Here is a 115343-nt window from a genome sequence, read left to right on the forward strand (position 1 = left end):
CTCCCACCTGGTCGAGACCCTGGTCGCCGACGGCCACCAGGTCCGGGCCATGGTCCAGTACAACTCCTTCTCGTCCTTCGGCTGGCTGGAGACCCTGCCCGCGGAGGTGCTGGACTCGGTCGAGATCGTCCTCGGCGACGTCCGGGACCCGGGCTCGGTCAACGGCCTGGTCAAGGGCACCGAGGCGGTCTACCACCTGGCCGCCCTGATCGCGATCCCGTACTCCTACCGGGCTCCGCACTCGTACATCGAGACCAACGTCACCGGCACCCTCAACGTGCTGGAGGCGGTGCGCCACCTGGACATCCCCCGCCTGGTGCACACCTCCACCAGCGAGACCTACGGCACCGCCCAGACCGTGCCGATCACCGAGGACCACCCGATCAACACCCAGTCCCCCTACGCCGCCTCCAAGGCCGGCGGGGACCGGCTCGCCGACAGCTACCACGCCAGCTTCGAGACCCCGGTCGTCACGCTGCGCCCGTTCAACACCTTCGGCCCGCGCCAGTCGATGCGCGCCGTCATCCCGACCGTGATCGCCCAGCTGGCCGCCGGCGAGACCGAGATCACCCTGGGCGACCTGCGCCCGACCCGTGACTTCACCTTCGTGAAGGACACCGCCAACGCCTTCCGCACGGTCGGCACCGCCCCGGCCGAGGCCGTCGTCGGCAAGACCTTCAACGCCGGCACCGGCGGCGAGATCTCGGTCGGCGACCTGGTCACCCTGGTCGGGAAGCTGATGGGCGTGGACGTCACGGTCAAGGAGGACGAGCAGCGCATCCGCCCGACCAACTCCGAGGTCATGCGCCTGGTCGCCGACGCCACCCGGCTGCGCACCGCCACCGGCTGGGCGCCGCAGTTCTCCCTGGAGGAGGGCCTGGAGCAGACCATCGAGTTCTTCCGCGACCCGGCCAACCTCGCGCGCTACAAGACCGACATCTACAACGTCTGATCCTGCGCGCGCTCCGCCACCTCACCGGGGCCGCCGGCCGCACGAACCGCCGGCTCCGCCCGACCACTGGTAACCGAAGGCTCCAGTCGCACCATCTTTCCGTGGGGGAAACACCATGCACGCAGTGATCCTGGCCGGCGGCAAGGGCGTACGTCTTCGCCCGTACACCACCGCGCTTCCCAAGCCGCTCGTCCCGATCGGCGACCAGCACGCGATCCTGGAGATCGTGATGCGCCAGCTCGCCGCGGCGGGCTTCAAGTCGGTCACCCTGGCCATCGGCCACCTCGGCCACATCATCCGCGCCTACGTCGGCAACGGCTCCCAGTGGGGGCTGCGGGTCGGCTACGCCGTGGAGGACACCCCGCTCGGCACCATGGGCCCGCTGCTGACCATGCAGGACCGGCTGCCCGAGAACTTCCTGGTGATGAACGGCGACATCCTCACCGACCTGGACTTCGCCGGTGTGCTCAAGCACCACGAGTCCTCCGGGGCGCCGCTGACCATCGCCACCTACGCCCGCCAGGTCAAGATCGACTTCGGTGTGCTGACCACCGAGTCCGGCTCGATCACCGGCTTCCAGGAGAAGCCGAGCATCGACTACCGGGTCTCGATGGGCGTCTACGGCGTCTCGCGCTCGGCGCTCGCCAAGTACAGCCCCGGCCTGCCGCTGGGCTTCGACGAGCTGGTCCTCGACCTGCTGGCCGCCCGGACCCCGCCGTCCGCCTACGAGTTCGGCGGCTACTGGCTCGACATCGGCCGGCCGGACGACTACGACCGGGCCAACGCCGAGTTCGCCGAGATCCGCTCGCAGCTGCTCCCGGCCGAGTCGGCCGAGAGCCTGCACGCCGTCCCGACCGGCCAGGAGGCGCCGGTCCCGGCTGCCCGCACCGAGGCCGACGCCGCCGGGCAGCCGGCTGCGGCCGCCCTCGCCGGCCCCGAGAACGGCGGACGGGCCGCGTGAGGATCCTGCTGCTCGGCGCGGACGGTTTCCTCGGCCGCCACGCCGCCGACGTCCTGCGGTCGCTGCCCGGCGCCACCGTGCTGACCGCCGGGCGCCGGCCCGACCACGACCTGCGGCTCGACCTGGCCGCGGCCGAGGCCGGCCCGCTCGGCGAGGAGCTGGCCGCGCTGGCACCGGACGCCGTGGTCAACTTCGCCGGCGCAGTGGCCGGCAGCGCCGTCAAGCTGGCCGAGGTCAACGCCCGGGGGCCGGCCGTCCTCTGCGAGGCGCTCGAACAGGGCGCCCCCGGGGCCCGCCTGGTGCACATCGGCTCGGCCGGCGAGTACGGCGTCTGCACCCCCGGCAGCTCGCTCGCCGAGGACGCCGACGCCCGCCCGGTGGGCGTCTACGGTGCCACCAAGCTGGCCGGCTCCCTCGCGGTGGCCGGCTCGCCGCTGGACGCCGTGGTGCTCCGGGTGTTCAACCCGGTCGGCCCGGGTGCCCCGGCCGGTTCGCTGCCCGGCCGCCTCGCGGCCGAGCTGCGCCGGGCGCTGCCGGACGGCGCCGAGGGCGTGGTGAAGGTCGGGGACCTCTCGGCCCACCGCGACTTCGTCGACGCCCGCGACATCGCCCGCGCGGTCGGCCTGGCCGTCACCGCCGAGCGCCCGCTGCCCCGGGTGCTCAACCTGGCCTCCGGCCGGGCGCAGCCCGTCCGGGCGATCGCCGACGGCCTGGTCGCGGCGTCGGGCTTCACGGGCCGGATCGACGAGAGCGGTGCCGGCTCCGAGCGCTCGGCCGCCGTCTCCTGGCAGCAGGCCGACGTGTCGGCCGCCGCCCGGGAGCTCGGCTGGCACCCGGAGACCGCACTCGCCGACACGCTGCGCGACCTCTGGCTCAGCACCGAAGCACCGGTCCCCGCATGACCGGCGCGAGCCACCCCGACGGCCGCCTGCTGGTGCCGCTGTACGTCCACCCCGCGGTGGACCCGGCGGCCTGGCAGGCGGTCGCCGCCGCCGACCCGCACCGGATCGCCGCCGTCGTGCTCAACCTCGCCGACGGCCCCGGCGCCACCCCGGACCACGTCTTCGCCGACGCCGCCGAGGAGCTGCGCAAGGCCGGACTCCCGCTGCTCGGCTACGCCGACACGGACTACGGCCGGCGCCCGCACGCCGCCGTGGTGAACGACGTCCTGACCTACCGCCAGCGCCACGGCATCACCGGCGTCTACCTCGACCAGGTCGCCACCCACCCGAGCGCGCTGCCGCACTACCGGCGGCTGGCCACCGCGGCCCGCGCCGCCGGCTGCTCCACCGTGGTGTTCGGGCACGGCGACCACCCCGACCCCGGCTACGCCGAGGTCGGGCTCGCCGACCTGCTGGTGACCTTCGAGGGCGACTGGACGGCGTACCGGGAGATGACCCTGCCGCTCTGGACCGGCCGGCACGCCGCCGCCCGGTTCTGCCACCTGGTGTACGACGTGCCCGCCGAGGAGGCACGGGAGGCCGCCGCCCTGATCGCCGCCCGCCGCGCCGGCGTCAGCTGCGCCGTCCCGGGCGCCGGGGACAACCCCTGGAGCACCGTGCCGCACGGCCTGACCGTCGCCGAACCGACCTGACCCCACCCGGAGTTCGAGTACCGTGACCCGCCGTACCCGGCCCCTGCTGGCCGCGCTCGCCCTGACCACCGCCCTGCTCGCCACCTCCTGCAGCAGCTCGGGCTCTGAGGACGAGGACGACCCCTCGGCCGACGCCACCGGCGCCCAGCCGCCCGCGGCCACCGCCGCACCCGTTCCGGGCAGCCCGACCGAGCCCCCGTCGACGCCGCCCACGACGTCCGCCCCCGGCACGCCCGGGAACCCGACCACCACGGCCGGACCCACGACGCCGGGCACCCCGGCGACCCCCGGTACCCCGGGCCCGCCCGCCACGCCGGGCACCCCCGGAACCCGTCAGCCGGGCGGCGCCCGCTGGCAGCCCACCCCCGGCCTGGCCTGGCAGTGGCAGCTCGGCGGCGGCGTCGACCAGTCGGTGGACGTGCCGGTGTACGACGTCGACGGCTTCGAGACCGACGCCTCGGTCGTCGCCGCGCTGCACGCCAAGGGCCGCAAGGTGATCTGCTACATCAACGCCGGCTCCTGGGAGGACTTCCGCCCCGACTCCGCCGCCTTCGCCCAGGCCCTCCAGGGCTCCGGCAACGGCTGGAAGGGCGAGAAGTGGTTCGACATCCGCAAGATCGACCAGCTGAAGCCGCTGATGGCCGCCCGCTTCGACATGTGCCGGCAGAAGGGCTTCGACGCCGTCGAGCCCGACACCATCGAGGCCTACAACCAGAACAGCGGCTTCCCGCTGACCTCCGAGGACCAGCTCCGCTACAACCGCATGCTGGCGGGCCTCGCCCACGAGCGCGGCATGGCGATCGGTCTGAAGAACGACCTGGAGCAGATCCCCGCGCTGCTGCCGGACTTCGACTTCGCCGTGAACGAGGAGTGCGCGCAGTTCAACGAGTGCGGCCGGCTCTCGCCGTTCGTCCAGGCGGGCAAGGCGGTCTTCCACGTCGAGTACAAACTCGGCACGGAGAAGTTCTGCAGCCAGTCCAAGGCCCTGGGCCTCAGCTCGATGCAGAAGAAGCTCGAACTGGACGCCTGGCGGAAGCCCTGCTGAACCGGCAGGGCGGGTGCTCCGCCAGGCACCCCGTCGTGAGGGTTACTTGACCGCCAGCCAGATGACGGCACCGAGCACGGCGAGCGCGACCACGGTCACGACCGCGATCAGGCCGGTCCGGCTGTTGCTGCTGCCGTAGGTGGAGACGGAGCCCGGTGCCTGCGGTGCCGGGCTCTCGTCGACGAACGCCCGGAACATCTGGGTGCTGCCGGCGGAGTCGTAGTCGTTGTCAGCCATGGCAGGGACTCTAACGAATCCGCGCACTCCGCCGACACCCCGGACCCTCCCTGCGGGGCCCTTCGACGGCAGCCTCCACCAGGCCTTCACCCACCGGCCGGGCAACACCGGGCGACGGAGGCGCGGAGTCCTCCCCGATCACGCCATGCCCACCGGCCCGACCGGCGGCCGTCGCGGCCCGGGCACCGGGCGGGCGACCGGACGCACCCGGGCCCCGGCGGGACGACTCCCGCCGGGGCCCGGGGCGTTCCGGACCGGGACTGCCGCGGCCCGGAACCGGCTACGGGCGGCCGAAGTGGGTCGGGCGGAATCCGGGGGCGATGGTGGAGACCCGGACCGTCTTCCCCGGCCGCGGCGCCTCGACGAACGTGTTCCCGCCCAGGTAGATCCCGACGTGGTGGATGCCGGAGGCGCGGCCGCTGTCCGACCAGAAGAGCAGGTCACCGCGGCGCAGCTGCCCCGCACCGACCGGCGTGGTGGCCGCGTACTGATCGTCCGCCACCCGCGGGAGGCTGATCCCCGCACGCCGGTACGCCTGCTGGACCAGGCCCGAACAGTCGTAGCCGGCGGGTCCGTTGCCGCCCCAGACGTACGGCTTGCCGAGCTGGGCGAGTGCGTAGTCGATCGCCGTCTCGACGCTGTCGGAGGCCGCCGCGGCGTCCGCGGGCGCGGACGGCGCCGCGGCCGTACCACCCTGGCCGGACTGGCCGCCCGACCCGCCGGACCCGCCGGACTTGCCGGTGCGGTCGAGGTAGACGTCGTAGTGGCTGGTGTAGCGCCACTCGCCCTTGGCGTTCCTGAACCAGTACTTCGAGCCGTCCCAGCCCTGCCGCATCCCACCGGGGGCGGTCGAGCCGTCGGAGACGGCCGCAGGGTGGCCGGTGCTGCTCGCCGCAGTGCCGGAGCCGCCCGCAGCGGCGGGCTGCTCGGAGCCGGCGGACTTGCCGGTGCCGCCGGACTTGCCGGTGCGGTCGGCGTAGACGCTGTAGTGGCTGGTGTAGCGCCACTCGCCCTTGGCGTTCTTGAACCAGTACTTCGAGCCGTCCCAGCCCGGCTTGCCGGGGGCGGCGTGTGCCGTTCCCGCCCCGGCCGTCACACCGACCACGCCGGCGCCGGCCAGCACGGTGGTGGCCAGGCAGGTGGTACGCACCGCACGGTGTATTCGCCCGCCACCGGCCGCCGCCGCGGGGCGCGCGGCGCGCGGCCGGGCGGCGCAGTTCGGGCAGCCGCAGCCCGCGACGGCGGGGATGCTGCCGAGGCTCTCCTCGAAGCCGATCAGCGCGGCGTCGGCGTCGAGGGCGGCGATGTCCCGCTCGACCTCCTCCGCGAACGCGTCCGGGAGGTCGAGCGCACGGTCCGTCCCGGACGCGTACGCGATCCCGCCGTCGACGTCGGCTTCCGTGCCGGTGGCTATCCTCATGCCGGTCGTCCTTCCTTCCGCCCGGCCCGGGCGGCCGGGGGCGGTACCGAAGCGGCCACTCCGGCCGGGGCGACGAAGGCGACCAGCAGCTGCTCCATCAGCGCGCTGCGGGCGGCCTCGTCCAGTTCGTGCGCGGTGGCGCGCTCCAGCCGCCGGACGGCGAGCGCGGCGGCCTCCACCGCGTCGTCCACCAGCACGTTGCGCAGGCCCGCGTCCAGATCGGCCAGCCGGCGGCGGCGCATCGACTCGGCCACCTCCGGCGCGTAGTCCAGCGCCAGCGGCTGCGCCGAGTAGACCTCCAGACCGGCCGGGGCGACCTCGGCGGCCAGCGCCCGGGTCAGCTCGTCGGCGAACCACTGGCCGTCGCGCAGGGCGGGGCCGGGCGCCGCGTTGCTGTCGCACGGCAGGGTGGAGGCCGTCCGGGTCAGCACCGCCTGCACCTGCTCGCGCAGGTAGCTCTCGTGGTCCTCGATCGCCAGCAGCGCCCGGGCGGTGTCCTTGACCCGCCAGACGATCAGCAGCCGCACCACGATCGGCGTACCGGTCCGGTCGACCACCTTGACCGGCTCGCTGCGCCAGTGCCGCAGCCGGACGTCCACCCGGCGGCGGCGCAGCAGCGGATTGACCCAGACCAGGCCGTTCCGGCGGACGGTGCCGCGGTAGCGGCCCCAGCGGGTTAGCACCCGGGTCTCGCCGCCCGCGTTGGCCAGCAGACCGGCCAGTGCGCCGACGACCAGCAGGCCGGCGGCGGAGACCGAGGCGATCGACCTCGCGTCCACCCCCGCCCTGCCGCCGGACCGGAGGGCGGCGCCGCGCAGGTCGGGCAGCGCGTGCCAGTACGGGACGACGCCGTCGTGCAGCAGCACCAGCAGGACGGCGGCCGCCCCGAGCAGCACCGCCACCAGGGCGATCCAGCCGGGCAGCGTGGCGGCGGCGTGCTCGCGCAACGCGTGGTCGGCGCGCGGGGGACGGCGGGAGGTGGCGGCGGTGACGACACCGCCCGGGGTGGCCTCCGGCAGCTCCACCGTCTCCGGGCTCGCCGCCTCCAGCGGATCACGCAGGTCGACGGGGCCGACCGCCCGGGCGGTGACCACGGCCGGCGGGGTGGTGACCGGCCCGCCGGCGAGCGGCTCGGCCACCCGGCGCGCCGCACCGTTCAGAGCGGCGGCGGCCACCTTGGCCATGGGGCTGGAGCCGGAGGCGGAACGTTCCGGCAGGGCCGGGGGCAAGGCCTTGGAGAGGCTGTCGGGTCGCTGCGAAGTGTCGCGGGTGACGTCCATGCACGGATCCTCGGGTTCAGTGTGTCGCGCAACGGGCGGCCCGGATCTGACGGGCAGTGCCAGAGTCAGGCTAAGTTCATACGTCATCAAATGCGACATTTGGGATAGAGCGTGTCGACATTCACTGACGAATCATCCGAAGTCCGACCTGACGCGCAGGCACATGAGTGGATGGTCGGAGTTGTTCAGCGCCGCCGCCGGCCGGGGCCCCGGGCGAGGACCCGGCGGGCGATCAGCCCGGCCCCGGCGAGCAGCAGCAGGACACCGGCGAGGCCGCCGCGCCAGCCGTCCGACCGGGAGTGGTCGGACGCCGTCCGCGCCCTCTCCTCCCCCGGTCCGGTGGGCCGATCGGCGGGCGGCGCGGCCAGTGCGCGGGAGGAGTCGGCGGCCGTCCGGCCGGGCGCCGCTGCCGTGGTCCCGGAGGTGGCGGCCGTGGCCGAACGGGTGGTGACGGCGGCCGGGAAGGTGGCCGGAACGGTGAGAGCGGTGGCCGCAGCCGCGGTCACCGAGCCGGACGGGGTCGCCGACGGGGAGCCGGGCGGCGAGACCGGGTGGACGGACGGGGAGGAGGAGGGGGACGGCGAGACCGGAGGAGTGGAAACGGCGGCAGAAGGCGACCGGGACGGCAGCGACGACGGGGTGCTCCCGTCGGCGGGTGCCGCGGCGGCGGACGCCACCGGGGCGGCGCCGGTGACCGGCGGGACCGTGATCGGCAGCAGCCCCGGCGGTACGGGCACGGCCACCAGTACCGGCTCCACGGCCGGGGTACCCGGCGCCGCGGGCGGCGTGGACGGCGTGGACGGCGCGAATGGCGCGGGCGGCGTGGACATCGCCGCCCCGGCCGGGGACGCAGCGGGCGAGGGCGTCCCGCCAACCGGCGTGCCGCCCGGCGCCGGGGCGGGCGACTTGGGGGCGGGCGACGTCGAGGCGGACGGCGTCTGGGCGGGCGACGTCGCGGGAGCAGCGACCGCGGGCGTCACCGTCGGCGTCGTCGCGGGTGGCGTGGCGACCGAGGGAGCGGCCGGTGTCGACGGAGCCGCACTGGCCGAAGGAACCGCCGACGCCGAAGGAACCACCGGGGTCGCCGGAACCGCCGACGCCGAGGGAACCACCGGAGCCGCCGGGGCCGCCGGGGCCGCCGGGGCCGCCGGGGCCGCCGCCCGGACCGCGACGGGCACCGCCTCGGCCGCCGTCCCGTTGCCCGCCGGGTCGGTCGCCGTGACGACCAGCCACTGCTCACCGTCCACCAGATCCCGGTTGGCCGTGCAGACCCAGCTGCCGTCGATGGCGGCGGTGGCCCCGCAGGCCACGATCCGCTCGGCCGAGGCCGCACTGCCCGAGCGGGCGGTGACGATCACCGTGGCCCCCGGTTCCGCGCGCCCGGCCAGCTTCGGCCGGGCCACCCGGACGGTCTCCCCGGCGGCCGGCACGGTCAGCGCCGGCCGGTCCGGCGGAACGGTGTCGACCACCAGCCCGACGGCCCGGCCGGCCGTCCGGTTGCCCGCCGCGTCCACCGCGGTCGGGGTGAGCCGGTGGCGCCCGTCCGGCAGGTTCTCCACCGGCAGGCAGGACCACGAACCCTCGGAGCGCACCGCCGTGCTGCAGAGCTCGACGGCGGGGCCGCTGCGGGCACCGGCCGGCTCGTCGACCACCGACACCGTGCTGCCGGGCTCGCCGGTCCCGGTCAGCTGGAGGCCGGGGTCGTTGGTGAACTCGGGAACGGTGAGCACGGGGGCGACGGGCGGCGCGGTCTTCACCGTGATCCGGACCGGTTCGCCCCGCAGCACCAGGCCACCGCTGGTGGTCTCGACCGGGGTCAGGCTGTGCGGCCCCGCCCCGAGCGGGCCGCCCGGCCGACAGGACCAGTCGCCGCTCCGCTCGACCCGGGACCGGCAGAGCACCGCGTCGCCCTCCCGGACCTCGACCGTCGCACCCGCGACCGCGCCCTCGCCGCGCACCTGAGGGCGGGCGTCGGCGACCACGGCGCCGTCGACCGGCGCGGCGATCTCCGGGCGGGCCGCGCCCACCGTCAACCGGATCCGCTGGTCGGAGACCTGACCGGAGTCGGCGAATCCGCCGGCCGGCACCAGCTGGGCGGCGTCCCTCCCGATCCGCAGCCGGGCCCAGGTCTCCCCGGACGAGGCGTTGGAGGGGACGGTCCACTCCAGGGCCGCGCTGTCCGCGCCGGGCTGGATCTCGGTCTGCACCCGCTCGGTGGCGTCGAAGCGTCCGTTGCGGTCGAAGTCGATCCAGCCGGCCAGGGTGGCCGGCGCGCCGCCGACCGAGACCGGGACGGTGAGCCGGTAGTAGCGTCCGATCGCCGCCTCGGCGGGGTAGCTGATGGCCGGATCGGCGCCCTGGTAGTCACCGTGTCCGGGCTGGAGCTGCGGGGGCGCGGGGCTGGACCAGACGCTGTGCCGGCCGGCTCCGTGGTCGAGCTGGACCAGCGGTTCACCGCCGGCTCCTGCCGGCATCCCGGCGGGGACCGCCGTCGGTGCCGTCCCGCCGCCGGTCGCGGGCCGCCGGCCGTTCGGGCCCGAGGAGCCCGCGTCCGCACCGAGGAAGAGGTCGGAGAGCAGGTGGGAGGCGTTGCCGTAGTCCTGCGGGGCGGTGCTGACGCCCTCGTCCAGGGTCACGGTGTACGCCTGCTCCAGTGGCTCCGGCACGGTGCTGCTGCCGGCCCGGGCGGTGGACCTCGACTCGACCCGGAAGACGGCGGTGCGGAAGGTGCCGGCGAGCTCCAGGCTGCCCTCTGCGGCGGAGCCGGCCGAGGCGTCGTCGGTGCCGGCCGCGCCGGCCGGGGCGAGGGTGTTGCCGTCGACCGTCCAGCCGGGCCAGTCGGTGCGGTTGACCAGCGCGGGGGCGCTCGGCGAACCGCCGGTCAGGGTCAGCCGGGTCGCGGTGCTGGTGCTGCCGCCCTTCCCGGTGGCCAGTCCGGCGAGTCCGGAGAGGTGGAGCCGGGGGTTCCGGACGGGCCGGGAGAAGGTGAGCTGAAGCGTTCCCACGGTGCGCCAGGAGCCGTCCGCCTGCGGACGCTCGGGGGTGATCCGGAAAGTCTGCGCGGGATCCCCGGGCCGCACTCCGTCGGTGTAGAGCGCGGCTGCCCGGCCCCCTCCGGCCCGGTCGGCCAGCTCCCCCGGCGCGGCGACGACGGCCGTGCCCGGCGCGGCGGCGAAGTCGAGCTGCACGGTGAAGCCGGAGGGAAGGACCGCACGGTGTTCTCCGGACCAGCCGTCGGGGGACTGCTGGGCCGAGGACGGCGGTGGATTCCAGCCGATCAGCAGCCCGGCGGCCAGTGCCGCCGAGGCGCCGGCGGCCGCCGGGCGCAGCCGCCGCCCCCGGGCTGCCGTGGCACCGTGCCGGTCCGGGGCCGGTGCGGACGGGGCGGCCTCGCGGGAGAACTGTCGGCTCATCCGGCTCTCCTTCGGTATCGGCTGCCAGGGCGGCCGATGGCCGGGCAGTATGGGCACAAGATCCGACAAAACGGAATCACGATCCTGGGCCGGTCATACCGCGACACCTGCGCGGAAGGCCGTCTCCCACCCGATTGGCGGGCATCCGACCGGCAGGCCGGGAGGTACCCGAAAGTTACGCAATTCACCCTTGGGCAGTGCAATGCCGGGAATGGTGCGGAATCCCCGCGAATGCCACCGGATGCCGCCGCCCGGCACCTGAACCCTCATCGGGCGGGGCAGTTCGGCCAGGGCAGTGCAGGACAGGGCAGGGCAGGGCAGTCCAGGCCGGTGCAGTGCAGGCGGACCGGCCGGGGCGGATCGGTTCGAACGGCCCGCGCACCCGGCGGCGGCATCGACGCCGGCGACCGGCACCCTCGGCGCCGGGAACGCCCTGCGCTCCCGGCAGCCCCCGGCACTCCCTGCGCGGGACGGCCGACCGCCGGGGTGACCTCCGCCACCCGGGAACGGGAGAAGCCCCCGGCCGCTGGCCGGGGGCTTCTCGCTGGTGCGCTCAGCAGGATTCGAACCTGCAACCTCTTGATCCGTAGTCAAGTGCTCTATCCGTTGAGCTATGAGCGCTCGCCCTGGTGAAGGTGCCACCGGGGCGGTGCGGGGACAACATTACATGACCTGCGACGCGGGACGAAATCGATTGATCCGGGCCCCGGCCGCCCGCCGGCCCACCCCGCCCGGATCCGGCCCCGACGCCGCCCGGCCCGGGCCCGGGCCCGCCCCGGACCACGCCCGGCCCGCCCCGGAGCGCCCCCGGGACGCAGACCCGTCGGCGGGGCGGAACCCGCCCGGACATGCGAGAAGCCCCGCCGACAAGATCGTCGACGGGGCTCCCGGCTGGCGGAGGCTGAGGGATTTGAACCCTCGATGGGCTTTAAGACCCAAACCGCATTAGCAGTGCGGCGCCATAGACCGGACTAGGCGAAGCCTCCCCACAAAGACCGGACCCGCAGGGCGGACCCGTTCCGTGTGCCTGTGATGATGCCACAACCCGTGGGCTCGGCACCAACCACCGACAACGTTACTAGGCGGGTCGTCCCCGCCGCAAAGAAGAATGAGATACTGCCGTCTCCGGAGGAGCTGCCCTGAGCCGAGGAGACCTGTCGACGTGAGCAGCAGGCCGATCCGAGGCGCTGCTCGCCTCGCCGCCATACTCGACGCCCTGCCCGACGCGTTGCTGCTGGTGAACAGCAACGGCACCGTCGTCGATGCCAACAACGCCGCCGTCCAGGCCCTTCAGGCGCCCGGCACCTCGCTGGTCGGCATGGGCGTGCTGGACCTCCTGCCCGAGTTCGATCCGAGCCGGATCCCCGGCTCGATGCGCCCGGCGGCCCGCGAGGACGACGCGCTGGACCGCCCGGTCCGGATGACCGCCCGCCGTACCGACGGCACGACCTTCCCGGTCGAGGTCTCCGGCAACGACTTCGCCGACGACGGGGCGTCCTCCGGTGACGGGCGCGGCTACGCGCTCTCGCCGCTCGTCCCCTACGACCCCTACCGCGAGGGCTCCCGGTCCTCCGCGAGCGACCTGCTCCTGCTGCTGGTCCGCGACCTCTCCAGCCGGCTCGGCGTCGAGGCGGAGCTGCGCCGCCAGCACAAGCAGACCGAGATGATCCTGCGGGCCGCCGCCGAGGGCGTCCTCGGCGTCGACCTGGAGGGCCGCTGCGTGCTGGTCAACCCGGCCGCCGCGCACATCCTCGAGTACCGGGCCAGCGAGCTCGGCGGGCGCGAGCTGCACCCGCTGATCCAGCACTCCCGGGCCGACGGCACCCCGCTGGCGCTGGAGGAGTCCGCGCTGCTGGACACCCTGACCTCCGGTCGCAAGCACCGGGTGCGCGGCACCGTGCTCTGGCGCAAGGACGGCCGGCCGGTCACCGTCGACCTCACCACCGCCCCGGTCCGGGACGGCGACCAGCTGGTCGGCGCCGTGATGACGTTCACCGACCGCAGCCGCGAGCTGGCCCTGGTCGCCCGCAACGAGCACCTCACCGCCGTCCTGGAGAGCGAGCTGGGCGGCGCGCTGACCGCGCTGCACCGGCGGATCGACGCGCTCGCCGCCGACCCGGCCGGCCAGCTCTGGCCCGAGGCCAACTGGACGCTGCGGCGGCTGGCCGACGAGTGCCGCCGGTTCGGCAAGCTGATCGACGGGGTGCTGGCCCACCAGCGCTCCGAGGCCGGCGAGGGGTCGTCCGGGGGCCCCGGCGGGGGCGCGGGCGAGGCGCGGACCGGCAGGAAGTCCGCCGAGCGCGTCCCGGTCGCGCTGGACGAGGTGGTCCGGCGGGCCGTCGAGCACGCGGGCGAGCTGGTCGGCGCGGGGCGGGTGCGGTTCTCGGTGCACGCCGCCGCCGTCGAGGTGATCGCCGACGAGCAGCGGCTCGCCCAGGCGCTGGCCCACCTGGTGGCCGACGTCAGCGGTGTCACGCTCTCGCTGGACGCCGCCCCCGGCCTGCCCTCGCCCGGCCTGACCCCGGGTCCGCCCCCCGCCGGCGGCCCCGCGCAGGCGCCGGCCGAGACCGAGGTGCCGATGGTGGTGCTCGCCGCCGCCCAGCGCGGCGACGTCGCCCGGGTGGAGATCCGCGGCCCCGGCCGCGGCGGCAGCCCGGTCCACCTGCCGATCGCCCGCGCGGTGGTCGAGCGGCACGGCGGAGTGCTCCAGCCGCACGAGCTGCCCGGCAAGGCCGGCACCACGTACGTCGTCGAGCTGCCGCTGGACCCGGCCGCGGCGAAGGCCGCCGCCGAGCGCGCCGGCGCCGAGGGCCGGTCGGACCGGCCCAAGGAGAGCGACTCCGCCGTCCTGCCCGAGCTGCCCGGCATCCCGCAGCTGCCCACCGCGCAGCGGCCCGAGGACGGCGCCGAGGGTCCGTCGGAGGGTGCCGACCCGGCCGCCGATTTCGCGGACCGGCCCGGGGACGGCGAGCCCGCCGGGAAGCCGGCCGGCGAGCGGCGCGGGCGCCGCGGACGGCCGGCCCCCGAACAGCAGTCGCCGCAGGCCCTGCCGGCCGGCGACGGCGCCGACCCGGCGGACGGCCCGGGCGGTGCGGATGCGGCGGGCGGTGCCGGCGGCGCCCCGATCGCACTCGGCCCCGCGCCGGTCGCCCTCGGGCCCGCGCCGACCGCCCCCGGCGCCGCCGAGCAGTGGCCGCACGCGCCGGCGCGGGTCGAGCGGGCCGTCCCCGAGCAGTGGAACGGCACTGGCAACGACGCCGCCTACGGGCGCCAGGGCCTCGCGGGCCCGACCCCGCAGGCGGCCGACCCGTGGGGCAAGGACGACGGCCGGTCCGGCACCGCGTACGCCGTCCCCGTCGACGGCCTCCCGGAGGACCGGGCCGCCGCCGTGGCGCCCCCGGACGGTCCGCGCGGCCCGCTCGCCCTCGGCCCCGCCCCCGCGGACGCCCCCGCCGGTACCCCGGCGCACGGGACTCCCACCGACGGCACCTCCGCCGACGGCACCCCCGCAGGCGGCACGCCGACCGGCGCCGGGGCCGGCCCGGAGGCGGCCGGCGCACCGGAGGCGAAGCCCTCGCGGCGGCGCCGCGCGCTGCCCGCCGACGACTCGTCCGGCGGGTTCGCGCTGCCCGGCGTTCCCGACGCCGGCACCCCGCACTACCCCGGTCTGGAGCACGCCCTGCCCGCCGGACCCGCCCCCGCCCCGCCCGAGCCGGCCGCCGCGCCGACCGGTCGCCGCCGACGGCTGGCCGTCCCGCCCGGCCCCGGCGCCGAGCCGCAGGCACCGGCCGAGGGCGCCGGCACCGCCCTGGCGCCCGCGCGCCCCGCGCTGCCCGCCCCCGGGGCGGCTCCGGACGGCCGCGAGGCCGGTCCGCAGCCGGTCGCCACCGGGCTGGCCGAGCTGGTGCCGCCCCGCCCGCTGCACTCGCCCGCCGTTCCGGGCGACCAGCAGGACGGCGCCGGCCGCGACCAGCACGGCGGGCCCGACCAGGCGGGCTTCCCGGTCGCGCTGCCGCCCGCACCGCTGCCGCCCGTGCCGGTCCCGCTCCAGGGCACCGGCGCGCCCCTCCCGGGGCCCGCGGCCGACGCGCCGCAGCAGTCCGCCGGGCAGGAGGCCCGGACGGCGCCGCGGCCGATGGCCGAGCTGCCCGCCGCCGGCCGCAGCGGGACCGCGGAGCACCCCGCGGCGGCGCCCGCCGCCGAGGACGGCGGACGCCGCCTGCTGGTCTGGCCGGAGCCCGACCCGGCCACCCGGCAGGCGCTGCAGGAACGCGGCTACCACCCGGTGATCGTCCGCTCCCGCGAGGAGGTCGACGCCCAGGCGGCCGGCTTCCCCGCCGCGCTCTTCGTCGACCCGCTGACCGGACCGATCACCCGGACCGCGCTGCAGTCGCTGCGCACGGCCGCGCTCAACAGCCGCGTCCCGGTGCTGGTCACCGCCGGCCTCGGCCAGGCCACCCGGGACGCCGCGTACGGAGCGGACCCGGCCGTCCTGCTGCGCGCGCTCGCCCCGCGCGACGGAGAGAACCACGCCCCGCGCGTGCTGCTGGTCGAGGGCGACCCGGACATCGCCGCCGCCATGATCAGCAGCCTGGAGCGGCGCGGCATGCACGTCGAGCACGCGACGGACGAGAACGACGCCGTCGCCCGCGCCAGCAGCGTGCAGCCCAACCTCGTGGTGATGGACCTGTTCCAGATCCGCCGCCGCCGGGTCGGCCTGCTGGACTGGCTGCGCGCCAACGACCGGCTGCACCGCACCCCGCTGGTCGTCTACACCTCGGTGGACCTCGACCCGCGCGAGCTGCCCCGGCTGCGCACCGGCGAGACGGTGCTGTTCCTCGCCGAGCGCTCGACCACGGCTGACGTCCAGTCGCGGATCGTGGACCTGCTCGGGCGGATCGGCGCGATGGGCGAGGCGGGCGTCGCCGCCGCGGGCTGACGGACGCGGCGGCGACGCAGCACGCCGCGGCACGGACGCGGCAGGGACGCGGCACGGACGCGGACAGGCCGGGGGCCGGCCGCCCCTTGCCGGGGTGGCCGGCCCCCGGGCCGTCCTGCGGGCTGCGGGCTACTCCTTGCCGAGCAGCGTGACGGTCAGCTCGTGCGCCGCGTACCTGGCGCGGATCACCTTCTTGTCGAACTTGCCGACCGAGGTCTTCGGTACCGACTCGACGATCGACCAGCGCTCCGGGAGCTGCCAGGAGGCGACCCGCCCGGCCAGGAAGGCGCGCAGCTCCGGCAGCCCGGCCGTGGCGCCCGGCCGCAGCACCACGGTGGCCAGCGGACGCTCGCCCCACTTCTCGTCCGGCACCGCCACCACGGCCGCCTCGGCCACCTCCGGGTGGGCCATCAGGTGGTTCTCCAGGTCCACCGAGGAGATCCACTCGCCGCCGGACTTGATCACGTCCTTCGCCCGGTCGGTGAGGGTGAGGTAGCCGTCCGGGGTGATCGTGCCGACGTCCCCGGTGCGGAGCCAGCCGTCCTCGGAGAACTTGTCGTCCGGCCGCTCCGGGTCGTTGCCGGCGCCGCCGTAGTACGCCCCGGCGATCCACGGCCCGCGCACCTCCAGCTCGCCCGCCGCGACCCCGTCGTGCGGCATCCGCTCGCCGGCCGGGCCGATCAGGCGGGCCTCGACGGACGCCGGGAAGATGCCCTGGGTGACCCGGTACGGCCACTCCTCCTCCGGGGTGAGGCCGCCGGGCGGCTGGGCGAAGGAGCCGAGCGGCGAGGTCTCGGTCATGCCCCAGGCGTGCACGACCCGGATGCCGTGGCGCTCCTCGAAGCCCTTCATCAGCGACGGCGGGCAGGCCGAGCCGCCGATGACCACCATCCGCAGGCTGGAGGTGTCGTACTCGCCCGCGTCCAGCTCGTCCAGCAGGCCGCTCCAGATGGTCGGGACGGCGGCGCTGACGGTGGGCCGGAGGGCGGAGATCATCTCCGCCAGCGGCTTCGGCTGGAGGAAGCGGTCCGGCATGAGCAGGTTGGCGCCGGACATGAAGGCGGCGTGCGGCAGGCCCCACGCGTTGACGTGGAACATCGGGACCACCGGCAGTGCGGTGTCGCGCGGGGTGAGGGCGAAGTTGTCGCCGGTGTTGACCTGCAGGCAGTGGAGGTAGACCGAGCGGTGACTGTAGAGCACGCCCTTCGGGTCGCCGGTGGTGCCGGAGGTGTAGCAGAGCGCGGCGGCCTGGCGCTCGTCGATGTCGGTCGCCCAGGGGAACTCGGTCGGCCGGTCGGCGATGAGCTCCTCGTAGTCGTGCACGGTGCCCGGGAAGCCGTCCAGGACGGACCGGTCGCCGGGGCCGGTGACCACGATGTGCTTCAGCGTCGGGTTGAGCCGGGGCAGCACCGCGGCCAGCAGCGGGAGCACCGTGCCGTTGACGATGATCACGCGGTCGGCGGCGTGGTTCACGATGAACGCCAGCTGGTGCCCCGGCAACCGCAGGTTGAGCGTGTGCAGCACCGCGCCCATCGACGGCACCGCGAGGTACGCCTCCAGGTGCTCGGCGTTGTTCCACATCAAGGTGGCCACCCGGTCGTCCCCGGTGACGCCGAGCTCGTCCCGCAGCGCGTACGCCAGCTGGGCGGCGCGCGCCCCGACCTCCGCGTACGTCCGGACCACCGGCCCCGTCCCGTCCCAGGTCGTGACGGTCGAGCGCCCGTGGATGGTCGAGCCGTGGGTGAGGATCCTGGCGACGGTGAGCGGTACGTCCTGCATCGTGCTGAACACGGGTCCTCCTTGACCGGGCGGCACTGCGGCTGCGACGGCCCCGCCGCTACTGGTGGGTAACGGGGGCAGTCGAGCCCGATTCTGCCCCTCCCACCTCGCCGCTGTCAGCATCCCGGCCCCGTCGGGCCGATCAGTGGTTCCCGGCCGCGGCGCCCTCGGCCGGGCGGCGGCACGCGATACTGGGCCGCATGAGTGACAGTGGTGACGACCGCCTGGTCGACCCGGGGCCGACCGGGTTCAAGGCGCCCTGCCCGTGCTGCTCCGGCGGCGTGCGGACCCGGGCCCGGCTGGGCGTGCGGTCGGACCGGTCGGGGACCGGTCACATCCCGGAGACCTGTCGGGACTGCGCCGGGAGCGGCTGGCTCTCCCTCGGCCTCCGGGGCTGATGCGCCGCCGGCAGCGGCCCCGGCCGCCGGACGCGTCCGGCGGGGCCCGGGCGGGAGCGGCATGACGGCCGGTCAGGCCGTCCGGCCAGGGCTGGTCGGGGCCGGTCAGGGCCGGTCAGGGCTGGTCGGGGCTGGTCGGGGCTGGTCGGGGCTGGTCGGGCCCTCCTCGGGGCCGGGTGCGGCCGGCCGGTCGGGGCCTCCTCAGGGCCGCGTGCGGCGGCCCGGTCAGGCCGCCCGGCAGGGCTTGTAGAGCCGGACGCAGGCCTCCGGCTCGGGCGTGTACGCCGGGTCGAGCACCCAGCCCTGCTCCGCGGCGATCCGCAGCACCTCCTGGGCGCCGGCGCCGCGGTAGGTGGCGAGGTTGACCCGGGTCCGGGCCGGCACGACTGCCTCGACGACGGGCGAGGGGACCCCGAGCTCGTCGGCCTTCTTCGGGGACGCGCCCCGGCCGGGCTTCAGGATGCGCCGGATGTGGCGCTCCCAGGCCGCGGAGCTGCCGGTCAGCTCCGCCCAGAACGCCCGCGGGCCGACCGCCCAGCGCGCACCCCAGCGGTCCCAGTAGTCCGGCCGGGCGTGGCGCCCCCCGAAGAACAGCAGGCCGAGCACCCCGCAGAGCGGCACGTAGGCGATCTGCAGCACCAGCATGAAGGGCAGCAGCACCGCAGGCCGGCTCGGCTGCGGCCCCCACGGCGTGCCGGGGGCCGCCGGCGGGTCCAGCGGGCCGGGCGCGGCCACCGGGGCCGGCGCCGGGAAGACCCGGCGGAGCCGGACCCTGCCCTCGTCGCTCGCCCCGCCCTGCCAGCCGTACCGCTCGGCGATCCGCACCACACCGGCCGCCCCGAGTCCCCGGTAGAGGCGCAGCGCGAGCTTGACGTGCATCACGCGCGAGAAGTCCGCCTCGACCGAGCCGTCGCCGAACGCGTGCCGCTGCTCGGCGTCGCGGATCCGGCGCTCCACGATCGGGGTGACGTAGCGCTCCCAGTCCTCCGGCCGGCCGGTGAGCTCGGCCTTGAGCCGGCGCGGCGGGATGAAGGTGCGGTTGACCTTCAGCCAGGCGTCCGAGGAGGGCGCGGACGGGCCGCTGCTCCCGCTCCAGAGCAGGATCACGAACAGCGCCACCAGGGCAGCGATCCAGAGCGGCGCGTAGATCCACTGCAGGGTGAACTGCAGCAGCACGGCGACCGGGTTGCGCCGCGGCGCCGGACCGGGGTGGCCACCGAGCGGGCCACCCGCTCCGGCCGGGGCCGGGCGCTGCGGCGCGGGCCGGTGCGCGGGCGAAGGCTGGGCGACGGGCGCCGCCCCTGAGGGGACCGGCTGCGCGGGGATGGGCTGCGCGTACGGGTTGGCCGGGTACGGGTTGGCCGGGTACGGGGCCGGGGCCGGGTACGGGGCCGGGGCCGGGTACGGGGCCGGGGCCGGGTACGGGGCCGGGGCCGGGGCCGGGTACGGCTCGCCGTACGGGTTCGGCGCCCCCTGCGCGTACGGGCCGCCGCCCGGGCCGTACTGGACGCCCTGGCCGTACTGGGCGTGCGGACCGCCCTGCGCGTACGGGTTCGGTTGCGACGCGCCGCCGTGCCCGCCCGCTCTTCCGCCGTACTCCTGGTCCGTCATCCCCGTCCCCCGTTCTCGACCGAGCCGACCGCGATCGGGTCGACGGGCCACCCTAACCGCCTGCGCGGACCCGCCCCGGCCCGTCGGTCCGTCAACTCGCCAGCGGGGCGTCGACCTCGTTCCGGTCGATGACGAGCGTGGCGCCGCCGTACGTCTCCTCGACGTTGCCGTGGTGCTGGTGGACGCGCTGGTGGTTCGTCCAGAGATCCGGGCTGAGCGGGCCCTCGCCGGCCGTGTCGGCGTGGTCGTTCCAGCGCGCGTACCAGAGCGTGTCCGGCAGCGGGGAGCTCCCGGCGCGTGCCGCGGCGGCGAGATCGGCGATGCCGGAGTCGAGGCTGGAGTAGAAGCCGGACCGGAAGCCCGCGCCGTGCAGGCCCTGGGTCCAGCCGAGTGCGAAGTCGACGACGGCCTGGCCGCAGACCGGATCGTGCGGCGGGTAGGCCTCGATGTCGAGGAAGACCGGGCTGCCGCCGCCCAGACCGACGGCGCGCAGGCCGCGGACCGCCTCGGCGGCCTCCTGGCGCCCTTGCTGGACGGCGCGGGCCGGGTCGATCCGCAGCGGCTTGCTCCCGAGCTCGCGGCACGGCGCCTGCAGCCCGACGTGCACCGGGAGGAACCGCCAGCCCATCGCGCGCGCCTGGCGGACCCAGCCCGCGGTCAGCTGCGGCTGGGCGCAGGCGCGCTGGCTCCCGCTGGTGTAGATGCCGAGCGCCCCGTACGGGGAGGCGCCGCGCCAGGCCCGCAGGGTCTCCAGCGGCGGGGCGGTGCACGCGTCGAAGGCGGCGCCGCGGTAGTTGTCGCGGGCGGCGGGGGGACCGGCCCGGTCCGGCAGGACGGTGGTCCGGATGCGGGGGACGGCGACCGCGACGGTCTCCGCGGCGCCCGCGCCCGCCCCGTCGACGGCGAGCAGCAGGACGAGGGAGGCGGCGGCCATGGCCGCCGAGCGGAGATAGCGCACCCGGCCTTGATACTGACGGATCGTCGGACGATGGCGCCAACCGCGCCGGGCCCGCCGGAGAAGCTCACCCTTTCGGGGGCACCCGTCCGTATCCGTCCCGATATTTGTAACGAGCTTGCCGCAGGCTGACTCCTTACGGCAAACTCGCCAGCATGCCCACGCCCCACCTCACCGAAACCACCGCCCCGGCGCCGGCCTCCGCCGCCGAGGCTCTTGCCATGCCGCCCGCCCCCAAGGGCGAGCCCGCCGGCGAGCGCGGTGGCTGGCGACGAGGCGGGGCGCCCGGCTCGGAGCTGCCACCGGAAGCACCGTCCGCCGGGCCGACCGGCCGGCGGACCCCGAAGTTCCTGCGGCGCCCGGAGCGAATCCCGGCGCCGCTTCTCTGTCTGGCCGCGATGCTGCTGGTCCAGCTCGGGATCGCGCTGTCCAAGCCGCTGTTCGGCCCGCTGGGCGTCAGCGGCACGACCTTCCTCCGGCTGGGCTTCGCCGCAGTGGTGCTGCTCGCCGCCACCCGGCCGACGCTGCGGGGGCGCCGCGCCCGCGACGTGGCCGCCGCCGCCCTGCTCGGAGTGGCCTCCGCGGGGATGACGTTCCTGTTCGCCGGTGCGATCGACCGGCTGCCCATGGGCACCGCCGCGACCATCGAGTTCCTCGGCCCGCTCGCCGTGGCCCTGGTCTTCGCCCGGCGGGCCAGCCACCTGCTCTGGGCCCTGCTGGCGGCCGGCGGCGTGGCGCTGCTGACGCTGCTCGGCGAGGACGGCGGCGGGTCGTCGCTCGACCCGGTCGGCCTGGCGTACGCCTTCGGGGCGGCCGCCTGCTACGCCGCGTACATCCTGTTCACCGACAAGGTCGGCGCCGCGTTCCAGGGCTTCCAGGGGCTGGCGGTGTCGATGACGGTGGGTGCGCTCGCGCTGGCGCCGTTCGGGCTCGGCCAGGCCTGGGACGGGCTCACCGCGCCGGGCGCCTCGCCGCTGGTGCTGCTGCTGTCGGTCGCGGGCGTCTCGCTCCTGGTGCCGGTGATCCCGTACGCGCTGGAGATGACGGCGCTGCGGCGGATGCCGCAGCGGGTGTTCAGCGTGCTGGTCAGCCTGGAGCCGGCGGTCAGCGCGCTGGTCGGCCTGGTGGTGCTGGGCCAGCTGCTGGGCGCGGCCCAGCTGGCCGGGATCGGCTGCGTGGTGGCCGCCAGCGTGGGCGCCACGCTGACCGGGCGGCGCTGACCCGGCCGGGTCGCGCCGGGGCGGGTCGCGCCGGGGCGGGGTTCGCGGAAGCGCTCCCGCCCCGGCGCCCTACGGCCAGAGCAGCGTGCGCGACCACTCCGGAGCGCGCACCGGGCCCGTCCGGGTGTAGCGGAGCCGGACGTGGCGGCGGTCCGCGTCGCCCTGCCAGAACTCCACCTCGTTCGCCCAGAGCGTGTACACCGCATGCCCGGCCGCCACGGCGTCCGGGGTGGCCTCCAGTCGGCGACGGGCGACCGCGACCGCCTCGTCGTACTCGGCCAGCGAGCCCAACGGCTCGCTCTGCCGGCCGACCAGCGCGCCGACCCGGGCGGCCGGGGAGCGGGTGGCGAACTCCGCGCCGGCCACCTGGTCCGCGGCCCGCTCGACCGTCCCCCGGACCCGCACCTGGCGGCCGAGCTGGGGCCAGTAGAGGGTGAGTGCGGCGGCCGGGTGGTCGGCGAGCTGCCGGCCCTTCGGGCTGTCGGCGGCGGCCGAGAAGACCCATCCCGTACCGGCGGCGTCCACGTCGCGCAGCACCAGGACGCGGGCGTCCGGCATGCCGTCGGCGTCCACCGTGGAGAGCGTGGCGACCTGCGGGTCCAGCACACCGGCCGCGAGGGCGGTGGCCAGCCAGTCGACGAAGAGCGGGCCGGGCTCGCCGGGCGCCGCCTCGGCGTCGAAGGAGGGCAGTGGACGGGCCATCGGCGGGCGGCCGAGCAACAGCTCGGGCACGGACCTGGCTTCGGGCCTGGCCTCGGACTTGGTCTCGCTCGCCCCGGACCCGGCGTCGGGTCCCGGGGCAGGCCTGGCCTCGCCCGGACCGTTCACGCCCGCCTCCTCCGCTGCCATCGCGCCCTTCCTTCCGGTTGCCGCGGCCGCAGCCCCGCGACGGCCCGACCGTCGGGCCCGGGCGCGGGTCTTGCGCTGTCGGAGCGCAACCGTACCGCCGCGGGGTGACGGCGCCGCGGCCACCCTGGCCGGTCGGCCCCGGGCGGCGCACCCGCCCGGTGGCGCCGTGCGTTCGGGCCCGAACGCACGGACCCCGGACGCACTCGTGGGCGGTGCCGTCGACGGCACCGCCCACGAGGCCGGTTTCGCGGTGACCCTTTCCGCTGCCCCGGGTCGTTCCCTGCATCGGATCGTCCCCTGCTGCGGCTCCGCGAGCGCCTTCCGGCCCCTCGGAACCGCCACGAGCCCGCCGCGGATGCTCAGCTCACCCGCGGCGTCCCACCTCGGGCGCCCCCGCCGTCGGTGGGACCCGTTCCGGTCAGTTGAAGACCGGGGCGAAGACGACGTTGACGTTCTTGTTGGCCTGGCCGGCCAGGACGGCCCCCGAGTTGTCCTTCACCGCGAGGGTGTTGGCCTGGTTCGAGGCGCCGGAGCCGGTGGCCGTCTGCTGGGTGGAGACGTAGTTGCCGTCGACCGAGCCGAAGACGTTGCCCGTCCCGACGTTCGACACCACGCTGCTGTTGGAGCCGTCGTCGGCCGCCGCGCCGTTGTCGGCGGCGGCGGAGCCGGCCCCCGCGAGCAGCAGACCGGCCGCGAGCGGGGCGGCGCACAGGAGACCGGCCAGCCGGCGGGTGCGGATCCGAGCCATGGATATCCTCCGAAAACTGTCAATCGTCATCGCGTGATCCGTCATCGCGTGATCGTTCGATCATTCGATCGTTCAAGGTGATGCGTTCCTGCATGCGGTGCGGGAGTTCGCCGGCCAGACGAACACCTGCGGCTGCGACGCCGGGAGACAGACTTCCGCAACAAATCGACAAAGCGCCACCACCCCGCGGCTCTTTCGCCCTTTCGCGTGATATCCGGGGTGCCGGCGAATAACACTCTCCGCAGCGGAGATCGCGCGCACTCACCGGCGATGACCAGGGATTTCGCCCGAACGTTCCGATCCCGGGAGGCTTCGGACGGCGGCGCGCGGAAGGCGCACGCACCACCTGGCGCACCACCTGGCGCAGCGCGTCCGGGAATGCGCCCCCGCGATGGGAGGGTCACCACCCACTGTCGATATATCCAGCCATTCTATGACCGTTCCACAATCCTATTGAGTCACCGGGGAAAGACCTCAGACCGCCTTGCCCGGATTGAGGATGCCCAGCGGGTCGAAGACCGCCTTCAGCTGCCGCTGGAGCTCCACGGCCACCGGCCCCAGCTCGCGCGCCAGCCACTCCCGCTTCAGCAGGCCCACCCCGTGCTCCCCGGTGATCGTGCCGCCGAGCTCCAGCCCCAGGGCCATGATCTCGTCGAAGGAGAGCTGGGCCCGGGCCGCCTCCTCGGGGTCGTCCGCGTCGAAGATGACGATCGGGTGGGTGTTGCCGTCGCCGGCGTGGCTCACCACGCCGATGGTCAGCGCGTGCCGTTCGGCGATCTCCGCCACGCCGGCCAGCATCTCGGCCAGCCGGGAGCGCGGCACCGCCACGTCGTCGATCATCGTGGTGCCCAGCCGGTCCAGCGCCGGCAGCGCCAGCCGCCGCGCCTCCAGGAGCAGCTCCGACTCCGCCTGGTCCTCGGCCGGCACCACCTCCGTCGCCCCGGCCGCCCGGCAGATCTCCCCCACCACGGCCAACTCGCCGGCCGGATCAGGCCCGTCGAAGGCCACCAGCAGCAGCGCCTGGGTCGACTCCGGCAGGCCCATCTGCCCGAGCTCGTTGACGGCCCGGACGGTCACCGCGTCCATCAGCTCCATCAGCGACGGCGTGAGGCCCCGCGCCATCACCTCGCAGACCGCCGCCCCGGCCGCGTCCGCGCTCGGGAACTCCGCGGCCAGCGCCAGCTGGGGCGCGGGTGCGGGCCGCAGGGCCACCACCGCCCGGACCACCACGCCCAGCGTGCCCTCCGAACCGACCAGCAGCCGGGTCAGGTCGTAGCCGGCCACGCCCTTCGCCGTCCGACGGCCGGTGGAGAGCAGCCGCCCGTCCGCCAGCACCACGTCCAGCCCGAGCACGTACTCGGCGGTGACGCCGTACTTGACGCAGCAGAGCCCGCCCGCGCCGGTGCCGATGTTGCCCCCGATCGTGCAGGACTCCCAGCTGGACGGGTCCGGCGGGTAGGAGAGACCCAGGCCTGCCGCGGCCCGCGAGAGTTCGGCGTTCACCACCCCGGGCTCGACGACCGCGATCCGGTTCACGGGGTCGAGCTCCAGGATGCGGTTCATCTTCACCATGGACAGCACGATGCAGCCGTCCACGGCGTTGGCCGCCCCGGAGAGCCCGGTCCGGGCGCCCTGCGGCACCACCGGGACGCGCAGGTCGGTCGCCGTCCGCAGGATGTGCTGAACCTGCTCGACCGTCTCCGGGAACGCCACCACCGCCGGGGTGCCGGCCGTGCAGAAGCCGGCCATGTCGTGGCTGTAGGCGGCCATCACGTCCGGGTCCACCACCAGCGCACCGGGCGGGAGGCCCTGTGCCAGCCGGTCCGTCAGATCACTCATCGCCGCCTCCGCTCGTCCGGCGCCGCGGAGCCCGGTGGTCGCCCGGGCCGGCGCCGCCCAGTCCGCACGCCGTCGGGCCGCGGGGCCGCCACTCGTGCGCGGCCCGGTCGTACGCGGCCCATCGCCTTCGGTGGCACTCTGCCCGGCGGGTGCCCGACCGGCAAGTACGCCGTTCCGGACGGGGCGCCCGGGGCGTGCGACCGGGGCCGGTGTGCCGCCGGCGGCCGGTGCGCCGCCCGGGACCCACTCGGCCGCGGTTCAGACCCGGCGCAGCGTCGGGGAGGCGAGCGCCGCCAAGCCCGCCGCGCCGGTGGCGAGCGCGCAGAGCAGGGCCGGCAGGCGGACGCCCGCCGTGTCCGCGAGGACCCCGAGCAGACCGGTGGAGAGCACCAGCGCTCCACTCTGCACCAGCGTCAGCAGGGCCTGCACCCGGGAGAGGTGGGTGGTCGGCGCGGCCCCCAGCACCAGCGGCCCCAGGTGGCAGGCGAACAGGCCTGCACCCGCCCCGAGCACCACCCCTCCCGCGACCGCCGGCACCGCACCCGGCACGGCGCCGCCGAACACCGGCGCGCCCGCGACCGGCCCGCCGGGCGCCCAGGCCAGCACCGCGATCCCCGCCGACGCCGCACAGAGCCCGGCCGCCGCCCCGACCCCGGCCCGCCGCAGGCCGCCCCGCCAGGCGACCACGGCCGCCACCACGAGCACCCCGGCCCCCTCACCGCCGCCCACCAGGCCGGCCGCGCCGGCGCCCCAGTCGTGCGCCCGGGCCAGCAACGGCACGAGCAGCGACACCACCGGCAGCAGCGCCCCGGCGGCGGCCCCGGTCAACAGCAGGGAGGCCCGCAGCAGCGGGTCTCCCGCCGCCAGCCGGACACCGGCCGCCGCCTCCCGGAGCAGCCCCGACGCGCCGGCCGACCGGGCCGGCGGCGCCTCCGCCGGGCGGAGCCGCAGCAGCACCAGCAGGACGACGCCGAAGCTCACCGCGTCCGCCAGCGCCGCCCCGGACAGTCCGCCCAGGGCGACCAGCACCCCGCCGAGCGGCGCCCCGAACAGCGCCGCCACCTGGCCGCCCGCCTGGCGGAGTGCGAGCGCGCGGGGCAGCCGGTCGGCGCCCACCAGCCGGCGCGGCATCGAGCCGCTCGCGGGGAGGTAGAACGCGTCGACGGTGCCGATCACCGCCGCGGCGGCCACCAACAGCCCGAGCGGGACGTCCCGGCCGGACGCGGCCCCCGCGAGCACGAGGGTGGCGACCAGCATCACGGCGTCCCCGACGAGCATCACCCGGCGCGCCCCGAACCGGTCCGCCACGGCGCCGCCCAGCAGGACGAGGGCCGTCCGGGGCAGCGTGATCGCGGTCAGCACCAAGCCGGCCGCGCCCCCACCGTGTGCGGACGCGGCCCAGCCCAGGGCGAAGTAGAGTGCCGCGTCCCCGAGCAGGCCGACCTGGACCCCGCCCAGCCAGAGCAGGTACCGGCCCGGCAGCGCGGCCGGCCGTGCCCCGGGGTGGGATGCCCTGAGGCGGGGTGCCCCGGGGCGGGCCGGCCCGCCGGCGGTGGGTGCCGGGCCGGTGGGTGCCGGGCCGGTGGACGGGGTGCCGGTGGACGGGGTGCCGGTGGACGGGGTGCCGGTGGACGGGGTGCCGGTGGACGGGGTGCCTGGACCGGGGTCGGTGCTCGTCGCCATGCCCGCCGACGGTAGGACCCTCGACCTGGTCGAGGGCAAGCCGCCGACCGACCGCCGCCCGGGCCGCCCCGCCGCCGACCGCCTCACGCCGGCGGCCGCGCGGCCCCGGCCGCACCGCCCCCGGCGGCCAGGGCCCTACCCGGCGCGGACCACCGGCTCCTGAAGCTCGGTCACCCAGTCCGCCGTGGACTCCGGGCACTCCAGGTACAGCTCCCGCGCGTACCCCGTCGAGCGGTAGCCGTTCTCGTCGATGAACCGGGCGAGCGTCTGGAAGGCGCCCAGGGCGTCGTCCATCGAGCCGCGGTGGACGACGGTCGCCGCCTCCTCGATCTCCGGCAGGTCGACCACGGCGAAGCCGTGCTCCGCCGTGGGCTCCACCGACGCACCGATCGGGACCGCCACCCGGATCAGCACCGAACCGTCCCCCTCAGGCGTGTCCTCGTACCGGGCCACCGACGGGCCGGTCCCGGCCACCCCGGCCTCCTCCACCCGCCGGCAGAGCTCCGCGAACAGCGGGCCGATCACCGGCGTGATGTCCTCCGGCTCGTAGCTCGCCGCCACGGCCGTCAGCTCCGCCACCCGGACCGGCGGCACCCGCTTCACCACGACATCCTGCTCGGGCATGCTTCCCTCGCTCTCGATCGTCCGGAGCCTCGCCTCGACCCGGGCCAGCCGCTGGGCGTCCGCCGCCATCGCTGCGGCGAGCTCGGCCCGCCGCAGCCGCAGCATCCCGCGCAGATCACCCGCGTCCACCCGCTCGTCCAGGACGTCGATCACCTGCTGCAGCGTGAAGCCGAGGTCCTTGAGCGCGATGACGCGGTTGAGCCGGGCGAGTTGGGCGGCCTCGTAGGAGCGGTAGCCGCTGACCGGGTCGACCCGGGCCGGGCGCAGCAGGCCGATCGCGTCGTAGTGGCGCAGCATGCGGACCGACACCCGGCCGTGCTTGGCGAAGTCTCCGATGTTGAACATGATGCCTCCAGTGCAGCCCCTGACACGGTGTCATGGTCAAGCACCGGATCCGCGCCCGGTCCGCGCCCCCTCCGGGGCCGGCTCAGTCGATCACGTCGAACCCCCGCCGCTGCCCCAACTCCCGCAGGCTGCGCTGCCCGGGGATGCCGTTCGCGTCCGCGCCCGAGTAGCCGAGGCTGCGCTGGAAGGCGGCGTACGCCTGCACCGTCCTGGTGCCGAGCGACCCGTCCACCCAGCGCGGTTCCAGGAAGCCCTCGTCGGCGAGCGCCTGCTCGACGATCCGGACCTCGCCGCCGTAGGTCTGGTGCCCCTGTTCGGCGCCGGGGTCGGTCCGGGCCGCCGCGACGACGTGGGCCAGTGAGACGCGGCGCGGCGAGGGCAGCCGCCCGAGCAGCCGGCGCAGCGACCCCTCCCCCGGGACGCCGTCCGCGGCGGACCCGGTGTAGCCCAGACTGTGCTGGTAGTCCTGGTAGTTGAGGGTGTCGGCGTCGCGCCACTCCTCGTCCGGACCGGCCGTGTAGTGCGAGCCGTGCCCCGCCGCCACCAGTGCCTCGCCCACCTCCCGCACCTGCGGGCCGTGCGCGCCGTAGCCGTACTCCAGCCCGTTGATGGTCACCCGGTACCGGGCCGGCGCGTCGTCGGACCGAGGCGGCGGCAGCGGCGTGCCCGTCCCGCCGCCGCTCACGAATGCGGCGATGCCGGGCAGCACCACGTCGTGGAACTGCCGCACCCGGGCGTCACCCGGGCAGGCGGTGCCGCCGTCCGACCAGTCCGGGAACAGCCGGTGGTACCCGAAGCCGGGGTCGTCCGTGCTGCGGCAGACCCGCACCGGGATGCCGTGCTGCCGGTGCAGCCAGGCGCCGAGCGCGACCAGCGCCGCCACCTGCGCGTCCGTCCACGGATCGGTGTGCTGGTCGTTGCTGGCCGACTCGACGCTGACCGCCCCGGTGCCGTCCGCCCGCCGGTTGGCCCGGTAGTTGGCGTCGGCCCGCGTCTGCGTCCCGATGAACTGGCCGACCGCCCCGTCGTAACCGACCCCGAAGTGCGACTCCAGGTTCGTGGAGTCCCGCCAGTACTCGTACATCCGCCGCGGCGTCCACGGCGCCGCGATGCTGTGGAAGATCACCTGCGTCGGCACGATCGCCGGCTGCGCGTCCGACTCGGGCTGGAGCTCCATCTTCTCCGCGCCGGGGTACCAGGCCATCTGTCTCTCCTCGCCGGGCCCAGGGCAGTCCGCCCCTTACCCCCGACACACGAGACACCGCCTCCACCCCGAGGACACCCCTGCCCCAAACCCCCCGTTCCGGTGAATTCCGCCCTCCGCTCCCCTACTGAGGTTGAACTCGCAATGTCGCCGGGTGGCTTAGGTGGGTCTGGTTGTCGGGCCGGTCTCGGCGAGGCGGCCCTTTATGACCAGACCGCTGGCCGCCGCTGATCACCTGGTGCGCTCAGTGCGGTCGTCGTACTGTTCGCGGGCGGCGACGACTTCTTCGATGTGCAGCACGGACCACTCCGTGAGCGCCTTCAGCGGTTCCCGTAGCGTCTGGCCGAGCGCGGTCAGCTCGTACTCCACGTGCGGCGGCACCTCTGGGTAGACGGTCCGGCTGACCAGCCCGTCGCGTTCGAGGGTGCGCAGCGTCTGGGTGAGCATCTTCTCGCTCACGCCCCCCAGCGCCTGCCGGAGATGACCGAACCGGGAGGTCCCGTTCCGGCCGAGTTCGCCCAGCACGAGGACCGCCCACTTGCTGCCGATCTGGTCGAGCAGGTCCCGCGACGGGCAGCCGCGCTCGTACGGATCGAATGACGGCATGGGCCCGGTCACATTCTTGACAGCAGCCATACGGCTCACCTCAATGCTTTCGCTGCGGTAAGTACCGTACCAAGAAGTGGCTACTCCCCAACAGAGAGTGTCCAGGTCATTCTCTGTTCCATCCCGCGGCGGACGGACCGCGGCAGGCGTGCGAGGCACGCGCGGAAGGAAGGAATGACCATCATGCCGATCGTCGTCACCGGAGCCACCGGCCAGCTGGGCAGGCTCACCGTCGAGGCACTGCTGCGGCGCGGGGTCCCGGCCACGGACATCATCGCGACCGGCCGGGACATCGCCGGGATCAAGGATTTGGCCGACCGAGGCATCACGGTGCGCCGCGCCGACTTCGCGGACCCCGACGGCTTGGCCGAGGCATTCGCGGGGGCGGAGAGGCTGCTGCTGATCTCGGCCTCGGTCCCCGTGGGCGAGCGGGTCGCCAACCACCGCCGCGTGATCGACGCCGCGGCATCCGCAGGCGTGTCGCTGGTGGCGTACACGAGCACGACGCACGCGGACACGGCCACCACCGTCATCGGTGCCACGCACGGCGAGACCGAGGCGTATCTGCGGGACCGCGGAATCCCCAGCGTGCTGCTGCGCAACGGCTGGTACCTGGAGAACTACACCAGCCAACTGCCGCAGATCCTGCAGAACGGCGCGGTCGTCGGCGCCGCAGGCGAGGGGCGGATCAGCGCCGCGTCCCGCGCCGACTACGCCGAGGCCGCAGCGGTCGTCCTCACCACTGAAGGCCACACCGGCGCCGTGTACGAGCTCGGCGGCGACGAATCGTTCACCCTGACCGAGCTCGCCGCCGCGATCTCCGCTGCGGCCGGAGAGCAGGTTACCTACGCCGACCTCCCGGTGGCCGAATTCGCCCAGGTACTGGCCTCCGCGGGCCTACCCGCCGAGCTGGCAGAGGTCCTCGCTGACGCTGACCGCGGTATGAACCGCGGCGAGATGTACACCGACTCGGGCGACTTGCGCCGCCTGATCGGCCGCCCGCCCGTGACCCTGGCCGAGGCACTCGCGGCCGCGCTGCATCACTGAGGTTGAACTCGTGATGTGGCCCGCAACCGGCCCACACACACCGGTCAGACCCGGTACAGAGGCGGGACAGGCCGGGACGGAACCGAAAAGGGCGGGTATCGGCAGCTTGCCGATACCCGCCCTGATCCGGGCTTTCCCCACCAGCGGAGAGCGTGGGATTCGAACCCACGGTGACGGGTCACGCCACGACAGTTTTCAAGACTGTTCCCTTAGGCCGCTCGGGCAGCTCTCCAGGCGGAGGTCAGCCTAACGGTTCCGGCCGGGTTCGGTGCACACGGTTTCCCGCGGCGGGGTCAGTTGTCGCCGACGCGCTCGCTGAGGGTCACCTTGGTGTTGAAGGTCTGGCCGTTGCGGGTGTACTCCACGTCGACGGTCTCGTTGGGCTTGTGGGTCCAGATGCGGCTCACCAGGGCGGGGCCGTTGTCGATCGGGACGCCGCCGAGCTTGGTGATGACGTCGCCCGGCTTGAGGCCGGCCTTGTCGGCGGCGCCGCCGGGGGTGACGGCGGGCGTGCCCTGGATGTCGCGGGTCTGGATCTGCGCGCCCTCGCCCTTGTAGTCGTCGTTGCGCAGCACGTCGAGCTTGGCGTAGACGGGCTTGCCGGTCTTGATCAGGGTCTCGCCGACCCACTTCGCCTGGTTGATCGGGATGGCGAAGCCGAGACCGATGCTGCCGGCCCGGCCGGTGCTGGAGGTGTTGGACTGGATCGCCGAGTTGATGCCGACCACCGCACCGGTGGAGTCGAGCAGCGGACCGCCGGAGTTGCCGGGGTTGATCGACGCGTCGGTCTGAAGGGCGTTCATGTACGAGGACTGGGCGCCGGTCTCGTCGCCCGAGGCGACCGGGCGGTCCTTGGCGCTGATGATGCCGGTGGTGACGGTGGACTCCAGGCCGTACGGGGCACCGATGGCGATGGTGGAGTCGCCGACGTTGACCTTGTCGGAGTCGGCCAGCGGAAGCGGCGTCAGCTTGCCCTTGGGCGGCGTGTCCAGCTTCACCACGGCGACGTCGTAGCCCTCGGCGCGGCCGAGCACGGAGGCGCCGTAGGAGCTGCCGTCGGCGAACTTGACCGTCAGCTTGCCGCCGTTGGAGGCCGGCGCGACGACGTGGTTGTTGGTGAGGATGTGGCCCTCGGTGTCGAAGACGAAACCGGTGCCGGTGCCGGACTCGCCGTTGCCCTGGGCCTTGATGGTGACGACGCTGGGCAGCGCCTTCTGCGCGATGCCGGCCACCGAACCGGGGGCGGGCTCGTTCTTCTGCGGGCTGCTGGCCTGGACGGTGGTGCTCCGGTGGTCGTTCGCGGAGGCGACGCTCCCGCCGTCGCGGTCGGCGACGGTCACGCCCACCGCTCCGCCGGCCACACCGGCGACGAGGGCGACCGCGGCGATCAGGGCGACCAGGCCGCCGCGCTTCTTGCGCGGGGCGCCGTGCCCGGGGGTGCCGGGGTAGTCGGAGGGGTAGCCGAGCGGGCCGCCCGGGTGGCCGGGGCCACCGGGGGCGCCGGTGCCGCCGGGGGTGACGTCGTGCGCGCCCCAGCCGCCGAGCGGCTGGCCGGCGCCGAACGGGTGGTGCTGGCCGGTCGCGCCGGGTGCCCCCGGGGCGGCGTACGGGTCGTGGGCCGCGGCGGCGGGCGCCGCGTACGGGTAACCGGCGGGCGCGGCCTGGGCGGCCGGAGCGGCGGGCGCGGCGGGCGGCAGGACCGGCGGCGGGGCGTCGATGTACCCGGTGTCGGCCGCGGCCGGAGCGGCGGCCGGGGCGGCCGGCGCCACCGGCGGAGCGGCCGGCTCGGGAGCGCTGACCTTGCTGAACGCCAGCGTCGGCGTGGACCCGCCGGCCGCCGGGGCGGCGGGCGCGGCCTCGGCCAGCGTGTAGTCGGCCTCGGGCGCCGCTGCGGGGGCGGGTGCGGACTGCGCCGAACCGTCAGGAGCGGGACCGCCCACCCCCTGGCCGGAGGGCTGCTCCCCCTGCGGCCCGGTGGACCCAACCTCGCGCTCGGTGCTCACGGACGACCTCCATAGCTGACAGGACCAACAACCATAGTTTTTCGCACACCCGATTCGATTGTCGTAAGGACCCTTCTGAAGAACTCATAAGAATCCTTAGCCCGGTCCGACAGCACGTGCCGAGGCCCCCGCGGCGGCCCCCGCACAGCCCCCTGCCGCGCCGCCCGCGCCGGCGGTCCGCCGTCCCGCGATGCGGACCGCCGGGACCACGGCCTTGGCGTTCCCCACCTGGCCGGTTAGCCTGTCGCTCCAAACTGACACGCGGGAGCTTGGACCCACCAGGCTGAGAGTGCGCCGGTCGACCGTACGCCACGGGCTCCGTGGACGGGCCGTCGAGGGGGCGCAGACCGCCGGAACCTGTCCGGGTAATGCCGGCGTAGGGAGTATCGGCCATGCCGTCTGCTTCGCCATCCTCTTCTTCGGGCGCGCCCGCGTCCAAGGATTTCCCCGAGTCGTCCACGACCGTTCACTCCGACGCCGCGGCCCCCGCCGGCGGTTCCACCGCGGTGCTGGACCGTCCGGGGCGGGGCGAGCGGGTCGAGGCGCCGCTCGTGCTGGACACCGAGCCGCCGCGCACCCTGCGTTTCAGGGACCACTTCGCGCTCTGGATGAATCTCGGCGTCAGCCTGATCGGCTTCACCACCGCCGCCACCGTGCTCGGCGCGCCCGGCAGCGAGCTGTCGCTGGCCGCCGCGGTGACCGCGATCGTGGCCGGCACGGTGGTCGGCACCGCGATGCTCGGCGTCGCCGCGCTGATCGGGGCCCGCACCGGCGCGCCCGCGATGGCCAACCTGCGCGGGCTCTTCGGGACGAAGCTCTCCTACGTGCCCACGGTGCTGAACATCGTCCAGTGCATCGGCTGGGGCGTGTACGAGCTGTTGGTCATCGCGATGGGTGCGCAGACCGTGGCGCACACCGAGGGCTACCGCTGGGCGTTCGTCGTGCTGGCGGGCGCGGTGACCACCGCGCTGACCATCTGGCCGCTGGGCGCGATCGCGGTGCTGCGCCGCTTCGTCGCCGCGGCGGTGGCGGTCGCGATGGTGTACTTCACCGTCCAGCTGGGCCGCCACGGCGTCCCGGACCCGGGCGCGGGCAACTGGCACGGGTTCCTCAGGGCCACCGACGCGATGATCGCCGTCTCGATCTCCTTCGTGCCGCTGGCCGCCGACTACACCCGCCACTCGCGCACCCCGCGGGCGGCGTTCTGGGGCAGCTTCTCCGGCTACACGATCGCCCAGGTCTGGTGCTACGTGCTCGGCCTGTTCGCGCTGCTGCAGGCGGACGGCGACGCCACGAGGATCTTCGACTCGTTCCTGGGCGTCTGGGCCGGCTGGCTCTTCCTGCTGGTACTGGTGCTGCGCGAGACCGACCAGTCCTTCGCCAACGTCTACTCGACCGCGATGTCGGTCCACAACCTGCTGCCGAAGGTCGACCGCCGGGTGCTGACCGGCGCGACCGGTCTGCTGATCACCGTCCTGGCGCTGCAGATCACCGAGTTCACCGACTCGTACTACGCCTTCCTCGGCCTGATCGGCTCGGTCTTCGTACCGATGTTCGCGGTGCTGGCGGTGGACTACTTCCTCGGCGCCGGCCGCCGCGGCTGGAACCTCGCCGCCGACGCGCCGTCCCGCTGGCTGATGCTGCTGCCGTGGGCGCTCGGCTTCGCGGTCTACCAGCTGATCGCGCCGACCGCGATCGCCGGCTGGTGGACGGACTTCTGGACCTCCGTCCAGGAGGCCCTGCACTTCACCCCGCAGGAGTGGACCTCGGCCTCGCTGTTCGGCTTCCTGGTGCCCGCTCTGGCCACCTGGGCGCTCACCCCGCTGACCCGCGGCCGGCGCTGACCGCCCGCCCGCACCGGAGACGGCCCCACGGATTGGGGCCGTCTTCGCTTCCGCTTCACCTCCGCCGCTTATCGTTGACGCCGTGACCAGCCCTGATCTCTCGCCTGCGGCGGCGCGCACCGCGCCGCCCGTCCAGGTGATCGCCCACCGCGGTTCCTCGCACGCCCTGCCCGAGCACACCCTTGCGGCCTACCGCCGGGCACTGGAGGAGGGCGCGGACGCGGTCGAGTGCGACGTCCGGGTGACCGCCGACGGTCAGCTGGTCTGCGTCCACGACCGCCGGATCGGCCGGGTCTCGGACGGCCGCGGCACGGTCTCCGCCATGACGCTGGCGCAGTTGGAGGCGCACGACTTCGGCGCCTGGAAGACCGGCGTGCCGAGCCGGGACCCGGAGCTGCGCGAGGTGCTGCGGCTGGAGAGCCTGCTGGAGCTGGTCGCGGACTGCGGCCGGCCGGTGGACCTGGCGATCGAGACCAAGCACCCGGTCCGGTTCCGGGGCCTGGTCGAGAGCGAGCTGCTGCGGATGCTCGACCGGTTCGGGATCGGCGGCGCCCACGGTGCCGCTACGCCGGGAGCCGGCACGCGGGACGCCGGCACGCGGGACGCCGACGGCCCGCGGGCCCGCATCATGAGCTTCTCCTCGCTCGCCCTGGCCCGGGTGGCAGCCGCCGCGCCGCAGTACCCGCGGGTGTTCCTGTTCGAGCGGATGCTGCCGCTGCAGGGCCGGCTGCGGCCGGGCGCGGCGCTGCCGGGCGGCGCGCGGATCGCCGGTCCCGGCATCGACCTGGTGCGGGCCAGGCCCCGGCTGGTCACCCGGCTGCGCGAGCTCGGCCACGAGGTGCACGTCTGGACCGTCGACGAGCCGGCCGACGTGGAGCTCTGCCTGGAGCTGGGCGTGTCGGCGATCATCACCAACCGCCCGGCGGAGGTCCTGGCCCAGCTCGGCCGGTGACGCCGCGGGCCGGCGGGCGCGCGGCTGCTCCTGGGCGCCCCGATCGCCCCGCGCGCCCCATTCGCCACGCGCGCCCCGGGCCGCCGTCCGATCGACATCACGCGGCACGTCGGTTGATCGCCTTGGTAGGGACTCAAACCTTCCACTGTCGCTTTCTGCTGTGGTTTTTGCGTTTCACGACAGAGGGTGAGCAGCGAATCACCTGTCGCGCACCGTGTGTCGTGCGGCTCGAAATGTGCGGCCGGGATCGCCGTGTGGTCGTTTCCGACGCATTACCAAGGGGCATCCATCCCTCGGCATACGCTGAAGGAGGTCCGGGGGTGGCGTTGATGGTGGCGCGTGAAGTGCCGACTTCATCGACCATGGCAGTGCCGCACGGCCCAGCGAGTGTCGGGGTCGCACGGCGCCGACTGCGTCGAGATCTGGGTGACCGGCAGATACCGGAACCGGTCATCGATGATGCCGTTCTGATCCTTTCCGAACTGCTGAGCAATGCCTGTCGTTACGCCCGGCCGCTCGGGCCGCTGCCCGTGCTCGGCCGCAGCGCCCGGGCCGAGGTCGTGGGCCAGGTGCTGGTCGGCGTCCCCTCCGGGGCGTCCTCGGCCGGCGGCACCGCCCGGCCGGGCAGGTCCGACGACCGCCCGCAGGAACGGTCCCGAGACGGCGAGGACGTGGGTGCCGACGACGGCGGGATCCTGGTCCGCTGGCAGATGCACGCGGACGGCGTCCTCACCCTGGAGGTGACCGACGGCGGGGCGCAGACCCGGCCGTCCCCGGCCAGCCCGTCGCTGACCTCGCGCGGCGGCCGCGGGCTGAGCATCGTGGACCAGCTGGCGAGCGACTGGGGCGTGCGCGACGCGCCCGGCGAGGTGACGGTGTGGGCGGCGCTGCCCGCCCGGGCCCGCCACGCCCGGCGCACCGGCGGTGACGCCCGCAGCGCCTGACGCCCGCAGCGCCTGACGGCCGACCGGTTCGCCGGCACGGGCCGACCCTGGCCGCGGGCCCGCACCCGCAGGCCCGGCACGCAGGCCACGGGCGAGCGGAACCGCAGGCCGAACGGGCCCGCGGAGCGGGCGACCGCACCAGGACCCGGCGTGTGCCCCCGCGCCGGTGGAACGTCAGTAGGCTGCCCGGAGCACAACACCACCGTCCCCGGGAGAGCCGCACCATGGGCAAGAAGGCCGCCAAGAAGGCGCCGCAGCGCAGCCAGTCCACCACCGCCGTCACGGGTGAGATCCCCGTGGTCGGGGCCCGCGAGAACTGCCCCTGCGGTTCGGGCCGCCGTTACAAGGCGTGCCACGGCCGCGAGGCCTCGCACGCCGTCCAGGAGCTGGTGCACCGCCCGTTCGAGGGCCTGCCGGGCGAGGCCGACTGGGTGGCGCTGCGCGAGCTGGTGCCGGCCGCCACCGTCCCGCTGACGCTGGCGGCCGGGGTCGCCGGGACCGCCACCGGCGAGGTGCCGTCGGTGACGCTGGCCACCGTGCTGCCGCTGGCCTGGCCGGCCCTGCGCCGCCAGGACGGTTCGATCCTGCTCGGCCTGCAGACCCAGTCCTCCTCCGGCGACCTCAGCCGTGACCTGGCCGACGCGCTGGAGCTGGCGCTGGCCGCCGAGCCGGGCTCGCCGGTGCCCGCCCGCCGCACCGTCCCGGGCGGCCGCCGCCTGCAGGACCTGCTGGACCTGCAGGCCGAGTTCACGCCCACCGTGCACACCGGCTTCGAGTTCTGGCTGGAGGACGCCGAGACCGCCACCGGCGAGGTGGCCGCCTCCCTGGAGCGCGCCAACGCCTCGGCCATCCCGACCGAGAAGCTGAACGGCGTCGATTCCGCGTACTGGTGCGGCACCCCGGACAAGAACCACCTGCGCTGGGTGATGACGGTGCCGGAGGAGCAGCTGCTGGACGCGCTGGCCCGGCTCACCGCCGCCGACAAGTCCTCACTCGGCCCGGACACCCGTCTGGTCGGCTCGTTCCGCGCGCACGGCCTGACCGTGCCGGTCTGGGACCTGCCGCTCGCCATGACGGCCGCCGACTGCGAGAAGCCGGCCGCCGAGTTCGCCGAGCGGCTCGCCGAGACCCTCGCCGACGAGCGGCCGCTGACGGCCGAGGAGCGCCGCGCCCGCGCGAACCTGGTGAACCGTCAGGTCACTTTGAACTAAAGGCGACCGGGATCCGGGTGATACGCGTCACATTGCCCGCCGGAACGGCAATTTCCGGACTGCCAGGGCGCCTTGGAAATTGGCGTAGCCGCGGATCCTTGTTACTGTCTAAAGAGTCCGGTCGCTGGTGCATCCCCCGTCGCCAGCGGCCGGATCTTTTGTTTTCCGCCGGAGGCACCCCCGGCTGCACCGTGCCCGATCGGTTTCCGGGCAGCGCGGCGGCAGCCCGTACGCCCCGCACGGGCCGGGCCCGCCGGCGGCCGTCAGTGTGCCGAGCGGCCGCTGTCCAACCGGACCGCCGCCTCGACCAGTTCGCCGAGCAGCGGCCCGACCTGAGGCAGCCAGACCCCGCCGTCGGCCGCCGGGCGGGGCGCGAGCACCCAGCGCACCCGGCCCCCCGTCCCGCCGCCGGGCGGCAGGGCCAGGAAGCCGCCCGGCCCGTGGTAACGCAACGACCCCGGAACCCAGGGCAGTTGGGCGAGCATCTCGCCCAACACCTCCAGGGAGTACGGGGCGACCAGCAGCGCGTAACGGCCGGGCAGCGCCAGCACCGGGCCGAGCGGCAGCCGCAGCGCGGCGAGGTAGGCGAGCGCCCGGGCACCGGCCGCCGCGGGCAGGCTGACCGCCGAGACGGTCCGGCCGGTCGCGGCCAGCACGGGCGCGTCCGGCTGCCGCTCCCACCACCAGCGCACCATCCGGGCGTCGGTGGTGGCCGCGAGCAGCGGCGGATCGTGCGGATGGGCGCCGGGGACGGGGCAGTCCTCGTCCCCGCAGGAACACCGCCCGCCACGGAGCAGCGTGCCGGGCACCACGGGCCAGCGGTGGTCGACGGCGGCCGCCAGGGCCGCGGCCATTCGGGCCGAACGGGCCGCCGGACGGTTGCTCGGGTTCTCGCGCATGGCACTCGTTCCTTTCCGTGACCGCTCGGTTCGCTCCCGGCCCGCGGCCCGCGTCGGGGAGCGCCGCACCGGCCCGGATCGGGGCGGCGGGCATGGCGAACGGCGTGGGCAGGGGTGGAGCACGGTGTGGAGCACGACCTGAGAAGAGCCGCGGACTAGAACAGCCCGTGGAACGAGAATCCCGCATGTGACCGGACGGACGCCGCCCGGGCGCGGTTGGTTCCACCGTACGAGTGAGTGACTTCCGACCGGCCCGGCCCTCCGAGCGGCGAAAGCATACGATCCGGACGGCCATCCGGGCCGTCCTGACGGTTCTGCCCGTTCTCCGGCCGGTCCATGCCCTCCGCCCGGCACCGGCGGGCCGCCGGAACACCCCGGTCGGGCCGCAGCAGCACCCGGCGCGCGCTCGACGGGAACGCGCCCCCGCGCGGTTCCCGGGCGCCCTCCGGTATCCGTCGGCGCCTGGCGCCGAAGCCGGGAGGGAACCGGCTCCGGGGGCGGCGGGACCGGACACCGGCACCGGAACGAATCTGGACATGCCCCGAATGGCCTGTGTAGAAGTGGTGGCATTGCTGACGATCAATGACGAGAAGTAGCGAATCGAGGCGGAACGCGTCATTTGGCCGTCCTCGCTCCAATCGGCCGTATCCGGGGGGTTCCGCATGACACGTACCGCGTCAGGAGTGGCGGCATGACCGAGTCCCACGCACCGTCGACCTCCGCCGAGCCGGGCGAGCCCGGCAGCGCCAGCGGCCTCTCGGTGCTCGACCATCCGGGCTTCCCGGTCCCGGCCGCCGGTCCGGCCGAGGAGCAGGCCGATCCGGCCGGAGCCGGCGACGGCCGGCCCGCGGCCGCCGGCGAGCCGACCCCCGCCGACGGCGAGCCGACCCTCGCCGACGGCCGGAGCACACCCCCGGCCGGGCTGCAGGACCGTTTGGCCGGACGGCTGTCCGATTTCACCAGCCTGCACGAGCACACCGAACGGCTCGTCCGCGCCCGCGGCCTGGACGCCACGGTCGACGCCCTGCTGGCCTCCGGCACCGCGCTGCTGGGCGCCAGCCGCGCCCTGCTGGTCACCGCCGCACCCGGCGGCGGCCCCGGCCGGCCGGTCGGCCACGGCCTGGACCGCGCCAGCCTCGGGTCCCTGGAGACGGTGCCGGCCGAGCAGAACCCGGTCGCCCGGCTGCTGCGCGAGCGCGACCGACCGGACCGGCTGGAGTGCCGCGACCTCGCCCACGACCCCGCGATCGGCGCCCGGCTGCGCGAGCTCGCCGCCTCCCTCGGCCTCGGCGGCTGCTACGGCCTGCCGCTCGCCACCGAGGAGGACGGCCCACTGGCCGCCGCGCTCTGGTTCTACGACGAGCCCGCCGCACCCACCGAGCGCCAGCGCGAGCTGGCCCACCGCTACTGCGAGGTCGCCGCCCCGCTGCTGGCCAAGCAGCTGGACGCGGAGCGGGTCCGCCGCACCACCGAGGCACTGCGCCGCGGCCTGCTGCCCGACCGGCTCCCCCGGCCGACCGGTCTGCGGCTCGCCGCCCGGCTGGTCCCGGCCGGCCTGGACCACTCCGCCGGCAGCGACTGGTACGACGCCATCCCGCTGCCGGACGGCACCGTCGGCCTCACCGTGGGCAGCGTCTCCGGCGACGGCCCCGGTGCCGGGCCCGGCTCGGCACCCGGCGCGGCGGCGGCGATGGGCCGGGTCCGGGCGGCGCTGCGGGCGTACGCGGTGCTGGAGGGCGAGGACCCGGTCTCCGTCCTCGGCGACCTCGAACTGCTCCTCAAGACCACCGAGCCGAGCCGCAGCGCCACCGCCGTGTACGCCTGGGTGGAGCCGGAGGACCGCCGGATCACGCTGGCCGGGGCCGGCCACTGCCCGCCGGTGCTGGTCACCCGGCACGGCGCCGAGTTCGTGGAGACCTCGCTCTCCGCCCCGCTCGGCATGCTCTCCTGCTGGGAGGCGCCCGGGGTCGAGCTCACCGCCGACCGCGGCGACACCCTGCTGCTCTACACCGAGGGACTGGCCCGCCGCTGCGGGCCCACCCTGCACGCCGGGCAGGCCAACCTGCGCCGGGCGGCCGCCGACGCCCCGCGCGACGTGCGGATCGACCCGGACCGGCTCTGCGCCCACCTGCTGGCCGTCTGCCCGGACCCGGCCGCCGGAGCCGCCACCGACGACCTGATGCTGCTGGCCGCCCGCTTCGAGTAGCCCGCCGGGCGGGCGGCGCGCGCCCCCGCGCGGCCCCGGGCGGCCCCGGAGGGGCCCCGCGCGGGCCGTCCGCCCCCGGACCCGCCGCTCCCCCGCCGGGGCGCGCCGGCGGACGTCCGTACCATGGACGCACGGCCGCCCGCGCGTGTCGCGATCCGACGCGCCCCAGGGCTCCGGCCCCCGGGACACCCCCACGGGGCAGCCGCACGCGCAAGGAGGCGACGTACGTGACCGAGGACCGCACGCCGGCAGTGGCCGAGAACCCCGAGGCCGGGGGCGAGGAGCAGCCGCAGGAGTTCAAGGGCCGCAAGAACGGCCTGTACTCCGGGGTCTCCGACGAACTGGCCGCCTCGATGAAGTCCGGCTGGGCCGACACCGAGCTGCACGGCCTGGAGCCGGTCGCCCAGGCCCCGTACGCGGCCGAGCGCCGTGCCCGGCTCTCCGCCGCCTTCCCCGGCGAGCGCCTGGTGGTCCCGGCCGGCAACCTGAAGGTCCGCGCCAACGACTCCGACTACAGCTTCCGCGCCGCCAGCGAGTACGTGCACCTCACCGGCGACCAGACCGAGGACGCGGTGCTGGTCGCCGAGCCCACGGGCGACTCCGGCCACGTCTTCGGCCTCTACCTGCTGCCCCGCTCCGACCGCGAGAACGGCGAGTTCTGGCTGGACGGCTACGGCGAGCTCTGGGTCGGCCGCCGGCACAGCCTCGCCGAGCAGGAGCAGCTGCTCGGCCTGCCGGCCCGCGACGTGCGCAGGGCCGCCGAGGAGCTGGCCGACCGGGCGAAGTCCGGCACCGTCCCGACCCGGATCGTGCGCGGCTACGACGCCGGCCTGGAGGCCGCGCTCGCCGACGTGCTGGACGCCGGCAAGGACGCCGAGTTCAAGGAGTTCCTGAGCGGCCTGCGGCTGGTCAAGGACGAGTGGGAGATCGGCGAGCTGCGCGCCGCCTGCGCCGCCACCGTCAAGGGATTCACCGACGTGGTCCGCGAGCTGGGCCAGGCCGTCGCCACCTCCGAGCGCTGGATCGAGGGCACCTTCTGGCGCCGCGCGCGCGTCGAGGGCAACGACGTCGGCTACGGCTCCATCTGCGCGGCCGGCGCGCACGCCACCACGCTGCACTGGGTCCGCAACGACGGCGCCGTCCGCCCGGGCGAGCTGCTGCTGCTGGACGCCGGCGTGGAGACGCACACCCTGTACACCGCCGACGTCACCCGCACCCTGCCGATCGACGGGCGCTTCTCCGAGCTCCAGCGGAAGATCTACCAGGCCGTCTACGACGCGCAGGAGGCCGGCATCGCCGCGGTGAAGCCCGGCGCCCGGTTCCGCGACTTCCACGACGCCTCGCAGCGCGTGCTCGCCGAGCGCCTGCTCGCCTGGGGCCTGCTGGACCCGTCGCTGTACGACGTCGAGAAGGTGCTGGAGCTCGGCCTGCAGCGCCGCTGGACCCTGCACGGCACCGGTCACATGCTCGGCCTGGACGTCCACGACTGCGCCCACTCCCGCCGGGAGGAGCACGTCGACGCGCTGCTGGTGCCGGGCATGGTGCTCACCGTCGAGCCGGGCCTGTACTTCCAGGAGGACGACCTGACCGTGCCGGCGGAGTACCGCGGCATCGGCGTCCGGATCGAGGACGACATCCTGGTCACCGCGGACGGCAACGAGAACCTCTCGGCCGGCCTGCCGCGCCGCGCCGAGGACGTCGAGGCGTGGATGGCCTCGCTCGCCTGAGCCCGTCACGCCTCGCCCGTCCCCGACCGGGACGCACCTGAGCCCGGCTCCCCATGCGGGGGCCGGGCTCCGGTGCGTCCGCTACTTGGCCACCACGCGGACCGGGATGCTGCGCTCGCCGATCGGGGTGAGCTCGCCGCTGCCGGTGTAGGGCAGCAGGGCCTGGACGGTCACGGGCATCACGCCGGGCCCGGCTCCCCTGTCCATCGTGAGGCGGAACCTGACCGTCCTGCTCTGCCCTGGGGCCAGCGGGAAGAGGGACTTCGGGTCGGCGACGGCGTAGCCCATGTCGCTGCCGGGGGAGACGGCCACCTGCGTCCAGGTGTCGCCGTCCTGGCGCTCCAGCTTGCCGGAGTTGAAGGCCACCGGAGCGTCGGAGGCCGGCGTGCCCGCGTACTGCTCGGTGATCACGAACGGCTGGACCTTGGCGTAGTCGGTCTGGCTGGTGTTCCGGTACGTCACCGAGAAGGTCACGGGCGTGCCGTTGTTGGGGACCTGCTGGCCGGTGCCGAGGCCCTCCACGCTGACGCTGATGTCGTTCTCGTGGGCGCGCGCCGACGGCGCCTGGCGCCCGCTCAGGTCGATGCTGTCGAGCATCGAGACCAGGCCCGCCTGGTACTCGGGCTTGAGGCCGATCGCCGCGACGAAGACCTCGTCCTTGTCCAGGCCCCAGAGCTGGGCCGTGAAGCTCTCGGTGGCGTTGCAGGAGACCTGCCACTGCGTCTTGTAGACGGGCCGGCCGGCCACGATGTCCCTGGTGCGGACGGCGGTGCTGGTGATCTTCTCCGAGGCCGTGGGCACGTGCGGGTTGCCCCAGACCGGGCAGTACGGCTGGTACTCCCAGCCGGAGTCCGACTCCAGGGTGCTCATGACCGGCCAGTTCGCATTCTTGGCCACCTCCGCCGTGTCGTACGAGTACACGGTCACGCCGTACGGCTCGCAGTCGTTGTAGCTCGCCGACGCCGGAGCCCCCGGGCTCAGCACGCAGACTTCCGTCGACGCCTCCGAGCGCGGCGGGAGGACCCGCCAGCCCGCCGGGGCCTTGAACTTCACGCCGCGGAAGGTGACCTGGGTCGCCGTCCCGGAGGTGGCGGGCGCGGTGGTCGACGAGGAGGCCGCCGGGCTGCCGCCGGGCCGGCCGGCCGGGACGTCCGGCTCGTCGTCGGCCGTGGCGGACGGGGACGGGGAGCCGCTCGCGGTCGCCGTGGGGGACGGGCTGGCGGTCGCCGTGGGGGACGGGCTCGCGGGCGAGGTGGTCACGGTGGCGGCCGGGTCCGGCGTCCGGTGCTCGGCGACGTCGTCGGCGCGGAAGTTGAGCACGCCGACGGCCAGCGCCGCGGCCAGGGCGAACGCCGGCACGGCCGCCAGGTAGACCGGACGCAGCCTGCGCATTCTTCGACTGGGAGGGTCGGCCGGGCGCAGGTCGTGCGCGGTGATCTGCGCGGCGCGGGCGTTCATCGCCTCGCGCAGCAGCTGCTCCATCGGACTCTCGCCCGGATCGGCACCACCGCCGGGCAGGCGGGGATTCTTGTCGGTCATCGAACCTTCTCCAGGTGCTTCTCCAAGGCGTCCAGAGCCCGGCTGGCGGTGGACTTCACGGCACCCCGGGAGAGCCCCAGGGTCTCGGCGATCTGCGCCTCCGACATGTCGGACCAGTAGCGCAGCACCAGCACTTCCCGCTGGCGCGGGGTCAGCTCCTGCATCGCCACGAGCACCCGCCGGTGCTCGTCGTTGAGGACGGCGTGGTCCTCGGCGGACGGCGCGTCCGCCTCGTGCGGCGGGACGTACTCGCGCGCGGTCCTGCGGCGGCGCAGCATGGACCGGGCACCGTTGACCACCGAGGTCCGCAGGTAGCCGAGGGCGTTGTCCAGGTCGTCGAGGTGCTCTCCGTGGCGCTGGTAGAGCTGGGTGAAGGCCTCCTGCACAACGTCCTCGGCGAGGTCCTGATGGTCGACCAGGAGTACCGCCATCCGCACCAGGCCGAGCCGGTGCGCGTGGTAAAGGTCGGTCAGCGTGGGCCGGTCCTCGGCCTGCTTCCGGCCCCCGCGCAGCAGCCGGAAGCCGGAGCGGCGCCTAGCCGCCTCCGGCTCCGCGCCCGGGACGTCGGCCGCCCGGCCGGCCTCCTGGACGCCGAACAGCAGCCCGACCACTCCGGCGAGGATGCCCCGCCCTCTCGCCGGTCCCGTTATCGGCCCGATGGCCATGGACATGTACGTTCTGCTTTCCCCCAGGACGCGATCGGCGTTCCGCCGCCCCGTCAGGACCCGTGATCAGGTTCGTGATCAGCGGAATCATGCCAGCGCCAGGTTCTCCGACCGGTTCCGCCCCCGTAGTGATGGACGTGTGGACGGCGCGGGGGTTGCAGGCGGGTTCCGAGGAGTTTCACGTTGGCCGCAACGGCTACACTCACCGGCATTCCGCCACCCGTCAGCAGGGGGTTCCCATGGCCCAGCAGAGCCGCTCCGGACCGGTGACCGTCGCCATCGGCCGGCGTCCCGAACCGGTGCACGACGTCGCGGTCTACGCCTTCACCGGCATGGCACCGTTCGAACTCGGCGTGGTGGTGGAGGTCTTCGGTCTGGCCAGGCCGGAGCTGGCCGGGCTGCTGGCGGCGCCCTGGTACGGCTTGAAGGTCTGCGCCGACCGGCCCGGCACCGAGCTCGACGCGGTCGGCGGCTTCTCCCTGACGGCCCGGCACGGGCTGGACGAGCTCGCCGCCGCCGACACCGTGGTGGTCCCCGGGGTGCCGAACCCCTTCGGCGGCGTGGGGGCACCTCCCGGCCGCCACGCCGGGGGCGTCTCCCCCGAGCTGGTCGCCGCGCTGCGGACGGCGCACGAGCGCGGCGCCCGGATCGTGTCGATCTGCTCGGGCGCGTTCGCCCTGGCCGCCGCCGGGCTGCTGGACGGACACGAGGCCACCACCCACTGGCGTTACGCGGAGCTGCTCCAGCAGCGGTACCCGTCGGTGCGGGTCAACCCGGACGTGCTCTACGTGGACAACGGCTCGGTGCTGACCAGCGCCGGAAGCGCCGCCGGGATCGACCTCTGCCTGCACCTGGTCCGCCGCGACCACGGCGCCAAGGTGGCCAACAGCATCGCCCGCCGCTTCGTCGTACCGCCGCACCGGGACGGCGGGCAGGCCCAGTTCATCGAGGCCGCGATCCGGCCGGTCGAGGAGGAGGACGACGGCGTCGCGCGCTCGATGCAGTGGGCGCTGGGCCACCTGTCCTCGCCGCTCACCGTCTCCGTGCTCGCCCGCGCCGCGCAGATGTCCGACCGCTCCTACCTGCGCCACTTCACCGCGCGCAACGGCACCAGCCCGATGCGCTGGGTCGTCACCCAGCGCATCGCGGCCAGCCTCCCCCTGCTGGAGTCGCCCGACGGCTCGGTGGAGGAGATCGCCGCGGCGGTCGGCTTCGAGAGCGCCGCGACCTTCCGCCACCACTTCGGGCGGGTGATGCGGACCTCCCCGACCGCCTACCGCCGCTCGTTCGGCCGCGTCGTCGCCTGAGCCCGCGGCTCGGTCCGTCCGGCAGCCTGCCCGTTCGGCAGCCCTGCCCGTCGGGCCTGCCGAGCCGTCCCGTGCCGCGTCAGCCCTGCCGCGTCAGCCCTGCTCGCCGGTGCGGAACGCCGCGTTGGCGAGGATGGCGTCGTGCAGCCACTGGGCGAGCCCGGGGGCGAGCCGCTCGTAGACCTCGGTGAACCGGGGGTCGGCGACGTACATCCCCGCGATGCACCGGTGAATCTCGAAGGTGCAGTCGTAGAAGTTGTCGACGATGTGCTGCCGGTGCACCTCGGCGAGGTCCATGGCCGGGCCGCCGTCGGCGGGCTCACCGGCGGTGAAGGCGGCGACCAGGCGGTCGTTCAGGGCGTCCGCCTCGGCCTTGATCCGCTGCCAGTCCGCCTTGCCGTAGTCGGCGGTGCGGCGCTGGGACTGCGCCCAGGCCTCGGTGTCGCCCCAGCGCTGCTCGGCCTCGGCCTCCCACTCCTCGCGGTAGGCGTCGCCGAAGACCTCGAACTTCTCCTCCGGGGTCAGCTGGATTCCCATCTTCTGTGCCTCCATGGCGTGTTCGACGGCCGCGGCCAGTGCCTGGAGGTGGGCGATGCGGTCGCTCAGCAGTCGGTGCTGGCGCCGCAGGTGCTCGCTCGGGCTGACCGAGCGGTCGTCCAGGATGGCCGCGATCTCTTCCAGGGGGAACCCGAGCTCGCGGTAGAACAGGATCTGTTGCAGCCGGTCGAGGTCGGCGTCCCGGTACCGGCGGTAGCCGGCCCGGGTACGGCCCTCGGGGGACAGCAGTCCGATCTCGTCGTAGTGGTGCAGGGTCCGGACGGTCACCTTGGCGATCCCCGCCACCTGCCCGACCGAGTAGCCGCCGCTCATGCGCGCCCTCCGACGATCCGCTCCCTCATGTGGGGCTCCCTTCGTGCTGACCACGAGCCTCCGCCCTCCCGCTGCGTGAGGGTCAAGCCGGTTTCACCGGCCCCGTCCGCCCCGGCGGTCGACGGCCCCGTGCGAGTCTCCGAGCGGGGGTGCCCGGGCGGGTCGCCGGTTGGACGAAGCCGCCAATTGCCGGGCCGGACGGGGGCCGCGACCATGTCGCCATGACCACGATCTCTCCGCCCCTGGGACGACGGCTGGCCGCGGAGGCGGTCGGCACGGCGGCGCTGGCCGCCGTGGTGGTCGGCTCGGGCGCCCGGGCCGCCGCACTCACCGAGGACGGCGGGGTGCGGTTCCTCGCCACCGTCGGTGCCTCCGCACTCGCCCTGACGGTCCTGATCCAGCTGCTCGGTCCGGTCTCCGGCGGGCACTTCAACCCGCTGGTGACGGCGGGTGCGTGGTGGGCCGGCCGGCGTGGCGGCGACGGGCCGGGCCTGCGCGAGTTCGGCGCCTACGCCGCCGCGCAGACCGCCGGCGCGGTGCTCGGGACGGGCCTGGCCAACGCGATGTTCGAGCGGCCGTTCGCCGAGCCGTCCGGGCAGGCCCGGGACGGCGGTGCGCTCTGGCTCGGCGAGGTGGTGGCCACCGGCACCCTGCTCCTGGTGGTGTCCGGTCTCGACCGCAGCAGGCGCGGAGCACTGGTGCCGGCCGCGGTCGGCCTCTGGGTCGGTGCGGCCTGCTGGGCCACCTCCTCGGGCGGGTTCGCCAATCCGGCGGTCACCGTCGGGCGGGCGCTGACCGACAGCTACACCGGGATCTCCGCCGGCTCCGTCCCCGGGTTCGTACTCGCCCAGGTGGTCGGTGCGGCGGCCGGTGTGGCGCTGGCCGGGCTCCTGTTCCGGCCCGGCCGGACCGCGGCCGTCCCGGCGGACGCGCGCGAGCTCGTCCCCGGCCCGCGGTAGCCGCGCGCCGCCAGCGACGGCCCGCAGGTCGGCCCGGCCGGTCAGCCCGCCGCCCCCACCAGCGTGCGCTCCCGACGCCGGGCCGTCCGCCGGCCCCGCGGATCGCCGCCCCCGGCCCGCGGCCGCCGCGTCCGCCGGGTGGGCCAGAGCAGGACGTACGCCGCCGAGAGCACGACGAAGGCGAGCCGGACGAAGCCGCGGCCCGAGTCCGACGGGATCAGCAGCGTGCCCCCGTACAGGGCGGCCAGCGCGATCCAGCTCCACCAGGGCACCAGCCGCTGCTGGCCGACCGCGTCCCAGAGCAGCGTGCCGAGCAGGATCGAGGCGGTGTAGTACGTGTAGACGCTGGGATCGAGCAGGATCCGGGCGTCGGCGCCGAGCAGCACGACGGCCGGCCAGCGGCCGCGCCAGACCGCCAGCGAGCCCAGCCCGAGGCCGAGGGCGAACTGGGTCGGCCGGTCCCACCACGGGGTGGCCGGGTCGGTGACCCCGAACCAGCGCAGCGACGAGGCCGGCTGGTTGGGGATGGTGAACTTGGCGGCGGCCACCGTGTCCAGGTTGCCGAGGTAGAACGGGAGCCAGGCGACCGCGACCAGCCCGGCGAACCAGAGCGCCGTCCGCAGCCAGGCCGACCGGGGCAGCGCGAGGATCAGGGGGGCGAAGGCCAGCGCCCAGGGTTTCGAGTCCACCGCGAGCGCCAGGTGGACCGCGACCGGGATGGCCCGGCCGCGGCTGAGCTCGTACGCGGCCAGGGTGGTGAAGAAGAGCGCCAGCACGTCGTCGAGGTGTGCGAAGCGGACCGAGACCTCGACCCACATCGGGATGAACGCCAGTCCGGCGACCAGCAGCCGCTGCTGCAGCCGGCGGTGGTTGGTCCCGGTGCCCAGGTAGTACCAGGCGGCGGTGCGGCCGATCAGCACCAGCATCACCAGCCCGAGTCCGGACATCACCGCCTCGGCGAGCACCTGCCCGGTGTGCGGCGGGAACGGGTCGAAGAGCCGCGCCACGGCCAGGCTGACCGGGCCGATCTGCAGCTCGGGGTGGTGCGCGTAGAGCGAGAGGCCGCCGTCGGACCGCCCGCTGAACAGCAGCTCCTCGCCCTGGCGCAGGTAGTGCCAGGAGAAGCCCCCACTGGGCTCCACCAGCAGGAACCAGAGCACCGTCCAGGCCACCAGGAGCACGTGGTGTCTGCGGACCGGGAGCCCCGCGATCCGACCGGTGGCCGCCTCGTAGTCGGTGGTGGCCCGTGCCGACCGTGCTCCCCGCACCCTGTACCTCTCCGCGCCGTTCCGCCCCCTCCGGGCGGTCATCCTAGGCCAGGTCGGGGAACTCCCGTCCTCCGCCCGTGGCGGAACGACCGTGCCCCCGGTGCGTCCGGCGAACGGACGCACCAGGGGCACGCGGTCAGGACGGGGCTCGGCCCCGGCCGGGGCCGCCGCGGTTGCGGCGGCTCAGACTCAGCCCTGCTGGGCCGACTTGCGGCGGCGGAGCACCAGGAGGGTGCCGGCACCGGCAGCGAGGACGGCGCCACCGGCGATCGCGATGGCGGTGGTGTCGTCACCGCCACCGGTGGTCGCCAGCGCCTTGTCCGCGGCGGTCTTGGCCCCGGAGACGGCGGCCGGGGTGAGCTTCGGCGGCGTCACGTTCGGGACGGCGACCGGGAAGTCGATCGGCTCCTGCGGGCCGGCCGAGGTGGTGGCGACCGGGGCGGTGGCGGCCGGGGACGTCGCCGGGGCCGAGGTGGCCGGGCCGGTCGGCTTGGCGGTCTCGGTCGGCGCGGTGGTCGGCGAGGTGGTCGCCGACGGCGAGGCCGTGGTGGACGGGGTCGCCGTGGCCGACGGGGTGGCCGTCGAGGTGGCGGTGGCCGTCGCGGTGGCGGTCGGCGACGTGGACGCGCTCGGCGTGGCGGTCGCGGTCGGCGACTGGCTCGCCGTCGGGCTCCCGGTCGGCTTGGTCGCGGTGGGGCTCGGCTTGGCGGTGGTGGGCTTCGCCGTGGTGGGCTTGGCGGTGGGGCTCGGCTTGCCGCCGCCGGCCTTGATGGTGAAGCCGGCGCCCTTGATGCCGTCGCAGCTGAAGTGGCCGTTGCCGACCGCCTCGCCGGTCTTGTCGTCGAGCTGCTCGGAGAAGACCACCGGCACCACGCCGGCCTTGCCGAGCGGCGCGTCGTTGGTGAAGGAGACGCGGACGGTGATGTTCAGGCTCTTGCCGCGGTTGACCGCGAGCAGGGCGCCGCCGTCGACGTTGCCCTCGCCGTCCACGCCGCCGAGCATGATGAGCACCGCGTCGTCGTCGCTGTCGCCGCCACCGGGGGCGACGCCGGCCGGCAGCCACGAGCCGCCGGGCAGCTGGTACTCGACCTTGAGGTGGTCGGCCTCCAGGCTGCCCTCACGGTTCTTGAACTTGAGGAAGGGGTAGAACACGAAGTCGTGCTTGGTCGCGTTGTCGACCTTGAAGGTGAACTGCTTGGACTCGCCACCCGCGATGAAGGTGCTCGGCACCCCGGCGACGGACAGGTCGAGCGCGTTGTGCGCGGCCTTGTCAGCCTGCGGCGCGGCGGCAGCCGACGGCGAACCGGTGGTGCCGGCGGCCACGGCGCTCTGGGCGCCGGCCAGCACCATCGAGGAGGCGAGCGCGGCGGCGCCGGCGAGGGCGAAACTGCGGCGTATGGACTTGGACAAGGAGACCTCACGAGAGAGTCCGGGCGCGGCCCGGGAAGCGGCGGGCACGGCTGTCCGAACAGCAAACCCCCCGCGAAGCTGAAAGTCCGACGGAGACTACCGAAGGAATCGGCCACTCCGGAAGGCGGGTACCCCCCTGGCTTCCCGCACGCACCCCCCGCGCCTGTCCGTTTAACCCAACTCTGTTACCGTACAAGGCTTTTGATCACCACCAACAGGCGACCCCGGCGTGACCGGTACACGTCCGCGGGACGGTACGCGAACCCCACCGGTGGCGCAATTCCGACCCCGGGCGCCGTGGCCCGCGGTCCGGTGCCCCCCGGCACGGCGGGCGCGGTTGCAGCCCGCCGGGCCGGTCGCGGTCGCGTGACCGGGCACCGGCTCCGGCCCCGGCCGGCAGGCCCAGTCGCACCGGCCCAGTCGCACCGGCCCAGTCACACCGGCCCAGGCCGGCCGGCCCACCGGCTCAGGCGCAGGCCCGCTGGGCGAGGGCGACGACGGGCGGCACGGCAGGAGGGGCGGCAGCAGGGGCGGCGCCCGGCCGGACGGCCTCCAGGTGGGCGACCACCCGGCGGCGCAGCAGCTCGTACTGGGTCTGGAGCCGGCCGGGGCGCTGCGGGCGGGCGACCGGTCGGCCCGGGCCGACCTGCTCCTGCGGACCGAACTGCTCCCGGGTCAGGTCGACCTCGAAGCCGGTCGCGAACCGGTTCCACCAGTGCAGGTCCGTCCGGACCCCGCCGACGTGCACCTCGCCCATCATCAGCTCGCCGCCGAGCAGGTCGTGCAGCACCATCGCCGTCACCCCGCACTGGCCGCGGGCGGGATTGTCGGGACGCCAGTGGGCCAGGTCCTCGGGCGCACAGGTGTCGACACCCCAGGAGGAGCGGATCGCACGTTCGATGTCGTTGAGGGTCCACGCCGTCATACCGGGAAGCCTGCCACGCGCCACCGACAGCGGCACGGGTTTTCAGTCCGCGACCCCGCGTTCCGCGGTGACCTTCTCGATCGCGACCCGGACCAGCAGTTCGCCCGGGACGCCGTTGCGGGCGCCGTACTGCTCGGCGAGCTCCTCGCCCATGTAGCGGGCGGCGATCCGGGTCGCCCAGGCACGCACCTCGGGCAGGTCGTCGCTGAGCCGCGCGGTGCCCTGCACCAGGGCGAAGGAGAACGGCGGCCGGTCGTCGTCCACGCAGAGCATCACCCGACCGTCACGGGCCAGCGTGCGGCCCTTCACGGTGGCGGCGCCGGTGTTGAAGACGATCTCGTCGCCGTCCAGCAGGAACCAGACCGGCGCGACGTGCGGTCGGCCGTCGGCCCGGGTGGTGGCGATCTTGGCGGTGCGGGTGCCGGCGGAGAGGAAGGCCCGCCACTCGGCCTCGGTCATGTGTGCCATGGGGTCATCCTGGCCGCTGCGGCGTTCCGGCGGCAGGATCCGGGGCGGCGCGGCGCGCCGGCGCGCGGTGCTCCCGCGCGCCGACGGCCGGCCCCGGGCGGCGGGGCGGTCGGGGGCCCGTCCCGGCGCACGTCGCCGCCCGTGCGCCAGGGCCTGTCCGCCGGAACGCCTCGGGCGGGGCCGGGCGCGGGAGCGGCCGGGCGGAGCCGGGTGCCCCGGACCGCCCGGCCACCACCCGGCGGACCGCTACTTCGAGAGCGCCTCGACGCCGGCCTGCGCGAACTGCTCGTCCAGGTCGCCGCTGGGCGCGCCCGCGACGCCGATCCCGGCGACCGGGGCGCCCTTCGACTGCACCGGCGCGCCGCCGCCCAGGAAGAGCGTGCCCGGAATGTCCTTGAGGTTCGGCGCCTGCGCCAGACGCTTGGCCAGCTCGGAGGTCGGTGCGTTCCAGGAGACGGCGGTGAACGCCTTGCGCTGCGCCGACTCCGGCGACTGCGGGCCCGCGCCGTCGCCCTTGAGCAGGACCCGGGTCACCCCGTCGCGGTCCACCACGGCGACCGAGACGTGCTGGCCGGCCTTGGTGGCCGCGTCCAGGGTGGCCTGGGCGGCCCTGGTGGCGGCCTCGATGGTCAGGCCGGTGGTCTGGGCGAGGTTCTTGTTCTGGGTGTCGGCCTTGACCGCGGAGGCGGCGGCCGGGGTCTCCGCGGTGTCGGCGCTGGCCGAGACGGCGCCGACGGTGGCGGCGGCCAGCGCGGCGGCGGCGACGGTACCGGTCAGCACACGGGCGCGCACGGAGGTCTTCTTCATGGTCCTGCTCCTCGTCGGATCGGGCGGGGGCCACGGCCGGAACCAGGAGGCCGGGCCGGGCTCGGCGGCTTCGGTGTCGATCCTCCGGCCGGTGCCCCCTCGGCCGCATCGACGGTCCGGCCTCCGCCGGCGCGCATGATGGATGACGGTCCCGTCAACCGATCGGCTGATGCGCGGCCCGGCCGACCGGGTCACGATCGAGGGACCGGCGCGGGTCGACGCGGGTCGCCGCCATGGGCGGGCCGAGGTCGGCGCCGCCGCCGGGACGGCCGTCGGAGCACCGTACGCGGACGCGCCCGAGCCGCCGGACGCCGCCGCGGTACGGCCGCCCCGCCGCGCGGCACCGAAGCGGCACCGGAAGCAGCGCACCGGAAGCAGAGTGAGGAACGACCCCGTGGAGCAGCCGCCCCGCACCGCCGCCGCGACCGGCGACGTGCCCGCCGCCGACCCGGACGCGGGCCGGCTGGCCGTGCTGCTCGACTCCGCCTTCCTGTTGCTGCTCGCCACCTCGCTGAGCCGTTTCCTCAGTCACCACCCCGGCAACCCGCGCATTCCCTGGGTGCTCGGGCTGAGCCTCGCCCTGGCGCTCGCCCAGCCGGCCGGCTCCTGGCTGGCCCACCGCCGCCCGCCCGCGCCCGGACGGCGCCGGCGGCTCTGGCCGCTGGCGCTGGTGGTCGGACTCTGGGTGGTGCTCGTCCTGCTGGCGCCCAGCTTCGCCTGGTGCGCCGTCCCGCTGGTCTACACGGGCCTGCGCACCCTGCCGGCCCGCGCGGCCATCCCCCTCGTGGCGGCGCTGACCCTGCTGGTGGTGGTCGGCGAGATCCGGCTGCCCGGCCCGGTGGACGCCAACCTGGTGCTGCTGCCGCCCGCGGTGGCCGCACTGGCCACGGCGGTCTTCCTGTACATGGAGCGGCAGTCCGAGCGACAGCGCGCACTGATCACCGACCTGCGCCGCACCCGGCGCGAACTCGCCGCCACCGAGCGGCGGGAGGGCACTCTGGCGGAGCGCCAGCGCCTGGCCATGGAGATCCACGACACCCTCGCGCAGGGGCTCTCCAGCCAGCAGATGCTGCTCCAGGCCGCGGACCGGACCTGGGACGCCGACCCGGCGACGGCCCGCACGCACGTCCGCACCGCCGCCGACGTGGCCGCCCGGAACCTCGCCGAGGCACGCCGGTTCGTCCACGACCTCGCCCCGGCAGAGCTCGCCGACGGCCGGACGCTGGACCAGGCGCTGCGCTCGCTCGCCGAACGGGAGTCCGCCGAGAGCGGCCTGCCGGTCCGCTTCCACCTGGACGGCGCCCCGGTGCCGCTGCCCGCGGCCGCGCAGTCCGCGCTGCTGCGGATCGCCCAGGGGGCGCTGGCCAACGTCCGGGAGCACGCGGACGCCTCGGCGGCCGCGCTGACCCTCTCCTTCCTCGGTGACCAGGCCGTCCTGGACGTCGCCGACGACGGCCGGGGGTTCCGACCCACCGCAGGCGCGGAGGCCGGAGCCGGCTCCCGACCCGGCGCGACCGGCCGCGGGCACGGCCTGCCCGCGATGCGGGCCCGGCTGCGCCAACTCGGCGGCACCCTCACGGTGGAGAGCACCCCCGGCGAGGGCACCGTGGTCTCCGCCGCCATCCCGCTGGAGCCCCGACGAGAACCCCTGGAGCCCCGATGAGCACCGCGCCCGCGCCCCCGCCCGCGACCCCGCCCGTCCGCCTGCTGGTCTGCGACGACCACGCCGTCGTCCGGGCGGGCCTGCTCGCGCTGCTGGCCAGCGCCGGCGACATCGAGGTGGTCGGCGAGGCCAGCAGCGGCGAGGAGGCCGTGGCGCTGGCCGCCCGGCTCGCACCCCAGGTCGTCCTGATGGACCTGCAGCTCGGGGAGGGCATCGACGGTGTGGAGGCGACCCGGCGGATCACCGCGGCCCCCGACGCCCCGCACGTCCTGGTCCTCACCACCTACGACACCGATGCCGACATCACCCGCGCGATCGGCGCCGGTGCGACCGGCTACCTGCTGAAGGCCGAGCGGCCGGAGGAGCTGTTCGCGGCGGTGCACGCGGCGGCGCGCGGCCGTACCGTGCTCTCGCCGCCGGTCGCCTCCCGGGTGATGGCCCAGATGCGGGCCCCGCTGCCGCAGCTCACCGACCGGGAGCAGGAGATCCTGGCGCAGCTGGCGCAGGGGCTGGGCAACCGCGAGATCGCACGGGCGCTGTTCATCAGCGAGGCGACGGTGAAGACCCATCTGGGGCGGATCTACGACAAGCTGGGCGTCGACACCCGCGCCGGCGCGGTGGCCGTGGCCAAGGAGCGCCGGCTGCTGCGCTGAGCGCGCGGGCGCCGCCTCCCGCCGTCCCCCTGCGCCGTGCTCGCCGCACCGCCCGGCTCACCCCAGGGCGCTCCAGAACGCGCAGCGAATCCGCGGCAGCGCCGCGGTGCCGCTGCCGGCTCCCGGGAGCGGAGCGCCGCCGGCGGCCTCGCCCGACCAGCCCGGCCGGGCCGCCGCCCCCGGCGAGACCGCCGTCAGCCGGGCCTGGCCCAGCGGGCCGAACTCCAGCCCGAGCCGGTAGCCGTCCGGGGTCACCGCGGCCAGACCGGGCAGCGGGCGGCCGGCGTTCACCGAGGTGAGCCGCCAGCCCCGGCGCTGCCAGGCCGCCGCCACCATGCCCGGCAGCTCCGGCCGGCGCGCGGGCGAGATGACCGTGACGATCTCCAGGCTGCGGGCGACGTACCAGTGCACGGCCCCGTCGTCCGGGCCGGAGCCGGGTGCGAGCAGCCGCGTGCCCGTTCGGGTGGGCCCCTCCCGCCAGGCCAGCTCGGGCCTGACCGCGTCCAGGGTGTCCCGGAGCAGGCGGTCGCAGCGGGCGGCGGCCTCGGCCCGCGCGGCCTGCCCGCCGTGGACCGGCTCGGCGGCCGGCACGGGGGTCGTCCGCAGCGGCCGCCGCGGACGACCGGCGTGGATCTCGACGTTCGCTTCGGCGCCACCTGGCTGCACCGGGACCTCCGTTGTTCTCCCGGCGTTCACCCCCGGGCGGCATGCGGTTCCTTCTGCTCCCTGGACGGCACCGCCCCCGGCGCCAGTTCCACCCCGAGCCGGGAGGCGAACCGTCCACCGGCGGACCCGAGCGTAAACTGCACCGAGTAGTGCAATCAATGGCGAAGGAGCACTCCGGATGACCCCAGGGACCTCAGGGGCCTCAACGGCCCCGACCACCCCCGCCACCCCGGCGCCGGCCGCGGGCTCCCGCCGGATGCCGGAGAAGCGGCAGGCGATCACCCGCGCCGCGAGCACGGTCTTCGGCCGCGAGGGCTACACCCGTGCCAGCGTGGACGCGATCGCCGCCGAGGCAGGGGTGTCCAAGCGCACCATCTACAACCACTTCGGCGACAAGGAGAAGCTCTTCCTCTCCGTCGCGCTGGAGACCGCCGACGAGCTGACCGAGGTCGTCGCCGGCCTGGCCGACCGGCACCTGCACAAGATCGTCGATCTGGAGGCCGACCTCACCGCCTTCGCCGTCGACCGCGCCCGGGCCGTCCTGACGGCCGGTGACCACTACGCCCTCGGGCGGACGATCCGCGCCGAGGCCGCGAACATCCCGCCGGACGTCCTGCGGGCCTGGCTGGACGCCGGACCGCTCGCCTCCCAGCGCGACCTCGCCGCCCACTTCGGCCGACTCGCCGACCAGGGGCTGCTGCACATCGAGGACGCCACCCTGGCCGCGACCCAGTTCACCCTGCTGACCTTCAGCGGCGCCGCCGACGCCACCTTCTTCGGGGCCGTCCCGATCGCCGAGGAGGACCTGAGGAACGGCATCACCGCCGGCATCAAGGCGTTCCTGCGCCTCTACGGCTGAGTCCCGCCCGCGGCCCACGCGCCGCAGGGCCCACGTCGAGGGCCGGTCCCGCACCGGGGCCGGCCCTCGCCGCACGCCCGAGCCCCGGCCGCGCCGCCCCCGGCCGCGCCGCCCCCGACCGCGCCGCCTCCGACTGCGCCGCCTCCGACTGCGCCGAGACCCGCGGACCCCAGCCCCTCGCCACCCGGGGCCCTCGCCATGATCAACGTGCACTGCACGGTGTAGTTGCTTGGGAAGCCTACACCGTGTAGTTTACTTTCTGTCGGCGGGACCCCGCCGAACACCCCGCCCCACCGCTCCCGGAGGACCCCCATGCCCGCCGTCACCGTCGACACCGCCCGCATCCCCTACCGCATCGTGGGCGACGGCCCCGAGACCCTGCTCCTCGTCCACGGCACCGGCCCCGGCTCCGGCATGTGGGACCACCTGCTGGACGGCTTCACCGACCGCTACACCGTGCTGCTCCCCGAGCTGTCCGGCAGCGAGACCGCCGAGGACGACGGCGGCGAGCTGACCGTCGACACCCTCGCCGCCCAGGTCAACGCCGTCATCGAGGACGCCGGCCGCGGCCCCGTCCACCTGGTCGGCTTCTCGCTGGGTGCGGTCGTCGCCACCGCCGCCGCGGCCCGCCGCCCCGAGCAGGTCCGCCGGCTGGTCGCCGCCGCGGGCTGGATCAACGCGGACGACGAGTACCTGCGCAACATGATGACCGTCTGGCTGGCCATCGCCGACGACCCGGCCGCCTTCGGCCGCTACGCCACCCTCACCGCGTTCAGCCGCGGCTTCCTCAACCGGATCGGCCGCGAGGCGGTCGAGGCCAACGCCGCCTTCATGCAGCCCACCCCCGGCACCCTGCGGCACATCGCGCTCGACCTCAGCCTGGACATCACCGACCTGCTCCCCCGGGTCCAGGCCCCGACCCTGGTGATCGGCTGCAGCCAGGACGCCACCATCCCGGTGGAGAACACCCGCCGCCTGCACGCGGCCATCGCCGGCAGCGAGTACGCCGAGTTCGACACCGGCCACGTCGTGGTGTTCGAACAGGCCGAGGCCTTCACCAGCACCGTTCGCGACTTCCTCGCCGCGGCGTGAAGCGGGCCGCGCGGTACCCGGCCGGCGCCGCCCCCCGGCCCCGGCGCCGGCCGGACAGCCCGTCGCACAGCTCCGACGCAGCTGCGACAAGAGCTGTACATGACCGGGTTAGTGTGCGGGCGTGAGCCTTCATGTCGTCATTGGATTCGGGCCCGCCGGAGCGGCCACCGCTCGGCTGCTGGCCGAACAGGGTCATTCGGTACGGGTCGTCACCAGGTCGGGCCGCAGCCCCGAGCCCGGAATCGAACACGTCGCGCTGGACGCGACCGACACCGAGCGGCTGGTCGCGGCCGCGCAGGGCGCGAACGCCATCCACGGCTGCGCCGCACCCCCCTACCACCGCTGGGCGGACGAGTGGCCGCCGCTGGCCGCCTCCCTCTGCACCGCGGCCGAACGGACCGGGGCCGTCCTGGTCATGCTCGGCAACCTCTACGGCTACGGTCCGGTGACCGGCCCGATCACCGAGCGACTGCCGCTCGCGGCCACCGGCACCAAGGGCCGGACACGCACCGCCGTCTGGGAGCAGGCCCGCAGCCTGCACGAACAGGGCCGGATCAAGGCGGTCGAGGTGCGGTCCTCCGACTTCTTCGGACCCGGCGTGACCGACGGCGGCCACCTGGCCGCGCGGGTCGTGCCCCGGCTGCTGAACGGCAAGCCGGTCTCCACGCTCGGGGATCCGGACGCCCCGCACAGCTGGACCTACCTCCCCGACGTCGCCGCCGCCCTGGTCGAGATCGCGGGCGAGGAGCGGGCCTGGGGCCGGGCCTGGCACGTGCCGACCGAACCCCCCCTCTCCACCCGCGAGATGGTGGACCGTCTGGCCGCCGCGGCGGGCACCGGACCGGTGGCCGTCCGCCGGGTGCCTCCGGCCGTCCTCGGCCTCGGCGGACTCGTCTCCCCCCTGCTGCGCGAACTCAAGGAGGTCCGCTACCAGTTCGACGCGCCCTTCGTCGTCGACTCCACCGCCTACCAGGCCGAGTTCGCGGTCCGGGCAACCCCCGTGGCCGACCAGGTCGAAGCGACCGTGGCGTGGTGGCGAGAGCGTCTGGCCGGCGCCCGATGAGCAGCGCGACAGCGAACGAGGGGGCGGGCGCCCTGGCGGCACGACGGGACGACGTGGCGATCGTCGGGATGGCCTGCCGGTTCCCCGGTGCACGGAACCTCAACCAGTACTGGCGGTTGCTCACCGCCCCGCACCCGCAGTTCACCACCGTGCCGGACAGCCGGTGGCGCGCCGGCGCCTTCCTCAGCGACGACTTCCGCGACGCGTCCTCGGCCTACACCGACCGGATGGCGCTGCTGCCGGACGTGGGCCACTTCGACGCGGCGCACTACGGCATCCCGCCGCGCCGCGCCCGGTCGATGGACCCGCAGCACCGGCTGCTGATCGACCTCGCCCGCGAGGCGCTCCAGGACGCGGGGTGGGAGGCCGAGGGCTTCGACCGCGAGGAGACCTCGGTGATCACCTCGCTCACCGAGAGCGGCTACCGCGACATCAGCGCGATGCAGATCCGGATGCGCCAGCTGGCCGGCGGCGAGTTCGGGGCGCGGGCGACCGGCCCCGGGCTCCGCGAGGCGGTCCGCGCGGTCGACGGCCTGCACGGCTCGTCGGTGGCCGGACTGCTGCTCAACATGGGCCCGAACACCATCAGTTCGGTCTTCGACCTGCACGGCGAGAGCTACGCGCTGGACTCCGCCTGCTCCGGCGGGCTGATGGCCGTGGCCAACGCGGTGTACGCCCTGCGCGCGGGCCGCAGCCGGATCGCCCTCGCCGGCGGCGCCCAGCTGATGCTCACCCCCGACCTCCTGATCGGGCTCTGCCGGATCGGCGCCGTCTCGCGCAGCGGGCAGTGCCTGCCGTTCGGCGCCGAGGCCGACGGCTTCGTGCTCGGCGAGGGCGCCGGGGTCCTGGTGCTGCGGCCGCTGGCCGATGCACTGGCGGCCGGCGACCGCGTCTACGCGGTGATCCGCGGCGTCGGCACGGCCAACGACGGCACCGTGCAGGGCGGTCTGCACCCGCAGGCCGCCGGCCAGCTCCGCGCGCTGCGCCGGGCCTACCGCGACGCGGGGCTCGCCCCGGCCTCGGTGGGCTACCTGGAGGCGCACGGCACCGGCACCGCGGTCGGCGACCCGGTCGAGATCGGCGTCCTGCGCGAGCTGCGCGGCGACGCCGGCGCGCCCGCCTACCTCGGCGCCGTGAAGGCCGTGCTCGGCCACTCGCTCAACGCGGCCGGGATCGCCGGGCTGATCAAGACCGTGCTGGCGGTGCAGCGCGGAGTGGTCCCGCCGCAGCCGGAGTTCGGCCTGGCCGACCGCTCCGCGCTGGACGCCGCGGGCCTGAGCGTCGCGACGGCCCCGAGCAGCTGGCCCGCGACCGACGAGCCGCGCCGGGCGGGCGTGAGCGCCTTCGGCTTCGGCGGCACCGGGGTGCACCTGGTGGTGGAGGAGTGCGTCCCCGCCCCGGCCCCCGCGGTGCCGGACGGCGAGCCGCAGCTGCTGGTGCTCAGCGGCCGCGACCGGGCCGGGCTGGCCCGCTACGCGCGCGAGCTGGCGGACACCCTGACCGCCGACCGGCCGCCGCTGGCCGCGGTGGCGGACACGCTGGCCCGCCGTACGCCGTTCGCGGAGCGGCTGGCCCTGGTGGCGCAGGACACCGAGGACGCCGTCGCCAAGCTGGTCGCGGCGGCCGAGGCCGTGGCGGCGGGCCGGAGCGGGGAGTTCGGGCCAGGGCAGCTGGCCGGCACGGTCGCGGACGGCGAGCCGGCCGAGGCTGTCGTCCCGGCGCCGGGCTCGCTCCCGGCCGAGGCCCGGACGGCGGCGCTGGCCGGGCTCGCCGAGCAGGCCGTCACCGGCCGCGGGCTGCGTCCGCTGACGGTGCGCACGCCCCCGAGCACCCTGCCGCCGAGCCCGCTCGCCCCGCGGCACCACTGGGTGGTGGCGGAGGCCGAGCGCGACGTGGCGGAGCCGCCCGCGCCGGCGGCCGGGTCCGCGGCTGCGGCGGCCGGTGCCCCGGTGCGGGCCGCCGACGCCACCACCACGGCCACGGCCACGGCCACGGCCATCGTGCTGGAGGAGGTGTCGCGGACCGGCGTCTTCCCGCTCTCCGACCTGGACGGCCGGATGACGCTGGTGACCGATCTCGGCTTCGATTCCCTGATGCTCCAGGAGCTGGAGGTCAACATCGGCAAGCGCGTCCCGGGCTTCCGCAGCGAGGAGCTCTACGAGCCCGGCGTCACCGTCGAGGGCCTGTCCGCGCTGGTCGGCCCGCACCTGGACGGTGCGCAGCCGGCCCGGCCGCACCCCGACCTGCCGTACCCCGACCTGCCGTACCCCGACCTGCCGTACCCCGACCTGCCGGGGACCGCGGGCGAGCCGCTGCCCGAGCCGCTGCCGTCACCGCTGGCCGAGCCGCGGCCGCGCCTGATGCGCGTGCCCCAGCCGCGGCAGCCGGAGCCGCCGGCGCAGCAGGCCTGGGCGCTGGGAACGGCGAGCGTCGACGACTTCCCCGAGGTGCGGCAGTTCGAGGAGCGCCTGGGCGCGATCACCGCGAGCGGCGCGGCGTGGCCGTACTTCCGCGTCCACCAGGGCAACATCCGCGACACCACGGTGATCGGCGGCCGGCCGTACCTGTCCTTCGGCAGCTACAACTACCTGGGCCTGTCCGGCCACCCGGCGGTCAACCGGGCCGTGCACGAGGCGGTGGAGCGATACGGCACCTCGGTCTCGGCCAGCCGGGTGCTCTCCGGCGAACGGGACCTGACCGTGACGCTGGAGCGGGCGCTGGCGGGGTTCCTCGGCGTCCCGGACTGCCTGACGCTGGTGAGCGGCCACGCCACCAACGTCACCGCGATCGGGCACCTCGTCGGGCCGGGCGACCTCGTCGTCCACGACGCGCTCGCCCACGACAGCATCCTGCAGGGCTGCACGCTCTCCGGGGCCGCGCGGCGCCCGTTCGCGCACAACGACACGGGGCAGCTGGAGCACATGCTCCGGCTCAACCGCTCGCGGTTCCGGCGGGTCCTGATCGCCGTCGAGGGCGCCTACAGCATGGACGGGGACCTCGTGGACCTGCCCGCCGTGATCGAGCTGAAGAAACGGTACGGCGCCCTGCTGCTGGTCGACGAGGCGCACAGCATCGGGACGGTGGGTGCGGGCGGCCGCGGCGTGGGCGAGTTCTTCGGCGTCGACCGGGCCGACGTGGACCTCTGGATGGGCACGCTCTCCAAGGCCTTCGCCAGCTGCGGCGGCTACCTGGGCGGCTCGGCCCGGATGGTCCGCTGGCTGCGGCACACGCTGCCGGGCTTCGTCTACAGCGTGGGTCTCACCCCGGCCAACGCGGCCGCGGCACTGGCCGCCACCGAGCTGATCACCGCGGAGCCCCACCGGGTCGGTGCCCTGCGACGCAACGCCGAGCTGTTCCTCGGCCTGGCCGGCGCGGCCGGCCTGGCGACCGGCTCCAGCGCGCACACCCCGATCGTGCCGTGCATCCTGGGCGACTCGGCCCACACCCTGCGCGTCGCGGACCGGCTCTTCGCCCGGGGCCTCATCGCCGATCCGATCTTCCACCCCGCCGTGGAGGAGGGGCTCTCCAGGCTGCGGTTCTTCGTCACCTGCGAGCACCGCGAGGAGGACATCCGGCGTGCCGTGGCGATCCTCGCCGAGGAGGTGGCGGCCGTCCACGTCTGACCGGCCGGGCTCCGGCGGATTCCGTTCCGGCCGGGGCGGGTTCCGGGCGGGGTGACGCCCGGGCAGGGTGACGGCCGGGCGGGGTGACGTCCGACCGGAGCGGGTCAGATCAGCGTGCGCTCCATCCGGCTGAGCACCGTGCTCGATCCGCCCCCGTCGGCCGGCGCGGCGCTGCTCGGCTCCCCGGCACCGCCCACCCGCTGGGAGAGCAGGTAGGCGATGATCTCCGCCTCCTGCTCCTGGACGTCGTCGTAGGTCGCGCGCAGGAGCATGTCCCGCACGAGGTCGGGGTCGAGGTTGGGGAAGAGGAGGCGGGCGGTCGCCTCGTCCAGCCAACCGGCCCCGCGGTGGCAACAGATGATGTGACCCAGCTCGTGCAAGATGATGTGCTCCTGATGCGTGCTGGTCGTGTTGGCGTCGTAGAAGATGAGGTCTTCGTCGCGTGCGGCGACCCACATGCCGCACGGGTGCGAGGCCGGCATGTGCATCGGGACCAGCGTGATCGGGCGTTCGCGGATCTCCCCGAGGTAGTGGCAGAGTTCGGCCACGTCGGCCACCTCGGGGAGGCCGAGCTCGGCGATCCTCTTGGCGCCCGCCTTCCGGAGCCGCTTGAGCTGACTGCGGCGGTCCTGACCCGCCCCCGGGGCCTTCCTGCCGGCCCTCACTCCGGGTTGGCGGGGTCGGTGACCGGCGGCAGGCCCTGCAGCTGCCGGTACTGGTCCATGATGGCCGTGATGGCCTGGAGGTTCTCCTTCTTCATCCCGGCGGCCCGCATCGCCACCGCGCGGACCCCCGCCTGTCGCAGCGCCTCGATGGCGGCGACCTGGCTGAGCACCGACTCGGCGACCTGCTCGTCGAAGAAGTACGCGACCGAGACCCCGAAGAACTTCGCCAGCGCGGCCAGGAGGTCCGGTGAGGGGTTGGAGCGCTTGCCCGTCCGAAGCTGCGACAGATAGACGCCGCCGACCTTGAGTTCGGGGTTGACCCGCTTCAGCTCCTCGGCCACCTCGGCGTTGGTCCAGTGCCGACCCTTGGGTCGGACCGTTCTGAAGAGGTCGTCCAGACGCACCGCCAACACGGGCCGGTCGTCGGTCTCGGACATTGCGATTCTCCCCCCGTCACCTCCCAGTTTTGCTCTCAGCTATCCGTCAGTTTCGCAGATTAGCCGCTAGTTGACAATCGGCCGAGACTCCGCCAACGTGTACCTCGCAGATAGCTGCCAGCTAACTTTGCTCACGGGGGTAGCCGAGTTGGCTGCGGCCTGCCACCTGGTCCGACCCTCGGGGGACGGGCCGGACCGGGCACGGCCCGGCGGGGGAGACGTCCCCGCCGGGCCGGACAGTACGAGCGGCCGATCCACCGGGGGAACGGGGGACGGGGAGGCCGGTCGGGGGGTGAGGCGGTCGACCCGCAGGGGGTGCGGGGAGCCGTCGAACGGGGGGCAACGAAGAAGAAACCCGCCCGGTCTGACGGGGGTTCAGGCCGGGCGGGAGCTCTCATTCAGCGGTGCGGAGTCTACTGTAGGCGGACGCGACCTTGGTGAGCCAGGCCACTTCCGCGGTGAAACTGACGGTGTCCCGGTCCTCGAAGTCGCCCGCGTCCTTGTTGTCGGCGGGGATGGTGCCGGTGCTCTTCGCCCGCAGCGCCTGACGGATCTGGGCCGCCTCGGCGAGGGCCTGGCGGGCCTCCTCGGTCGTGCCCGCGCCGGCCCGGTCGGGGCCGCCGGCGGCGCGGTCGATGTAGGGCCTCAACTCCCGCCAGCCGTCGCGGATCTCGACCACCCGCCGGTGCAGCCGGTAGTTGAGGTCGGAGACCGAGGCACCCGGCCGCGGCGGCTCCAGGGCGATGTCCGGCGAGGACTCGTAGAGGTCCCGCCAGAGCGGGTACAGCGCCCGGTAGGACCGGTAACTCCGTGCCCAGTCCAGCAGCTTGGCCGCCGACGCCCCCCAGGAGGTGATGGTCAGGCCGAGCGAGAGGGTGACGATGCCCAGCGCGCTGAAGACGTTGGAGGCGAGCTGCCAGACGCCGATGTCCACCCCTGCCGCGGCGGTGAGGATGTTGACCGTCCGCGCCGTGCAGTAGAGGAACAGGATCACGGTGGCGACGGAGAGCGTCTGCAGGGCCTGCCGCAGGGACGCGTTGTCGGTCATCCGGGCGTACGGGCCGCACTGCAGGAAGATGGTGACGCACGGAACCGCCTGGGAGACGATGAAGACCAGGAGGTAGGTCAGCACCAGCGGCTGGCCGCTGCCGGTGTTGAAGTCCGTGGCCGGCCGCCGGGTGCCGTCGGCGACCAGGAAGAGCACCACCAGCAGCACGTTGAGGGCGATGCCGGTGATCACCCAGTACCGGGTCTTCCGCGCGGCCGCCTCGGCGACCGTCTCCGCCCACCCCAGCAGGATGATCTGCGCGCAGACGCAGTAGGCGACCGCCGACAGGTGCATCAACAGGATCGCGAGGTTGCCGACGCCGAGGAAGCTCCCGCCCCCCATGGCGACGGCACCCATCGTGAAGGTGAGGCACTGCAGCAGCAGCGTGATCACCAGGACGCGGTATCCGGCGTCCCGCCAGCTGCGCCGGACCTGGCCCAACCGGTAGGCGAGCGCGGCGTAGGAGGAGAGCGCCGCGATGACGAAACAGAGGGTTCTAGTGGTATTCACGGCCTGATTCCCCGCCACTGCCGCACCCGCGGCCCCGGACGGTCTAGTCGTTGTGGTCGCCGAGCGGCACCTCGAGCCCGATGCTCTCGGCCGCCACGGCGATGGCGAAGTCGAAGAACGCCGGTTCGTCCCGGACGCTGTCGTGGGTGCGGCTGAAGACCTGGAACACCAGGAGCCCGATGAGGTTGCTCCACAGCACGATGCCGCGCTCGATGACGTCCGCGAACGGAGCCCCGGGCGCGCCTCCGAAGAGCTCCACGGCCTCCGGCAGCAGCAGCGACGGGCCGGGCAGCGGGCGGCGCGGCGGGGTGAGCTCGCCGGCCTCCAGCGCCGAGCGCACGATGCCGGCCATCACCGCGGGGGTCCGCGCGGCGGCCGGGACGGTGTCCTGCGGCGCGTGGTACCCCGGCACGGGCGAGCCGTAGATCAGCGTGAACTCAGCGGTGTTCGCGAAGGACCACTCGCGCAGCGCCCGGGTGACCGCGAGGAACCGCGCACCCGCCGACGCGCCCGCCTCCCGGGCGTCCTGGTCGGCCCGCTCCATCGCGGCGGCCGACTCGTTGTAGGCGTCGATGATCAGCGCGGTCAGCAGGTCGTCCCGCTCCGGGAAGACGGCCGACACCTCGGCGGCGGCGAATCCGCCCGCTCTGGCGACGCCGTCGAGGGAAAGCCCCCCGGCCCCCAGTTTCACGAGCAGTTCACGCGCACTGGCCTTGATGGCCGCCGTCAGCCCGTCCTGGTCGGCGACGCTTGCTCCGGAAACATCCATGGGCCAAACCGTACCCGGCGGTCGACTCCCCCAGAAGGCCGACGGCGAAGCCGCCCCGGCCGCCCGCTGTGATCCCGGCCACCGGCCCGCCCACCCGCTCGCCGGGCCCGCACCCCCCGGGTGCGGTGTCGCGGCTCGCGGCGCTGTACTTCAACCGAAGTTCGGCGCCGACAACGCGGAACTGGTCCCCAGGACTGCGCCCTGGCAACACAGGCGACGTGGACGCGGCGGGCGAGGCGCGGGATGAGACACGCAGCGAGCTGGTCGGTGGTGTGGAAGGCGTGCTCGCCGATCTCCACCTGGTCGACGGTGATGCGGTCGAACTCGTCGGCCGGGAGGACGCCTCCGTCGAAGACGAAGAGCAGCTTGTCGCCCTCGGTCGGGTGGGGCGCCCAGTCCGCGACGAGGAGGCGGCCGATGGGAGGGGTGATGCCGAGCTCCTCCTTGACCTCTCGGGCCGCGCCCTCGCTCGGGGTCTCACCGGGGTGGAGGTAGCCGCCCGGGATCTCCCAGCCTGGCTTGTACGTGGGCTTCACCAGGAGCACGCGGTCGGCTTCGTCGAAGAGCAGCACGCCGGCGGCAGTACGCGGCCGGGCAACCGCATCAGGTACGTCGGAGTCGCTCACGACTGCGACTGTAGCGGCGGCGTGGTCCGAACTTGGCCGGTTCAAGCTCGCAGACACATGTCCGGGTCTCGGAGCATTGTGGTCAACTAGGGCCGTTGCTGCACTGACACCGGGATGTGGACGCTGATGAGCGATCAGGCGGGCGAGCTCGAGCCGTGGCGGATCCACGGGGACCGAGTGGTGTACGACAACCCCTGGGTGCAGCTCGCCCTGGTGGATGTCGAGCCGCCCGGAGTTCCACGGTTCGAGCATCACGTGGTCAGGTTGAAGCGGGTGGCCATAGCGGCGGTCCTGGACTCCGAGGACCGCGTGCTGATGCTGTGGCGATACCGCTTCGTGCCGAACTCCTGGGGCTGGGAGCTTCCGGGCGGCATCGTCGATCCCGGAGAGGACGGCCGGCAGGCGGCGCTGCGTGAGGTGGAGGAGGAGACCGGCTGGCGCCCGGACGGCCTTGACCACGTGGTGACGTTCCAGCCGATGGTCGGGATGGTGGACTCCCCCCACGAGGTCTTCGTCGGCGAGGGAGCGACCTTGGTGGGCGAGCCCGACGACGGCGAGGAGGCCGGACTCATCTCGTGGGTGCCGTTGACCGACATTCCGGCGCTCATGGCGGAGGGGAAGCTCATGGGCTCCGGCACCCTGGTGGCGCTCCTCCATATCCTGGCTGACCGAAAGCGGTAGGTCGGCCTCCGGGCGAGACCCCCGCCGACACTGCTGTCTTCAAAACTTGGCGCCCAACTGGTCGATGCGCGCCCGGTGACGGGCGGAACTCGTGCGGTTGGCGAGGAGTCGGGCCTTTCGTAAGTGGTCCATGGCCTGGTCCTGTTCCTCGCGCGCGAGATGGGCCTGCGCGAGGTCACAGTGCAGGCCGGCCGTGGCCCGGGTGAACGTCGCATCCATGCCTGCGAGCGCGTCGTACAGGTCGCTCATCGCGGCGTCGTCACCGAGTCGGGCCAGCACGTTGCCGCGCCACCGGGTGAGGTGGTTGCCGTTAAGGAAGATGCTCAGCATGTCGGGATCCCGGTCGGTGTCCCCAGGTGGGAGGACGGCGACTGCTCGGTCCAGTGAGCGGCGGCAGTCGTCCGGACGGCCAGCCTGCGCGAGGAGCTCGGCTTCGGCTGCGTGCAGCCATGCCAGCAGGCGCGGGGATGCCTGGCCGCCGACCGTCCGGTGTGCCTCCTGTACCAGTTGCACGGCCAGGTCCGGCTTGCCGGCTGCGGACAAGACGTAGGCCTGCTCCGCCATGGCGTGAGCCAGGTACATCGGCTCCCTGGCCTCGGCGGCGGCCCGCTTTCCCAGCTCGTAGTGCCGCCAGGCCCGCTCGGTGGCGCCCACGTCGAGTGCCTGCCATGCGCCGAGCGTGGCCGCCCCGGCAAGTGCTCGCGCAATCGGCTCCCGGGTGCTCGGCAGCACGGCGAAGGTCAGGCACTCCTCCAATGCCGTCAAGTGGGCCTGCATCTGGTCCACCAGAGCGGCGGCGCCCATCTGACGATCGACTGTGCGCAGCAGCTCGGTCTGGGCCATGAACGTGTCGACCATGCCGAGACTCAGGTTGTGGGCCGAGTCGATGCGGCCGATCAGCTCGTCGTAGCCGGTGACGGTGACGGGCTCGGCCGATGTCGTGCGGCCGAGGAGTTCGCGATCGGTGAGCCCGAGGAGAGCGCGAAGTACGGCCGCGTACAGCGGGCCGATCGGGCGCCGGTTGTTCTCCCATTCCGACACATAGACACGCAGGCTCGCCGTCGAAGCCACGTCTAGGCTGTGCTGTCGGGCGTAGCGCTCGATCTCGTGGACGAGCCGCTCCTGCGACCAGCCGTGTTCCTTGCGTGCTTGCTTGAGCCGAGCTGACACCGTCCCCCCATCCTGAGATCGTGCCGCTGGCCGGTGCCGCTCCTCGGGCGTATCGGCGCAGGTTGGCAGGGGTTAACCCCGTGGCGTTAGGGCCCGTTGGCTACCAGCCGGGCCGCCGGTCAACTCTCATGGTTCCCAAGCTAATCGCCGCGCCTTCCGTCCGGGGAGGGTTCGCTCCGATTCGAGCGGCCGGCGACAGCACGACTTGCCTCATCTAGCCGCTGGCCCGAAGGAATGTGACGTCGCATCACTGGAGGCATCGATGACCACACAGCTTGTTCCGGATCAGCCGCCGCGCCATCTCACAACCGAGCACCGCGAGGAGTTGCTCGGCCTGTTCACGCGCCTTATCGACATGGGCCTCGACTTCAAGCTCCAGGACTCCGTCTTCCAGGCACGCCGTCGGCCGTTCGAGCTGAGGGACACGCTGCTCGTCCCGCTGCCAGAGGAAGGCAGCCCGCTCGAGGCGGTGCTCGACGAGTTCGTCCGCGACGTGCTGCCGGACTGCAAGAACGAGAACAGTCCCTTCTTCCTCGGCTTCGGCGACACGGGCGATGACGTGGCGGCCCTCTGCGGCGGCCTGCTCTCCCTGTTCACCCAGCAGAACCTGATCAACCAGAGCTTCGACTCACCGAGCGGCACCTTCGTCGAGATCGCGGTGCTGCGCTGGTTGCGCGAGCTGCTCGGATACCGCAACTCCCCGGTGGAGAGGACCGAGTCGATCTGGGACGTCGGCGGGTGCGTAACCCACGGTGGCACGCTCAGTAACACCATCGCCATGATGCTCGCCAGGGAGCACCGTGCACCGGGCACCATGGAGCACGGGATCACCGACCCTTCCAAGCTGTCCATCGTGGTGCCGCGTGGGATCGGCCACTACAGCGTGAAGAGCGCCATGGCGTGGATCGGTTGCGGCTCGCGGCTGCTCGAGGTCGACACCGTCGACTTCCGTTACGACCTTCGGGCGCTGGAGCGCACGCTCCGCGAGGAGGCCGGCTCGGTGATGGCGGTCGTCGCGTACGCCGGCGACAGTCGCACCCACACCATCGAGAACCTTCGCGGGGTGCATGACCTGGTGCGCTCGGTCGACGAAAGCATCTGGCTGCACGCGGACGCGTGCTGGGGCCTCGCGTGTGCGATGACGGACAAGCTCGGCCACAAGATCGACGGGATCGGCGGCTTCGACAGCGTCACGGTGGACCCGCACAAGGTCATGGGCATCCCGTACGCCCTCAGCGCGCTGCTGGTTCGCGACCCGGCGCACATGAGGATGGTCGCGAGCTACTCGGACTTGATCATGCAGGAGGACTTCGCGATCGGTCAGACCACGCCCTTCATCGGCTCGAAGGCGTGGATGTCGCTCAAGCTCTGGATGATGGTCAAGGCGTACGGCCGGTCCGGGCTCGCGGCCATGGTCGAACGGCGGCTGGACACGACGAGGCGGTTCACGGAGCTGGTGGACGCCTCGCCCAGGCTCGTGCGCCTGAACGACCCCGACCTGACGGCAGTGGCGTTCATGTACGTCCCCGCCGATGTGGACCTGACCGCCCCCGACGTCGATCGGATCAACAAGGTCAACCAGGCCATCCATGACCGGATGCTCGCCGAAGGTATCTGGCACCTGCACCAGTTCAGCCTCCCCGACAAGGGAACCTTCCGCCGCGGCGCGACCCTGTACCCGCTCAGGTTCATGGGCCAGAACCTGCGGATCGAGGAGCACCACCTCACTGGCGTGATCGACCACGTCACCGCACTCGGGCGCGATTGCGAATAGCACTCCAGACGGTCATCAGTCTGCGCGCCGTCGCACCGACGACGGCGCGCACTCTTCCCAACCGAGAAGGGGCACCACTATGTCCGCAGCACACCAGTCCTTGTTCCGGGAGATCTATCAGGTTCCCGGCCTTTACGATCAGCTCCTCCTCCCTCACTACTTCGATGGCGCCGAGGACACCCAACTCATCCGTCAGTTGATGGAGCGCCACTACGGCCGTCCCGGCGACGCGCCCGGCCTGTCCGTCGCCGAACTCGGCTGCGGTACCGGTCGTGTCACGGCCTGCCTCGCCCCGTACGCACGGCACCTGCGAGCCAGCGACTACAGCCGGTCCATGGTCGACACCTTCCAGGCCCGCTACCCCAAGGCCGAGGCGCTCCAGCAGGAGACCAGGTTCTCGGTCCGCCGAATGCTGGACGAGGGCTTGGCCGGCTCCTTCGACATCGTCGGCGCCTTCTGGTCGCTGAGCTACCCGCTGATGGACTACTTCGAGGAGCTGGGCGCCGACGGCATCGTGCCCAGGTCCGACCTCGCGCAGGGGCGCCGGGAGGCGGGCGGTTTGGTCCGCGACACCCTCCGGCTGCTCGCGCCGGGCGGTCACCTGCTGGCCCTGTTCTTCGACTCCGAGACCCCCGAGCAACAGCTGGTCACCAGGGCCTGGGAGAAGGTCGCGCCATTCCCCGGAACCGGACGCGGCTACACCCGCGAGATCCTCCTCGAAGAACTCCAGGACGCGGAGGCACGCGGCGAGGGACGACTGCACTACTCCCGGCTCGGTGGGATCGCCGTCGCGCCCAGCCCGCAGGCCGCCCGCGCGTGGTTCGCCACCGTCCACATGAAGTCCCTGCCGGTGCTGATGGACGACCCGCACGTGCACCGCGAGATCGGTGCCTTCGTGGACGCCCACACCCAGCCGTCGGGCGAGGTCCGGATCCCCACCGGCGCGTACGTGATCGACTTCTGGGCCGGCCCGGCCGATCGCCACGTTCCGCGCAACCGGGCTGAGGCCGCGTGAACGCCGGTGACCACCTGCTCCCCCCGCAGCGCAACACGACCCCCTACGACGTCTTCGAAGCCGCGGTCATGCTCCGGGCCGAGTACGTCGGCGCCAAGGGCTACGGACTGGCCTACGGGTCGCACGCCGATGGCAGCGCGCATGCCTCGTCCGACCTCGACCTCCTCTTCGTCGGCTTCGAGGTCCTGCCCTCCGAACGGTTGCGCGCACTCACCCGCGACGTCATCGGACTCCACCGGCGGCACGGGCTCGGCCTGGACCAGGAGGTCTCCTACACCAGCAAGCTCCACGCCACCGCGTACGAGGTCGAGGAGGCCATCGCCCTGGGGGGCTTCGCCGTGACACCAAAGGGCGAGGTGACGGTGGATCCCGTGGTCGCGGAACCCTGGTTCCTCGACTCCCGGCTCTTCAAGCTCCGGCTGGTCCTCAACGCGCTCACCGTTCCGCACGTCTTCCTGGGCGGCGACACCGCAGCGTACGAGAGGCACCGCAACCGTGCCGAGCGGTCCGTCGCCCTGCTCGCACTGGCCCTGGTCGACAGGGACGAGGAGTTCACAGTCCACGACCTCTTACGTGCGCTGACGGGAGATGCCGGCGGTGTGTGCGGTGAGGACCATCTCGGCTACGACGAGGTCCTCGGCCGATCCCCGGCGTTGTTCTCCTCACTGCAGCGCGGGATGAGCCGACTGCTGGCCGATGGTGTCGTCAGCACGCGGAACGGCATCCACCTGCGGCAGGACGGTGACCAGCGCCGACGGCTGCTGAGGGTGCTGCGCGAGCCCCCGGTGGGCGTGTAGTCCCGCCCACCGGGGGCCACCTGCTACATCCGGTCCGGGGCCTGGAGGCCGAGCAGGTCCAGGCCCCGGGCCAGCGTCTGCGCGGTCAGACGGCACAGGGCCACCCGGTTCGCCCGCATGGCCGCCGTCTCCGCCTTGAGAACCGGGCAGGCGCCGTAGAAGTCCGTGAGGGCCTTCGCCAGGGAGAATAGGTACCCGCACAGCCGGTGCGGCTCCAGTTCCTGGGCGACCTCGCGAACGGTGGCGTCGAAGCCGTCTAGCAGAAGGATCAGCGCGCGCTCCGCGGGGTGCAGCGGCAGCGATGCGTCGACCGGCTGCTCCAGGGCCTCCTTCGGGACCTTGCTGAGGATGGTCCGGACCCGGGCGTGGGCGTACTGCATGTAGACGCCGGTGTTGCCCTGGAGCGAGACCATCTGGGCGATGTCGAAGACGTAGTTCTTCGCGCGCGACGTCGACAGGTCGGCGTACTTGACCGCACCGATCCCGGCAGCCTGGATCACCTTCTCCATCGCGTCGCCGGTCAGGTCGTGCGGCTTGTCGGCCATCGCCTCCCGGGCGCCCTCGACCGCCGCGTCCAGCAGCTCCGACAGCCGCACCGTGCCACCGGAGCGGGTCTTGAACGGGGTGCCGCCGGGGCCCATCACGGTCCCGAACGGCACGTGGACGGCCTCGACGTCGTCGGTGAGCCAGCCTGCCCGGCGGGCGGTGGCGAAGACCATCTGGAAGTGCAGGGACTGCCGGGCGTCGACGACGTACAGGATCCGGTCCGCTTCGAGCTTCCGGATCCGGTGGCGGATGGTGGCCAGGTCGGTGGCCGCGTAGCCGTAACCACCGTCCTTCTTGCGAACGATCAGCGGCGCCGGTTCGCCGTCCGGGCCGGTCACGTCGTCGAAGAACACGCACAGCGCGCCGTCGCTGTCGACCGCGATGCCGGCCTCGACCAGTTCCTCGACGACCTCGTCCAGGAAGGGGTTGTACGTCGATTCACCGGCGGAGTCCTGCTCGGTGAGCAGGACTCCGAGCCGGTCGTAGAGCTGTTGGAAGGCCCGGGTGGACACCGCGACCAGCTCGCGCCACACGGCCAGCGTGGTCTCGTCGCCGCCTTGCAGGGCCACCACCCGCTGCCGGGCACGCTCGACGAACTCGGGATCGGCGTCGAACTTCTGCCGCGCTGCCCGGTACAGGCCGTCCAGCACGGAGACCTGCTCGCCGGCGTCAACACCCCCGGCGCCGCTCCGCCACTGTGCTTCGGGGTGCTCGTCGATGTACTGGATCAGCATGCCGAACTGGGTTCCCCAGTCACCCAGGTGGTTCTGCCGGACGACGTCGCCACCGAGGAAGGTCAGCACCCGGACGAGCGAGTCGCCGATCACGGTCGTCCGCAGGTGGCCGACGTGCATCTCCTTGGCGATGTTCGGCGCCGAGTAGTCGATGACGGTGCGCGTGCCGGCCAACGGCAGGCCGATGCCCAGCCGGTGGTCCGCGAGCCGGGACTCGACCTGTGCCCAGAGCTGCGAGTCCGCCACCGTCAGGTTGAGGAACCCGGGGCCGGACAGGCTCGACGAGATCAGGCCGCCGTCCAGCTCGGCCTGGAGTGTCTGCGCCAGGTCCCGCGGCGGGCGCCCGGCCTGCTTGGCCAACGACAGGGCGACGTTCGACTGGAAGTCGGCGTGCTCGGAGGGTCGGACGAGAGGGTCTCGCTCGGACAGCTCAGGCGGCAGGACGCGGGCCATGGCGGCCGACACGGCTTGCTCCGCAAGGCTGATCGCTGCAATTACCTCAGTCACTGGGATTCCCTCTCCGGCGCGAACGGACAATCCGCTGCCAACTTGCCTAAATAGTAGAGGCGCTGACGGAGCGTGGCCGCCTCATTTCGAGTCCGTGGACGGCTGGTACCGACCTACGGCCCACACGGCCGGGGCCCTGGCCCGCTCAAGATGCGGGACGGCCCCTCGGGCGCTATCCAAGGACCATGAGTGCGTCGACGTGGCCGGCAGACTGGGAGGACCGGAAGGCCGGTCTCGACTGCGCCATGTGCGCCACCCGAGGGGCGGAGGACAACGGCCATGGCCTCCGGATCCTGCAGGGGACATTCGCCGACGCCTACCTGAACCGGGCGGTCCTTCCCGGCTACGCCGTGGCGATCTGGAACGGACCCCACGTCGCCGAGCCAACCCAACTCGACGAGGACCAGGCCACCGGTTTCTTCCGCGAGATGCTCCTGGCCGCGCGAGCGGTCGAGAGCCACTTCAAGCCCGTCAAGATGAACTACGAGGTGCTGGGTAACTCGGTGCCCCACCTGCACGTCCACCTCATCCCCAGGTACGACGACGATCCGGCGCCAGGATCGCCACTCCCCACGTCCTTCCTCCGGCCCGGCCGCCCAGCGGATCACCGATTCCGCGCGGATGCCGATGCTCTCCGCACGCTACTGGCGTAGTGAATTCACCCGCCGGTGCCTCAGAAGTTGGCACCGGCGGGTGATGGGCTATCGGCGTCAGGGTCGTGCGGGTGGCGGCGTCGGCGGCTGAGGTTGGGCGGCGGAGTTCACCGGCGCCGCGACTGTGCGGGCGGTGACGGTCGTCTTGACCCGCGCCGCGCCGGTCCGTGTGCTCGGCTTCGCCGTTGCCGACGTTGTCGGGAGGCCAGCGTTGCGTCGGATGCGCCAATTGAGGACAGCGGTGGCAGAGACAGCGCTGGCGAGTTCGCGTCGACCGGCGGTCTGGACGAGCAGGACGGCCGGGTCGTGGCCGGCGGCTTCGGCCTCGGCGAGGGAGGCGGCGAGCGCGTTCCAGCCGTTCTCGTTCAGCACCTTGGTGGCCTGGTCGGCGGACAAGGCCTGGCGGTCCTGGACGGGCCGGGGCAGGCGCTGGCCGTTGAGGTCGAGGACGGCCATCGGCTTGGCCGCGTGCCGCGTATACGCGATGCCCAGGTGGTCGGCCGCGGTATCGGCGGCCTGGGCCTGGTACTCATGGCCTCGGGCGGCGTGCCATTTCGCGATGACGACGGCGAGCATCACGAGGCTGGAGAGGATGGTGGCGGCTGCCGCGCCGTCGTCGCTGCGGCCTCCGGCTGGTCCTGCGTTGAGGACAGCGCGGGCGGCCGAGCCCATGGCCCGCAGGCCCGTCTTGGCGGCTCGAGTGTGGGTGAGGCCGATGCGGTCGAGGGCGCGGGCCGCCTGGGCGACCTCCCTCCTGCTGAGCACGGGGCTGGTGGCGGCGAGCGCGTCGAGAATCTCCTGACGCCGTGCTCGGCGAGGCGGCGCAGGAACTCCTCCTCGGTGACGGCTCCGGCGAGGGGCTGGCGGACGACGGCGCGCAGGGTCTCGCGCGGGATCTGGGAGAGGTTGCGGCGTTCGACCTTGCGCGCACGGTCTGCGAGCCAGAATCCGCCTCCCCCTCCCAAGTGCAGCAACAGCGCCTATCTAGCACGAACTGGCACGACAGAAACCGAATTGGTCCAGACAACAAGAAAGCCCCAGGTCGCTGACCTGGGGCTTTACTGCTGGAGCGGGCGACGAGAATCGAACTCGCGCTCTAAGCTTGGGAAGCTCATGTTCTACCATTAAACTACGCCCGCCTGATGAGCCGTCAGAGACCGCTCGATCCGTTCTCACTGTACCCCATCCGTGACGCCGGTTGCACAGGTGGCGGGGGGCCGTGGCGGAGCCGCCCGGGGCGGGGCGGGAGGCGTACTGTGTGGCCCGCGTGAGAGCGCTCCGGCGGGTGGGGTGCGGGGCGGCGAGCCGCGGTGTGGAATGTCCGGAACATCCCCTAATGTGACGCTGTCCCGAGGGGCCTCGCCCGTTCGGGGCGCGAAGAGTACGGGTGAGTACTGGGGTAAGGATGGGAAGGGGACCGATGGAGCAGCGCGCCGTCGTTCGTTGTGCCGAGGGGCACCTGTTCAGCACCACCACGTTCCCGATGCAGAACCTCGGACCCGGCCGGCTGGGGCCCGGCCGGTTGATCCGCTGTCCGCAGTGCGGACGGCTGCGGAGCTCGGTGCTGGCCGACGCGCGGGAGCTGTCCGAGCCGCAACTGGCCCGCGCGATGCGGCTGGAGGCCGCGGAGTTCCTGGCCTGACCGGGCTGGTGGCGCAACGGTGGTGAAGGGCGCGGCCCCGGGCGATTCGTCCGGGGCCGCGCTGTGCACGTAACCTCGAAGCGTGCTGCTCTCTGACAAGGACATCCGGACCGAGATCGACAAGGGCCGGGTCGTGATCGACCCGTTCGACCCCGCGATGATCCAGCCCTCCAGTATCGACGTGCGGCTGGACCGCTTCTTCCGGGTCTTCGAGAACCACCGCTACCCGCACATCGACCCCTCCGAGGAGCAGCCGGACCTCACCCGGCTGGTCGAGCCGGAGGGCGACGACGCCTTCATCCTGCACCCGGGCGAGTTCGTGCTGGCCTCGACCTACGAGGTGATCACGCTGCCCGAGGACGTCGCCTCGCGGCTGGAGGGCAAGTCCAGCCTCGGCCGGCTCGGCCTGCTCACGCACTCCACGGCCGGCTTCATCGACCCGGGCTTCAGCGGCCACGTCACGCTGGAGCTGTCGAACGTCGCGACGCTGCCGATCAAGCTCTACCCGGGGATGAAGATCGGCCAGCTCTGCCTGTTCCGGCTCTCCTCGCCGTCGGAGCACCCGTACGGCTCCGAGCGGTACGGCTCGCGCTACCAGGGCCAGCGCGGCCCGACGCCGTCCCGCTCCTACCTGAACTTCCACCGCACCCGGATCTGAGCGGGTCGGGCTCCCGGCGGCCCGGGGCCCGGCCGCGGCAGAGCGCACGCACAGCGGGCGGCCGCCCCTCCCTCGTGAGGGGCGGCCGCCCGCAGCCGTGTCCGGGGCGCCCGGGGTACCCGCGCGGGGCCGCGGAGCGCGGACCTCAGGCCCGCTTGGGCCGGGTGACGGCGACCAGCTCGCTGCCGTCCTCGGAGAGCCGCAGCTCGGTGCGGAGCTCGGCCAGCTCGCCGAGGTGGTGCAGGTGGGTGCCGCCGCAGAAGATCTGCGCCGCGCCCTCCGGCAGCTCGCAGTGCCACTGGCGGCGGGCGGTGAGCTCCGGGCCGGGGACGTCGATCCGGACCGGGGCGTCGGCGGCGACCCAGGCGGCCAGCCGGGCGTTCACGGCCTCGGTGAGGGCGGGAAGGGCGTCGGCGAGGGCCGGGAACTCCTCGGTGGCGTCCACCGTGAAGCCCTTCTTCTTCAGCGACTTGCCGAGCCGGTAGGTGTCCGTGCTCGCCTCGGTGTCCATCACCGAGCTCGCCATGGCGAGGCTGTCGAAGTCCGGGTGGCCGAGGGCGTCGGCACGGCCCGGGTCCTTGCGCCAGCGCGGGGCGAGGGCCTCGTTCAGGGCCAGGGCCAGCAGGTGGCAGCCGCTGTGCGAGGCGGACAGCGCGCCCCGGCGCTCGGCGTCGACGGCCAGCACGGCGGTGCGCCCGACGATGTCGCCGGGGTCGGTGGCGAGGACGTGCAGGACCAGCCAGGACCACTCCTCGTCGCCGCGGCGGACCGGGATGTCGGCGCCCACCAGCGGGGCGCCGCCGTCGGGGCCGACGGCACCGGTCAGGCAGTCCACCACGGCCAGCTCGGTGCCGTCGACGGTGAGGGTGCCGAGGTCGGCCGGCTGGTCGGGCCAGGTGTGGTCGAGCGGGTGGAACGGGGTCGCCGCGGTGACGACCGCGAACCGGCCGCCGTCCAGCGGGTGCACCGCGAGCACCGGGGACTCGCCGGTCACCGCCCCGGCCGGGAAGCTGACGTGGGTGGTGGGGAGGGTCATGCCTGGCTCCGTGCGGTTGAGGGTGGGCGGAAGCGGAACGGGCCCCCGCAGGCGGGGCCCGTCGACCATTCTCCCCCCGGACCCGCGCCGGGTGGCCGGGTGCCGGCTCAGCCGAGCGTCGGCAGCTTGATCAGCACCAGCAGTGCCGCGAGCTGCAGGGCGGCCGCGCCGGCCGCCTTGCCCCAGGGCAGGTCGTGCACCCGGCGGACCATCGTGGTCAGCAGGACGGCGCAGAGCAGCCAGCTGGCCCAGCCGACCGCCTGGACGACGACGTTGTCGGACGGCAGCACCAGGGCCAGCAGCAGCCGGGGCGCGTCCGTCGTCCAGCCGATCAGCACGGCCAGGCCGACCGTCGACTTCCACGGGCCGTCCCCGCCGAACTGGCGGGCCAGCGTGTAGGTGACCGCGCCCAGCGTGGCGCCGGCCAGGGTGAAGCCGATCGCGGCGGCCAGCATCGAGGTGAGCGCGACGGCGAAGGTCGAGTTGAAGACGTCGTCGCGGGTCATGCCGATGCCGAGCACCGCGAGTGCGCCGTAGACCAGCGAGACGGTCAGCGCGGGCAGCCAGACCTGGTGGTCGCGGGTGCGGTCGAAGGTGGCGGCGGGGCTGCGGAAGATGCCGACCAGCAGCTCGCGCCAGGTCGGGCGGGGCCCGGTGGCGTGCGGGGCGGACTGCCCGCCGGCCCGGTAGACGGCGACGTTGTCCTGGCCGTAGCCCTGCTCCTGGCCGTAGCCCTGCTCCTGGCCGTAGCCGCCCGGGCCGTAGCCGTACGGCCCCGGGCCGTGCTCGCCACCGTACTCGGCCCCGTACCCCTCGCCGTACTGCGGCGGGTACCCCTGGTCGGGGTAGGGGTACGGCGGCTCGCCCGCGTACGGGTCGCTGCCGACCGGGAAGGCCCGGGTGTGCCCGGGCCGGTCCGCGGCGTACGGGTCGTGCCCCCCGGCCGGCTCCCCGGCCGGCCCCCCGGGAGCGGAGCCGGGTGCACCCCGGTGCGGGGCGGTGAAGTACTCCGGCCCGTCCGTCTGTCCGTACCCACCGGATGCACCCGCCGAGGGCGGAGGGGCCGACCACCCGCCACGGGGGTCGGCGCCCTGACCGCTGTCGTATCGATTACCAGCCACGTTCCGACGGTACCCGTCCGGCTGACTCCGCGTCGGCCGGGAACGGGGCCGGGGCAGCTTTGCAGCGAGCCTGTGACGGCGGTGACGGCGGTGACGGTCGCCCGCCGCGGGCCCGCCCCGCCGGCGCCGCGTCCCGCACGGGCGGGCCACGGCCCGGGCCGGTCAGCGCTGCGCGGAGACCTTCGGGCCGTGCACCGCCGCGGCCGCCGAGGTGCCCGCCGGGCAACCGCCCGGACCCGCCGAGGTGCGGACGGCACCGACCGGCAGCAGCGTGCCGCAGGCGATCCGGATGCCGCTCGGCAGCTCGTTGTCCGCCTCCACGATCGCGCCGTCGCCGATGACCGCGCCGTCCAGCGAGGTCCGGTCGCCGATGGTGGCGTAGGCACCCACGATCGAGTCCTTGACCAGGGTGTCCGGGCCGATCACCGCGCCGGGCAGGACCACGCTGCCCTCGACGATCGCGCCGGCCTCGACGACCGCGCCCTCGGAGATCACCGTGCCGCCGCTGAGCACCGAGCCCGGGTGGACGGTCGAGCCGGGCAGCAGCAGGGCGTCGCCGGTCGGACCGGGGACGGCCGGGGAGTCCACCTTGCCGAGCACCAGGTCGGCCGAGCCGCGGACGAAGGCCGCCGGGGTGCCGAGGTCCAGCCAGTACGAGGTGTCCACCACGCCGCGCAGCAGCGCGCCGGTGGCCAGCAGCTCGGGGAAGGTCTCGCGCTCGACGGAGACCTCCCGGCCGGCCGGGATGCGGTCGATCACGGAGCGGGTGAAGACGTAGCAGCCGGCGTTGATCTGGTCGGTGACGATCTGCTCCGGCGTCTCCGGCTTCTCCAGGAACTCCAGCACCCGCCCGTTCCCGTCGGTGGGGACGAGCCCGAAGGCGCGCGGGTCCTCGACCCGGGTGAGGTGCAGGGTGACGTCCGCCCCGGCGGCCACGTGGCCGTCGCGGAGGGCGGCGATGTCGACGCCGGAGAGGATGTCCCCGTTGAAGACCAGGACCGGCTCGTCGGGGCCGCAGGTGAGCCCGGAGGCGGCGTTGCGGATGGCGCCGCCGGTGCCGAGGGGCTCGCGCTCGGTGAGGTAGACCAGCTCGATCCCGTACGGGGTGCCGTCCTGGAAGTGGTCCTCGAAGACCTCGGCGAGGTAGGAGGTGGCGAGCACCACGCGGGTGACCCCGGCCGCGGCCGCGCGGGCCAGCTGGTGCGCGATGAACGGAACGCCTGCCACCGGCAGCATGGGCTTGGGGGTGTGGGTGGTGAGCGGGCGCAGTCGCGTGCCCTTACCACCGACCAGCATGATCGCCTCGGTCATGGTCTGCGCTGTTCCCCTTGTGGTCTCTGCGGCCCGGCCCGGCGGGCCGATACCTCCGTCAGTGGTCAGGACACCCGTCCGGTGGGCCGGAACGGGGCGACCGGCACAGGGCCGGTCAGGCGCCTACTGTATTTCCTTCCAACGCGGGCGCGGTCAGGCGGCCGTGCCATCGGCACCGACCCCTCACCGGTCCCGCCCTCCGCGGATGGGCGCCGCGGGCGCCGCCGCGGGCCCAAAAGCCCGGCCCGGCGGGCGCTCTCGCGGCGTCCACCGGGCCGGGCAGTTGTAGCAGAACTGTCGAACGGGGGCGCTACGCGTCCACGGTCTCCGGCTGCTCCGCCGCGGCGGGCGGGGTCGCCTTGACCGAGTCGAGCAGCAGCTGGGCCACGTCGACGACCTTCAGGTGCTCCTTGGCCGCACCCTCGTTCTTCTTCCCGTTGACCGAGTCGGAGAGCATCACCAGGCAGAACGGGCAGGCGGTGGAGACGATGTCCGGGTTGAGGGACAGCGCCTCGTCCACGCGCTCGGTGTTGATCCGCTTGCCGATGCGCTCCTCCATCCACATCCGCGCGCCGCCGGCGCCGCAGCAGAAGCCGCGCTCCTTGTGGCGGTGCATCTCCTGCTGGCGCAGACCCGGGACCTTGTCCATGATCTCGCGCGGCGGGCTGTAGACCTTGTTGTGGCGGCCCAGGTAGCAGGGGTCGTGGTAGGTGATCAGGCCCTCGACCGGGTTGACCGGGACGAGCTTGCCCTCGTCGATCAGGTGCTGCAGCAGCTGGGTGTGGTGGATGACCTCGAAGTGGCCGCCCAGCTGCGGGTACTCGTTGGCGATGGTGTTGAAGCAGTGCGGGCAGGTGGCGACGATCCGCTTCTTGGGCGCGTCCTCCAGCGCCGCGTTCAGCGTCTCGACGTTCTGCGCGCCGAGCATCTGGAAGAGGAACTCGTTGCCCAGGCGGCGGGCGGAGTCACCGGTGCAGGACTCCTCCTTGCCGAGGATCGCGAACTGCACGCCCGCGGTGTGCAGCAGCTCCGCGAAGGCCTTGGTGGTCTTCTTGGCGCGGTCCTCCAGAGCGCCGGCGCAGCCGACCCAGTAGAGGTACTCGACCTCGGCGGGGTCGATGTCCTCGCCGATCACCGGCACCTCGATGCCGGTCTCCTTCTTGAGCTCCTTGACCCAGTCCAGGCGGGCCTTGGTGGCCATGCCCCACGGGTTGCCCTTGTTCTCCAGGTTCTTGAGCATCGTCCCGGCCTCGGTCGGGAACGAGGACTCGATCATCACCTGGTAGCGGCGCATGTCGACGATGTGGTCGATGTGCTCGATGTCCACCGGGCACTGCTCGACGCAGGCGCCGCAGGTGGTGCAGGACCAGAGGACGTCCGGGTCGATGACGCCGTTCTCCTCGGCGGTGCCGATCAGCGGGCGCTCGGCCTCGGCCAGGGCGGCCGCCGGAACGTCCTTGAGCTGCTCGGCGGTGGCGCGCTCCGCGCCCTCCATGTCCTTGCCGCCGCCGGCCAGCAGGTACGGCGCCTTGCCGAAGGCGTGCTCGCGCAGGCTCATGATGAGCAGCTTGGGCGAGAGCGGCTTGCCGGTGTTCCAGGCGGGGCACTGCGACTGGCAGCGGCCGCACTCGGTGCAGGTGGAGAAGTCGAGGATGCCCTTCCAGGAGAAGTGCTCGACCTGGGAGACGCCGAAGACGGCGTCGTCGGCCGGGTCCTCGAAGTCGATCGGCTGGCCGCCGCTGGTCATCGGGCGCAGGGCGCCGAGCGCGGTGCCGCCGTCCTCCTCGCGCTTGAAGTAGATGTTGAAGAAGCCCAGGAAGCGGTGCCAGGCCACGCCCATCGAGGGGTTGAGGCCGATGGTGGTCGCCCACGCGAAGGAGATGCAGATCTTCAGCATCGCGAAGAGGTAGACCAGGTTCTCCAGCGTGCCGTGCGACAGCCCGCTCAGCGCGGAGACGATCGGGTACGAGACCAGGTGCTCCGGCCCGTACGAGTCGACGCCGGCGAGGGCGCCCTCCAGGGCGCGCAGCATGGTGATGCAGAGGCCGATGCCGAGGATCGTGTACTCGACGTAGAAGGCCTGCCAGGCGATCGAGCCGGCGAAGCGCGACTTGCGGCCGGACTTCGACGGCAGGCTGAGCAGCCGGACCACCATCAGGGTCAGGATGCCCAGGGTGGTCAGGGTGCCGAGCAGCTCGACGAAGAGCTGCCAGAGCATCCAGTGGCCGATGATCGGCAGCGCGAACTCGGCGTCGAACAGCTGGCCGAAGGCGTTGACGATGGTCAGCACCAGGCTGAAGAAGCCGACCGCGACGAACCAGTGCGCGACGCCGACGACGCCCCACTTGTTCATGCGGGTGTGGCCGACGAACTCGACGGCCACGGTCTTCACGCGCTGGACGGGCTGGCCGAAGCGGGTGGGATCGGACTGGCCGGTCCGCACCACCTTGAAGATGTACATCGCCGCACGGGCGGCGAGCGCGGTGCCGATCACAAACGTGACCAGCGAGATGACGATCGCTGCTAGCTGCATCGGCTCTCCGTCTCCTGCGGCATTCGAGGGGTGCAGTCTCTCCGGGGTCAGTGTACTCGTCGGTAACTTACAGGGCCGACGGGCGGGACATTACCGTTTGTCAACTCTTCTCCTGAAGATGCTCACGGTATGGCGGCAGTCACGTAAGTCCACCCTCGGCACTTCGAATCGACCCGGCCCCGCCCGCGCGGCGCACACCTCGCGCCGCCCCCGCGCCCGTCCCGACACCCGAGCTCAGCAAAGTTGAGCGCTCAGGACTCAACGCTGTTGACGCCCTCGGGGGAGTCGTGCATCCTTGAGCCCGTAAAGCTCAACTCTTCCGTGGAGGTATCTACGATGGCACGCGCGGTCGGCATCGACCTCGGTACGACGAACTCGGTCGTCAGCGTCCTTGAGGGTGGCGAGCCCACCGTCATCACGAACGCCGAGGGTGCGCGGACCACGCCGTCCGTCGTCGCCTTCGCGAAGAACGGCGAGGTCCTCGTCGGTGAGGTGGCCAAGCGCCAGGCCGTCACCAACGTCGACCGGACGATCCGCTCGGTCAAGCGCCACATGGGCACCGGGTGGAAGATCAACCTGGACGGCAAGGACTTCAACCCGCAGCAGATCAGCGCCTTCATCCTGCAGAAGCTGAAGCGCGACGCGGAGGCCTACCTGGGCGAGACCGTCACCGACGCCGTCATCACCGTCCCGGCGTACTTCTCCGACTCGGAGCGCCAGGCCACCAAGGAGGCCGGTGAGATCGCGGGCCTCAACGTCCTGCGCATCGTCAACGAGCCGACCGCGGCCGCGCTGGCCTACGGCCTGGACAAGGACGACCAGACCATCCTGGTCTTCGACCTCGGCGGCGGCACCTTCGACGTCTCCCTGCTGGAGATCGGCGACGGGGTCGTCGAGGTGAAGGCCACCAACGGTGACAACCACCTCGGTGGTGACGACTGGGACCAGAAGGTCGTCGACCACCTGGTGAAGACCTTCCAGGCCGGCCACGGCGTCGACCTGTCGAAGGACAAGATGGCCCTCCAGCGTCTGCGCGAGGCCGCCGAGAAGGCCAAGATCGAGCTGTCCTCGTCCTCCGAGACCTCGATCAACCTGCCCTACATCACGGCCTCCGCCGAGGGCCCGCTGCACCTGGACGAGAAGCTCACCCGCGCCCAGTTCCAGCAGCTCACCTCGGACCTGCTGGAGCGCTGCAAGGTCCCGTTCCACAACGTGATCAAGGACGCCGGCATCTCGCTCTCCGAGATCGACCACGTCGTCCTGGTCGGTGGCTCGACCCGCATGCCGGCCGTCGCCGAACTGGTCCGCGAGCTGACCGGCGGCAAGGAGGCCAACAAGGGCGTCAACCCGGACGAGGTCGTCGCCATCGGCGCCTCGCTCCAGGCCGGTGTCCTCAAGGGCGAGGTCAAGGACGTCCTGCTGCTCGACGTCACCCCGCTGTCCCTCGGCATCGAGACCAAGGGCGGCATCATGACCAAGCTGATCGAGCGCAACACCACGATCCCGACCAAGCGCTCCGAGATCTTCACCACGGCCGAGGACAACCAGCCGTCCGTGCAGATCCAGGTCTACCAGGGCGAGCGCGAGATCGCCGCGTACAACAAGAAGCTCGGCATGTTCGAGCTGACCGGCCTGCCGCCGGCCCCCCGCGGCCTGCCCCAGATCGAGGTCACCTTCGACATCGACGCCAACGGCATCATGCACGTCGGCGCCAAGGACCTCGGCACCGGCAAGGAGCAGAAGATGACCGTCACCGGCGGCTCCGCGCTGCCGAAGGAGGACATCGAGCGCATGATGCGCGAGGCCGAGCAGTACGCGGAGGAGGACCACAAGCGCCGCGAGTCGGTCGAGACCCGCAACCAGGCCGAGCAGCTCGTCTACTCGACCGAGAAGTTCATCGCCGACAACGCCGACAAGCTCCCGGCCGAGGTCAAGACCGAGGTCGAGACCGCCATCGGCGAGCTCAAGGAGGCCCTGAAGGGCGAGGACATCGCGAAGATCCGCGAGGCCTCGGAGAAGGTCTCCACCACCGCCCAGAAGCTCGGCCAGGCCCTCTACGCCAACGCCGACGCCGCGGGTGCCGCGCCGGCCGGCGACGCCGCGGGCGCCAAGGACGACGACGTCGTCGACGCCGAGATCGTGGACGACGAGAAGCCCAAGGGCGGTGCGGCATGACGGAGAAGCCGCAGGGTGCTGAGCCCGGCGACGACTCCGCCGCCGAGGAGGCCGTGGTCAAGGCGGCCGAGGAGGCCGCCGCGGCGGGCTCCGGCTCCGACGAGGACGTCGCCGCGGCGAAGCGCGAGCTGGCCGAGCGGACCGGGGACCTCCAGCGCCTCCAGGCCGAGTACCAGAACTACCGCAAGCGCGTCGAGCGCGACCGGCTGACGGTGCGCGAGATCGCGGTCTCCAACATCCTGGAGTCCCTGATCCCGGTCCTGGACGACATCGGCCGGGCCCGCGAGCACGGCGAGGTGACGGGCGGCTTCAAGTCCGTCGCCGAGTCGCTGGAGACCGTCGTCGCCAAGCTGGGCCTGCAGCAGTTCGGCAAGGAGGGCGAGCCCTTCGACCCGACCATGCACGAGGCGCTGATGCACAGCTACTCCTCGGACGTCACCCAGGACACCTGTGTCCAGATCCTCCAGCCCGGCTACCGGATCGGCGAGCGGATCATCCGCCCGGCGATGGTGGCGGTGGCGGAGCCCCAGCCGGGTACCCAGACCACCTCCGCCCCGGACGCCGAGTCCGGGAAGTCCGCGAAGCCCGCGGACTCGGACGAGGCTGACGGTGGCGCGGACAGCTGACCACCCGTGACAGCTGAGACCCTGTGCGCTGCGGAGTCGTACGCCGGCCAGTACGGCGGCCGGCTCCGCAGCGCCGTACCTGTTGACGCCGTAACCGTTGACTCTGGGAGGTGGCGGGAGCCATGAGCGGCAAGGATTTTGTGGAGAAGGACTACTACAAGGTCCTCGGCGTGCCCAAGGACGCCTCCGCCACCGAGATCAAGAAGACCTACCGCAAGCTGGCGCGCGAGTTCCACCCCGACGCCAACAAGGGCGACACCAAGGCCGAGGACCGCTTCAAGGACATCTCCGAGGCCTACGACGTCCTGTCGGACGAGAAGCGCCGCAAGGAGTACGACGAGGCGCGCGCCCTCTTCGCCAACGGCGGCTTCCGCGCCGGCGGCCCCGGCGGCGGCACCTACGGCTTCGACTTCGGCGACCTCTTCAGCGGCAGCCAGGGCGGCTCCGCCGGCGGGCTCGGCGACGTCTTCGGCGGCCTCTTCAACCGCGGCGGCGGCCGGCAGGCCCAGCCGCGGCGCGGCGCCGACGTCGAGACCGAGGTGACGCTCTCCTTCGAGGAGGCCGTCGACGGCGCGACCGTCCCGCTGCGGATGACCAGCCAGGCCCCCTGCCGCACCTGCAGCGGCACCGGCGCCAAGGCCGGCACCACCCCCCGGGTCTGTCCGACCTGCGTCGGCGCCGGCACCGTCAGCCGCGGTCAGGGCGCCTTCGCCCTCTCCGAGCCCTGCCGGGACTGCCGAGGCCGCGGCATGATCGTCGACGACCCGTGCCCCGACTGCCACGGCAGCGGCCGGGCCAGCTCGGCCCGCACCATGCAGGTGCGGATCCCGGCCGGCGTCCAGGACGCCCAGCGCATCCGCCTCAAGGGCAAGGGCGCCCAGGGCGAGCGCGGCGGCCAGCCCGGCGACCTCTACGTCACCGTGCACGTCGACCCGCACCCGGTCTTCGGCCGCAAGGCCGACAACCTCACCGTGACCGTACCGGTCTCCTTCCCGGAGGCCGCCCTGGGCGGCACCATCGAGGTACCGACGCTGAACGGCCCCTCGGTGAAGCTGAAGCTGCCCCCGGGCAGTGCCAACGGCCTCACCCTGCGGGCCCGCGGCAAGGGCGCCACCCGCAAGGACGGCACCCGCGGCGACCTCCTGGTCACCGTGGAGGTCGTGGTGCCGCAGCACGTCACCGGCGACGCGCTGGCGGCCCTGGAGCAGTACCGCGAGGCCACCGCCTCGAACGACCCGCGTGCCGCCCTCTTCAAGGCGGCGGAGGGAGCGTGACGACCAGATGACCCCCGACAGCACCGCACGCGGCCCGATCGGCCCCGGGATCGGCGAGGGCCTGCCCGGCTCCGCCGCACCGCGCGCCCGCCGCACCGCCCCTCCGCCGCAGTACGTCCTCACCGAGGACACCCCGGTGTACGTGATCTCGGTCGCGGCCGAGCTCTCCGGCCTGCACCCGCAGACCCTGCGGCAGTACGACCGGCTCGGCCTGGTCTGCCCGGACCGCACGGCCGGCCGCGGACGCCGCTACTCGGCCCGGGACATCCAGCAGCTGCGCGAGGTCCAGCGGCTCTCCCAGGACGAGGGCATCAACCTGGCCGGCATCAAGCGGATCATCGAACTGGAGAACCAGGTCACCGCGCTCCAGTCCCGCATCGCGGAACTGATCGACTCGCTGGAGGGCGCCGCCACCGCGCTCCAGCAGCGCGAGGCCGCCGTGCACGCCTCGTACCGCCGCGATCTGGTCCCGTACCAGCCGCCGACCCAGTCGAGCGCGCTCGTCGTCTGGCGGCCGAAGCGCTGACCGGCCCACGCACCGACGGCCGCCGGTTCCCTCCTGAACGGGGGGTGCCGGCGGCTCGGTGTTTGATGAGAGGCTGCCACTCGACACCCCGCCGCGAGCCGGTGGAACAATGCCTGATCCCGAACCCGACCCACGACCTAAGATCGCCGGCGGGGGCGCGTACGGTCCTGGAGCCAATCTGTCGTCGAGAAGGAGCCGCGAATGAGCGGGAGGGACGACTCCACCGCTGGCGTCGGCACGCAGGGCACCCTGTCCGCAGGCGCCCACGATCTCTATCTCGCGGTTATCCGCACGCACGGCCGTATCGCGCGCAAGGAAGTGGCGGAATCCGAGTACAGCTATCTCAGCGAACTGCTGGACATCGGCCTTCTCGTCCCCGACACGGATGATCCGCACGTTCTGCTGGCCGCCGATCCGCAGCAGCTCTCGTCCGGCCTGAGCGCCACCTGGCAGCGCCAGGCGCTGGAACTCCTGGCCCGCGCAATAGCCATACCCGGCGACCTCCAGGGGCTCGCCGACGCCTTTCACAACCCGGACGCCACCGGGGGGACGGTCGAATACGTCCGCGGCAAGGCGATCATCAATCAGCGCATCAATCACGCCGTCGCCTCGGCGAAGGAAGAGGTGCTCGCCGCCCAACCCGGCGGTCCCCGGCCACCGGAGGTCCTCTCCCAAACCCTCGCCGAGGACCTCGAGGATTTGCGGCGGGGAATCTCCGCGCGGACCATCTACCACCCGAGCACCCGGTACCACGCGCCGACCAGGGACTACGTGGCGACGCTCACCGAGGCCGGCGGGAGGTTCCGCACGCTGGACGAGCCGTACACCCGGCTGATCATCGTCGACCGGGCGCTGGCCGTCATTCCGGTGGCCGAGGACCTGAACCTGGCCGCGTTCATCCACGACCCGGCGGTCATCCACTTCCTGACGCACGAGGTGTTCGAGCGCAACTGGAACCGCGGGCTCGACTTCAGCGGCGGGCGGACCGTGCCCCAGCAGGTGGTGTCCCGGATGCGGCAGACGATCATCGACCTGCTGCTCGACGGCACCAACCACAGAGTCATCGCCCGCCGGCTCGGCATCAGCGAACGCACCCTGGCCCGCCACCTCGCCGAGATGCGGGAGGACTACAACGTGGAATCGCTGTTCCAGCTGGGGTACGCGCTGGCGCGGTCGTCACGGGAGTCCCACCACGGGCCTGCCAATCCCGCCGCACCCCGGCACGGGTGAGCGGCGAGATTCGCAGTCCAACCGACTGTCAGGTCCAGGAGTGGTCCTGGTCCAGCAGCAGAGCGGAAGCCTGATCGGAAACGCCGTTCGCGCCGTCCTCGGAAACCGAGTAATTGACATGAACGTAACGATCAGCATCATGGCCAGTGGCAAAAGCACCGGCGCCAAGCATCACGAGGACGCCGGCGGCCATCGTCACCATGACCGTCCGAGCAGCCCGACGTATACGAGACATGCGCGCACCTCATCCTCTAGTGGCGCGTCGGTATCGAATGCACGCGCGACGCACCGTCAAACGATCAGATGGTGCCACACGGCAGTTCTGACTGTCACGGGCGCACTCACGTCGGAGGGTGTCATCTCTCTGCCATGCAGACGGATGCCACCAGGCATCAGTGGACTGGTGACTCTACTCGGTGGACGATCAACTAACGCCTCTTCCCGGCGTTGGTACAGCGAATAATCCCTGTGATTGTCCCGCCCTGATCTCCACACCCGGTGTCGGCCAGGAGCAGCCGAGCCGACGCCCTTCCCCCGGAGTCGACAATGACCGAGCCCTACCTGCGTCACCACGACAGCCAGGCCCACGAGGGCCGGCGTGCACGGGTCTTCCTGGCCGCACCGCTGATGCGGCTGACCGGCCCGGCGGACAGCGTGGTGACCCTGGCCAGCCGGACGCGGCTGACGACGCTCCGCACCACCCTGCTCCGCAGCGGCGCCGCCGTGTACAGCGCCCACCACAGCGACGCGTGGACCGTGTCCGGCCGGGCCCCCGAGCCCCGGGTCCCCTCGGACTTCCGCGCGCTGCAGTCCGCCGACCTCGTCTTCGCCTACGTCGGTGCGCCGCTCTCCGCGGGCGTGAGCCTGGAGCTCGGCTGGGCCTCGGCCCTGCGCAAGCCCATCGTGCTGCTGGTGGACGAGGCGATCACGCACAATCCGCTCATCGCCACCATCGAGCAGGTCGCCCCGGTCCTGCCGCTGGTCTTCGACGACACCTGGTCGCAGGAGGCCCTCCACCACACCGTGGAGACCGCCCTGGACTGGGCCGGCATGGCGCTCTCGCTGCGCGAGGGCTTCTGGACCGCCCCGGGCGAGCAGTTCACCGTCCCGCGCCAGCAGCCCCCGACCGGCTACTGGCCCACCGGTGCGGCCACCGGCTGACCACCGCCCCCGGCTGACCGCGGCGGCCCGCACCGGGCGGCCGAGCGGCCGCCCCGGCCCCCACGCGGCCGTCCGTGCGGAGGGCCGGGGCGGCCTCGCTCACCCCGCGTCGCCGTCCTGCTCACCCCGCATCAACCAGCCCAGCTGGAAGAGCGTCTGGGCGCCGTGACGGTCCCGCAGGCGGGAGATGTGGGCGGCGACGGTGCGCTCGCTCAGCCCCAGGCGGGTCGCGACGGCCCGCTGGGTGAGGCCGCGGGCGAGCAGCCGGCCGACCCGGTCGGGCCCGTCACGGCTGGTGCCGTGGGCGTGCGCCGCGGCCCAGTCGGTGCTCTCGGCGCGGGCCCAGTCCCGCTCGAAGGCGTTGACCAGGAAGGCGACCGCGGACGGGTCGGAGATGAACGCCGCGGCGCTGTGGTCCTGGGCCGCCGAGATCACCGCGACCGAGCGGTCGAAGACGAAGAGGCGCTGGAACGGCTCGTCCAGGGTCCGGATCGCCGAGCCGAGCCGGGTCACCTCGGCCGCGTACGCTCTGGCGGCCGGTTCCGAGACGGCGATCGGCTGGTAGATGGTCCGCAGCGAGCAGCCCCGCTGGAGCAGTTGGACGTCCTGCAGCAGGGCGATCTTGAGGGCGTCCGGCGGGCGGTGGCCCGGCTGGGCGGTGAGCACCTCGGTGCGGCAGTCCGAGACCAGCTGCGAGATGCGGTGCCGGATGTGGACGTGGCCCTCGATGTAGACCGCGCCTCCGGAGCGCTCGGGCGGTCTGGGCGGCATCGCGTCGTAGGCCCGGGTGAGGCCGTCCAGGGCACCGGGGAGGTTCTCCGCGCGGACCAGCAGCCGGGTGGCCTCGCTGCGCAGCTCGGCGCCCAGGCGGTCGCTGACGGAGCGGGGGCTGACGGCGACGTAGCAGGCGTCGATCGGATTGGGCATCAGCAGGCCGAGGTCGACCAGCTGGCGCAGGGCGTCCTGGTCGGACTCCGGGACGTCGGCGGCCGGCATGCGCCCGCCGTCGGCCAGGACGGCCAGGTAGAGCCGCCGGGCCGCCTCGTCCGGTTCGCCGCCGGGCCCGCCGGGGCCCGGGGCGGCCGTCGGCTCCGCCGTCACCTGGAACACTCCCTGCCGAATGGATCGCGGATGTGCCTGTGCTTCGGCCGGGCCGCGCTCGGGCGGGCCGGCGCCGCGCGTGCCCACGCGCCTCCCGGTCATGGTCCCAGCACCGCGCGCCGCACGCGATCACGGTACTGCGCGCCGGCGGACCCCCGGGTCCCGGGTGCCGTCGCACGCCGGGGGGCCGGGGGCCGCCGGTGCCACGCCAGGGTCCGTGCGCTTCCGGCGAGGCGGAGCAGCAACGCCTCGCCGGATCCGGTCCCCGGGGGCCATCACCACACATGGCGTCCCGGCCGGCGCTCTTCCCCCCGATATGCAGGTACGGAGTACCTCTCGCATCCAGTACTGAAGAGCAAGTCGCCACCACGGGCTGCGGTGCCCGGTCGACCTGGCGTGACTCCACCCTCACAGCGTGACGGCCGGTGAACAAGTGCCGCCGGAGTGCAGGTTCCCGCAATTGCAGGAACCTGCACCGGCGACTCGGAGCGTCTTCCCGCGCCGCGCCGCGGCCGCTGGTAAAGGGGCTGGTCAGCGAGGCCGGGCCGTGGAGTCCGACCGTCCGGTCATTCGGTCGTGGACCATCCGGCCGCGGACCGGCGCACCGGCCCCGGTGGCCCGGCGGTCCGTCAGCGCGCCAGCAGCCGCCCGCCGGCCAGCCCCGCCGCGGTGCCGGCGGCGGCGACCGCCCAGGCCGCGACCAGCAGCACGAAGAGCCCGGCGGCCAGGCCGGTGAAGCCCGGGAAGCCGGTGTGCCGGGCGAGCGCGGCCGTGCCGGTGACACAGGTGCCGATCGGGAAGGTGTACGCCCACCAGGTCATCGCGAAGGGCATCCCGGCCCGGAGGGCCCGCAGGTTGGCGGCGACGGCGACGGCCAGCCAGAGCAGCGCGACGCCCGTCACCGCGACGCCGTACAGCTCGGCGAGGGCGAGCGCGGCGGGTGCGAGCTGCGGGGTGACCGGGCGGGCGGCGTCGGCGAGCTGGTGGAGGGCGGTGGTGGACTGGCCGAGCGGGCCCAGCACCAGGAAGAGCGACGGGGTGAGCGCCAGGGCGGGCAGCTTGCTGTGGACCAGGCCGGTGAACACCACCGGCAGCAGGGCGAGGGTGGCCAGGAGGCCGACGCCGAACAGGGCCCAGCAGCCGTACAGCATCGCCTGCTGCGCGGTGCCGGAGGGCAGGTGCGGGACGAGCGCGGGCCCGGCGGCGGAGGCGACCAGCGGGGCGACCACGGGCAGCAGCCAGGTGGGGTCGGCCTCCAGCGGGGAGACCCGGTGCCGGGTGATCATCAGGTACGGGATGCCGGCCGCGACGGTCAGCGCGTACAGGGTGCCGGCGGTCCAGAGCACGGCGTCCAGCGCGACGGCGGGACCGGGGCCGATCACCCGTGAGCCGACCGTGAGGGTCCCGAAGCCGACCGAGACCAGGGCCATCGGCGGACAGCCGTAGAAGACCGCGGTGGCCGGGGTGTCGAGCAGGTGCACCCGGGCGGCGGCGCGATGCCGGGTGAGGTGGACCAGCCGCCCCGCGCCGAGCACCAGCAGCCCGGCCAGCCCGAGCGCCCACATCACCTCGCCGAACCCGGTCAGCCCCGGCAGGCGGACCGGCAGGGCGGCCGCCCCGTTGCCGACGATCGCGGTGCCCATGACCACCGCGTACCAGTTGGGGCCCAGCTGGGCGAGGTCGGGACGGGGTGTGCGGGCGAGCGGTCGGGCGCTGACGAGGGTGGCCATGGCATCCACCGTCGCCGTCCGAGCCCGGTTCCGGTAGCGCCGGGCGCTCTATGACGGCATAGGCTGAACCTATGGCCCTCTCCCCGCGCGTCCCCGAACTCGGTGCGCTGGAGCTGCTGCTCGCGGTGGCCCGGCTGGGCAGTGTCGGCCGCGCGGCGGCCGAGCTGGGCGTGAGCCAGCCCACCGCCAGTGCCCGGATCAAGGGCATGGAGCGGCAGATCGGCGTGCCCCTGCTGGACCGTTCGCCGCGCGGCAGCCGGCCGACCGAGGCGGGCCGGCTGGTGGTCGAGTGGGCCCGGCACGTGGTGGAGGCCGCCCAGTCGCTGGACGCCGGGATCGACGCGCTGCGCGAGCGCCGGGACGCCCGGCTGGTCGTGGTGGCCAGCCTGACCGTCGCCGAGTACCTGATGCCGGGCTGGCTGCTGGCGCTGCACGAGTCCAGCCCGGGCACCGCGGTGACGCTGCGGACGGCGAACTCGGCGGACGTCGCCGGGCACGTGCTGGCCGGCGAGGCGGACCTCGGCTTCGTCGAGGGCCCGTCCACCCCGGCCGGCCTGGCCGGCGCGGTGGTGGCCGCCGACCGGCTGGTGGTCGTGGTCGCGCCGGACCACCCCTGGGCGCGCCGCCGGGCCCGGCTGACGGGGGAGGAGCTGGCCGCGACCCCGCTGGTGCTGCGCGAGCCCGGCTCGGGCACCCGCGAGGTGCTGGAGATGGCGCTGGCGCCGTTCGGGGGCGCGGCGCGGCCGCGACTGGAGCTGGCCTCGTCGACCGCGCTCAAGGCGGCCGCGATGACCGGGGCCGGGCCGGTCTGCCTGAGCGAGCTGGCGGTGGTGGAGGAGCTCGCGACCCGGCGGCTGGTGGCGGTGCAGCTGGCGGAGGAGCTGGACCTGCGGCGTCCGCTGCGGGCGGTCTGGCCCGCCGGGCAGCGGCCCGGCGGGCCGGCCCGGGAGCTGCTGACGCTGACCCGGCGGACGGCCGGGCCGCCGCGTTCACACCGCTCCGGAGGCGTTCACCGGAAGGTCTCCAAAAGTTGAGCGGAATAGACTCAACTTAGTGCATGCTGTATCCAGCAGCACTACTACTCGGCAGCATGGCGCCCGGGACTCCGGCGCAGGGCCGCCGGGCAGCAGCACGGGCAGCGGGCACCGCACGGTGCACGCACGGAGACAGCGCTCCGCACGAGCGAGGGAGGACACACCAGCAGTGGACGCCAGCAAGTTCACCACCAAGACGCAGGACGCCCTGTCCGCCGCGATCCGGCAGGCCGGCTCGTCGGGCAACCCGGACGTCAAGCCGGTGCACATCCTGATCGCCCTGCTGGAACAGCCCGAGGGCATCGCCAAACCCCTGCTGGAGGCGGTCGGCGCGGACGCCGCCCGGATCGACGCCGAGGCCCGCCGGCAACTGGCGGCGCTCCCCAGCGCGATGGGCTCCACGGTCGCCGCCCCGCAGCTGGCCCGCGACACCCTGGCCGTACTCACCGAGGCCGGCAAGCGCGCGGACGACCTGGACGACCAGTACGTCTCCACCGAGCACCTGATGGTCGGCCTGGCGCACGAGGGCGGGCCGGTCGCCGAGCTGCTGGTGCAGCAGGGCGCCACCCCCAAGGCCCTGCTCGCCGCGTTCAAGGACGTGCGCGGCAGCGGCCGGGTCACCTCCCCGGACCCGGAGGGCACCTACAAGGCGCTGGAGAAGTACGGCACCGACCTCACCCAGGCCGCCCGGGACGGCAAGCTCGACCCGGTCATCGGGCGGGACCAGGAGATCCGCCGGGTGGTCCAGGTGCTCTCCCGGCGCACCAAGAACAACCCGGTGCTGATCGGCGAGCCCGGCGTCGGCAAGACCGCCGTCGTCGAGGGCCTGGCGCAGCGCATCGTCGCGGGCGACGTCCCGGAGTCGCTGCGCGGCAAGCGCCTGGTCGCGCTGGACCTCGGCGCGATGGTCGCCGGCGCGAAGTACCGCGGCGAGTTCGAGGAGCGGCTGAAGGCCGTCCTCAACGACATCAAGCAGAGCGACGGCCAGGTCGTCACCTTCATCGACGAGCTGCACACCATGGTCGGCGCGGGCGCCGGCGGCGACTCCGCGATGGACGCGGGCAACATGCTCAAGCCGATGCTGGCCCGCGGCGAGCTGCGCATGGTCGGCGCCACCACTCTGGACGAGTACCGCGAGCGGATCGAGAAGGACCCGGCCCTGGAGCGCCGCTTCCAGCAGGTGCTGGTCGGCGAGCCCAGCGTGGAGGACTCGATCGCCATCCTGCGCGGGCTCAAGGGCCGCTACGAGGCGCACCACAAGGTGCAGATCTCGGACGCCGCCCTGGTCGCCGCGGCGACGCTCTCGCACCGCTACATCACCTCCCGCTTCCTGCCCGACAAGGCGATCGACCTGGTCGACGAGGCGGCCTCCCGGCTCCGGATGGAGATCGACTCCTCCCCGGTCGAGATCGACGAACTCCAGCGCGCCGTCGACCGGTTGCGGATGGAGGAGCTGGCCCTGGAGAAGGAGTCGGACCCGGCCTCGGTCGACCGGCTGGCCCGGCTGCGGCGCGATCTCGCCGACAAGAACGAGCACTTGAGCGTGCTGACGGCCCGGTGGGAGCAGGAGAAGAAGAGCCTCAACCGGGTCGGCGAGCTCAAGGAGCGGCTGGACGACCTGCACGGCGCCCTCGAACGCGCCCAGCGGGACGGCGACTTCGAGCGGGCCTCCAAGCTGATGTACGCCGAGGTCCCGGCCGCCGAGAAGGAACTGTCCGAGGCCCAGGCGCGCGCCGCCGACGAGGACTCCGCCGCCTCCATGGTCAAGGAGGAGGTCGGCCCGGACGACGTCGCCGACGTGGTCGCCTCCTGGACGGGCATCCCGGCCGGCCGGCTGCTGGAGGGCGAGAGCGCCAAACTCCTGCGCATGGAGGAGGAGTTGGGCCGTCGTCTGATCGGCCAGAGCGAGGCCGTGCAGGCCGTCTCGGACGCGGTGCGGCGCACCCGCTCGGGCATCGCCGACCCCGACCGCCCGACCGGGTCCTTCCTCTTCCTCGGCCCGACCGGCGTCGGCAAGACCGAGCTGGCCAAGGCGCTGGCCGACTTCCTCTTCGACGACGAACGCGCCATGGTCCGCATCGACATGAGCGAGTACGGCGAGAAGCACTCGGTCTCCCGCCTGGTCGGCGCCCCGCCCGGCTACGTCGGCTACGAGGAGGGCGGCCAGCTCACCGAGGCGGTCCGCCGCCGCCCGTACAGCGTGGTGCTGCTCGACGAGGTGGAGAAGGCCCACCCGGAGGTCTTCGACGTGCTGCTCCAGGTGCTGGACGACGGCCGGCTCACCGACGGCCAGGGCCGCACCGTGGACTTCCGCAACGCGATCCTGATCCTCACCTCCAACCTGGGCTCGCAGTTCCTGGTGGACCCGACCACCCCGGAGGACCGGAAGAAGGCCCTGGTGCTGGAGTCGGTCCGGGCCGCGTTCAAGCCGGAGTTCCTCAACCGGCTGGACGACATCGTGGTCTTCGAACCGCTGGGCACCGCCGAGCTCAGCCGGATCGTCGACCTCCAGGTGGCGCGGCTGGGCGAGCGGCTGCGCGACCGCCGGCTCACCCTCCAGGTCAGCGAGGCCGCCCGGGACTGGCTGGCGCTCACCGGCTACGACCCGGCGTACGGCGCCCGCCCGCTGCGGCGGCTGGTGCAGTCCGCGATCGGTGACCAGCTGGCCCGGGCGATCCTCTCCGGCCAGGTGCACGACGGCGACACCGTTCTGGTCGAACGGGACGACACCGCCGACCACCTCACCGTCCGTGCCCGCGGGCCGCTGGAGAAGTAGGGACCCGGGGCCCGCGACGCGGTGGGCCGCCCCTTCCGCAGGGGCGGCCCACCGCCGCACGCCGACGGCCGCCCCCGGGGCGCCCCGGGCGCTCACCCGGGGCGCTCACCCAGGGTCGCCGGGGCCCGCCGGGGCGCCCCGGTCAAGATCCCTCCGGGTGCGGGCCGCCCCTGTGAGGCCGGGCCCGAATGAGGCAGGATGGGAGGTGGAAAGGGCGGCCTCTCATTGCCGGCCACCACGTGCACTGAGGAAGAGGACCCCCATGAGCATCGACCCGTCGTCCATCCCGTCGTTCGGCGTGCCGCAGGGCGGGCAGCCCGGCGGCCAGGGCGGGCAGCCGGCCGGCCCGCCGCCGATCATCGTTCCGGACCAGGCGCTGGTGACCCAGCTGCTGGACCAGATGCAGCTGAAGCACGTCGTGGACGAGGAGGGCGACCTCACCGCCCCCTGGGAGGGCTTCCGCGTCTACTACATGTTCCGCGGCGATCACAAGGAGCTCTTCGCGGTCCGGGCGTTCTACGACCGCCCGTACCCGCTGGAGGCCAAGGGCGAGATCCTCGACCTGATCGACGAGTGGAACCGCGAGACCCTCTGGCCGAAGGTCTACACCCACACCCATGAGGACGGCGTGGTCCGTCTGATCGGCGAGGCCCAGATGATCGTCGGCACCGGCGTCAACCTGGACTACTTCGTGACCACCACGGCCAACTGGACCCAGGCCGCCGTCGGCTTCGAGCAGTGGATCATCGAGCGCCTCGGCCTGCAGAAGGAGATCGAGGGCGAGGAGGGCGAGGGCGAGGCCCCCGAGGGCTCCGACGAGGCCTGAGCCCCGCCGCCGAGAGCCCGACCCGCCGCCCCCGGCGGCCGGTTCGCGGCCGCGCGCACCCGTACGGCCCGCCACCGGCGCACCCGGTGGCGGGCCGTCCTTGTCCGCGGCCCCCGCCCGGCCCGAGGATGGGGCCCGACACCGAGGCGTGAGGAGCCGCAATGGGTACGAGGCCGCTGCTGAACCGCAGGCTGGACGGACTGGGCACGACGATCTTCGCCGAGATGTCCGCGCTCGCGACCGCCACCGGTTCGATCAACCTCGGCCAGGGCTTCCCGGACACCGACGGCCCCGAGGAGATCCGCGAGGCCGCCGTCCGGGCGCTGCGCGAGGGCCGGGGCAACCAGTACCCGCCCGGCCCCGGCATTCCGGAGCTGCGCAGTGCGATCGCCGAACACCAGCAGCGGTTCCGGGGCCTGGCCTACGACCCGGACACCGAGGTCCTGGTGACCGCCGGCGCCACCGAGGCCATCGCCGCCGCCCTGCTCGCCCTGCTGGAGCCCGGCGACGAGGTGATCGCCCTCGAACCCTTCTACGACTCGTACGCCGCCTGCATCGCGATGGCCGGTGCGGTCCGCGTCCCGCTCACCCTGCGCGCCCCCGACTTCCGCCCCGACCTGGACCGGCTGCGCGCCCTGGTCACCCCGCGCACCCGCCTGCTCCTGCTCAACTCCCCGCACAACCCGACCGGTCTGGTGCTCTCCCCCGACGAGCTGGCCGCGATCGCCGCCCTCGCCGTCGAGCACGACCTGCTGGTCGTCACCGATGAGGTCTACGAGCACCTGGTCTTCGCCGGCGCCCACCACCCCATCGCCGCCCTCCCCGGCATGCGCGAGCGCACCGTCTCGATCTCCTCGGCCGGCAAGACCTTCTCCTTCACCGGCTGGAAGGTCGGCTGGGTCACCGCCCCCGCGCCGCTGGTCGCCGCCGTCCGCACGGCGAAGCAGTACCTCACCTACGTCAGCGCCGGCCCCTTCCAGTACGCCGTGGCCGAGGCCCTGCGCCTGCCCGACGCCTACTTCGAGGACTTCCGCGCCGACCTGCGGCGCAAGCGCGACCTGCTCGCCGACGGCCTGGCCGCAGCCGGCTTCCGCGTCTTCAACCCCGAGGGCACGTACTTCATCACCACCGACATCACCCCGCTAGGCGAGAAGGACGGCGTCGAGTTCTGCCGCGCCCTCCCGGAGCGCTGCGGCGTCGTCGCCATCCCCAACGCCGTCTTCTACGACGACCCCGAGGCCGGCCGGCCGCTCGTCCGCTTCACCTTCTGCAAGAAGGACGAGGTGCTGCAGGAGGCGGTCACCCGGCTCTCCCGGATCTGACGCCGGGTCCGGCCCGGATCTGACGCGGATCCGGCGGGGGTCCGGCGCCCGGGTCGGCCCTGGACCGGGCCGATCCCGGACCGGGACTCGGGTCGTTGTTCCAACGCATCGTCAACTTGCCCGACCTGCAGGGAACTTGCTGCCATTCGGGCATTCGGCATGCCTCCCTGGCAGACACCGGTCCCTCGCATGCCACCGCTCGCGCGGCACTCCGACGGCGGGGGGCGTGCAGGTCGCGAGCGCGGCGCACGCCCCGCGCGCACGGCGCGCAGTGCGGGGTCAGGAGCGCGCGCGGTGCAGAGTCGCACACCGGGTCGATCAGAGCGGGGAAGCGGGTGTGCTCGAAACGGTGAATGCTTGACATAGTTGGGTAAATCACCGACGGACCCGGCGTATTCATGCTTCTCTGCTGCTGAATCTCCAGCCGGAATCCTTCCTTCCACGGTCGGCCGCGCCCTGGACCGCACAGCCACGAACAGCCTCGCCTTTCGCCTGGGCCTACTCGCTGCTGCTCGGCGGGCGCGCACGGAGCTGAAACGCGGAGCCGAGCATGCTCACCACACTGCAGACCTCCTACACGGACACCCGCGCGGGCGACCTGGCCTGGTGCCTGGGCGGCGAACCGCTGCCCGCCCTCGCGGTCCGTGACCTGAGACTGGACGGTGCCGGGCGCCCCGGCCCGCCCGGCACCGTCCAGCTGCGCCTCCTCGGCGCCTCCCACCAGGTGGTGATCGCCGCCGGGCCGGGCAAGTGCCTGGAGACCGTCGCCTGCCTGCCTGGGCGGCGGACCCCGCTGCCGGCCCGGGTGGCCAAGCAGGTGGACGGCTGGGAGTACGAGTTCGCCGCCCGGATCGAGGTCATGCCGCCGCACGAGTTCGCCGCCCGCGCCCAGGAGTTGCTGGCCCTGGTCGAGGGGCACCCGCGAGGGCTCGCGGGCGTCTTCCCCGGCGATCCGAGCGCCTTCACCGCGCTGGTCACCCAGGGCGGTGCGGACCGGCTGCTCTGGCGGACCTGGCACGCCTACCCGCAGGAGGGACAGCTGGTCTGCACCCGCTCCTCGCTGGTGCTGGCGCGATGAGGCCGCCCGCCGACGCCGACGTCGTCTTAGGCCGCGGAACCGCTGCCCGGTCGCACGCAGGAACGGTTCGTCAACCAGGCGCATCGCACTGTCCGTCGAATGGACGCAGCCATCCGTACCGAACGTCCCCTAGCGTTTGTTCGTGATCAACCATCCGGCCGGTCCACCCGCACAGGGGCTCGAACTCGACGACGGCAGCCCACCCCGGCCCGGGCGGAGCCTGACGCCGCTGCCCGCCCGCCGTCCGTCCCGGCTGCGCGCGCACCCGGGACTCGCCCGGCTCGCCGTCCTGCTGGCCGCGTTCGTCTGCGCGGCCTGCGGACTCGTCTACGAGCTCGAGCTGGTGGCGCTCGGGAGCTATCTGCTCGGGGACTCGGTCACCCAAACCTCGGTCGTGCTCTCGGTGATGGTGTTCGCGATGGGGCTGGGCTCGTTGCTCGCCAAGCGCTTCACCTGCCGCCCGGCCACCGCCTTCGCCCTGGTCGAGTGCACGCTCGCGCTCACCGGCGGGCTCTCCGTCCTCGCGCTGTACTCGTGCTGGGCCTGGGTCGGCCGCTACCAGTTCGCGATGGTCGGCCTGACCTGCCTGATCGGCGTCCTGATCGGCGCCGAGATCCCCCTGCTGATGACGCTCATCCAGCGGATCCGCCGCGAGGACGCCGGACGGGCCGCCGCCGACCTGTTCGCCGCGGACTACGTGGGCGCGCTGATCGGGGGGCTGGCCTTCCCGTTCCTGATCCTCCCCGCCTTCGGCCCGGGCACCGGCGCCCTGGTCACCGGGGCGGTCAACGCCGTCGCCGGGGCCGCCGTGGTGCTCTGGCTCTTCCGCGAGGAGCCGGGCCCCGGAGTCCGGTTGCTGCTCTGGGGCTGCTGCGCGCTCGTCCTGGCCCTGCTCGCCGCGGCCGCCGCGTGGTCCGGCGCGATCGAACGGGCCGCGCGCAGCGCCCTGTACGGCGCCCAGGTCCGCTTCGCCACCCACACCCGGTACCAGGAGATCGTGCTCACCGGCCCCGCCGAGGGACCGCTGCGGCTCTACCGGGACGGCCGGCTCGCGGTCTGCGGTCCGGACGAGTACCGGGGCAGCGAGGCGCTGGTCCACCCCGCGATGGCGGCCGGGCCGGACGCCCGGGTGCTGCTGCTCGGCGGCGGCGACGGGCTCGCCCTGCGCGAGGTGCTGCGGCACGGCGGCGTCCACTCGGTGCTGGTCGTCGACGCCGATCCGGCGCTTCCCAGGCTGGCCCGTACCGACCCCAGCCTGGCGGCGCTCTCCGGCCGCTCGCTGGACGACCCGCGGGTCCGCGTCGCCGAGGCCGACCCGCTGGAGTGGCTGCGCAGCGTCCGACCCTCCGACCGGACCTTCGACGTGGTGCTCGCCGATCTGCCGGTGCCGGCCGACAGCGGGACGGTGAAGTTCCACTCGCAGGAGTTCTACGGACTCGCCACCCGGCTGCTCTCCCCCGGCGGGCGGCTCGCAGTCCGGGCCGGCGGCGAGCGGGAGGAGCTCTGGCAGGTGGAGTCCGGCCTGCGTGCCGCCGGGCTGCGGACCATCCCGTACGCCGTGGCGGGCAGCGCCACCGCGAGCTGCCCGCCCGGGCCGGCGGGCGGGACGCCGGAGCGGGCGGCAACGGAGGCGGTGGCGGCGGAGGCGGAGGCGGGCCAGGCCTTCCTGCTCGCGTCGGCGGCCCAGCCCCCGCTCGGACTCGCTCCGGACGCCCCGCCGCCGCGCGCGCTGACCGCGGACGGCCTGCGGGCCTCCGCCGCCCGTCTCACCGCCCTGCGCCCGGCCCAACCACCGGCCGCACTCACCCTGCTGGGGCCGCGGTGACGGCGGACCGGGCGTGGTCCGCCGGGCCGGCGGGCCGCGACCACGGGGCCGACCGGGGAGGACCGCACAAAAGGTGGGGCCGCAGCCGGGACCGGCGGGGGTTCGCTCGGTAGGCTCCGTGCCATGGAGCATGAGGTTGTCGTCCCGATGCCGGCCGAGCAGGTCCGGCAGGCCCTGCAGGATCCGGCTCTGCTGGCCCGTTGCGTGCCGGGGCTGAGCACCGAACCGGCCGCAGCAGGCAGCGGCCCGGCCGAGGAGATCGGCGGGCGGCTGAAGCTGCGGATCGGCGCCTCCACCATCACCTACCGTGGGGTGCTGTCGCTGATCGAGGGCCGCGAGGGCGTGCTCACCGTCTTCGCCGAGGGCCAGGAGGCCCGCGGCAGCGGCGAGGCGACCGCCACCCTCCGGGTCAGCGTCGCCGACGGCACCGAGGGCGGCAGCACGGTGGTCCGCTTCACCGGCGAGCTGGACGCGACCGGCCGGCTGACCGAGTTCGACGAGGAGACCCTCGCCACGACCGGCCGTCGCCTGCTGGACCGTTTCGCCGCCGCGCTCGCATCGCCGGACGGCGCGGCGGAACCGGACGCCGAGACCGAGCCCGAGGCGGACGCCGAGACCGTGGCCGAGCCCGAGGCGGACGCCGAGACCGTGGCCGAGGCTGAGACGAACGTCGAGGCCGTGGCCGGGCCCGACGGGGACGCCGCCACCGGGGGTGCCACCGGCTCGGAGGCCGCTCCGGAGGCCGCCGAGGCCGAGGAGGCCGAGGAGGCCGAGGAGACCGAGGTCGAGGAGGCCGCGGACGCTGCCGCCCCGGACGACGACACTGAGGAGACCGGCGGCGAGGAGACCGACGCCGAGGAGGCCGAGGAGTCCACCGCCACCGTGCTGTACCTCGAGGACCACCAGAGCTCCCCCGGCGAGGACGTGGACGACGACCTCTCCGACCTGATCGCCTTCTCCGACGCCGATGCCGAGCGCTTCGGTCTCCCCACCGGCGGCCACGACGACGAGGGCGAGGACGAGGACGGCGACCGCGCCGAGCCCGCCGAGGACGACCGGCCGGCCGCCGAGGCGGCGCCGGAGCCGGCCACCGGGCTCCCCGCCGAGCTCCCCTTCGAGTACGAGCAGGAGCCGGTGCTCAGCGGCCCGGTCCGCCGCAGCATCGTCGGCCGCTCGGCCGAGGAGGTCGACCACGCCCCGCCGCGCGGCCGCTACGCGCCCGCCCTGCCCGCCCGCAGCGCCCGCGCCCGCGCGGCGTCCCGCTGGGGCGGCGAGGCCGGCGGCATCGTGGTGCCGGGTCCGGGCGGCCGCAGCGCCATGCCCTGGGTGATCGGCGGCGGGGTCGCCCTGCTCGGCGGCGCCGTGGTGCTGGCCCGCGCGCTGCGCCGCCGCTAACCCGGCAGGTCGAAGGCCCTAGACTGGACGCTCATGAGCAACGACCGCGACGCCCTGCTGGCACAGATCAAGGACAAGGCCGTCGTCCACGGCAAGGTCACCCTTTCCTCCGGCAAGGAGGCCGACTACTACGTCGACCTGCGCCGGATCACGCTGGACGGCCAGGCCGCCCCGCTGGTCGGCCGGGTGATGCTGGACGCGACCGCCCACCTGGAGTACGACGCCGTCGGCGGTCTGACCCTGGGCGCCGACCCGGTCGCCGCCGCGATGCTGCACGCCGCCGCCGCGCGGGGCCGCGAGCTGGACGCCTTCGTGGTCCGCAAGGCGGGCAAGGCGCACGGCCTGCAGCGCCGGATCGAGGGCCCGGAGGTCAAGGGCCGCCGGGTGCTCGCCGTCGAGGACACCTCCACCACCGGTGGCTCCGTGCTCACCGCCGTCGAGGCGCTGCGCGAGGCGGGCGCCGAGGTGGTCGGCGTCGCGGTGATCGTGGAGCGCGGCGGCGCCGCCGCGGTCGAGGCGCAGGGCCTGCCCTACGTCACCGCCTACACCCTCGACGACCTGGGTCTCTGACCTTCCGGTCTCCCGGGGCGTGTCCGACGCTCCCGGGGGGAACCGATGCGAACGGCCGGGGCCGGTGGTGTTTCACGTGAAACACCCCCGGCCCCGGCCGTTCGTCGTCGCGCCCGCGGCGCTCAGGCCCGGCGGTGACGCCCGCCGGCCTGGACGGCCTCGCCGGCGGCGGGCTCCTCCGCACCCCCGGCCTTCTTCTTCCGGCGCTCGCGGACGACCTCCACCAGGATCGGCGAGATCGAGAGCAGCACGATCAGCAGCACGGCCGGGATCAGGTACTTGTCGATCACCGGGGCCAGCGCGTCACCGAAGAAGTAGCCGATGAGCAGCATCGACTCGGTCCACAGCACGCCGCCGACCACGTTCCAGAGGAAGAACGTCCGGGCCGGCATCTCCAGGGTGCCCGCGACCGGGTTGAGGAAGGTGCGCACGATCGGCATGAAGCGGGCCAGCACCACGGCCTTGCCGGGCCCGAACTTGTTGAAGTACTCCTCCGCCTTCACCACGTACTCGCGGCGGAAGATCTTCGACTCGGGCTTGTCGAACATCTTCGGTCCGACCCTCACCCCGATCAGGTGCCCGAGCTGTGCGCCCGCGATGGCCGCCAGCGGTGCCCCGATCAGCAGGGCGGCGATGGGCAGCTTGGTGCCGTCACCGAGCACCGACGAGGCGGCGTTCGAGGCGGCGACACCGGCGATGATCAGCAGCGAGTCACCCGGGAAGAAGAACCCGACCAGGAGGCCGGTCTCCGCGAAGATGATCGCGATCAGCCCGATGGCACCGAGGGACGAGATCAGTGATTTGGCGTCGAGCAGGTTGACGGCCAGCTGGTTGTAGTCCACTCGCGCAGAATAGCGGGCGTTGCTTGACGGGAGCTTCGCCCCGGGGGTCGAGGTGGGCCTCATCCCTTCGTCGCATGTCGGGGGCGGTCCGGGGCCGCGACCGGGGGCCGCCGCCCCGCCCCGGGGCCCGCCGTCCCGACTGGCGGGCCACATGCTGACCTGGAAGCACGAGTCTGGGAGGATGGCCCCGGCGTCCGGACCGCGGTCGCACCACCCTCATGTCGTACCGCGGTGGCCGCCGCGAACCTTGGTACCGGGAGCCGCACCGCAGTGCCGCGCATCGGCGACCGGTACCCCGGAGTCGTAACGAAGGCGTACACAGCGTCGGACAGCACCGTCCGTACGCCGCAAACCCGACAGGAGCGGATCTCATGCCCATCGCAACCCCCGAGGTCTACAACGAGATGCTGGACCGGGCCAAGGCGGGCAAGTTCGCCTACCCGGCCATCAACGTCACCTCGTCGCAGACGCTGCACGCCGCCCTGCGCGGCTTCGCCGAGGCCGAGAGCGACGGCATCATCCAGATCTCGACCGGCGGTGCGGAGTTCCTGGGCGGCCAGCACAACAAGGACATGGTGACCGGCGCCGTCGCCCTGGCCGAGTTCGCGCACGTCGTCGCCGCCAAGTACGACATCACCGTCGCGCTGCACACCGACCACTGCCCCAAGGACAAGCTGGACGGCTACGTCCGCCCGCTGCTGGCGATCTCGGCCGAGCGCGTGGCCAACGGCCGCAACCCGCTCTTCCAGTCGCACATGTGGGACGGCTCCGCCGAGACCCTGAGCGACAACCTGGAGATCGCCCAGGAGCTGCTGGCCCAGGCCGCCGCCGCCAAGATCATCCTTGAGGTCGAGATCACCCCGACCGGCGGCGAGGAGGACGGCGTCAGCCACGAGATCAACGACGAGCTGTACACCACCGTCAACGACGCCGTCCGCACCGCCGAGGCCCTGGGCCTGGGCGAGAAGGGCCGCTACCTGCTGGCCGCCTCCTTCGGCAACGTGCACGGCGTGTACAAGCCCGGCAACGTCGTGCTGAAGCCGGAGCTGCTGCGCGAGCTGCAGGACGCGATCGGCAAGCAGTACGGCAAGACCGACCCGTTCGACTTCGTCTTCCACGGCGGCTCCGGTTCGACCGCCGAGGAGATCGCCACCGCGCTGGAGAACGGCGTCGTGAAGATGAACCTCGACACCGACACCCAGTACGCCTTCACCCGCCCGGTCGCGGACCACATGTTCCGCAACTACGACGGTGTGCTGAAGGTCGACGGCGAGGTCGGCAAGAAGAACACCTACGACCCGCGGACCTGGGGCAAGCTCGCCGAGGCGAGCATGGCCGCCCGCGTGCTGGAGGCCGCACAGCAGCTGCGTTCGGCCGGCAACCGCCTGAAGTAGCAGACCCGGTCCCCGGACCGGTCCTGCCGTCATGCCCCTCAGTGGTTCACTGGGGGGCATGACCACAGACCCCACTCCTTTCCAGGGACAGAACCTCCTCGGCGGCCCCGCCCCGACGCAGCTGCCCGCGGAGCCCGGTCCGCTGCAGCTGCTGGCCGGCGGCGCCTCCCCGGCCGAGGTCGCGGCGAAGTACCCGACCTCCTCGCTGGCCTGGGCCCAGCTGGCCGACGACGCCTTCGCGGCCGGCCGCACCGTCGAGTCCTACGCGTACGCCCGCACCGGCTACCACCGAGGCCTCGACGCGCTGCGCCGGGCCGGTTGGAAGGGCCACGGCCCGGTGCCGTGGGAGCACGAGCCGAACCGCGGTTTCCTGCGGGCGCTGCACGCGCTCGGCCGGGCCGCCGCCGCGATCGAGGAGAAGGACGAGGCGGAGCGCTGCACCCAGTTCCTCCGGGACAGCTCGCCGACCGCCGCCGCCACCCTCGGCTGACCGGCCCCACCGACCTACGGGCCGACCGGCCCACCCCGACCGCCCCCGTCGCCCGCCCGGGCGGCGGGGGCGGCTCCGTGCGCCCTGCACCACCGCCTGCATACCCGGTATGTGGACAGTCCCCCGCCCGCCGTGCCAGGGTGGGCGGGCGAGGGGGACGCACCGCACGGCAGGCCGACGGCTCCGCGGCCCCGAACCGGTCCTGACAGGAAGCCCCACCGTGCCCGCAGCCCGATCCGACCAGCGCGGCTCCCGCGCGCGCAGCGCCGGCCGGTCCGGCACCGGCCGGGCCCGGGGCGCGGCGCCCCACGGCACCGGCCCGCGGTCGGGCGCCGGCCGCCGGCGACGCAGACAGCGTCGCCGACCGGGGCCCGGGATGGTCGCGGCCCTCGTCGCCGCCCTGGCGATACTCGGCGGCACGGTCTTCGTGCTGAACCGCCCGGACGTCCTGCCGGACGCGGGACAGACCGCCCAGGGCCGGGTCGCGCCGTCCGGCGTCGGCGCCACCACCGGGGCACCCGCGGCCGCCGCACCGACGCCGACCCCCACCACTCCGTCGGCCCCACCCGCCCCGCAGCCGAGCACCCCCACGCCGACCGCGCCCGACCCCGGCCCGAGCAAGGGCACGGGCACCTTCACCGTCGCCCCCGGTGCGGCGGCCCCGGTCGGCAAGGGCCCCGTCCGCCGCTACCGGGTCGAGGTCGAGGACGGCATCGGGATCGACCCGGTGGCGGCCGCGGCGCAGGTGCAGGGCATCCTCGCCGACAAGCGCGGCTGGACCAACGACCGCAAGAACGGCTTCCAGCTGGTCGCGAGCGGCGCCTACGACTTCACGGTGAAGATCGCCTCACCGGCCACCGTGGACCGGATCTGCGGGGCGTCCGGGCTGGACACCCACGGGGAGGTGAACTGCAACGTCGGCAGCCAGGTGCTGGTCAACGTCAAGCGCTGGAACACCGGTTCGCCCCAGTTCAGCGGCCCGATCGACGAGTACCGCGCGCTGATCGTCAACCACGAGGTCGGCCACCGGATCGGGCACGGGCACGAGACCTGTCCGGGCAACGGCAAGCCCGCACCGGCGATGATGCAGCAGATCTACGGCCTGAAGGGCTGCGAGCCCAACGCCTGGCCCTACACGGCGGACGGCACCTACCTCGGCGGCCCCTCGGTGCCCTGAGCCGCGGGGAGTTCACCGGTGCCGGTCCGGCACCGGGACCGATCCGATACGCCGTCACCGGCCCGCCGCGACGGACCCCGTTCTACCCTGACGGCATGACAGCAGACCGCACCCCGGCGCAGCGCCGCCGGTACCTCGCCGCGGCGGGCGCCGCCGGCCTCCTCCTCGGAACGGCCGCCTGCTCCTCCTCCGCCGAACCGGCCGGAGGCGGCACGCTCTCCTACGCCCACGTCCGGTCGACCGCCGAGGGGCTGGCGAAGTCCGGGCCCTGCCCGTTCGGCCTCGATCTCGCGGCCGCCCTCAAGGACGCCGGGATCGACCGCCCGGCCGCCCCCGGCGCCGCGGACCGGCCCGCGGTCGACACCGACCTGGGCGACGGCGCCCCCGCCCAGCCCTGGCCCTCGGGCATCACTGCGCCGCCGTCGATGGCCTCGGTGCCGGCCACGCCCCCGAAGGCCTGGGTGACCTGCACCTACACCGTCGGTTCGACGCCGGTCCGGGTCGACCTGCTGGCCGTCCCCGAGGACGGGGCGGCGGTCGCCATGATGCTGCCGCACATCCAGCGGTTCGGGAACCTCGGCGTCGACCAGATCCACCAGTTCTGGAGCGACCGGCCCAAGCCCGGCGAGACCAGGCTCACCCCGGGTGCGGGCCTCGCCGGAGTCGCCCGGGTCGCCGCCAAGGGCAAGGGCGACATCACGCTGACGCTCTCCCAGGACGCCGACGACGCCCAACGGCTGTCCGACCTCGCCGGCGAACCGCTCCGCCGGGCCACCGAACGCCTCGCCGCCCAGCTGCACCCCTAGCTTCCGGACGGGGCCGGGGAGCGTGGCGCTCAGCCCAGGAGCGGCAGGTACGTGCGCAGGTCGCTCCGCTCGCCGCTGGCCGAGACGGCGGCGGCCTCCACCTCCGCGGCCCAGTCGGCGCGGCCGGTGGCGAGCCGGATCCAGGTCAGCGGGTCCGTCTCGACGACGTTCGGCGGGGTGCCGCGGGTGTGCCGCGGTCCTTCGACGGCCTGCACCACCGCGTACGGCGGCACCCGCAACTCGACCGCGCCGCCCGGGGCCCGGTCGGCCAGCGCGTCGGCGAGCAGCCGGGTGACGGCGGCGAGCGCCTGCCGGTCGTGCGGGAAGGCCGCCCCGCCGACCGCCCGGGTCAGGTCGTCGGCGTGCACGACGGTCTCGACCAGCCGGGTCACCAGCAGGTCGGAGAGCAGCATCGAGCCGAGCCGGATCTCGAACCTGCGCTCCGGGTCCGCGACTTCGGGGCCGGCCAGGACGGCGAGCAGCGCGTCCGCGGCCCGGTCGAAGGCGGCCGCCACCGCGGCCGGGTCACCGCCGAACCCGCCCGCCGCGTGTTCGCGTGCCCCCGCGTCCAGGAGGGGAGCGGACTCGGCGACCCGGGCCACCCAGTGGAGCAGGTCCAGCGGAGGGCGGCCCTCCAGCGGGTCGTCCAGGTGGGCCGGCACCCAGTCGAGCTGGACGGCCAGGTGCGCCACCAGCTCGCGCACCCGCCACTCCCCCAGACCCGCCGGCCGCTCCAACAGGTCGGCGGCGTCCGGGCGGGCGCAGAGCTGCCGGACGGCGGCGCGCAGCGCCCCGGTCTGCGCGGCGAGCGCGGCACGGACCTTCGCGGGCTGGTATGTACGGGACTTGGCAGGCATGGCCCCAACATACGCCGAGGGGCGGACGGTTCCGCTGAACCATCCGCCCCTCGGCGGCACTCGGCCACGCGACCGCTCGCCCCGGGCGCGGCCCGGGGCGAAGCGCGTATCAGGCCAGCAGGGCTTCGATGACGCCGGTGTGGGCGTCCTTCAGCTCGGCCAGCGAGACGGTGAACTGACCCTGGACGTCCAGGACGTCGCCGTCGACCACACCGATGCGGGTGGCCGGCAGGCCACGCGCGGTGCACATGTCGTTGAACCGGAGCTCCTCGCTGCGCGGCACCGCGACGACCGCGCGGCCGGCCGACTCGGAGAACAGGAAGACGAACGGGTCCATGCCCTCGGGCACGATGATTCGGGCACCGTGGCCGCCCTTGAGGCAGCTCTCCACCAGAGCCTGGCCGAGGCCGCCGTCGGAGAGGTCGTGCGCGGCGTCGATCATGCCGTCGCGCGAGGCGGCGATCAGGATCTCGCCGAGCAGCCGCTCGCGCTGCAGGTCGACCTTGGGCGGCAGACCGCCGAGGTGGTCGTGGACCACCTGCGACCAGGCCGAGCCGCCGAGCTCGTCCTCGGTGTCGCCGAGCAGGTAGAGCAGCTGCCCCTCCTCGGCGAAGGCGACCGGGGTGCGCCGGGTGACGTCGTCGATGACGCCGAGCACCGCGACCACGGGGGTCGGGTGGATGGCGACCTCGCCGGTCTGGTTGTACAGCGAGACGTTGCCGCCGGTGACCGGGGTGCCGAGCACCTGGCAGGCGTCGGCCAGCCCGCGGGTCGCCTCGGCGAACTGCCACATCACGTCGGGGTCCTCGGGGGAGCCGAAGTTAAGGCAGTCGGAGACGGCGAGCGGCTTGGCACCGCCGGCCGCGACGTTGCGGTACGCCTCGGCCAGGGCCAGCTGGGCGCCGGTGTACGGGTCCAGCTTGGTGTAGCGGCCGTTGCCGTCGGTGGCGACCGAGACGCCGAGGTCGGTCTCCTCGTCGATCCGGATCATGCCCGAGTCCTCGCCGACCGAGAGCACGGTGTTGCCGAGCACGTAGCGGTCGTACTGGTCGGTGATCCAGGACTTGGAGGCCTGGTTCGGGTGGGCGGCGACCTTGAGCAGGTCGGCCTTCAGGCCCTCGCCGGTGGTCGGGCGGGCCAGCCGCTCGCCGGTGGGGGCGTCGGCCTGCAGCGCGTCCTGCCAGCTCGGGCGGGCGAACGGGCGCTGGTAGGTCGGGCCCTCGTGGGCGACGGTGCGCGGCGGCACGTCCACGACCTGCTCGCCGTGCCAGAAGATCTCCAGGCGCTCGCCGTCGGTCACCTCACCGATGACGGTGGCGATGACGTCCCACTTCTCGCAGATCTCCAGGAAGCGCGCGACCTTGGCCGGCTCGACGATGGCGCACATGCGCTCCTGCGACTCGCTCATGAGGATCTCCTCCGGCGAGAGCGTGTTGTCGCGCAGCGGGACGGTGTCGAGCTCGATCCGCATGCCGCCGGTGCCGGCCGAGGCCAGCTCGGAGGTGGCGCAGGAGAGGCCGGCGCCGCCGAGGTCCTGGATACCGGCGACCAGGTCCTCCTTGAAGATCTCCAGGGTGCACTCGATCAGGAGCTTCTCCTGGAACGGGTCGCCGACCTGGACGGCGGGGCGCTTGGCCGGGCCGGTCGCGTCGAAGGTCTCCGAGGCGAGCACGGAGACGCCGCCGATGCCGTCGCCGCCGGTGCGGGCGCCGTACAGGATCACCTTGTTGCCGGGGCCGGAGGCCTTGGCCAGGTGGATGTCCTCGTGCTTCATGACACCCACGCAGAGCGCGTTGACCAGCGGGTTGCCCTGGTAGCAGGAGTCGAAGACGACCTCGCCGCCGATGTTCGGCAGGCCCAGGCAGTTGCCGTAGCCGCCGATGCCCGCGACGATGCCGGGCAGCACGCGCCGGGTGTCCGGGTGGTCCGCCGCGCCGAAGCGCAGCGGGTCCATCACGGCGACCGGGCGGGCGCCCATCGCGAGGATGTCGCGCACGATGCCGCCGATGCCGGTGGCCGCGCCCTGGTAGGGCTCGATGTACGACGGGTGGTTGTGCGACTCGACCTTGAAGGTCACCGCGTAGCCCTGGCCCACGTCGACGACGCCGGCGTTCTCGCCGATGCCGACGAGCATGGCGTCGTTCTCGGGGGCCTTCTCGCCGAACTGCTTCAGGTGGACCTTGGAGCTCTTGTACGAGCAGTGCTCCGACCACATGACGGAGTACATCGCGAGCTCGGCGCCGGTGGGACGGCGGCCGAGGATCTCGCGGATGCGCGCGTACTCGTCCTCCTTGAGGCCGAGCTCGGCCCAGGGCTGGGCGGCGTCCGGCGTCTGCTCGGCGTTCTTGACGGTGTCGAGGCTCATCAGGCGTTCACCAGCTGCTTCAGGACGGAAGTGAAGAAGCCCAGGCCCTCGGTGGTCGGACCGGTGAGCGGCTCCACGGCGTGCTCCGGGTGCGGCATCAGGCCGACGACATTGCCGGCGGCGTTGGTGATGCCGGCGATGTCGCGGTACGAACCGTTCGGGTTGACGTCCAGGTAGCGGGCGACGACCCGGCCCTCGGCCTCCAGCTCGTCCAGGACGTGCTGGTCGGCGACGAAGCGGCCCTCGCCGTTCTTCAGCGGCACGACGATTTCCTGGCCGGCCGAGTAATCGCGGGTCCACGCGGTGGCGGCGTTCTCGATCCGCAGCTTCTGGTCGCGGCAGATGAAGTGCAGCGAGTCGTTGCGGGTGAGCGCACCGGGCAGCAGGTGCGATTCGCAGAGCACCTGGAAGCCGTTGCAGATACCGAGGACCGGCATTCCCTGCTTCGCCTGCTCGATGACGGTCTCCATCACCGGCGAGAAGCGGGAGATGGCGCCGCAGCGCAGATAGTCGCCGTAACTGAATCCGCCGGGCAGGACGACCGCGTCGACCTGGTGGAGATCCTTGTCACGGTGCCAGAGGGCGACCGGCTCGGCGCCGGCCAGGCGGACCGCGCGCTGGGCGTCGCGGTCGTCGAGGGAACCGGGGAAAGTGACGACGCCGACTCGGGTGGTCACTTGCCCTCCTCCTCGATGCGGACGGTGAAGTCCTCGATCACGGTGTTGGCGAGGAAGGTCTCGGCGGCTTCGCGGATACGGGCGAGCGCGGCGTCGTCGACCGGGCCCTCCAGCTCCAGCTCGAAACGCTTGCCCTGGCGGACGTCGGCGATCCCGGCGAATCCGAGACGGGGCAGTGCACGCTGCACCGCCTGTCCCTGGGGGTCGAGGATCTCCGGCTTGAGCATGACGTCGACTACGACGCGTGCCACTGGCACTCCCGGTGGTGTCTTCGTGAGGCGGGGGAACTCCAGACTACCGGTGGTTTCGGGCAGGATTGCTGGCCGGGGAGGGCGACGCGCGTAGACCCGGGACCCTTACGCCCCAAGGGTTCCGGCCCCCCGGGGCACTCCCCCCGGCATCCGATTTCAGTGGATTCGGCGCCCCGAAGGAGAACGCCCGAAGAGCACCCGAATACCGGCACTCCGGGACAGATCGACCGGACGAGTGCGCGGGTATCCGGTACTCCGGCGAAGACACGTGAATATCCGGAAAAGAAAGCCGGACTCTTCGATTTCGACCCCCTTCGGGTGCAGAATAGGGCCACCTGCCGCGGCAAGCGCCGCGTATCCGGCACGCCGTCAGGCCTGCCCGCATGCGCTTGCGCGAGTGGTGCACATCAGGCCTGGGGAACGCACCCCGCGCCCTTCGGCCGAATTGCCCGAGAGGATTGACACCCATGGCTCAGCGTGTAGTCGTCACGCTCTCCGACGACCTGGACGGCGGCGCCGCCGCGGAAACCGTCCACTTCGGCGTCGACGGGAAGTCGTACGAGATCGACCTGTCCCTGGACAACGCGGAAAAGCTGCGGGAGGCCCTCGCTCCGTTCGTCGCGGCCGGCCGCCGCCAGAGCCGCACCGGAAAGTCCTTCCGCCGTACGGCGCTCACCCCGGACCCGGCCGCCGTACGCGCCTGGGCCCAGTCCCGCGGCATGGAGCTGCCGGCCCGGGGCCGCATCCCCAAGCACGTCTACGAGGCGTTCGCCGAGGCGAACTGACCGCTCCGCGGCCCGGTCGTCCCATCCGCCCCAGGAGGGTGGGACGACCACCCCGGAGGATGCTGTAGAGTATTCCTCGTCGCCGCAACGGAGAGATCCGAAGAGGCGGCCGGTGCCCCACCAGGCACCGTGCGGACGTGGCTCAGTTGGTAGAGCATCACCTTGCCAAGGTGAGGGTCGCGAGTTCGAATCTCGTCGTCCGCTCGCAGTGCGCGAGCACAGCACAACTCAATATCTTGACCATGCGGACGTGGCTCAGTTGGTAGAGCATCACCTTGCCAAGGTGAGGGTCGCGAGTTCGAATCTCGTCGTCCGCTCAAGTACGAAGGGCCCCCTCGACCGAGGGGGCCCTTCGGCATTCCCCCGCTCCCCCGCACACTCCCCGACCGGGCCGATGACATTTGTCACCGCCGACCCGTGGATCCGCACCGCCGTCCGATGAGGCCGTGCACTGCCCGCGAGGCCTTCCCGGCGGAACGCTTGAGCCATGGAAACGCGCCAGCCCCTGACCCCGGGCGACCCCGTGATCGAGGTCACCGACCTCCACCGCCACTACGGATCCGGCACCACCGGCTACCACGCGGTACGCGGGATCAACCTCACCGTCGACCGCGGCGAGCTGTTCGCCCTGCTCGGCACCAACGGGGCCGGCAAGACCTCCGCGATGGAGCTGATCGAGGGCCTCGCCGCCCCGACCGGCGGCCGGGTCCGGGTGCTCGGCGGCGACCCGCACCGCGAGCGCGCCGCCGTCCGCCCCCGGATCGGCATCATGCTCCAGGAGGGCGGCTTCCCCGGCGACCTCACCGTCGCCGAGACCGGTCGCACCTGGGCCGGGATGACCAGCGGCGCCCGCCCGGTCGACGAGGCGCTGGAACTGGTCGGCCTCACCGGCCGCCGCGACGTCCGGGTCAAGCAGCTCTCCGGCGGCGAGCGCCGCCGGCTCGACCTGGCGATGGCCCTGCTCGGCCGGCCCGAGGTGCTCTTCCTCGACGAGCCCAGCACCGGCCTGGACCCGGAGGCCCGCGCCGCCGTCTGGCGTCTGGTCCGCGAGCTGCGGGCCCAGGGCACCACCGTGCTGCTCACCACGCACTACCTGGAGGAGGCCGAGGAGCTGGCCGACCGGCTGGCCATCATGCACGGCGGCCGGGTCGTCACCACCGGCACCGTGGCCGAGGTGATCGCCGGGCGCCCCTCCCGGATCGGCTTCGAGCTCCCGGCCTTCGCCGGCACCTCGCTCCCGCCGCTGGCCGGCGCCCACGTCGCCGTGGACGGCCGGAAGGTCACCGTCCAGACCCCGCGGCTCCAGGCCACCCTCACCGAGCTGCTCGGCTGGGCCGACCGCCACGGCATCGAGCTCGCCGGCCTGGACGCCCGCAGCGCCTCACTGGAGGAGGCCTTCCTCGCCATTGCCTCCGAAGCCGCCCAGGAGGCGCCCCGGCCCCCGACCGACACCCCCGCCGACCGCCCCGCCCGCCGCCGCCTGATGGGACTCGCCCGATGAGCACCGCCGCCACCACCGCCGTCCCGCAGGGCACCGGCCGCCGCACCACCGCCGTCCGCCGGCTGCTCGCGCTCGGCCGGGCCGAGGCCGTCCTGCTGCTGCGCAACCGGACCGCCCTGTTCACCGCCCTGCTGCTGCCGCTGCTGCTGGTCTTCGGGCTGAAGAACGCCCTCCACGAGCAGGCCAAGGACAACCCCGGCCTGGACGTCGACTCCCTGCTGGTCAACGGCGCCGTCGGGATGGTCCTCGCCTTCGTCGTCTACTACAACCTCACCGCCGCCTACGTGGCCCGCCGCGGCGAGCTGGTGCTCAAGCGGCTGCGCACCGGCGAGGCCCGGGACGCGGAGATCCTGGCCGGCACCGCGGTGCCCTCGGTCGGGCTCGCCCTGCTGATGTGCACCGTGATCAGCGGGGTCGGCGCCTCCGCGCTGGACCTGGCCGCGCCGGTCAACCCGCTGCTGATGGCCGCGGGCCTGGTACTGGTCGTCGGCACCCTGATGGCGCTGGCCGCCCTCTCCAGCGCCTTCACCAGGACCGTCGAGAGCGCCGGGATCACCACCATGCCGGTCCTGCTGCTCACCCAGTTCGGCTCCGGCCTGTTCTTCCCGCTGGAGATCATGCCCGACCGGCTGGCCGACGCCTGCCGGCTGCTGCCCACCACCCCGGCCTTCCAGCTGCTCCGTCTCGGCTGGTTCGGCACCGACGGCTCCGCCGCCCCCACCGGCTTCGCCGGCACCTGGGCCGCCGCCGCCCCGCACCTGCTCACCGGCACCGCGTGGTTGGCGCTGGCCGTCTGGGGCGCCGTCCGCTGCTTCCGCTGGGAGCCGCGCCGCTGAGCGGCCGACGGCAGAACCGAACGCCCGCTCGCCGGCCGAACTCTGATCCTGCCTCTGATCCCGCCTCTGATAGGAAGGCAGCAGCACGGTCGTGAACGGACGGGGAGC

Annotated in this window: 94 protein-coding genes, 6 tRNA genes, 3 pseudogenes and 1 riboswitch; of the genes and pseudogenes, 54 read left to right on the top strand and 49 right to left on the bottom strand. The window is 73.8% G+C overall.

Annotated elements, in window-relative coordinates; genetic code table 11:
* From MCM47_RS09100 to MCM47_RS09120, 5 genes and pseudogenes are all read left to right on the top strand, one after another.
* On the top strand, positions 1-952 hold a 952-nt coding region (locus MCM47_RS09100; RefSeq protein ID WP_238860184.1), incomplete at its 5' end, for a GDP-mannose 4,6-dehydratase.
* Between the two features lie 115 nt (positions 953-1067).
* A pseudogene (locus MCM47_RS09105) lies at positions 1068-1769 on the top strand (NDP-sugar synthase); the annotation flags it as partial.
* 140 nt (positions 1770-1909) lie between these two features.
* Complete coding sequence (locus MCM47_RS09110; RefSeq protein ID WP_238860186.1) at positions 1910-2815, top strand: NAD(P)-dependent oxidoreductase; 906 nt, start codon at positions 1910-1912, stop codon at positions 2813-2815.
* Positions 2812-3507: a spherulation-specific family 4 protein gene (locus MCM47_RS09115; RefSeq protein ID WP_238860188.1), complete on the top strand. Its 696-nt coding sequence runs from the start codon at positions 2812-2814 to the stop codon at positions 3505-3507. Before MCM47_RS09110 ends, MCM47_RS09115 begins: the two co-directional genes overlap by 4 nt.
* Positions 3508-3529: 22 nt before the next feature.
* Positions 3530-4552, top strand: coding sequence for an endo alpha-1,4 polygalactosaminidase (locus tag MCM47_RS09120; RefSeq protein ID WP_238860190.1), 1023 nt, complete (start codon positions 3530-3532; stop codon positions 4550-4552).
* A 42-nt stretch (positions 4553-4594) separates the two neighbouring features.
* Here MCM47_RS09120 and MCM47_RS09125 read toward each other — a convergent pair whose 3' ends face one another.
* The 6 genes from MCM47_RS09125 to MCM47_RS09150 all read right to left on the bottom strand — a co-directional run bounded on the left by MCM47_RS09125 (position 4595) and on the right by MCM47_RS09150 (position 11888).
* Complete coding sequence (locus MCM47_RS09125; protein ID WP_238860192.1) at positions 4595-4789, bottom strand: hypothetical protein; 195 nt, start codon at positions 4787-4789, stop codon at positions 4595-4597.
* Positions 4790-5069: 280 nt separating this feature from the next.
* A complete protein-coding gene (locus MCM47_RS09130) occupies positions 5070-6209 on the bottom strand; it encodes a C40 family peptidase (RefSeq protein ID WP_238860194.1) in 1140 nt (379 codons plus the stop codon).
* On the bottom strand, positions 6206-7489 hold the full coding sequence (locus MCM47_RS09135) for an SPFH domain-containing protein (RefSeq protein WP_238860196.1): 1284 nt from the start codon (positions 7487-7489) through the stop codon (positions 6206-6208). The genes MCM47_RS09130 and MCM47_RS09135 overlap by 4 nt, the downstream gene beginning before the upstream one ends.
* Before the next feature lie 185 nt (positions 7490-7674).
* Positions 7675-10902, bottom strand: a complete 3228-nt coding sequence (locus tag MCM47_RS09140; RefSeq protein ID WP_238860197.1) for an Ig-like domain-containing protein — start codon at positions 10900-10902, stop codon at positions 7675-7677.
* Between the two features lie 545 nt (positions 10903-11447).
* Positions 11448-11523 (bottom strand) — tRNA-Arg (locus MCM47_RS09145).
* A 271-nt stretch (positions 11524-11794) separates the two neighbouring features.
* A tRNA-Ser gene (locus MCM47_RS09150) sits at positions 11795-11888 on the bottom strand.
* Positions 11889-12064: 176 nt separating this feature from the next.
* On the opposite strand from MCM47_RS09150, the gene MCM47_RS09155 reads away from it, so the two are divergent.
* Positions 12065-15841: a PAS domain-containing protein gene (locus tag MCM47_RS09155; RefSeq protein ID WP_238860199.1), complete on the top strand. Its 3777-nt coding sequence runs from the start codon at positions 12065-12067 to the stop codon at positions 15839-15841.
* 129 nt (positions 15842-15970) lie between these two features.
* Here MCM47_RS09155 and MCM47_RS09160 read toward each other — a convergent pair whose 3' ends face one another.
* Complete coding sequence (locus tag MCM47_RS09160) at positions 15971-17632, bottom strand: long-chain fatty acid--CoA ligase (RefSeq protein WP_238860201.1); 1662 nt, start codon at positions 17630-17632, stop codon at positions 15971-15973.
* Between the two features lie 188 nt (positions 17633-17820).
* On the opposite strand from MCM47_RS09160, the gene MCM47_RS09165 reads away from it, so the two are divergent.
* Positions 17821-18018, top strand: coding sequence for a hypothetical protein (locus MCM47_RS09165; protein WP_238860203.1), 198 nt, complete (start codon positions 17821-17823; stop codon positions 18016-18018).
* A 225-nt stretch (positions 18019-18243) separates the two neighbouring features.
* On the opposite strand, the gene MCM47_RS09170 is transcribed toward MCM47_RS09165, so the two are convergent.
* The gene (locus MCM47_RS09170) at positions 18244-19629 is read right to left on the bottom strand and encodes a hypothetical protein (protein WP_238860205.1); all 1386 of its coding nucleotides are present in this window, start codon (positions 19627-19629) and stop codon (positions 18244-18246) included.
* A gap of 91 nt (positions 19630-19720) precedes the next feature.
* Positions 19721-20587 carry a DUF1906 domain-containing protein gene (locus tag MCM47_RS09175; RefSeq protein WP_238860207.1) on the bottom strand — a complete coding sequence of 289 codons (867 nt, stop codon included), beginning with the start codon at positions 20585-20587 and terminating at the stop codon, positions 19721-19723.
* A 152-nt stretch (positions 20588-20739) separates the two neighbouring features.
* Between MCM47_RS09175 and MCM47_RS09180 the strand changes: the two genes are divergently transcribed.
* The gene (locus tag MCM47_RS09180; RefSeq protein ID WP_238860209.1) at positions 20740-21804 is read left to right on the top strand and encodes a DMT family transporter; all 1065 of its coding nucleotides are present in this window, start codon (positions 20740-20742) and stop codon (positions 21802-21804) included.
* Between the two features lie 69 nt (positions 21805-21873).
* Here the strand turns inward: MCM47_RS09180 and MCM47_RS09185 are convergent, their stop codons facing one another.
* From MCM47_RS09185 to MCM47_RS09215, 7 genes are all read right to left on the bottom strand, one after another.
* Complete coding sequence (locus MCM47_RS09185; RefSeq protein WP_238860211.1) at positions 21874-22653, bottom strand: pyridoxal 5'-phosphate synthase; 780 nt, start codon at positions 22651-22653, stop codon at positions 21874-21876.
* 418 nt (positions 22654-23071) lie between these two features.
* Positions 23072-23401, bottom strand: a complete 330-nt coding sequence (locus tag MCM47_RS09190; protein ID WP_238860213.1) for a hypothetical protein — start codon at positions 23399-23401, stop codon at positions 23072-23074.
* 474 nt (positions 23402-23875) lie between these two features.
* Positions 23876-25240, bottom strand: a complete 1365-nt coding sequence (locus MCM47_RS09195; RefSeq protein WP_238860216.1) for an FAD-binding oxidoreductase — start codon at positions 25238-25240, stop codon at positions 23876-23878.
* 258 nt (positions 25241-25498) lie between these two features.
* Positions 25499-26923: an MFS transporter gene (locus MCM47_RS09200; protein WP_238860218.1), complete on the bottom strand. Its 1425-nt coding sequence runs from the start codon at positions 26921-26923 to the stop codon at positions 25499-25501.
* A 135-nt stretch (positions 26924-27058) separates the two neighbouring features.
* On the bottom strand, positions 27059-27892 hold the full coding sequence (locus MCM47_RS09205) for a MerR family transcriptional regulator (RefSeq protein WP_238860220.1): 834 nt from the start codon (positions 27890-27892) through the stop codon (positions 27059-27061).
* Between the two features lie 82 nt (positions 27893-27974).
* Positions 27975-29096 (bottom strand): peptidoglycan-binding protein, encoded by a 1122-nt coding sequence (locus MCM47_RS09210; RefSeq protein ID WP_238860222.1) that lies wholly within the window; start codon positions 29094-29096, stop codon positions 27975-27977.
* A gap of 231 nt (positions 29097-29327) precedes the next feature.
* Complete coding sequence (locus MCM47_RS09215) at positions 29328-29702, bottom strand: winged helix-turn-helix transcriptional regulator (protein WP_374209096.1); 375 nt, start codon at positions 29700-29702, stop codon at positions 29328-29330.
* 174 nt (positions 29703-29876) lie between these two features.
* Between MCM47_RS09215 and MCM47_RS09220 the strand changes: the two genes are divergently transcribed.
* Positions 29877-30749 (top strand): SDR family oxidoreductase, encoded by an 873-nt coding sequence (locus tag MCM47_RS09220; protein WP_238860226.1) that lies wholly within the window; start codon positions 29877-29879, stop codon positions 30747-30749.
* Between the two features lie 144 nt (positions 30750-30893).
* Here the strand turns inward: MCM47_RS09220 and MCM47_RS09225 are convergent.
* A tRNA-Ser gene (locus tag MCM47_RS09225) sits at positions 30894-30981 on the bottom strand.
* 61 nt (positions 30982-31042) lie between these two features.
* Positions 31043-32752 (bottom strand): S1C family serine protease, encoded by a 1710-nt coding sequence (locus MCM47_RS09230; RefSeq protein WP_238860228.1) that lies wholly within the window; start codon positions 32750-32752, stop codon positions 31043-31045.
* A gap of 251 nt (positions 32753-33003) precedes the next feature.
* A riboswitch (TPP riboswitch) is annotated at positions 33004-33152 on the top strand.
* Between the two features lie 106 nt (positions 33153-33258).
* On the opposite strand from MCM47_RS09230, the gene MCM47_RS09235 reads away from it, so the two are divergent.
* The 4 genes from MCM47_RS09235 (at position 33259) to MCM47_RS09250 (ending at position 37703) form a co-directional block, all read left to right on the top strand.
* On the top strand, positions 33259-34596 hold the full coding sequence (locus MCM47_RS09235) for a cytosine permease (protein WP_238860230.1): 1338 nt from the start codon (positions 33259-33261) through the stop codon (positions 34594-34596).
* Between the two features lie 82 nt (positions 34597-34678).
* Positions 34679-35548, top strand: coding sequence for a glycerophosphodiester phosphodiesterase family protein (locus tag MCM47_RS09240; protein WP_238860232.1), 870 nt, complete (start codon positions 34679-34681; stop codon positions 35546-35548).
* Positions 35549-35868: 320 nt separating this feature from the next.
* The gene (locus tag MCM47_RS09245) at positions 35869-36492 is read left to right on the top strand and encodes an ATP-binding protein (protein ID WP_238860234.1); all 624 of its coding nucleotides are present in this window, start codon (positions 35869-35871) and stop codon (positions 36490-36492) included.
* 224 nt (positions 36493-36716) lie between these two features.
* Positions 36717-37703, top strand: coding sequence for a DUF5926 family protein (locus tag MCM47_RS09250; RefSeq protein WP_238860236.1), 987 nt, complete (start codon positions 36717-36719; stop codon positions 37701-37703).
* A 263-nt stretch (positions 37704-37966) separates the two neighbouring features.
* Here the strand turns inward: MCM47_RS09250 and MCM47_RS09255 are convergent, their stop codons facing one another.
* The gene (locus tag MCM47_RS09255; RefSeq protein WP_238860238.1) at positions 37967-38602 is read right to left on the bottom strand and encodes a bifunctional DNA primase/polymerase; all 636 of its coding nucleotides are present in this window, start codon (positions 38600-38602) and stop codon (positions 37967-37969) included.
* A gap of 691 nt (positions 38603-39293) precedes the next feature.
* On the opposite strand from MCM47_RS09255, the gene MCM47_RS09260 reads away from it, so the two are divergent.
* Both MCM47_RS09260 and MCM47_RS09265 read left to right on the top strand, forming a co-directional pair.
* Positions 39294-40808: a PP2C family protein-serine/threonine phosphatase gene (locus tag MCM47_RS09260; RefSeq protein ID WP_238860240.1), complete on the top strand. Its 1515-nt coding sequence runs from the start codon at positions 39294-39296 to the stop codon at positions 40806-40808.
* 227 nt (positions 40809-41035) lie between these two features.
* Positions 41036-42535 carry an aminopeptidase P family protein gene (locus tag MCM47_RS09265; protein ID WP_374209097.1) on the top strand — a complete coding sequence of 500 codons (1500 nt, stop codon included), beginning with the start codon at positions 41036-41038 and terminating at the stop codon, positions 42533-42535.
* Positions 42536-42616: 81 nt separating this feature from the next.
* Here MCM47_RS09265 and MCM47_RS09270 read toward each other — a convergent pair whose 3' ends face one another.
* A complete protein-coding gene (locus tag MCM47_RS09270; RefSeq protein WP_238860242.1) occupies positions 42617-44074 on the bottom strand; it encodes a hypothetical protein in 1458 nt (485 codons plus the stop codon).
* Positions 44071-44745 carry an RNA polymerase sigma factor gene (locus tag MCM47_RS09275; protein ID WP_238860244.1) on the bottom strand — a complete coding sequence of 225 codons (675 nt, stop codon included), beginning with the start codon at positions 44743-44745 and terminating at the stop codon, positions 44071-44073. Before MCM47_RS09275 ends, MCM47_RS09270 begins: the two co-directional genes overlap by 4 nt.
* 233 nt (positions 44746-44978) lie before the next feature.
* Between MCM47_RS09275 and MCM47_RS09280 the strand changes: the two genes are divergently transcribed.
* Entirely contained in the window at positions 44979-46046 is a 1068-nt protein-coding gene (locus MCM47_RS09280) for a helix-turn-helix domain-containing protein (protein WP_238860246.1), read from the top strand.
* A 93-nt stretch (positions 46047-46139) separates the two neighbouring features.
* On the opposite strand, the gene MCM47_RS09285 is transcribed toward MCM47_RS09280, so the two are convergent.
* Positions 46140-46916, bottom strand: a complete 777-nt coding sequence (locus MCM47_RS09285; RefSeq protein WP_238860248.1) for a MerR family transcriptional regulator — start codon at positions 46914-46916, stop codon at positions 46140-46142.
* 221 nt (positions 46917-47137) lie between these two features.
* Here MCM47_RS09285 and MCM47_RS09290 point away from each other — a divergent pair, with 221 nt between their 5' ends.
* Positions 47138-47875, top strand: coding sequence for an aquaporin (locus tag MCM47_RS09290; RefSeq protein WP_238860250.1), 738 nt, complete (start codon positions 47138-47140; stop codon positions 47873-47875).
* A gap of 41 nt (positions 47876-47916) precedes the next feature.
* Here the strand turns inward: MCM47_RS09290 and MCM47_RS09295 are convergent, their stop codons facing one another.
* From MCM47_RS09295 to MCM47_RS09315, 5 genes are all read right to left on the bottom strand, one after another.
* Positions 47917-49143 (bottom strand): hypothetical protein, encoded by a 1227-nt coding sequence (locus MCM47_RS09295; RefSeq protein WP_374209098.1) that lies wholly within the window; start codon positions 49141-49143, stop codon positions 47917-47919.
* Between the two features lie 189 nt (positions 49144-49332).
* A complete protein-coding gene (locus MCM47_RS09300) occupies positions 49333-50553 on the bottom strand; it encodes an LPXTG cell wall anchor domain-containing protein (protein ID WP_238860252.1) in 1221 nt (406 codons plus the stop codon).
* Positions 50554-51019: 466 nt separating this feature from the next.
* Complete coding sequence (locus MCM47_RS09305; protein ID WP_238860254.1) at positions 51020-51478, bottom strand: hypothetical protein; 459 nt, start codon at positions 51476-51478, stop codon at positions 51020-51022.
* Positions 51479-51520: 42 nt separating this feature from the next.
* Positions 51521-51937 (bottom strand): PPOX class F420-dependent oxidoreductase, encoded by a 417-nt coding sequence (locus MCM47_RS09310; RefSeq protein WP_374209115.1) that lies wholly within the window; start codon positions 51935-51937, stop codon positions 51521-51523.
* A 255-nt stretch (positions 51938-52192) separates the two neighbouring features.
* Positions 52193-52753 (bottom strand): heme-binding protein, encoded by a 561-nt coding sequence (locus MCM47_RS09315; protein ID WP_238860258.1) that lies wholly within the window; start codon positions 52751-52753, stop codon positions 52193-52195.
* Between the two features lie 394 nt (positions 52754-53147).
* On the opposite strand from MCM47_RS09315, the gene MCM47_RS09320 reads away from it, so the two are divergent.
* Both MCM47_RS09320 and MCM47_RS09325 read left to right on the top strand, forming a co-directional pair.
* Complete coding sequence (locus MCM47_RS09320) at positions 53148-54416, top strand: sensor histidine kinase (protein ID WP_238860261.1); 1269 nt, start codon at positions 53148-53150, stop codon at positions 54414-54416.
* The gene (locus MCM47_RS09325; RefSeq protein ID WP_238860262.1) at positions 54413-55069 is read left to right on the top strand and encodes a response regulator transcription factor; all 657 of its coding nucleotides are present in this window, start codon (positions 54413-54415) and stop codon (positions 55067-55069) included. Before MCM47_RS09320 ends, MCM47_RS09325 begins: the two co-directional genes overlap by 4 nt.
* Before the next feature lie 57 nt (positions 55070-55126).
* Here MCM47_RS09325 and MCM47_RS09330 read toward each other — a convergent pair whose 3' ends face one another.
* On the bottom strand, positions 55127-55735 hold the full coding sequence (locus MCM47_RS09330) for a hypothetical protein (protein WP_238860265.1): 609 nt from the start codon (positions 55733-55735) through the stop codon (positions 55127-55129).
* A 178-nt stretch (positions 55736-55913) separates the two neighbouring features.
* Here MCM47_RS09330 and MCM47_RS09335 point away from each other — a divergent pair, with 178 nt between their 5' ends.
* The 4 genes from MCM47_RS09335 (at position 55914) to MCM47_RS09350 (ending at position 62372) form a co-directional block, all read left to right on the top strand.
* Positions 55914-56594, top strand: a complete 681-nt coding sequence (locus tag MCM47_RS09335) for a TetR/AcrR family transcriptional regulator (protein ID WP_238860267.1) — start codon at positions 55914-55916, stop codon at positions 56592-56594.
* 312 nt (positions 56595-56906) lie between these two features.
* Positions 56907-57686, top strand: a complete 780-nt coding sequence (locus MCM47_RS09340) for an alpha/beta fold hydrolase (protein ID WP_238860269.1) — start codon at positions 56907-56909, stop codon at positions 57684-57686.
* Between the two features lie 121 nt (positions 57687-57807).
* A complete protein-coding gene (locus MCM47_RS09345) occupies positions 57808-58749 on the top strand; it encodes an NAD-dependent epimerase/dehydratase family protein (protein WP_238860271.1) in 942 nt (313 codons plus the stop codon).
* Positions 58746-62372, top strand: coding sequence for an aminotransferase class I/II-fold pyridoxal phosphate-dependent enzyme (locus tag MCM47_RS09350; protein WP_238860273.1), 3627 nt, complete (start codon positions 58746-58748; stop codon positions 62370-62372). The genes MCM47_RS09345 and MCM47_RS09350 overlap by 4 nt, the downstream gene beginning before the upstream one ends.
* 104 nt (positions 62373-62476) lie before the next feature.
* Here MCM47_RS09350 and MCM47_RS09355 read toward each other — a convergent pair whose 3' ends face one another.
* From MCM47_RS09355 to MCM47_RS09375, 5 genes are all read right to left on the bottom strand, one after another.
* Positions 62477-63037, bottom strand: coding sequence for a toxin (locus tag MCM47_RS09355; protein ID WP_238860275.1), 561 nt, complete (start codon positions 63035-63037; stop codon positions 62477-62479).
* Entirely contained in the window at positions 63034-63474 is a 441-nt protein-coding gene (locus tag MCM47_RS09360) for a helix-turn-helix domain-containing protein (RefSeq protein ID WP_238860277.1), read from the bottom strand. The genes MCM47_RS09355 and MCM47_RS09360 overlap by 4 nt, the downstream gene beginning before the upstream one ends.
* A 394-nt stretch (positions 63475-63868) precedes the next feature.
* Positions 63869-65032, bottom strand: coding sequence for an MAB_1171c family putative transporter (locus MCM47_RS09365; RefSeq protein WP_238860279.1), 1164 nt, complete (start codon positions 65030-65032; stop codon positions 63869-63871).
* Positions 65033-65075: 43 nt separating this feature from the next.
* Entirely contained in the window at positions 65076-65801 is a 726-nt protein-coding gene (locus MCM47_RS09370; protein ID WP_238860281.1) for a WHG domain-containing protein, read from the bottom strand.
* Positions 65759-66679 (bottom strand): NUDIX hydrolase, encoded by a 921-nt coding sequence (locus MCM47_RS09375; RefSeq protein ID WP_238861347.1) that lies wholly within the window; start codon positions 66677-66679, stop codon positions 65759-65761. The genes MCM47_RS09370 and MCM47_RS09375 overlap by 43 nt, the downstream gene beginning before the upstream one ends.
* Here MCM47_RS09375 and MCM47_RS09380 point away from each other — a divergent pair.
* Positions 66572-67108, top strand: a pseudogene (locus tag MCM47_RS09380) (NUDIX hydrolase); the annotation flags it as partial. The gene MCM47_RS09375 and the pseudogene MCM47_RS09380 overlap by 108 nt on opposite strands.
* Before the next feature lie 39 nt (positions 67109-67147).
* Here MCM47_RS09380 and MCM47_RS09385 read toward each other — a convergent pair.
* On the bottom strand, positions 67148-68278 hold the full coding sequence (locus MCM47_RS09385) for a helix-turn-helix transcriptional regulator (protein WP_238860283.1): 1131 nt from the start codon (positions 68276-68278) through the stop codon (positions 67148-67150).
* A 262-nt stretch (positions 68279-68540) separates the two neighbouring features.
* Here MCM47_RS09385 and MCM47_RS09390 point away from each other — a divergent pair, with 262 nt between their 5' ends.
* The 3 genes from MCM47_RS09390 (at position 68541) to MCM47_RS09400 (ending at position 71864) form a co-directional block, all read left to right on the top strand.
* Entirely contained in the window at positions 68541-70052 is a 1512-nt protein-coding gene (locus MCM47_RS09390) for a pyridoxal-dependent decarboxylase (protein ID WP_238860285.1), read from the top strand.
* A 79-nt stretch (positions 70053-70131) separates the two neighbouring features.
* Positions 70132-71067, top strand: coding sequence for a class I SAM-dependent methyltransferase (locus tag MCM47_RS09395; RefSeq protein WP_238860287.1), 936 nt, complete (start codon positions 70132-70134; stop codon positions 71065-71067).
* Positions 71064-71864: a hypothetical protein gene (locus MCM47_RS09400; protein WP_238860289.1), complete on the top strand. Its 801-nt coding sequence runs from the start codon at positions 71064-71066 to the stop codon at positions 71862-71864. Before MCM47_RS09395 ends, MCM47_RS09400 begins: the two co-directional genes overlap by 4 nt.
* Positions 71865-71887: 23 nt before the next feature.
* On the opposite strand, the gene argS is transcribed toward MCM47_RS09400, so the two are convergent.
* Positions 71888-73651 (bottom strand): arginine--tRNA ligase, encoded by a 1764-nt coding sequence (argS, locus tag MCM47_RS09405; protein WP_374209099.1) that lies wholly within the window; start codon positions 73649-73651, stop codon positions 71888-71890.
* 185 nt (positions 73652-73836) lie between these two features.
* Between argS and MCM47_RS09410 the strand changes: the two genes are divergently transcribed.
* Positions 73837-74304, top strand: a complete 468-nt coding sequence (locus tag MCM47_RS09410) for an HIT family protein (RefSeq protein ID WP_238860291.1) — start codon at positions 73837-73839, stop codon at positions 74302-74304.
* A 57-nt stretch (positions 74305-74361) separates the two neighbouring features.
* Here the strand turns inward: MCM47_RS09410 and MCM47_RS09415 are convergent, their stop codons facing one another.
* Positions 74362-75069 (bottom strand): hypothetical protein, encoded by a 708-nt coding sequence (locus MCM47_RS09415; protein WP_238860293.1) that lies wholly within the window; start codon positions 75067-75069, stop codon positions 74362-74364.
* Between the two features lie 41 nt (positions 75070-75110).
* On the opposite strand from MCM47_RS09415, the gene MCM47_RS09420 reads away from it, so the two are divergent.
* Positions 75111-75353, top strand: coding sequence for a hypothetical protein (locus MCM47_RS09420; RefSeq protein ID WP_238860295.1), 243 nt, complete (start codon positions 75111-75113; stop codon positions 75351-75353).
* 16 nt (positions 75354-75369) lie between these two features.
* Here MCM47_RS09420 and MCM47_RS09425 read toward each other — a convergent pair.
* Positions 75370-75443 (bottom strand) — tRNA-Gly (locus MCM47_RS09425).
* Positions 75444-75724: 281 nt separating this feature from the next.
* On the opposite strand from MCM47_RS09425, the gene MCM47_RS09430 reads away from it, so the two are divergent.
* Positions 75725-75946 (top strand): hypothetical protein, encoded by a 222-nt coding sequence (locus tag MCM47_RS09430; RefSeq protein ID WP_238860297.1) that lies wholly within the window; start codon positions 75725-75727, stop codon positions 75944-75946.
* Positions 75947-76028: 82 nt separating this feature from the next.
* On the top strand, positions 76029-76604 hold the full coding sequence (dcd, locus tag MCM47_RS09435; protein WP_238860299.1) for a dCTP deaminase: 576 nt from the start codon (positions 76029-76031) through the stop codon (positions 76602-76604).
* Positions 76605-76749: 145 nt separating this feature from the next.
* On the opposite strand, the gene MCM47_RS09440 is transcribed toward dcd, so the two are convergent.
* The 4 genes and pseudogenes from MCM47_RS09440 to MCM47_RS09455 form a co-directional block, all read right to left on the bottom strand.
* Positions 76750-77640: a metal-dependent hydrolase gene (locus tag MCM47_RS09440; protein ID WP_238860301.1), complete on the bottom strand. Its 891-nt coding sequence runs from the start codon at positions 77638-77640 to the stop codon at positions 76750-76752.
* Positions 77641-77747: 107 nt separating this feature from the next.
* Positions 77748-78761 (bottom strand): Yip1 family protein, encoded by a 1014-nt coding sequence (locus MCM47_RS09445; protein WP_238860303.1) that lies wholly within the window; start codon positions 78759-78761, stop codon positions 77748-77750.
* A gap of 237 nt (positions 78762-78998) precedes the next feature.
* Positions 78999-80072, bottom strand: a pseudogene (locus MCM47_RS09450) (sugar phosphate nucleotidyltransferase); the annotation flags it as partial.
* A gap of 310 nt (positions 80073-80382) precedes the next feature.
* Positions 80383-82605 carry a (Fe-S)-binding protein gene (locus MCM47_RS09455; protein WP_238860307.1) on the bottom strand — a complete coding sequence of 741 codons (2223 nt, stop codon included), beginning with the start codon at positions 82603-82605 and terminating at the stop codon, positions 80383-80385.
* Between the two features lie 336 nt (positions 82606-82941).
* Here MCM47_RS09455 and dnaK point away from each other — a divergent pair, with 336 nt between their 5' ends.
* The 5 genes from dnaK to MCM47_RS09480 all read left to right on the top strand — a co-directional run bounded on the left by dnaK (position 82942) and on the right by MCM47_RS09480 (position 88436).
* Complete coding sequence (gene dnaK, locus MCM47_RS09460; protein ID WP_238860310.1) at positions 82942-84780, top strand: molecular chaperone DnaK; 1839 nt, start codon at positions 82942-82944, stop codon at positions 84778-84780.
* The gene (gene grpE / locus MCM47_RS09465) at positions 84777-85406 is read left to right on the top strand and encodes a nucleotide exchange factor GrpE (protein ID WP_238860312.1); all 630 of its coding nucleotides are present in this window, start codon (positions 84777-84779) and stop codon (positions 85404-85406) included. The genes dnaK and grpE overlap by 4 nt, the downstream gene beginning before the upstream one ends.
* Before the next feature lie 122 nt (positions 85407-85528).
* The gene (gene dnaJ / locus MCM47_RS09470; protein WP_238860314.1) at positions 85529-86680 is read left to right on the top strand and encodes a molecular chaperone DnaJ; all 1152 of its coding nucleotides are present in this window, start codon (positions 85529-85531) and stop codon (positions 86678-86680) included.
* A gap of 7 nt (positions 86681-86687) precedes the next feature.
* Positions 86688-87206, top strand: coding sequence for a heat shock protein transcriptional repressor HspR (locus MCM47_RS09475; protein WP_238860316.1), 519 nt, complete (start codon positions 86688-86690; stop codon positions 87204-87206).
* A 201-nt stretch (positions 87207-87407) separates the two neighbouring features.
* A complete protein-coding gene (locus MCM47_RS09480; protein WP_238860318.1) occupies positions 87408-88436 on the top strand; it encodes a helix-turn-helix domain-containing protein in 1029 nt (342 codons plus the stop codon).
* Positions 88437-88464: 28 nt separating this feature from the next.
* Here MCM47_RS09480 and MCM47_RS09485 read toward each other — a convergent pair whose 3' ends face one another.
* Positions 88465-88638, bottom strand: coding sequence for a hypothetical protein (locus MCM47_RS09485; protein WP_238860320.1), 174 nt, complete (start codon positions 88636-88638; stop codon positions 88465-88467).
* 344 nt (positions 88639-88982) lie between these two features.
* Between MCM47_RS09485 and MCM47_RS09490 the strand changes: the two genes are divergently transcribed.
* Complete coding sequence (locus MCM47_RS09490; protein WP_238860323.1) at positions 88983-89597, top strand: nucleoside 2-deoxyribosyltransferase; 615 nt, start codon at positions 88983-88985, stop codon at positions 89595-89597.
* 99 nt (positions 89598-89696) lie between these two features.
* Here MCM47_RS09490 and MCM47_RS09495 read toward each other — a convergent pair whose 3' ends face one another.
* Together MCM47_RS09495 and MCM47_RS09500 are read right to left on the bottom strand one after the other, a co-directional pair.
* Positions 89697-90698, bottom strand: coding sequence for a LuxR C-terminal-related transcriptional regulator (locus tag MCM47_RS09495; protein ID WP_238860325.1), 1002 nt, complete (start codon positions 90696-90698; stop codon positions 89697-89699).
* 629 nt (positions 90699-91327) lie between these two features.
* Complete coding sequence (locus MCM47_RS09500; protein WP_238860327.1) at positions 91328-92428, bottom strand: TDT family transporter; 1101 nt, start codon at positions 92426-92428, stop codon at positions 91328-91330.
* A 71-nt stretch (positions 92429-92499) separates the two neighbouring features.
* Here MCM47_RS09500 and MCM47_RS09505 point away from each other — a divergent pair, with 71 nt between their 5' ends.
* The 8 genes from MCM47_RS09505 (at position 92500) to pyrE (ending at position 103254) form a co-directional block, all read left to right on the top strand.
* Positions 92500-93462, top strand: coding sequence for a LysR family transcriptional regulator (locus tag MCM47_RS09505; protein WP_238860329.1), 963 nt, complete (start codon positions 92500-92502; stop codon positions 93460-93462).
* A gap of 169 nt (positions 93463-93631) precedes the next feature.
* Entirely contained in the window at positions 93632-96238 is a 2607-nt protein-coding gene (clpB, locus tag MCM47_RS09510) for an ATP-dependent chaperone ClpB (protein ID WP_238860331.1), read from the top strand.
* Between the two features lie 262 nt (positions 96239-96500).
* Positions 96501-97064 (top strand): YbjN domain-containing protein, encoded by a 564-nt coding sequence (locus tag MCM47_RS09515; protein ID WP_238860333.1) that lies wholly within the window; start codon positions 96501-96503, stop codon positions 97062-97064.
* A 161-nt stretch (positions 97065-97225) separates the two neighbouring features.
* Positions 97226-98386, top strand: coding sequence for a pyridoxal phosphate-dependent aminotransferase (locus tag MCM47_RS09520; protein WP_238860335.1), 1161 nt, complete (start codon positions 97226-97228; stop codon positions 98384-98386).
* Positions 98387-98936: 550 nt separating this feature from the next.
* Complete coding sequence (locus MCM47_RS09525) at positions 98937-99464, top strand: DUF2617 family protein (RefSeq protein WP_238860337.1); 528 nt, start codon at positions 98937-98939, stop codon at positions 99462-99464.
* A gap of 142 nt (positions 99465-99606) precedes the next feature.
* Positions 99607-101289 carry a polyamine aminopropyltransferase gene (locus MCM47_RS09530; RefSeq protein ID WP_374209100.1) on the top strand — a complete coding sequence of 561 codons (1683 nt, stop codon included), beginning with the start codon at positions 99607-99609 and terminating at the stop codon, positions 101287-101289.
* A gap of 123 nt (positions 101290-101412) precedes the next feature.
* Positions 101413-102684, top strand: a complete 1272-nt coding sequence (locus MCM47_RS09535; RefSeq protein WP_238860339.1) for an SRPBCC family protein — start codon at positions 101413-101415, stop codon at positions 102682-102684.
* Positions 102685-102717: 33 nt separating this feature from the next.
* Positions 102718-103254, top strand: coding sequence for an orotate phosphoribosyltransferase (gene pyrE, locus MCM47_RS09540; RefSeq protein ID WP_238860341.1), 537 nt, complete (start codon positions 102718-102720; stop codon positions 103252-103254).
* Between the two features lie 122 nt (positions 103255-103376).
* Here pyrE and MCM47_RS09545 read toward each other — a convergent pair whose 3' ends face one another.
* Positions 103377-104096: a DedA family protein gene (locus tag MCM47_RS09545; RefSeq protein ID WP_238860343.1), complete on the bottom strand. Its 720-nt coding sequence runs from the start codon at positions 104094-104096 to the stop codon at positions 103377-103379.
* A 371-nt stretch (positions 104097-104467) separates the two neighbouring features.
* On the opposite strand from MCM47_RS09545, the gene fbaA reads away from it, so the two are divergent.
* From fbaA to MCM47_RS09565, 4 genes are all read left to right on the top strand, one after another.
* Positions 104468-105490 (top strand): class II fructose-bisphosphate aldolase, encoded by a 1023-nt coding sequence (gene fbaA / locus MCM47_RS09550; protein WP_238860345.1) that lies wholly within the window; start codon positions 104468-104470, stop codon positions 105488-105490.
* Between the two features lie 58 nt (positions 105491-105548).
* Positions 105549-105980 carry a DUF3151 domain-containing protein gene (locus tag MCM47_RS09555; RefSeq protein ID WP_238860347.1) on the top strand — a complete coding sequence of 144 codons (432 nt, stop codon included), beginning with the start codon at positions 105549-105551 and terminating at the stop codon, positions 105978-105980.
* Positions 105981-106356: 376 nt separating this feature from the next.
* A complete protein-coding gene (locus MCM47_RS09560) occupies positions 106357-107157 on the top strand; it encodes a DUF3152 domain-containing protein (RefSeq protein WP_238860349.1) in 801 nt (266 codons plus the stop codon).
* A gap of 95 nt (positions 107158-107252) precedes the next feature.
* Positions 107253-107963 carry a hypothetical protein gene (locus tag MCM47_RS09565; protein WP_238860351.1) on the top strand — a complete coding sequence of 237 codons (711 nt, stop codon included), beginning with the start codon at positions 107253-107255 and terminating at the stop codon, positions 107961-107963.
* A 29-nt stretch (positions 107964-107992) separates the two neighbouring features.
* Here MCM47_RS09565 and MCM47_RS09570 read toward each other — a convergent pair whose 3' ends face one another.
* The 4 genes from MCM47_RS09570 to purS form a co-directional block, all read right to left on the bottom strand.
* A complete protein-coding gene (locus tag MCM47_RS09570) occupies positions 107993-108820 on the bottom strand; it encodes a sterol carrier family protein (protein ID WP_238860352.1) in 828 nt (275 codons plus the stop codon).
* A gap of 109 nt (positions 108821-108929) precedes the next feature.
* Complete coding sequence (gene purL, locus MCM47_RS09575; RefSeq protein WP_238860354.1) at positions 108930-111185, bottom strand: phosphoribosylformylglycinamidine synthase subunit PurL; 2256 nt, start codon at positions 111183-111185, stop codon at positions 108930-108932.
* A complete protein-coding gene (gene purQ, locus MCM47_RS09580; RefSeq protein ID WP_238860356.1) occupies positions 111185-111862 on the bottom strand; it encodes a phosphoribosylformylglycinamidine synthase subunit PurQ in 678 nt (225 codons plus the stop codon). The genes purL and purQ overlap by 1 nt, the downstream gene beginning before the upstream one ends.
* Positions 111859-112113, bottom strand: a complete 255-nt coding sequence (purS, locus tag MCM47_RS09585) for a phosphoribosylformylglycinamidine synthase subunit PurS (RefSeq protein WP_238860359.1) — start codon at positions 112111-112113, stop codon at positions 111859-111861. The genes purQ and purS overlap by 4 nt, the downstream gene beginning before the upstream one ends.
* A 467-nt stretch (positions 112114-112580) precedes the next feature.
* Between purS and MCM47_RS09590 the strand changes: the two genes are divergently transcribed.
* The 5 genes from MCM47_RS09590 to MCM47_RS09610 all read left to right on the top strand — a co-directional run bounded on the left by MCM47_RS09590 (position 112581) and on the right by MCM47_RS09610 (position 115235).
* Positions 112581-112898, top strand: coding sequence for an Lsr2 family protein (locus MCM47_RS09590; RefSeq protein WP_238860361.1), 318 nt, complete (start codon positions 112581-112583; stop codon positions 112896-112898).
* Positions 112899-113029: 131 nt separating this feature from the next.
* Positions 113030-113102 (top strand) — tRNA-Gly (locus MCM47_RS09595).
* A 40-nt stretch (positions 113103-113142) separates the two neighbouring features.
* Positions 113143-113215 (top strand) — tRNA-Gly (locus MCM47_RS09600).
* Between the two features lie 170 nt (positions 113216-113385).
* Positions 113386-114399, top strand: coding sequence for an ABC transporter ATP-binding protein (locus tag MCM47_RS09605; protein ID WP_238860363.1), 1014 nt, complete (start codon positions 113386-113388; stop codon positions 114397-114399).
* On the top strand, positions 114396-115235 hold the full coding sequence (locus MCM47_RS09610) for an ABC transporter permease (RefSeq protein WP_238860365.1): 840 nt from the start codon (positions 114396-114398) through the stop codon (positions 115233-115235). The genes MCM47_RS09605 and MCM47_RS09610 overlap by 4 nt, the downstream gene beginning before the upstream one ends.
* The last annotated feature ends 108 nt before the right edge of the window (positions 115236-115343 follow it).

Source organism: Kitasatospora sp. A2-31 (assembly GCF_022288725.1).
Taxonomy (GTDB): domain Bacteria; phylum Actinomycetota; class Actinomycetes; order Streptomycetales; family Streptomycetaceae; genus Kitasatospora.

Coding starts and splice junctions, on each gene's coding strand:
- MCM47_RS09115 (WP_238860188.1), top strand. CDS start 2,812: ATGACCGGCGCGAGCCACCCCGACGGCCGCCTGCTGGTGCCGCTGTAC.
- MCM47_RS09125 (WP_238860192.1), bottom strand. CDS start 4,789: ATGGCTGACAACGACTACGACTCCGCCGGCAGCACCCAGATGTTCCGG.
- MCM47_RS09130 (WP_238860194.1), bottom strand. CDS start 6,209: ATGAGGATAGCCACCGGCACGGAAGCCGACGTCGACGGCGGGATCGCG.
- MCM47_RS09135 (WP_238860196.1), bottom strand. CDS start 7,489: ATGGACGTCACCCGCGACACTTCGCAGCGACCCGACAGCCTCTCCAAG.
- MCM47_RS09140 (WP_238860197.1), bottom strand. CDS start 10,902: ATGAGCCGACAGTTCTCCCGCGAGGCCGCCCCGTCCGCACCGGCCCCG.
- MCM47_RS09165 (WP_238860203.1), top strand. CDS start 17,821: ATGAGTGACAGTGGTGACGACCGCCTGGTCGACCCGGGGCCGACCGGG.
- MCM47_RS09170 (WP_238860205.1), bottom strand. CDS start 19,629: ATGACGGACCAGGAGTACGGCGGAAGAGCGGGCGGGCACGGCGGCGCG.
- MCM47_RS09180 (WP_238860209.1), top strand. CDS start 20,740: ATGCCCACGCCCCACCTCACCGAAACCACCGCCCCGGCGCCGGCCTCC.
- MCM47_RS09185 (WP_238860211.1), bottom strand. CDS start 22,653: ATGGCAGCGGAGGAGGCGGGCGTGAACGGTCCGGGCGAGGCCAGGCCT.
- MCM47_RS09190 (WP_238860213.1), bottom strand. CDS start 23,401: ATGGCTCGGATCCGCACCCGCCGGCTGGCCGGTCTCCTGTGCGCCGCC.
- MCM47_RS09195 (WP_238860216.1), bottom strand. CDS start 25,240: ATGAGTGATCTGACGGACCGGCTGGCACAGGGCCTCCCGCCCGGTGCG.
- MCM47_RS09200 (WP_238860218.1), bottom strand. CDS start 26,923: ATGGCGACGAGCACCGACCCCGGTCCAGGCACCCCGTCCACCGGCACC.
- MCM47_RS09205 (WP_238860220.1), bottom strand. CDS start 27,892: ATGTTCAACATCGGAGACTTCGCCAAGCACGGCCGGGTGTCGGTCCGC.
- MCM47_RS09210 (WP_238860222.1), bottom strand. CDS start 29,096: ATGGCCTGGTACCCCGGCGCGGAGAAGATGGAGCTCCAGCCCGAGTCG.
- MCM47_RS09215 (WP_374209096.1), bottom strand. CDS start 29,702: ATGCCGTCATTCGATCCGTACGAGCGCGGCTGCCCGTCGCGGGACCTG.
- MCM47_RS09220 (WP_238860226.1), top strand. CDS start 29,877: ATGACCATCATGCCGATCGTCGTCACCGGAGCCACCGGCCAGCTGGGC.
- MCM47_RS09250 (WP_238860236.1), top strand. CDS start 36,717: ATGGGCAAGAAGGCCGCCAAGAAGGCGCCGCAGCGCAGCCAGTCCACC.
- MCM47_RS09255 (WP_238860238.1), bottom strand. CDS start 38,602: ATGCGCGAGAACCCGAGCAACCGTCCGGCGGCCCGTTCGGCCCGAATG.
- MCM47_RS09260 (WP_238860240.1), top strand. CDS start 39,294: ATGACCGAGTCCCACGCACCGTCGACCTCCGCCGAGCCGGGCGAGCCC.
- MCM47_RS09270 (WP_238860242.1), bottom strand. CDS start 44,074: ATGACCGACAAGAATCCCCGCCTGCCCGGCGGTGGTGCCGATCCGGGC.
- MCM47_RS09275 (WP_238860244.1), bottom strand. CDS start 44,745: ATGTCCATGGCCATCGGGCCGATAACGGGACCGGCGAGAGGGCGGGGC.
- MCM47_RS09280 (WP_238860246.1), top strand. CDS start 44,979: ATGGCCCAGCAGAGCCGCTCCGGACCGGTGACCGTCGCCATCGGCCGG.
- MCM47_RS09285 (WP_238860248.1), bottom strand. CDS start 46,916: ATGAGCGGCGGCTACTCGGTCGGGCAGGTGGCGGGGATCGCCAAGGTG.
- MCM47_RS09290 (WP_238860250.1), top strand. CDS start 47,138: ATGACCACGATCTCTCCGCCCCTGGGACGACGGCTGGCCGCGGAGGCG.
- MCM47_RS09305 (WP_238860254.1), bottom strand. CDS start 51,478: ATGACGGCGTGGACCCTCAACGACATCGAACGTGCGATCCGCTCCTCC.
- MCM47_RS09310 (WP_374209115.1), bottom strand. CDS start 51,937: ATGACCGAGGCCGAGTGGCGGGCCTTCCTCTCCGCCGGCACCCGCACC.
- MCM47_RS09315 (WP_238860258.1), bottom strand. CDS start 52,753: ATGAAGAAGACCTCCGTGCGCGCCCGTGTGCTGACCGGTACCGTCGCC.
- MCM47_RS09325 (WP_238860262.1), top strand. CDS start 54,413: ATGAGCACCGCGCCCGCGCCCCCGCCCGCGACCCCGCCCGTCCGCCTG.
- MCM47_RS09335 (WP_238860267.1), top strand. CDS start 55,914: ATGACCCCAGGGACCTCAGGGGCCTCAACGGCCCCGACCACCCCCGCC.
- MCM47_RS09340 (WP_238860269.1), top strand. CDS start 56,907: ATGCCCGCCGTCACCGTCGACACCGCCCGCATCCCCTACCGCATCGTG.
- MCM47_RS09350 (WP_238860273.1), top strand. CDS start 58,746: ATGAGCAGCGCGACAGCGAACGAGGGGGCGGGCGCCCTGGCGGCACGA.
- MCM47_RS09360 (WP_238860277.1), bottom strand. CDS start 63,474: ATGTCCGAGACCGACGACCGGCCCGTGTTGGCGGTGCGTCTGGACGAC.
- MCM47_RS09370 (WP_238860281.1), bottom strand. CDS start 65,801: ATGGATGTTTCCGGAGCAAGCGTCGCCGACCAGGACGGGCTGACGGCG.
- MCM47_RS09375 (WP_238861347.1), bottom strand. CDS start 66,679: ATGCTCGAACCGTGGAACTCCGGGCGGCTCGACATCCACCAGGGCGAG.
- MCM47_RS09390 (WP_238860285.1), top strand. CDS start 68,541: ATGACCACACAGCTTGTTCCGGATCAGCCGCCGCGCCATCTCACAACC.
- MCM47_RS09395 (WP_238860287.1), top strand. CDS start 70,132: ATGTCCGCAGCACACCAGTCCTTGTTCCGGGAGATCTATCAGGTTCCC.
- MCM47_RS09410 (WP_238860291.1), top strand. CDS start 73,837: ATGAGTGCGTCGACGTGGCCGGCAGACTGGGAGGACCGGAAGGCCGGT.
- MCM47_RS09430 (WP_238860297.1), top strand. CDS start 75,725: ATGGAGCAGCGCGCCGTCGTTCGTTGTGCCGAGGGGCACCTGTTCAGC.
- MCM47_RS09440 (WP_238860301.1), bottom strand. CDS start 77,640: ATGACCCTCCCCACCACCCACGTCAGCTTCCCGGCCGGGGCGGTGACC.
- MCM47_RS09455 (WP_238860307.1), bottom strand. CDS start 82,605: ATGCAGCTAGCAGCGATCGTCATCTCGCTGGTCACGTTTGTGATCGGC.
- dnaK (WP_238860310.1), top strand. CDS start 82,942: ATGGCACGCGCGGTCGGCATCGACCTCGGTACGACGAACTCGGTCGTC.
- grpE (WP_238860312.1), top strand. CDS start 84,777: ATGACGGAGAAGCCGCAGGGTGCTGAGCCCGGCGACGACTCCGCCGCC.
- dnaJ (WP_238860314.1), top strand. CDS start 85,529: ATGAGCGGCAAGGATTTTGTGGAGAAGGACTACTACAAGGTCCTCGGC.
- MCM47_RS09475 (WP_238860316.1), top strand. CDS start 86,688: ATGACCCCCGACAGCACCGCACGCGGCCCGATCGGCCCCGGGATCGGC.
- MCM47_RS09480 (WP_238860318.1), top strand. CDS start 87,408: ATGAGCGGGAGGGACGACTCCACCGCTGGCGTCGGCACGCAGGGCACC.
- MCM47_RS09485 (WP_238860320.1), bottom strand. CDS start 88,638: ATGGTGACGATGGCCGCCGGCGTCCTCGTGATGCTTGGCGCCGGTGCT.
- MCM47_RS09490 (WP_238860323.1), top strand. CDS start 88,983: ATGACCGAGCCCTACCTGCGTCACCACGACAGCCAGGCCCACGAGGGC.
- MCM47_RS09500 (WP_238860327.1), bottom strand. CDS start 92,428: ATGGCCACCCTCGTCAGCGCCCGACCGCTCGCCCGCACACCCCGTCCC.
- MCM47_RS09505 (WP_238860329.1), top strand. CDS start 92,500: ATGGCCCTCTCCCCGCGCGTCCCCGAACTCGGTGCGCTGGAGCTGCTG.
- MCM47_RS09515 (WP_238860333.1), top strand. CDS start 96,501: ATGAGCATCGACCCGTCGTCCATCCCGTCGTTCGGCGTGCCGCAGGGC.
- MCM47_RS09520 (WP_238860335.1), top strand. CDS start 97,226: ATGGGTACGAGGCCGCTGCTGAACCGCAGGCTGGACGGACTGGGCACG.
- MCM47_RS09525 (WP_238860337.1), top strand. CDS start 98,937: ATGCTCACCACACTGCAGACCTCCTACACGGACACCCGCGCGGGCGAC.
- MCM47_RS09535 (WP_238860339.1), top strand. CDS start 101,413: ATGGAGCATGAGGTTGTCGTCCCGATGCCGGCCGAGCAGGTCCGGCAG.
- pyrE (WP_238860341.1), top strand. CDS start 102,718: ATGAGCAACGACCGCGACGCCCTGCTGGCACAGATCAAGGACAAGGCC.
- fbaA (WP_238860345.1), top strand. CDS start 104,468: ATGCCCATCGCAACCCCCGAGGTCTACAACGAGATGCTGGACCGGGCC.
- MCM47_RS09555 (WP_238860347.1), top strand. CDS start 105,549: ATGACCACAGACCCCACTCCTTTCCAGGGACAGAACCTCCTCGGCGGC.
- MCM47_RS09560 (WP_238860349.1), top strand. CDS start 106,357: ATGGTCGCGGCCCTCGTCGCCGCCCTGGCGATACTCGGCGGCACGGTC.
- MCM47_RS09565 (WP_238860351.1), top strand. CDS start 107,253: ATGACAGCAGACCGCACCCCGGCGCAGCGCCGCCGGTACCTCGCCGCG.
- MCM47_RS09570 (WP_238860352.1), bottom strand. CDS start 108,820: ATGCCTGCCAAGTCCCGTACATACCAGCCCGCGAAGGTCCGTGCCGCG.
- purL (WP_238860354.1), bottom strand. CDS start 111,185: ATGAGCCTCGACACCGTCAAGAACGCCGAGCAGACGCCGGACGCCGCC.
- MCM47_RS09590 (WP_238860361.1), top strand. CDS start 112,581: ATGGCTCAGCGTGTAGTCGTCACGCTCTCCGACGACCTGGACGGCGGC.
- MCM47_RS09605 (WP_238860363.1), top strand. CDS start 113,386: ATGGAAACGCGCCAGCCCCTGACCCCGGGCGACCCCGTGATCGAGGTC.
- MCM47_RS09610 (WP_238860365.1), top strand. CDS start 114,396: ATGAGCACCGCCGCCACCACCGCCGTCCCGCAGGGCACCGGCCGCCGC.